Consider the following 103,706-nt stretch of genomic DNA (forward strand, 5'->3'; position numbering starts at 1 on the left):
TTCATGAGTTTTTGCAAATTGTGACAGCAAAAGCATGGTAGTTTGATAGGATAAACGCTAAAGAAAAATGGTCTAAGAAATAGCAGGATGAGAGTGTGGGGATGATGAATTTGCAATATGCGTTACTCAGCGATAGCAGCTGGCAGCAATTGACTAACTGGCAGACACCAGATACGCCTTTTATGTCGTTTGAGTTTTGGCAGGCGCTGAGTGATACTGGCGCTATCGGCGAAAAAGCCGGCTGGTTGCCGATTTATATCTTAATTCATCGCCCAAACGATAGGGATAGTGATGCAACTCAGGAAGCGCTATCTTCGGCAAAGCTATCTGCATCAAAGCTATCTTCAGAACAAATAGGCCAACCGATTGCGGTCATGCCCGTTTTTATTAAAGGTCACCATCAAGGCGAGTTTGTCTTTGACCATGCGTGGGCACAAGCCTATGCGCAGTATGGTTTAGATTATTATCCGCGTTTGGTGACCAGCGCACCTTATACACCCATTACTGGACAACGTTTATGGCTAGCAGAGGGTGAGGTGCTAGATGCTGACATTTTAAAGGCAGCTATCGCAGGGGTTGACGATATCGCTCAGCAAGTGGAAGCGTCTGGCTGGCATGGCTTGTTTGTCACGCCTGAGATGGCGGCTATCGCTCACGCAGCGCTGCCGACTGATATTGATATAGAAATGGCGCTTAACAGTCAAGCAAATGGGGTAGCGGCAAAACCGATTGAGTTACCGATATTGGAGCGCCAAGGCTGCCAGTTTTTATGGCAAAATAAGCATTTAAGCCAAGACAGTAAGTTAAATAGGGACAGTCAGCTAAGTGAAGATGGTCAATTAAGCAAGGACAGTCAGCCATTTGCCGACTTTGAGGGGTTTTTGGCCACATTAAAAGCCAAAAAACGTAAAACCATTCGTGCGGAAAGGCGCAAAGTCGCCGAGCAAGGTATTATATGCGAGCGTAAATGCGGTGATGCTATCACTGAGGCAGATTGGCAGACGTTTTATCATTGTTATGTAATGACCTATGCCGTACGCGGGCAGCAGCCTTATCTCACACTAGACTTTTTTAAAAAACTGGCGGCAACCATGCCTGAGCATTTGATGCTCGCGCAAGCGCTTGATGCCAATGCTGATATTATCGCCAGCAGTTTATTTTTGTACGATAAGCCTGATAGTAAAAATGCAACGCTGTATGGTCGTTATTGGGGTGCGCTTGGTGAGTATGATAGCCTGCACTTTGAGCTGTGTTATTATCAAGGTATCGAGTTCGCTATCGAGCAAGGTTTGACCTATTTTGACCCAGGCACCCAAGGTGAGCATAAATTAATTCGTGGTTTTATTCCGACCAAGACTCATTCTTTGCATCGCATTTACGATGCGCGTTTTGTCCCAGCGATTAGCGATTTTTGTGCCAAAGACCGCATGCATATGGCGCAATATCGAGAGCAAGCCTTTGCAGCCTTGCCCTTTAATATTGATAATATGCCGACGTTTAATGACAGTGATTTTTGATAACACTAATTAATGCACAATAAATGTTCTTTGATAATCTCTACTTAATAACTTTCTATCTAATACTATCCTATCAGCCGTAAACTATGACCCCTAATCTTTGTTGTTCTGATCCGTTATCGCCTCCCAGTGAGCTATTAGATTTTCTCAATACTGAAGGTTCGCTCACTGCCATGCTCGAGGTAAAAGCAGGGCAGCCATTACGTGTCAAGCGTAGCTTTGAGGGTTATCGGTTATTATCCTTGGCGCAAAAAAAACAATTGGGTGTAAAAGGGGCGGCGCTGAGCCGTCCATTACTAGCGTGGTTACGCGAGGCACAGTTATATGGCAATAATGAGCAGCCATGGGTGCAAGCACAAAGTATTTTCCCTTTACCAAGTTTAAAAGGGCGCGCTCGCCGTTTGCAGCAGTTAAAAAGCACACCGATTGGCTATGTATTATTTAAGCGCAGTCGCACCTTGCCCAATCAACGTTCTATCGAAAAAACGGCAGAGGGCTGGCAACGGCAGACGCTGTATGATTGGTATGGGCGCAAAATACTGATTAGTGAGACTTTTTTAGCAGCGCTTTTGTCTAATAATTCTTAACTTCTATGATACTTAAGAAATTAAAAATTCGCTCAAAATGACAGCTTAGACTTTGATGAGGAAATAACAGTTGTTTATTAATTTATAATTATGCTATAAATACAATTTAGAAACATAATTATACTTATCTTAACATCAGGAACTTCCAATGACGTCATTAGCCACTGCTTTTTTATCGAAGTCTGTCATGGTTTTGACAGCTGCTACACTGGTTATGGGTTTTTCATTCAATGCCAATGCAGGGTTCTTGGATAGCATGTATGAGGTTCAAAATACGATTAGCTCAATTGGGCGTACGGCAGACACCATTAGAGGCAGCAAACAAGCTGTATCTAACTTAGGTGAAGAAGTTGGCTTTACCGAACAGTCGTACCAAAACACTCAAGGTAAATTGGTTTCTGGTTCGGTACTATCTGGCAAACTGCAAAATACTAAGCTGCATTCGCAATCAAATAAAGATTCAAATCCCGTTGCGATACTCTCTCAGCAAGATATTATGATTTATATGGGTACAGAAAAAAACGGCTACTATCATGTACAAACTGATAAAGGTGAAGGCTGGGTATCAAAACCATTGGTTAGCATACAATAATAAAACAGCTGATTAGATAGCGCTGTTAGAAGACAGCGGCGATTTATTAAATAAAACAGTCACTCTTAAGAATGGCTGTTTTTTTATGGGCGACAAATAATTATTTGACTAACGAATCAAGCAAGACCTAGAAATCAGAAATATAAAACAATGATTTTATTGCGCATTTATTTGCTTGATAACATCATTACGGCGTCATTTAAATCCTTCAGCTTTCCGTGAGGTTTTTTTGCGCTCACAGTACAATTTTTCATGTTACACTTAATCTTTAGCGATGATATCGATGCCTTTATCGTTCGATTTTATTGCCAATCTGGACAAGTTAATAACAGGTTAATTGCCTTTGCTTGCCCATTTTCACCTCCTTTTATTACTCGCCTCTTTTCAATGAGCACCACCATTAACGATAGCCACTACCTAGGACATCACTATGTTTAAAGATATTTCTATCAAAGAGTTTGATCCAGTACTTGCTGAAGCCATGGCTGCTGAAAGCGTTCGTCAAGAAAACCACATCGAGCTTATCGCTTCAGAAAACTACTGCTCACAAGCAGTGATGGAAGCACAAGGCACTGACCTCACCAATAAATACGCTGAAGGCTATCCTGGTAAGCGTTATTATGGTGGTTGTGAGCACGTCGATGTGGTTGAGCAATTGGCCATTGATCGTGCAAAAGAGTTGTTTGGTGCTGAGTACGTCAACGTCCAGCCACACTCAGGTAGCCAAGCGAACTCTGCTGTTTTCTTAGCATTATTAGACGCCAATGACACCGTACTAGGCATGAGCCTAGACGCAGGTGGTCACTTGACGCATGGCGCGCATATTAACTTCTCAGGTCTAAACTATAACGCCGTACAGTATGGTTTGGTTGAAGAAACTGGCCTTATCGATTATGACCAAGTTGATGCTCTTGCTCGTGAGCATAAGCCAAAGATGATTATTGCTGGTTTCTCAGCATATTCACAAGTCGTTGATTGGCAGCGTTTCCGTGACATCGCTGATGAAGTTGGCGCGTACTTGCTTGTTGATATGGCACACGTTGCTGGTTTGGTTGCTGGCGGTGTTTACCCAAGCCCAGTACCATTTGCTGATGTGGTCACGACTACAACGCACAAAACCCTACGTGGCCCACGCTCAGGTATGATTTTGGCTCGTGATGAGAAGCTTGCGAAAAAGTTAAACTCTGCGGTATTCCCAGGTAACCAAGGCGGTCCGTTGATGCACGTCATCGCGGCAAAAGCGGTTTGCTTTAAAGAAGCCTTAGAAGATAACTTCAAAACCTATCAGCAGCAAGTGGTTAAAAACGCCCAAGCGATGGCAAAAGTCATCCAAGATCGCGGTTATGAAATCATCTCTGGCGGTACTGAAAACCATCTCATGCTGATCAGCCTAGTCAAGCAAGACATGACCGGTAAAGAAGCAGATAAATGGTTGGGTGATGCGCATATCACTGTCAATAAAAATGCCGTACCAAACGATCCAAAATCTCCATTTGTGACTTCTGGTATCCGTATCGGTACGCCAGCGATTACTACTCGGGGCTTTAACGAAGCGCAAGCAAGTGATTTGGCAGGTTGGATTTGTGACGTATTAGATAGCCGTGGCGATGAAAAAGTCGCTGCTGAAGTACGCGGTAAAGTTGAAGCTATCTGTAAAGAGCTTCCTGTTTATGCTAAAAATCAGTAAGTTTTAATTAAAGCTTATTAGAAGTTAGAGATAAAAAAACCGCTTAGCTTTTGCTAGGCGGTTTTTTTGTTTTACAGCTATTTAAATCAGGGTTTAACTTTATCAAATCACATAAATGGCAATTTGGTAAATATCTGCAAGATGGTGGCGTTAACGATATCGACAAAGAACGCACCAACCATCGGCACAATCAAAAACGCCTTATGTGAGGGCAAGTAGCGATCGGTGACCGCCTGCATATTGGCAATCGCCGTCGGCGTTGCGCCCATACCAAAACCACAATGTCCCGCTGATAATACGGCAGCATCATAATCTTTACCCATAACCTTGAAGGTAATAAAGTAAGCATAACCAATCATCAGTAGCGTCTGCACCAGTAAGATAATTAATACCGGTCCTGCGAGGTCAGTCAACTGCCAAAGTTTCAATGACAATAGCGCCATTGCTAAGAACAAGCTTAAAGAGGCGTTACCAATGACGTCGATAGCACGGTCAAACATATCAAAATTGAATACCATGGTTAAGGTATTACGTAGAATCACACCGCCAGCCAGCGCCCATACGAAGGTAGGTAGCTCAAACCACGTATCTTGCGCCAACAAAGTCATGATGTCAGCGAAAGCCAATGCCGCGGCAAATAATGCCAAGGATTCAATGGTAGAGGAGGCGGTGATAAGACGAATGTTATCAGGCTTCTCAAACATCTCCTTATTAGCATGCACTTCCTCTTCGTTATGCTTGGTGCTATAGAGTGATTGCTCGCCGGCAAGTCGTTCAACCTCACTCGGATTTGGATTAGCCGCCGCTGGTTTTAAACCAAGTTTTTTAATCAAATGACGGGCAACCGGACCACCGATGACGCCACCTGCAACCAAACCATAAGTGGCGACCGCGATTCCAAGTGTCGTGGCACCAACCACACCATACTGCTCTTCTAGAGTAATGCCCCAAGCGCCTGCTGTACCGTGTCCACCTGTTAGGGCAATTGAACCTGTTACCAAGCCGAGGAGTGGGTCAAGTCCAAGCACACTTGCCATCGCCACGCCCACGACATCTTGTAAGATGATAAACACCGATACCACGATGGTGAAAATCAATAGTGGCGAGCCGCCTGCCTTTAGCCTACTAAAATCAGCGCTGAGTCCGATAGAGGCAAAAAACATCAGCATGGTTGCGGTTTGCAGCCCTTGATGGAAGTTAAAGCTATAACCCCAAAAGATATTAAGAATGTAAACGATAATCGCTGCAACCAAACCACCGGCCACTGGCTCTGGAATATTAAAGTCTTCTAGAAATTTAATCCGTTTGACTAAAAAGCGTCCAAGCAAGAGCACTAAGGTGGCCAATATCAAGGTGTAGTAGCCGTTGAGGGTGATTTCCATAGGTTAATCCTTTCTATAAATATAAATTAACCTAAATTCGGGATAAAGCTGGTTTTATCTCGAATTTAGGTTCTGGTCATCTCGCTATTCACATGCATCATCTGACGCCGCAACAATCCACAATTGCGGTTTACCAAAATCTTTATAGGCGTCCTCAATGAGACGCTTAAAGACATTAAAGTCCTCAGTGTTAATTTTCTCTACCCCATTTAAGTAAAGCGTGAGGTGAGTAATATCACTATCGGTCAAACAGTCCCAAGCGCTGTCCCAATTATGGGCAAAATAGTCGGGAAAATTGGCTACTTTCGCTAAGCTATTTAGTAGTGTTTCTTTATCCAAAACATCGCCAATGGGAATGTTAAGCGCTTGCTCAGGAATATTGTCAATGAGGGCAGAATCGCTTTGCTTGATGTTATTTTGCTTGATACTGTTTTGGTCAACGCCGTTTTGATTAATACAGTTTTGATTAATACAGTTTTGATTGATGCGGTTTTGATTAATGTTGTTTTGATTAATGTTGTTTTTATTAACATAGTAAATAGCTTGGCTCATATCAGTTCACCTGCAATTGTCGGAAGCTATCATAATGGTCGACGGTCAAATAATAAATGGTCGGTGGATGACCGCCGGTGACAATGCGCCGTGCACCGCGATGGGAAACCCCCGGCGTAGGCACGGTATATTCGCGGTAATAGCCTTGCGACTGGGCAGGTAGCTTGCCTTCGCGATTATAAAAGGTTGTGCCATCTTTATTAGGGTAAGGAAAAGGACCGCCTTGCTTAATAAGTGCCAGCGTTTGATCGATTTGCGCATCACCTGTGATAGCTGCGGAACCTGAACTGCTGGTTTTAGAGACCGTCTGCGATATAGAAGTTGCTGGCGTGCTATCTGTAAATAAACTGGATTTTAAATCCCCAAAAAAGTAAACCGCAACGGCAATAAGGGCGATGACACTGAATAGGGTAGAGAAGCCACTTTTCTTGTTTTGGCTGCCACGAGTATTTTTATGCCGCCTGTTTTTCTGCTGAGCGTTTCGATTGTTTTTCTGCTGCGCATTATCGAGGTTGCGATGCGCTGAATTTGATGTTGAATTCGATGCTGAATTTGATACTGATGTTTCTAAAATACTTAATTCATTAGAGGTGACTTCAGTTGCGCGCAATTGGTTTTTTTCATTACGCTGACTGTTAAAATAGACGCGCTGACCTTCGTTTATAGGTTGCGACAAGCGTACGGTGCTGATATGAAAGAAGACATCTTCACTTTGATTGTCTACCTCAATAAAGCCGTAGCCTTTATCAGCATTCCAGTGTTTAATCTTGCCACTTTGCATGGGCGCGCTATCCTATCGACGGTTTTTATTTAGCAAAATAATTTTTATGTGCCATATATAACATATTTATCAATAATAAAAAAACGCCAGCAATTAAGCTGACGTTTTTTATGGATTATACTTGAGGTAAGATGATAAATTGTAGTGAAGAAGTAATGCGCTAGGCGCGTGTTTCGCCGTGACCGTAAACAATCCATTTTTGCGAGGTTAAGCCTTCAAGTCCAACCGGTCCACGCGCATGGATTTTATCGGTTGAGATACCGATTTCCGCCCCAAGCCCGTATTCAAATCCATCGGCAAAACGGCTAGAGGCGTTAATCATGACGCTTGCCGAATCGACTTCACGGATAAAGCGTTGCGACTTGGTGTAATTGTCGGTAATGATAACGTCGGTATGCTGACTGCCATGGGTATTGATATGCTCAATTGCTTCATCGATACCCGATACCACTTTCACCGCTAATATAGGTGCAAGATACTCTGTATCCCAGTCTGCGCTAGTCGCCGCTGACAGATGACCTTGAAGGGTAGCATTGTCATTTAAAATAGCCTGTGCTTTGTCATCAAGGCGCAGTTGCATGGCATCATCAGCTTTTACGATGGCTTCAGCAATTTTTGGTAATAGCTCATTGGCAACTGATTCATCGACCAACAGCGTCTCCATAGTATTACAAGTACCATAGCGATGGGTTTTGGCATTGACGCTGACCTTGATGGCAATATCGGCATCGGCGTCGCTATCAATAAAGGTATGACAGTTACCATCTAAATGCTTAATCACAGGAACGCGGGCATCACGGCTGATACGCTCAATCAAACCTTTACCGCCGCGTGGCACGATAACATCGACATATTCTGTCATGGTAATCAGCTCGCCAACAGCAGCGCGGTCAGTGGTTTCTAACACTTGCACGCTATGCTCAGATAGACCAACCTTGTTTAAGCCTTTTAAAATACATTTCGCAATCGCTTGATTGGATTCAAAGGCTTCAGAGCCACCACGTAAGATAATGGCGTTACCGGATTTTAGCGCAAGCGAAGCCGCCTCCAAGGTAACGTTGGGACGCGACTCATAAATCATACCGACCACACCAAGTGGCACGCGCATTTTACCCAAATGAATACCTGATGGCTGATAGGTCATATCCGTGACTGCGCCGATAGGATCGGGCAGCGCGGAGACGTCTTTTAAACCTTGCAACATACCATCAAAGCGCGCGTCGTTTAGCTCTAAGCGATCTAGTAGAGCGGCGTCTAAGTTGTTTTTTGCACCCTTATCCATATCGACTTTATTGGCCGCTAAAATATCAGCCTTGGCACTTTTTAATTCGTCATAGATTGCCATCAAGGCGGAATTTTTATCGCCAGTATTGGCCGCCGCAAGTGCTCGTGACGCGGCACGTGCTTGCTGACCAACGCTTTGCATATAAGCGGTAACATCTGTGGTATTCGATTGACTCATAAATTAACTTCCTTATAGTTATCAATAGAGGGTTTGCAGATTAGTAATGATGAATCCTAAATAATGAATCCTAGATTTTATAAAACGCTCATATATAGGTTCAGGCATAAAGAAACGCAGCTAAAGCCGCCTAAAAGCAGTAAATCTGCTAATTATCATCACTAATCTACAAAAATATGTTTTTAGCACTTGTTTATTTTTTAGCGCCTGTCTGTTTTTTAGAAACTAATGGCTTTCTAGAAACTGATGGCTTTTTAGAAACTGATGGCTTTTTAGAAACTAAGGGCACTCTGCTATTTAACATAGAGGAGATGAGGACGATAGTAAAGTCGATTTTGTGAACAAAGACCATTTATCAAGCACTGCAGAGTTTTCTTTAACCTTGTTTTTAGGGTTATTTACTAAATGTTTGAACGGATGTTTTTACTCGTATTTAAATTTTATCCATAATAAATAGCATTTAGAAATAAAAAGATAAGCAGTTAAAAGTCAGGGCGCTGTTACGTGTTTTTAACAGAACTGCGCTGTAACTGCTAAGGTAGTACTTATAAATCGTGAGTATAGTGGGCGCTAATATGAAAAACACTTATGATGGAGAATAAAATGGCGATTGAAAATAAAACCTATAAAAACTGGTTAACGGTTGGTTTGGTGGCAGCGGCATTAAGTGTCAGTGCTTGTGGTAAAAAAGATGAAGCACCGATGGACGTCGAACCAACAGCCGATGCTCAGACAGCGGTAGAAGATGAAGCGACTGGCGTTGCTACGGCGGGCACTAATGATGATGTTGCGGTAGCTAGCGCAAACGACAGTGCTGCTGTCAACACTAACGAAAGTATGGTAGTCGGCGAAAATGATGATGTGGCAGTCGCAACGGCCGATGAGGCAGAGGTACTCGACGGTACTGAAAGCGAAGAGCATGTTTCGACTTACTAATGCCGCAGATAAAACAGCGCTAACGGCGTTAAGATGATAAAATGAGGCCCATAACTGACTGTGCGTTATGGGCCTCATTTTATAAAGGGTATTGCTTTTTCAAAAGCTCATAGGTAAAAGCGACAAGGTTTGCCTTTTTATTGCATTATGAGCGACAATATCGCGCCTTTATTGAACCCATCATAACGTTATCAAAATAATGCGACTAAAACAGCGCTACTAAAATACTGCTCGCTTTAGCTTTGTATTACTCATACTGATAAAGCAGCTATTAATAGAGTTATTTATTATAGAGCTGTTTGATAACGCATTTTTTATTCATGTTTTCACTCATATTTATTGGAAGTCTGCTAAACCATGCTTGATACTGCAAAGAATCCGACTCGGCCTATCGCCTTAGATTTACAAGACGTCCATAAAAGCTATGGCTCATTAGACGTGCTAAAAGGAGTGTCCCTCACCGCCTATGATGGCGACGTCATCTCTATTTTAGGCTCGTCTGGCTCCGGTAAGTCGACCTTGCTGCGCTGTATTAATCTGCTCGAAAAGCCCAATCAAGGTCGTATCATCATCGGTAACGATGAGCTGATACTCAAGCCTACTAAGTCGGGCGAATTGCAAGCGGCAGATATCAAGCAGCTAGAAAGCTTACGTGCGCGCGTGGGATTTGTCTTCCAGAACTTTAACTTGTGGCCGCACAAGACCATTTTGCAAAATATCATCGAAGGGCCAACGCAAGTCCTAAAAATCAAAAAAGACCAAGCGATTAGCGATGCTGAAAAGCTGCTCGATAAAGTCGGTTTGCTTGATAAAAAAGATGCGTATCCCGCAAACTTATCGGGCGGTCAACGTCAGCGTGTGGCGATTGCACGTGCGCTTGCGATGCAGCCGCAGGTGTTATTATTTGATGAACCAACCTCGGCACTCGACCCTGAACTGGTCAATGAAGTGCTCGCCGTCATGCGCGAGCTGGCCGAAGAAGGGCGTACAATGCTCATTGTCACCCATGAGATGCGCTTTGCTCGTGAAGTATCAAGCAAGGTGGTGTTCCTTCATCAAGGTGTGATTGAAGAGATTGGTACGCCTGAGCAAGTCTTTGATAACCCGAAATCTGAGCGTGTTAAAGACTTTATGGCCTCGCATCGCAAAAACTAACAGGGCGTTTTCATTTGTTTTAATTTTAGTCGTTTCAATTTTATCTACTTTAACTTTAACGGCTTTAGTTTTAACGGTTTTGATTTAGACGCTGCTTTAAGTTTTTAAATGTTTAAAGCGATTAAAACGCCAAAATTACTCATTGGTAATTTTCTTAGGGTGTTTATTACTCAATAATCACAGTCGGTATGCAAAACGTTTGTTTTTGATATTTGAGTCAGGTATTATCAAAAGGTTTACAGGCAGTTGCTCATGATGCCTGCCTGTGTCTTCTGTGCATTGAATTGCTTTTCTGGCAGGGACGTCAGAGAACAAAATATCAGAACCCTATATTAAAAAATCCATCAGAATTTAAGGAATGTATGATGTCGAATTCTCGCCTATTGTGGTCATCGATGACCGTTACCGCCGCGCTCATGCTTGGTGCTTGTAGTCAGCCTGCTAACGAAGCTGCTGATACCAATGCTGATGCCCCTGCCGCAGAAACGGCTGGCAAGACCATTCGTATCGCTACCGAGGGCGCTTACCCTCCTTTTAACTATACCAATGCCGATGGCAGCTTGGCGGGTTTCGATATCGATGTTGCCAATGCGTTATGTGCGCAAATGCAAGCCAAATGTGAAATCGTTGCCCAAGATTGGGACGGTATTATTCCAGGTTTATTGGCGCAGAAATATGACGCCGTCATCGCTGGGATGTCTATCACCGCTGAGCGTCAAGAAAAGGTCGATTTCAGTGAGCCGTACTTTGCCAATACCATGGTTTGGCTCACCGATACCAAAGGTGGTTTTGACCCTAAAGCAATTAAGAGCCTAACCCTTGGTGGCCAACGCTCAACGACACCGGGCGCGTACTTACAAGACAATTATGAAGGCAAAGACGGTAATACCGTTAAGCTTTATGATAATTATGACAATGCCTATTTAGACCTAAAGTCCGGTCGTAGTGATGCGGTCCTTGCTGAAAAAGTCTCTGCCAAATCATGGTTAGCGGACAACCCAGAAGGTTTCGGTATCGTGGGTGATGAGATTGATAACGACGATAATATTGCCATTGCTGTTCGTAAAGGGGATTCAATCAAAGACGACTTTAATAAAGCGCTGAGCGAAATCCGTAGTAACGGTGAGCTTGCTCGTCTTGAACAGGAAAACTTCGGTCAATGATTTGCCTTGCTACGCTTTGAGAAAAGTCTTCAATCAATAGATTGTTTTGAGAAGCGTTGATTAACGAATGACTGACCCATTGCGGATTAACAAACGGCTGGTCAATATATTAAGGAATAAACCCTATGATTACTTCAATGACATCATCAATAAGCAAAAAAGCCTTGTGGCTTGCCCCACTTAGTGCGGCGATGCTTATGCTTACGGCTTGTAATAACAGCTCAGCACCGACTGAAAGCACTGAGACAGATGCCGCTACTGATGCGCCTTTAAACATCAAAATCGCTACAGAATCCAGCTATAAGCCTTTTAGCTATACCGACGCTGATGGCAAATTAATCGGCTATGAGATTGAGCTGGTCGACGCTCTATGTGCGCAAATGAAAGCTGAATGTGAAGTTATCTCGCAAGATTGGGATGGCTTAATTCCGGGGCTCAATGCGCAGAAATTTGATGCGGCCATCGCTGGTATGTCAATCACGCCTGAGCGTAAAGAAGTCGTAGAGTTCAGCGACCCATACTTTCATACTGGCATTATCCTAATCGGTAAAAAAGGCGATGATATTAGCGTCGATGGTCTAAAAGGCCAGCCGATTGCCTCACAGCGCTCAACAGTTGCGTCACAGTATCTGCAAGAAAAACATGCCGACTCTGATATCAAACTTTATGATACTCAAGACAATGCTTATTTAGACCTAACCTCAGGTCGTGTCCGTGCCATGATGTCTGATAAAGTTACCGGTATTGATTGGCTAAAAACCGAAGCCGGTAAAGATTACGAAGTCAAAGGTCAAGAAATCAGCACCAGTGATGATGCGATGGGTATTGCCTTCCGTAAAGGCGATCCATTAGTCGCTAAATTTAATAAAGCATTGGCTGAGCTTAAAGACAACGGCACTTATGACCAAATCACCGGTAGCTATTTTGGTACCAGCTCAACAGCTGCGGCGCAAAAAGCAGTAGCGACTGAGGGCGTCAAAGAAGTGGTTGATGATGGTAATGTCGATGCCAATGCTGTGATTGCTAAAGAAGAACAAGCAGAAACGGCGACTAACTAATAGGACTTTTCATAAAGGCCTATGAGATAAGCGCTGGTTTTAATAAAGCACGTTTTAATTAAAGCGTGCTTTATGCCATTTATAATATTTTGCCAAGTGATAATGCTAAGTCTAATTAATAATACCCAGTAACAACATCAAGGATGATTATGAGCAACCATCTTCTCTCAGCCAGCATATTTAGTACGTCTGCTACTTCTTCATCCGCCAGTAAACCTTTCTTAAAGGCAAAGCCGATGCTAGCCCTAACGGCATTATTGGCGTTGGCGGGTTGCAGTAATGGTCAAAATGAGACTAACGAAAACGCTAGCTCAGAGGCAACTAAAACGACGGAAGCGACGGGAAATAACGCCGCTGCGGCAGATGATAATGTGCTGCGTATCGGTACCGAAGGCGCTTATGCACCCTTTAACTATACCAATGCTGATGGGACGCTTGGCGGCTTCGATGTTGAGATTGCCAATGCTATCTGCGACGATATGCAGATGACCTGTGAGATTATGGCGCAAGATTGGGATGGTATTATTCCTGGCCTTAAAGCGGGTAAATACGATGCCATCGTCGCGGCAATGTCGGTAACGCCTGAGCGTGCAAAGCAAGTTGCTTTTACCGATCCGTACTTTAGCAATGCGCTGGTGTTTTTAGCCAAAAAAGACAGCAGCTTTGATCCAGCTAATAGCAGCGATATCAATGCGCACTCTATTGCCGCGCAGCGCTCGACCATCTCTTCGCAGTGGTTAGAAAATACTTATCCAAAAGCCAATATGAAGCTTTATGATACCTTGAGTAATGCCTTTTTAGATCTGGGTTCCGGTCGTGTCGATGCCATGATATCTGATAAACTGCCAGCGTTAGAGTGGCTTGGCTCAGCGTCAGGTAGTGATTATGTGCTAAAAGGCGATGAGATTGATATTAATGATAATTTTGCGATTGCCGTGCGTCCTAATGATGAGGCCCTGCAAGCAAAAATCAATCAATCATTGGCCAATTTAAAGTCTAATGGTACTTATGATAAAATCAATCAAAAGTATTTTGCTGTACCAGTGAGTGCAACGCCAACACCCGTATCAACAGCAGCAACGCCAACAGCAGCATCAACAACGGTAGATAGCGCCGCACAATAGCGGTTTGATACTATATGGTTCGATACTATTAGTATCGTGAATGAATGCTGTATTAATAAGCATAAAGACATTTAAGCGAAAGACATTGCCATGATGGCGATGTCTTTTTTGCTTTTTATAGCAAATCATTGCGTTTTAAGTATGATTGACGGTCGGGTTTTATCAAATCCTACTGATTTATTTGATATTTATGCTGATAAGCACCTATTTAGACCGTGCTTTTACGCGTCAGTATTAACATAGCTGGCAGCGAATATGATAAAATCAGCGCTCATTTCTACTGTGTCAATTAACGCCGCAATAATCGTATTTATCTGACGTCACTCTATGACGCAAAAGGCCAAGGTCTATTTGATCTGGCAGACGATTATCAGCAGCGCTCAGCTATTGATGCTGATTCTTTTAACTCATATTTTGCAAATTGCTAATATAAAGAGACTGAGTGGATAATTGTGTTTGATTTACAAGGATTTGGCGCGCTATTACTAAGCGGCGCTACCGTCACCATAAAACTTGCCATGACCAGTCTGATCATCGGCATGTTCTTAGGCTTGCTCGGTGCCACAGCAAAGCTATCTAATATCTGGCTGCTGCGTAAGCTTGCGACGGTCTATACCGCCACGATGCGCGGGATTCCTGAGCTGCTATTGGTGCTGTTTATCTATTATGGTGGCTCTATCGTACTGATGAGCATCCTCAAAAAGTTCGGCTATAACGACTATGTCGAGATTAGCGCTTTTTGGGGCGGCGTCATGGCATTGTCTATTGCTTTTGGTGCTTATGCGACTGAAATTTTTCGCATGTCGATTCAAGAGATTCCAATAGGGCAACGCGAAGCAGCGCAAGCGATTGGGATGCGTCCTTTTCAGACCTTTTATCGTATTACCTTGCCGCAAGTATGGCAAATTGCGCTGCCGGGTTTGGGCAATTTGTTTTTGGTATTGCTTAAAGATACGGCCTTGGTCTCGGTTGTCGGTCTTAAAGACATCATGTATCAGTCCTCGCGTGCGGCGCAGTCGACACAGCAGCCGTTTACCTTTTATATGGCAGCAGCGATTATTTATTTGGGTCTGACCATGTTGATTACCGGCTTTATGATGTGGCTTGAATGGCGCGCCAATCCAGCGGCGCGTTATGCTAAAAAGCTTAGCCGTCAAACTAGCCCCCATCAAACCACTCAAAGTCAATCGACCATAGGGTAGAGGAGAGATACTATGGATTGGAATTGGCAGGTTATTTTTGATCATATCCCTGATTTACTTAATGGCGCGGTATTGACCGTACAGCTAGTCGTTTTCTCGGGTATTATCGGGCTATTCTTTGGTTTGATTTTGGCGTTATTACGGCTATCCAAAAACTGGCTAGTGCAAGTCTTACCGTTTTTATATATCTTCTTTTTCCGTGGCACGCCGCTACTGGTACAGATATTCCTAATTTATTACGGTCTTGGGCAGTTTGAAGCGGTACGTAACTCGTTTTTATGGGAGCCAGTACTTAGTCAAGCTTACTGGTGTGCGATTATTGCTTTTACCCTAAATACCAGTGCCTATTTGGCAGAAATTATTCGCGGTGCTATCCAAAATATTCCTGTGGGCGAGCTTGAAGCCGCCGATGCGATTGGCATGTCAAAATGGCAGAAGCTGACGCGCATTACTTTACCGCGTGCCTTTGGTATTGTGATTCCAGCCTACAGTAATGAAGTTATCTTTATGCTAAAAGGTAGTGCATTGGCATCAACCATCGCTTTAATGGATATCACGGGCGTTGCTCGTACGATTAGTGCGCGGACTTATACCTTGATGGAATTGTTCTTTGCCGCCGGTGTGGTTTACCTGTTGCTGTCGTGGGTTATCTTATTTAGCTTTAGATTGTTCGAAAAACGTATGAATCGTCACGCCAGCTACATACCACCCGATGTGGTTACCAATACGATTCCTTAGTAATAGTAAATATAAGATAAAAATCTACTCCTAAATGTTTATAAATTGCCGTGAGAATCTAATATGAGCCAATCACCACATATGTCTTTAGCCGATGCGATTGCTGCGGGCGTTAATGATGATAATAGTGTTAACGATGCCAATGAGCGTTTACGTGCGTCTATCGGTAAAGTGGTCTGCGTCGGTCGCAACTATGCGGCGCATGCTGAAGAATTAGGCAATGAAGTACCTAAAGCACCGATATTATTTATGAAGCCAGCATCTTCGGTGGTGTCCATCCGTCAAGGCGTTGTACGTCCAAATCCAGCGCTATATGGTGAAACGCATTACGAAGCGGAGCTGTGCGTGCAATTAGCCGCAGACTTATCAGCAGCAACGATTGAAGAAGCCAAGCAAGCGATTGGTGGCGTAACCTTGGGCTTAGATTTAACCTTGCGTGAGCTACAAGCTGAGCTGAAGGAAAAAGGTCATCCATGGGAGCGCGCCAAGTGCTTTGATGGCGCGTGCGTGCTTGGCGATTGGCTTGACCCGCAAGTATTTGGCGATTTCACAGATATTCATTATCAGCTGAATATTAATGATGCGCTCACGCAAGACGGTGATAGTGCCTTAATGTTATTTCCTGTTTATGAGTTATTGGTAAATATCAGTCACGCTTTTAGCTTGCAAGCAGGTGATGTGATTATGACTGGCACGCCAAGTGGTGTTGGCGCCTTACAAGCAGGCGACCAATTGAGCTTAAAACTGGGCGCTCATGAATGGCAGGCAGAAGTTAAATAAGCTATCAGTTAGCGGTTAATGATAAATTTATTAATGACCATGCTTTCAATGACAAATCTCTAAATGACAAAGCTCTTAATGCCAAAACTGCTAATCACTATTCACTATCAAAACCCCAAATACTATTTGGGGCTTTTTTATGTTAAAAATTGAGCATAATGATGATATATTTTTGCTTAGTAATAACCTAAAAAATGATAAATAAAATACAATAAATACCATCTATACTCATACGCTTGTAACCGCTATGACAATAAAGATACGGGATAGTTCAATCATTATCTTCTGTTTATGGCATTTACAGGCTAGTATGGCAAATCTCCTTAATTGCTTGATGTATCAAAACTATGCTCAAACCAAGACCTTTAGAAAGCATTCATGATTTATTTGCTACCACTCGGCGTCCCCCTGATGAATTGGATACTGACGAAGGTTTTCAAGGCGATGTCTATGAAGAGTTGGCGAAACTTGAATATATTTATGTCGATGAGCTAAGCGCAGAAACGGTCGATAACAGCTATAGCAAACCGCATCAGCCCATATCCTTGGTAGATTTCTTTGAAGGCTTGGCGCAGCTAGCTACGATGGGCGTGGTTGAAGTCACGGATATTGTAGAAGCTATCCACCGTGAGATATTATTGCGTCCTTTAGGGCGCTTTAATAAAGGCAATCTCGAGCACTGGCAGCGCGGTATCACCGGTCGCATTTATGGCACGGTACGTCAGGCGATGCAAATGGTCGGCAATAATATCGCCACAGGGATGCGGCTTTATAACACGGTTTTAAAGCCCAAAAAAATACAGCCGTTGCCGAAAAACTTACGCCGCGTGGTTAATATTTTAAACGGCGTCATGGGCGATCACCTTGTCACCCATCATAATCCATTGGCCGTGTCGATGGTGCTATATGATAAATACAATCGCGTGCAAAGCGATGCACTGTCAGGGCGGGTGATTGTTTTATGTCACGGGCTCTGTATGAGTCACTTGAGCTGGCAAGTAGCTGACGAGGGCAATCTGGCTGAAACGTTGAGTAGTAAGCTGCCAAACACGACGGTATTGTATTTGAATTACAATACCGGTCGACGTATCTCCAGTAACGGGCGTAGCTTTGCAAAAGTTTTGCAAGATTTGGTGGAGAATAATTCAGATATCACCCAGCTTGATTTAATCGGCCATAGCATGGGCGGTTTGCTGAGTCGTAGCGCGCTATTTTATGGTAAAGAACAAGGTTTTAGCTGGGTCGAACGCGTGGGCAATCTTATTACTTTAGGCTCGCCGCATCATGGCGCAAGCTTGGAGCAGATTGGTCATTTTGTTCAAGATAAAATCGCTAAATTGCCTTTCGCAGGCTCATTAGCCAAGTTAGGCGACTTACGCAGTGCAGGTATTATTGATTTACGTTACGGCAGTATTCGCGATGCGGACTGGAAATCAGCTGAAGGGCGCAGTGTGCTGCCGGCAGAATTTCGCCATCCGACGCGCTTGCCTTTGCATGTGAATACCTATCTGGTCGCGGCGGCTATGGTTGAGGTGCATTATAAATCTAAGACCACAAGCTTACTCGGTGATGGGCTGGTTTCGGTAGAATCGGCGCTTGGCGAGTATACCGAAGAGCATACGTTGAATGTGCCCGAGGGTCATAAGGCGATTTTTTATGGTGTCAACCATATGAACTTAATCTATAACGATAGGGTACATCAGCAAATCATTGCTTGGTTATTAGCTAACCGCCAAGGCGATGCGCATGAAGCGAAATATGCGCTTGAGGACCGTATTTACTCTTATCCAGAAATAGATGAAGTTGCGGATTAAGCATTTTTTAAATTTTTAATATCACCTTTAATAAGCCTAGAGCCGTAAATGTGGAATAGTAAAAAACAAAAACCCTCAAGCATGACACTTGAGGGTTTTTTTAATTAAGCAAAATCAAATACGCACAATCAAATAAATAGAACTAAAGACTACTCAGCGAAAATCGCCGCCACATCATCTTTATTAAATTTATAGACTTCACCGCAAAATCCGCAATCCATCTCAAAAGTACCGCCTTGCTCTGCAACGATATCTAAAACTTCAGTTTCGCCGATTTGCTCGATGGCCATTTCGCACTTCTCGCGTGAGCAGGTGCAGCCAAATGATAAAGACACAGGGTCAGGGGCAACGACTTTTTCTTCATTATATAAGCGATAAAGAATCTCGTTGGTATCAAGCGTGGTCAGCTCTTCTGCTTTCACCGTGCGCGTGAGCACACTTAAGCGCGTCCATAAATCATCATCGATACCGGCGTCTTGGTTTTGCTCGACTTCATAAGTTTCTTTAGCCGTACGAGGCAGCATTTGTACCAAGATACCGCCCGCTTGCAAACCATCAGAGGCTAAGTTAATCAGCGTTGGAATCTGCGCCGATTGCTTTTGGTAATGCGCCAAGCAGTCCGCCAAATTATCATGGCTACGCTCAACGATACCTTGATACGGCTCGCCGCCATCAGGTTGAATATTGATAAACAATACGCCTTGACCAGCAGCACCCAATTCCGCAAACGCTTCTTTGGCGTGCCGCATATTTTCCCATGCTTGCACTTGCTCGTCAGTGTCGCCTTTCCAACTGGCAAGGGCACGGATGATACCGTCTTGGTCACATTCTGCCATCGCCCAATTCAGCAAGCTGTCGCTGTCTGATGACTGCAACTGAATCGATAAGCGACCATTGATTTTAACGGTACTGATTAGCAAACTTGCTGCCGTTAGCATCTCACCCAATAAGCGCTTAATCGCTTCAGGGTAAGGCTTTTGCGCAATCGTCGTCGCATAACTGCGTGATAGGCGCACCACATCGCCGCGCACCGGTGAATCTTCGATAAAAAAGCGTTGGCGTACGTCGTTATCATGATGCTGAACAACCGCTTGGCTCTCAGTATTTGGGGCTTGAGTATCTTGTGTCATAGGTCATAGGTAGTATTAAGAAGTTGTTAGCTTTATGGGGATTGATCATGATTTATCAATCACAGCGCTTAGATTGCTTGCTGATTTTAAGTTATTTATTAAAAATAAAGGCTCGTATTCAGCGCTTAAATAGCCTGTAGTATTTTCTACGCTTATGGTGGTTTTATTGGCTATCTATTAAGATAGATAAGCTTAAGTATTTTGCAAGTCGCCCTTATTAAAAAAAGTTTACCCCCACCGCTCAAATTGTTGTACAGTAACATTAAGTTGCACAGTGATAAATAACAGCAACAGCATGGATGCATGGCGGAAAAGTTATTTAATGACCAACATAAAGTCGAGCAATGGCTTACACAACGCCAAAGTCCCCTCTTAATTTTGTGATAATGTGATAAAAGGATGTATCTCATGACCTACTTAATCTCTAAACCCTTAACTTTGGCTGCCTTTATGGCACTTGGTTTGGCGGGTTGTAATAATAGCAATCAAACCAACACTGAAGCGACGCCAGCAGATGGGGCGACTACGACAGAAGCGGCAGCAAATGCCAACGGCACGCTACAAAAAATCAAAGATTCAGGCACTATCGTGGTCGGTCACCGTGATTCTTCTATTCCGTTCTCTTACATCGCTGATGACCCAAATCAGCCGATTGGCTACGCCCATGATTTAGAGATGAAAGTGGTTGAAGCGGTAAAAGAAAAACTGAATATGCCTGATCTAAAAATTCGTTATAACCTGATCACCTCGCAAACTCGTATTCCTTTGGTACAAAACGGCACGGTCGACTTTGAATGTGGTTCAACGACCAATAACGAAGAGCGTCAAAAACAAGTGGCCTTCTCAAACGGCTTCTTTGAAATTGGCACGCGTTTATTGACCAAAAAAGACTCAGGCATCCAAGACTTTGAAGACCTAAAAGGTAAAACCTTGGTCACTACCGCCGGTACGACCTCAGAGCGTTACATCCGTCAGTACAATGATGATAAGAAAATGAATACCAATATCATCTCAGCAAAAGACCATGGCGAAGGCTTCTTGATGCTAGAGAATGGTCGCGCTGATGCCTTTATGATGGATGATGTCTTGCTTGCGGGCGAAAAAGCCAAAGCAAAAAATCCTGATGACTGGGTTATCGTTGGTACACCGCAATCATTTGAGATTTATGGTTGTATGATGCGTAAAGACGACCCTGAATTTAAAGCGGTGGTCGATGAAGCGCTCGCCAATGTCTTTAGCTCAGGCGAGATTAATAGCATTTATGACAAATGGTTCTTAAACCCAATCCCACCAAAAAATGTCAATCTAAACTTTGAGATGTCAGACAATCTAAAAGCCTTGATTGCCAATCCACATGATAGCGCTCAGCCAAAAGTCGCGACAGCACAGTAATTATTGTCCCTCAACATAGCTTGCTTACGCGCTCAGATTGACAGCAATGTCAATCGGGCGCGTTAGCTTTTCAATCGCTGCTTGGAGAGACAATCATGAATTATAGCTGGAACTGGGGTGTGCTCTTTGAGCAGACCGGTATCGGTAACGAGCTTTATATCCATTGGATGATTACGGGTCTTGGCTGGCTGTTATTGATTGGCAGTATTGCTTGGGCTATTGCCATGGTCGTTGGTACTATTTTTGGTATCATGCGCACCTTGCCGAATAAGGCTGCCCGTAGCATCGGTACCGCCTATGTGACGTTTTTTCGTAATATTCCACTTCTCGTACAATTATTCTTTTGGTTTTATATTGCCCCCGGTTGGCTGACGCCCGCGATACAGGACTGGTGGTATAAAGACTTATCTCCCAATACCTCAGCCATGCTGTCAGCAAGTATAGGTCTAGGTTTATTTACCGCGGCTCGTATCGTCGAGCAAGTGCGTACTGGTATTGAATCATTACCAGAAGGACAGGTCAATGCGGCTTATGCGCTTGGTTTTACGATTCCGCAGGCTTATAAAGAAGTGCTATTACCGCAAGCGTTTCGAATTATCCTACCACCGCTGAGCTCGGAGCTGACCAACTGCTTTAAAAATGCTTCAGTAGCATCCCTCGTTGGGGTAATGGAGCTGATTAGCCAAACCAAAACCATCAGTGAATATACCCAAAACAGCCTCGAGATTTATACTTATGCGACCATTATTTATCTGGTCTTCAATCTGTCCTTGATTGCTATTATGGGTTTGATAGAACGTAAATTACGTGTGCCCGGGCTGATTGCAGGAGGTCAAAAATGAACATGATGACCGAACTTGCAACGGCGTATCCCGGTTTGATGGGCGGCATGCTGACCACTTTAAAGGTATTGTTTCTCGCTATTTTAGGTGGCATCAGCTTAGGAACGGTACTGGCCTTGATGCGTCTATCGGGTATCAAAGCGCTAGAAATTCCTGCCAAACTATACGTTAACTACTTCCGCTCAGTACCGTTACTATTGGTGCTGCTATGGTTTTATTTTGCCGTACCGATGATTTATTTTTGGATAGCGGGTAAGTATCTGCAATTCGATACCGCGTTTACCTCGTGTGTCGTCGCCTTTATGATGTTTGAGGCCGCGTACTTCTCAGAGGTGGTGCGGGCTGGTATTCAATCGATTGGTAGCGGGCAGGTTAATGCGGCGAAAGCGCTTGGCATGACTTATGGGCAAACGATGCGTTTGGTTATCTTGCCGCAAGCCTTTCGTAAAATGCTACCGCTGATTTTGCAGCAATGTATTATTTTATTCCAAGATACGACGTTGGTATTTGCCATTGGCTTGACCGATTTCTTCCGTGCCGCTTACGTCCGTGGTGAGCTGATGGGGCTATTAACACCTTATATTTTGGGTGCAGGGGCTATTTATTTTATCATCAGCTTAAGTGCCTCTATCGGCGTGCAACAACTGCAAAAACGCCTCAGGTTTTAAGGTGAATTTAACGCAGTATTTTAAGATTAAGACTTTAATTTAATAAATATTATCGAAAGTAATGTGGTTAGGAGCCAGTGATGAATGAGCCAGTGATGAATGAGCCAGTGGTAAATAATGCTGACACGTATTTGAATAAATTTGGCGGACTGGTCACTGATAATGGGCATGCGAGCGATGAGATAGTCATTGAGATGTCTAATGTCAGTAAATGGTATGGTGACTTTCAGGTGCTTACTGACTGTAGCGCTCATGTGCATAAAGGTGATGTGGTGGTGGTTTGTGGCCCGTCGGGTAGTGGTAAATCTACTTTGATAAAAACCGTCAATGGGCTCGAGCCGTTTCAAAAAGGCAATATCATGGTCAATGGTATCTCGGTTGGCGCATCAAAGACCAATTTACCCAAATTGCGCAGCAGTGTCGGGATGGTATTCCAGCATTTTGAGTTATTTCCGCATTTGACCATTATTGATAATCTGATGGTGGCACAAATCAAAGTATTGGGCCGCAAAGAAGACGAAGCTAAGAAAAAAGCCATGGCGTATCTCGACCGCGTTGGGCTGACGGTACAAGCGGCAAAATATCCCGCTGAATTGTCCGGTGGTCAGCAGCAGCGTGTGGCTATTGCGCGTGCTTTGGCGATGGATCCAATAGCGATGCTGTTTGACGAGCCAACCTCCGCGCTTGACCCAGAGATGATTCAAGAAGTGCTTGACGTGATGGTTGAGCTGACCCGTGATGGCATGACCATGATGTGCGTGACCCATGAAATGGGCTTTGCCAGTCAGGTTGCCAATCGGATTATCTTTATGGATGAAGGTCATATCGTCGAAAACTGCAGTAAAGATGAGTTTTTTGAAGGCGCAAAAAGTGACCGCGCGCAGATGTTTTTATCTAAAATTCTCAATCATTAAAGATATTATTAAAAATATCATTCAGATTTATATCATCCAAAGCGTCTATTTATAGGCGCTTTTTTATGCCTGTAACATATCTTATATTGATATATTCGATGATGATGTTGATGCAAATGACTACATTAGCGGCTACCTAGCTACATACTGGAATAGGTGAGTGAATGGCTGTTTACTGATACAATAACGGTCAATATGTTAAAAATTAAAATAATTCATAAATAATATTGGAGCTAATATGAGTGCAGAAAATCCAACAGTAGCGGCAAGCAACGCCTCTAAAGGTATTGTGATTATTGGTGCAGGCTTGGCAGGATGGCACGTGATTGATGCTATTCGTGCAAAGGATAAAGACATTCCGATTACCTTAATCACCTCTGATAATGGCGATCGTTATCATAAACCTATGCTAACGATGGCAATTAGCCAACAGAAAAGCGCAGCCGATTTGGTGCGGGCAACGGGTAGCGATGCCGCAGAGGCGGCGAATATTACCTTACTTGCCAATACGCAAGTGACGGATATCGACGCTACTGCTCAAACCATACAGCTTATTTCGGCGCTGCGCTCAGACCCTGTTTATACCAATTACGCCACTATCAGCTATGAGAAATTGGTACTGGCGATGGGTGCGCATCCTATCTTTCCATCGAGCTTACCAGAGGATTTGGTTTGGCATGTCAACCATATCGAGCGCTTTGGACAATTACAAAAGAAGCTCGCAGCTGGCAGTCAGCATGTTGCCATCGTTGGTGCTGGTATGGTTGGAACGGAAATTGCCGAAGATTTATTAAAAGCCGGTCATAACGTTACTTTGATTGATTTAAATGACGCGCCGCTATCGCAAATGCTGCCGCCACAAGCGACAGCTCGTATTGCCAAAGCAGTGCAGTCGCAGGGCATTAACTTTTTAGGCGGTTATCAAGTATCTAATGTCACACGTGATAATGACGGTAAGCTGCAAGTCAGCTATGAGCCGGTCGCAGCAGCTACCGACAGTGATACGGCTCAGACTCTTGAACCACTAATCGTTGACCATGTGATTGCCAGTACGGGCTTGACCGTTGATGATAAATTGCCAGCAGCTGCTGGGGTTGAGTTCAATCGCCGCACCGGTATCGTAGTCGATGCGCCAACGCTGCGTACCAATACTGATAATATCTATGCGATTGGTGACTGCATGTCTATCAATGGCGTCGCCTGCCGTTATGTCGCGCCACTGCGCGCGCAGGCAGCAACGATTGCTGATGATATCTTGGGTCACGAGCACGGCGGCTATGAGCATAAGCCGCCGATGATTCGCTTAAAAAATAAAGCGATATCGGTGATGGCAACGGGCGTACCGCAAGCTGCTGGTAACTGGCAAGTAATCACTGAAACTGATGACGAGCTTATTATGGAATTGCTTGATGAGAATAATGCAGTCAGCGCGACGGTGACGATTAAAGCGCCGCCAATTGTTAAAGCCTAATCGTTAGCGGGCTAAATATTATCTAAATCTAGAATTTGTAGTCTAATTCTAATAATAGATTTAAAAATTAACTCTCATCAAAAAACCAGTTATGCAGCAAATGCATAACTGGCTTTTTTGGGTCAAATATTTGTCATGCTTTTATGCTATCTTTTACTGAGTAATTATTTTTCGTAACTAATTAAATGATACATATTGTATTACTATTATTGACAGCCTTCGATTTAAGGCGGTATAGTAGCTAACGCTCGTCAAGACCTGTTCAAGGAACAATGAATGGGTGACAGGCGACTCATTAGCACCATAAAAAGTAAAACGAAAGGACTCGTTATGACTCAAGTTTCTGACTTCGATACCATTCTAAATAATATCCCCAGTATCAATATGGGCGCGCGCTCAGCAAATGCGCCACTTACCCAAAGCTATGATAAAGGTCCTGATGTGCCGCTGATTGAGGCAACCATTGGTGATTTCTTTGATGCGATTGTATCCAAATATCCTGAGCGCGAAGCACTGGTTGTACGCCATCAAAATATCCGCTGGACGTATCGTGAGCTACAACAGCATGTCAATCAGCTGGCTAGTAGCATGATTGAGATGGGACTCGAGATTGGTGATCGCATCGGTATCTGGTCGCACAACAATGCTGAATGGCTTTTGATGCAACTAGCGACGGCGAAAGTCGGCGTTATCCTCGTCAATATCAATCCTGCCTATCGTACCTTTGAGCTGCAATATGCTTTAAATAAACTTGGCTGCTCGGCATTGGTATTGATGCGCCATTTCAAAAGCAGTGATTATGCCAGCTTAATTCGTGAGCTGTGTCCTGAGATTTATCATAAAGATTATACCCAGCTTGATTTGGTCGAGATTCCAACCATTGAACGCATCATTTGGATTGATGAGCCAGACTCTGATGAAGAGTTTGGTTTTATGCAGAAGTTCTCTGCTTGGATGGCGGAAGGCGATGCCAATGATCCACGTGTTACTGAGCGTCAAGCCCAGCTTAAAAACACCGATGCGATTAACGTCCAATTTACCAGTGGCACGACAGGGACGCCAAAAGGCGCAACCTTAAGCCATCGCAATATCCTCAATAACGGCTACTTTATCGGTGAGGCCATGAATCTCACTGAGGAAGACAGACTGTGTATTCCAGTACCGCTATACCATTGCTTCGGTATGGTGCTCGGCAACTTAGCGATTCTGACGCATGGCGGTTGTATCGTCTATCCGAACGATGGTTTTGAGCCATTGTCAGTCCTGCAAGCCGTCGAAGAAGAAAAATGTACTGGTCTGCATGGCGTGCCAACGATGTTTATCGCCGAGCTTGACCACCCTGAATTCGAAAACTTTGATTTATCGACCTTGCGTACTGGCATTATGGCCGGCTCTAGCTGTCCGATTGAAGTGATGCGCCGTGTCATTGATAAGATGCATATGAGTGAGGTCACCATTGCTTATGGTATGACCGAGACCAGTCCCGTTTCTTGCCAGACCAATGAGCATACGCCGCTTGAGAAGCAAGTATCGACCGTTGGTTTGGTGCAGCCTGCGCTTGAAGTCAAGGTCGTCGATACCGAAACGGGCGAGATTGTACCCTTAGGTGAAACTGGCGAGCTACTGACCCGTGGTTATTCAGTGATGAAAGGCTATTGGGGCAGCCGCTTTAAAACCCGCGAAGCCATTCAAGATGGCTGGATGCATACCGGTGATTTGGCCACCATGGATGAAGATGGTTATGTCAAAATCGTTGGTCGTAGTAAAGACATGGTGATTCGTGGCGGTGAAAATATTTATCCAGTTGAGATTGAAAACTATCTATATCGCCATCCAAAAATTCGTGATGTGCAAATCGTTGGTATCCCAGATAAGCGTTATGGTGAGGTGCTTGCGGCATGGATTATTCCTAAAGAGCCAGGTTGCCTGACTGAAGAAGAAGTGCGCCAGTTTTGTAGCGAGCATATCGCTCATTATAAAGTGCCGACCTACTATCGCTTCGTGACCGAATACCCGATGACCATCACTGGCAAAATTCAAAAATATAAAATTATCGAACAGATGAAAGAAGAGCTAGGCTTATAGTAAGCTTACTTGTCAGCTATGAAATAACCAGACCTGAAAATCACGGATTAATCATGTGAGTAACGCTTAAAATAAACAACAGTTAAAATAACTCGCATAACATAAAAAGCTACTCGCATTTACGTATAAAAGAAAAGGGATATCATGAGCGCTATCATAACCAGTAAACTGAGTCCAAACGCTGCTGAATTTCAGCAAAACAGTGCCGCCATGCAAGCGGTAGTCGATGACCTATATGTGCACTTGCGTAAAGTCGTTCAAGGCGGATCAGAGCGTGCGCGAGCTAAGCATCTAGCACGTGGTAAGCTACTGCCTCGTGAGCGTGTCGAGCGTTTGCTTGATGTCGGCACGCCATTTTTAGAAGTGGCTCCGATGGCGGCGCACGATATGTATGGCGAAGAGATTCCCGCGGCTGGCGTGATTGCGGGTATCGGCCGTATTAACGGCACTGAGTGTATGATTGTCTGTAATGATGCCACGGTAAAAGGCGGCACTTACTACCCAATGACGGTCAGAAAACACCTACGTGCACAAGAAATTGCGCAAGAAAACAACTTGCCTTGTGTATATTTGGTGGATTCAGGCGGCGCTAACTTACCCAACCAAGATGACGTGTTCCCAGATAAAGAGCACTTCGGGCGCATCTTTTTTAATCAAGCCAATATGAGTGCTGCAGGTATTCCACAGATTGCCGTAGTTATGGGCAGCTGTACGGCGGGCGGTGCTTATGTGCCAGCGATGAGTGATGAGTCGATTATCGTCAAAGACCAAGGAACCATCTTTTTAGGTGGCCCGCCACTCGTAAAGGCAGCAACCGGCGAAGAGGTCACCGCTGAAGATTTGGGCGGTGGCGATGTGCATACGCGTCTGTCAGGGGTGGTCGATCATTTGGCGCAAAACGATACTCACGCGTTATCGATTGCGCGTAATATCGTCAGTCATCTCAATCGTCCTGCCAAGCAAATTCCGAATCAAATCAAGCCGCTTCCACCACGCTATGATGCCAAAGAGCTATACGGCGTCATTCCAACCGATAAGCGCAAACCCTTTGATATCAAAGAAATCATCGCTCGTATCGTCGATGACAGTGCCTTTGATGAATTCAAAGCACGTTTTGGTACGACACTGGTTTGTGGTTTTGCTCATATCGAAGGTATGCCAGTTGGCATCATCGCCAACAACGGGATTCTTTTTAGTGAGTCGGCGCAAAAAGGCACGCATTTCATTGAGCTGTGTTGTAAGCGTAAAATCCCATTAATATTCCTGCAAAACATCACTGGCTTTATGGTCGGGCGTAAATATGAAAACGAAGGGATTGCCCGTCATGGCGCCAAGATGGTGATGGCAGTGGCCAACGCGAAAGTACCGAAGTTTACAGTCATTGTCGGTGGCTCATTCGGTGCTGGTAACTACGGCATGTGTGGCCGTGCTTATAGTCCACGTTTCTTATGGATGTGGCCAAATGCGCGCATCTCGGTGATGGGCGGTGAGCAAGCAGCTTCCGTACTCGCAACCGTCAAGCGTGACAACTTCGACCGTAAAGGCGAGGAATGGAGTGCGGAAGATGAGGCCGCATTTAAAGCGCCGATTCTTGATATGTACGAAGAGCAAGGTCATCCATATTATGCAACGGCGCGTCTCTGGGATGACGGGGTGATTGACCCTGCCGATACCCGTAATGTACTGGCATTAGCGCTTAGTGCGGCTCACAACGCACCGATTGAAGAAACAAGTTTTGGTGTATTTAGAATGTAAGGGTTTTAAGGTCTGCCCATAATAATTTACTACTGCGTCATCCTCATTTGAAGTACGATTTGTACATCTGCATTCGGTTTCCTTGTATTAATATTATTATGGATTGACTGAAAGTTTGATTAAATACCTATAGAAAGATACCTACATGAAAAATATAGAGAAAGTTATGAAAAAAGACAGTGATAAAAAGTCTGATAATTATAAAAGCCTATTGGTCGATATCGATCAGCACAAGGCTACAGTGACGTTAAATCGCCCTGAGATACGTAATGCTTTTAATGACGAAATGATTGCTGAGCTGACGGAAGTTTTCACCACGCTTGGTAATGATGAGCAAGTACGCGTTATCGTGCTAGCGGCTGCTGGTAAAGCGTTCTGTGCTGGCGCGGATCTTAACTGGATGCGCGCGATGGCAGATTATAGCTATGAAGAAAACCTAGCCGATGCGGATAAGCTCGCGCAAATGCTTAAGACCATTTATGAGTGTCCTAAGCCAACGGTTGCTGCTATTCAAGGCGATGTCTATGCAGGTGGCATGGGTTTGGTCGCTGTTTGTGATGTGGCTATCGCCGTTAAGATTGCCAATTTTTGCTTGAGTGAAGTCCGTTTAGGGTTAGCTCCTGCAACGATTAGTCCTTATGTGATAAAGGCATTGGGCGCACGAGCTTCGCAGCGCTATTTTTTAAGTGCGGAAGTATTCGATGCTAAAAAGGCGCGTCAGTTGGGCTTTATCCATGAACGCGTCAGCGAAGAATCGCTTGACGATGCCGTTGCTGCGTTTTGCGATAAAGTGGTCAAAAACAGCCCTGATGCGGTTAAGACCTGTAAACGATTATTACATGAAATAGCGGGCGCGCCCATTATTGATGATTTGATTGCCGATACGGTAAAAGGCATCGCTGATATTCGTTCATCAGAGCAAGGTAAGGAAGGGGTGCAAGCTTTTTTACAGAAGCGCAAGCCTGATTGGCTGACAACAGATTAATAATAGAAAAGATTTTCAGTCAATTGATGATAAATGAACAGCAGATGCCATTTTTTTTTAAACAGTCACACGTCAACATCAGCCTAGATTTTATTATTTATCATCATTTATTAATGTCACAAACGAATGCTAAAAACGATAAAAACGACAAGACACAGGGATAGTTATGTTTTCTAAAATTCTAATCGCCAACCGTGGTGAAATTGCCTGCCGTGTTGCAGCCACTGCCAAGCGTCTGGGTGTAAATACCGTCGCTGTTTATTCTGATGCTGACCGTGAAGCTAAGCATGTGGCTGTCTGTGATGAAGCGGTTTATTTGGGTGGTTCCGCGCCCAAAGACAGCTATCTTAAAGGCGATGCTATCATTGCGATTGCTAAAGAGACTGGTGCAGAAGCGATTCACCCAGGTTATGGTTTTTTAAGTGAAAACGCGGATTTTGCGCAAGCCTGTCAGGATGCTGGCCTGGTTTTTATTGGTCCATCAGCAGACGCTATTCGCGCGATGGGCGGCAAGTCTGAATCCAAGCGTTTGATGGAAGCCGCTGGCGTGCCACTGATACCGGGTTATCATGGTGACAATCAAGATGCCGAGTTTTTAAAGCAGCAAGCAGATAGCATTGGCTATCCTGTGCTGATTAAAGCCAGTGCGGGTGGCGGCGGTAAAGGCATGCGTATCGTTGAGCAGAGCAGCGATTTTATTGACCTACTAGACTCCTGTCGCCGCGAAGCCATTACCAGTTTTGGCAATGACCAAGTATTGATTGAAAAGTACGCGCTAAAACCACGCCATATCGAAATTCAAGTATTTGGTGATACGCATGGCAACTATGTGCATCTGTTTGAGCGTGATTGCTCGGTACAACGTCGCCATCAAAAAGTATTAGAGGAAGCGCCGGCTCCCGGTGTTGATGCCACCATGCGTGAGGCGATGGGGACAGCAGCTATTGAAGCGGCGCGTGCGGTCAATTATTTCGGTGCAGGCACGGTTGAATTTATCGTTGAGCAGCGCGAAGGCTCTATGGATTTTTATTTCATGGAGATGAATACCCGTCTGCAAGTTGAGCATCCGGTTAGTGAAGCCATTACGGGTGTCGATTTGGTCGAGTGGCAACTCTTGGTCGCCGCGGGTCAGCCATTACCTAAGAAGCAATATGAGCTGACGATCAATGGTCATGCGATTGAAGCGCGTATCTGTGCAGAAAACCCTGACAATGGCTTTTTGCCAGCGACAGGTACTTTATTTACTTATCAAAAGCCTGAGCATAGCACCTTTGTTATTAATAAAAGCGGTACCGATGTACGTATCGATGATGGGGTACGCGAGGGCGATGTGATTAGTCCGTTCTACGATTCTATGATTGCTAAGCTTATCGTTCATGCGCCCACTCGCGAGCAAGCATTGGCGAAACTTGATCGCGCATTGGGACAAACGCGTATCGTTGGCTTGCCGACTAACATAGCGTTTTTGCGCTACATTCTTAATACCGAGTCATTTAGTCAAGCCAATCTCGATACCGCATTGATAGAGCGTGAGGCGGACGAGCTGTTTAATCAGCATCCGCTGCAGTTATCGACGCTTGCTGTTACTGCTATCGCGCAGCAGCTTGCCAGTGAAGGGATTGCACAAGATACAGATGCAGATCCGTTTAGTAAGCCTACTGGTTTCCGTGCTTATAACGCTTATGTAAGATCGTTTAGCTTGGTTTATGATGAGCAAGCTTATAGCGCCCGTATTAGCAATTGGCATAATGCCCATTATTCTGATAGTAAAAAGGGTGCTGGAAATACCAGCAGCTTTACGTTGGTCATTGAAAAAGAAATCGCTACCACTCAGGATAATAGCAATATCAATGTAGCTGCTGAGTTGGAAACTGTTTATGAAGGTGAAGTCAGCTACGCTAGCAGTGACGCACACAATCATACTTTATGGTTAGATGGCGCACGTACTAACGCCCAGAGCTGGGTACATAATGAGACCGTTTATGTGTTCACAGATAGCGGTCGGGACGAGATTACGCTGATTGATATCATGGCGCATGTGGGAGAAGAGTCTGCAGCGGTCGGTAGTTTGAAGTCACCAATGCCAGGACAGGTCGTCGCCTTTAAAGTGGCTGTCGGCGATAGCGTGAAGAAAGGCGAGCCACTTGCCGTTATCGAAGCGATGAAAATTGAACATACCATTACCGCGCCGACTGATGGTGTGGTAGCAGAGTTATTATTTGCGGCGGGCGACTCGGTTGCTGATGGTGATGAGTTACTGCGTATTGACACAGTAGCTAGCGAAGCATAAGGACTGAAGTATAAGAACTGAAGTATAAGAACTGAAGCATAAGAACAATGAAAGGATAATAACCATGAGCCATTCGTATCCAGAGCACGTCACCATCGTTGATGTCAGTCCACGTGATGGCTTGCAAAATGAAGCAATGACGGTACCGACTGCGGTTAAACAAAGGCTGATCAACGATTTAATCGCAGCAGGCGTCAAAAAGCTTGAGGCGACCAGCTTTGTCTCGCCAAAGTGGGTGCCACAAATGGGCGACAATAGCGCACTGCTCGAAGCTTTAGAGCCCACACGCCATGCCGATGTTTGTTATTCGGTACTCGTGCCAAATATGCGCGGTTTTGAAAATGCCATCGTACACCGTCCTGATGAAATCGTAATTTTTGGCTCAGCCAGTGAAACCTTTAGTCAAAAAAACATCAATTGCAGTATCGATGAAAGTATTGAGCGTTTTGCACCCGTTGCCGCTGCTGCAAAAGAGCAGGGCATAAAGGTACGCGGCGTTATCTCTTGCACGGTCGGCTGTCCTTATGAAGGCGAGATTGATCCCAGCCAAGTGGCTTATGTCACTAAGCGTTTGGTTGAGATTGGTTCAGAGCAAATTGGTATTGCTGATACGATTGGTGTTGGTACGCCGCTGAAAGTGCAGCGCGCGCTACAAGCCGCACTGGAATACGCTGATATCAGCATGCTATCAGGACATTTTCATGATACCTATGGTCAAGCAGTCAGTAATACCTTGGCCGCCTTGCAGATGGGCGTCAGTGAATTTGATACTTCAGTGGCTGGGCTTGGCGGTTGCCCGTATGCCAAAGGCGCAACGGGTAATGTCGCAACTGAAGACGTAGTCTATATGCTGCACGGTATGGGTATTAGCACTGGTATTGACTTGGATAAACTGGTCGTCGCTGGCGAGCGTATTAGTGAATTCTTGGGTCGTCGTAATGGGTCAAGCGTGGCGCGTGCGTTGATTAATAAGCGTCAGTCCTAATTAAATGCGCTGAAAATATAATGGCTTTAAAAATAAATTAACATTTAATATTTAAAACATCAAAATACAAGGAATAGTTATGAGTTTACCTGGATTGAATTTTCAGCTTGGCGAAGATATCGACGCATTACGTGATGTGGTGCAGCAGTTTGCAGCGAAAGAAATTGCCCCGCGTGCGGCTGAGATTGACAGTAGCGATGAGTTCCCAATGGATTTGTGGCAAAAGATGGGTGATTTAGGTTTGCATGGCATTACTGTTCCTGAAGAGTACGGCGGCTCTAACATGGGCTATGTCGCTCATATGGTCGCAATGGAAGAGATTAGCCGTGCTTCTGCTTCCGTAGCGCTGAGCTATGGTGCGCACTCAAACCTATGTATCAACCAAATAAAACGTAATGGCTCAGAGGAACAAAAGCAAAAGTATCTGCCAAAACTCATTAGCGGTGAATTCATCGGTGCGCTGGCGATGAGTGAAACCGGCGCTGGCTCAGATGTGGTTAGTATGAAGCTAAAAGCCGAAGAAAAAGACGGTAGCTACATTCTAAACGGTAGCAAAATGTGGATTACCAATGGTCCTGATGCTGATGTAATGGTGGTTTATGCTAAAACCAATCCAGAGCTAGGTGCTAAAGGCATGACCGCTTTTATCGTTGAAAAAGGCATGGAAGGTTTTGGTACGGCACAAAAGCTAGACAAACTCGGCATGCGCGGTAGCCATACGGGCGAGATGACCTTTAATAACGTTGAAGTCCCTAAAGAGAATATCTTAGGCGGCCTCAACGAAGGCGTTAAGGTACTGATGAGCGGTCTTGATTATGAGCGCGCAGTATTAGCCGCTGGTCCTATCGGTATCATGCAAGCGGTAATGGACAATGTTGTTCCGTACATTCATGATCGCAAGCAGTTTGGTCAAGCGATTGGTGAGTTCCAACTCATCCAAGGTAAAGTTGCAGATATGTATACCATCCTGCAAGCGGGGCGCAGTTTCTTATATACCGTCGGCAAGAATTTGGATATGCTCGATCAACGCGGTGCTGGTCATAGTAGAGAAGTACGCAAAGATTGCGCCAGTGTGATTTTATGGTGTGCCGAAAAAGCCACTTGGATGGCAGGTGAAGGCATTCAAATATTTGGTGGTAATGGCTATACCAATGAGTATCCGCTAGGTCGTTTCTGGCGTGATGCTAAGCTCTATGAAATCGGCGCGGGTACCAGTGAGATTCGCCGTATGCTAGTTGGTCGTGAGCTGTTTAACGAGACTAAGTAAAAATTATTGAATGTTCGTTAGATATTAATTTCAGAATAAAATTGATACATTAATATCCTCGTGCTAATGGGCTAAATTTTTCTTGCTTGCTGTTCGCAGGCGTGACAGAGGCTGCGAAAAACTCAACCCATTAGCACTCTATATCGGTTTTGAATCAAATAAGCTAGAAATTAAAAAAGCAGTACGCTTAAAACGTACTGCTTTTTTAATTTCTAGCTTATAAAGATTTTTCAGTCATCATGCCTGTTTACTATGATCAAAATAACGTGCCAAACCATTTAATAATAAATCATCGCGCAGGCGCACTGAACGATTAATATGTTGCGCAATGATATGAGCATCACCACCAGTCATGATGAGCTCAAAGTTTGGATGCCGGTTACTGATTTCATTGATGGCACCAACGATAGATAATAATATCCCGCGATGTACCGCATCTTGCGTGGTGGTGCCCTGACTGACGCTATCAAAAGTACCGTTAGAGATGGTGATTTGCTTGGTGCCAGAGAATAGAGATTCACGTTGCAGATAGATGCTTGGGAAAATATAACCGCCTAAATGCTCCGCGTGATCAATCAAATCAATCGTCACCGCTGTACCGCAGCCAATCACACATTGACGCTTTTTCTTATCAACTGCGCCCAGCATTTGTAGCCAACGATCGCAGCCGAGCTGCTCGTCATTATAGGCGCTACGCATCAATGGGTGTTCAGCATCAACATGGACAAACTCAAACGGAATATCTAGACGACTCAAAGTCTCTGATACTTTTACGTTGAGCTCGTCACCCAGTACAGACGATATACCGATAAAGTCGGGCGCATAACGCTCAAAACGATCGGTCAGACCCATGAGTAATTCGGCAGGCGCTTGCAAGTGCTGCTTGGCATCGTGCGCGACTATCTGCCCGATATCATCGGTGAGCCAGTATTTAAGACGGGTATTGCCAAGATCTAACCAGAGCATAAAAATCCCTTTATATGGTGCTCGTTAAGTATGTGGTTTAAGACTCACGAATCACATCAATACGACCGGTAAAAAGCGCAGAAATCTTACCGTTATCTTCACGCAATTGCAAACAGCCGTTTGTATCAATACTGCAGGCGTCACCAGTGATTACATGCGAATTATCATCATGGTCTTGGCTGACCTGTAATCGTAGACCTACGAGTGCATCCATCGTCGCAAACTCTTGTAAAAAGCTGTCCAAATAGTAGGTATGCCCGGTTGGCTTCTCTAATCCTAAATACTCAAAGCGAGTCATCGCTGCTATTAAAGCTTCACTCATTTGCTGATAAAGCGTTTGTAAGGTTGGTAAATTGTGCGAGTTATCTGACGCCAGCATCCCGTAAATATCTTGTAAGCTAATCGCTTGATAGCTCATGCCTTCACAAGTTTGTGCGGTTAGCTTTGGCGTGGCTTGTACATTCAATCCAACACCCATGACCACACCAACCAATTTTCCTGCCTTCCAAACGGGTTCAATTAAAATACCAGCAAGCTTATTAAATTGAATAATTTGTGTGTCTGGTTCAGCTTTATCTGCTTCAGATGAATTTCGATAAAAGCCCAAGTCATTAGCCCATTTTACGCCAATAGGGACTAAACCTTGCGCGCGTAATTGTTCATTTAACCTTTGGATAATAGGCATTTTTGCCAACTCAACGCCGATAATCAGCGACAGTAAACCGCTAATCGGCATATGCACTGGATGATATAACGACAGATAGACATTGCCGCGCGGTGATTGCCATGAACGACCGCGCTGTCCACGTCCTGCGCTTTGGGTCTCAGCCGTTAATAGATGCAACTTAGTAGCGTCAAGCGTAGCATCTTGCACCGCTGTTATCAGCTCACTATTGGTAGAGGCGCTGCTGGCGAGGTGGCGATGATTGAGCTTAGGTAAATGCTCAAGCTCTAATGACTCGGAGGAGTAGGCAGACAAAGAGTCAGATGAATTAAGTAGCGGCATAATAAGTTTCGTCGATGGGGTTAATATGGCGTGGATAAACTTTGATATACTGAGCGATTGTTGCTAATTAACAGTACAAAGTAGACAGCATAAAGGTCGGATTATGATTTGGCAAATGCGATTGAGAGTGTGGTATTCCAGTAAATATAAAAATAAGCGCAATAAAAGGCCGATTCAATGATGTTATATGTGTGGTTTGTCATTGCAGGAGCGTTTGCTGGCGTCAGCGCAGGTTTGTTTGGCGTCGGCGGCGGCATGATTATCGTGCCAGCATTGGTATGGATTTTTACTGCGTATCATTTCCCCCCTGAAGTGGTGACTCATTTGGCGATTGGCACTTCCTTGGCGACTATTGTGGTGACTTCGATCAGCTCATTAACTGCGCATAATAAGCGCGGCGGTGTACGCTGGGAAGTATGGCGCAAAATGGCATTGGGCTTGGTTATCGGTAGTTTGGTTGGGGCAGGCATTGCCGATATGATTGACGGTAAAGTGCTGCAAGCCATCATCGGTATCGGCGCGTTATTGGTCGCGTTAAAGATGCTGTTCTTCTCTAACAAAGAGCAGTTAGGTAAGCCGTTACCGTCAGCTGGTGTGCAGTTTGGCGCGGGTACGGGTATTGGTATGGCATCGTCTATTTTTGGGATTGGTGGTGGCAGTTTGACGGTACCGTTTTTAAATTGGGCAGGGCTACCGATGAAACAATCGGTCGGTACGTCTGCCGCTTGTGGTTTGCCGATTGCGTTGGCTGGCGCGGCAGGCTTTGCATGGTTTGGTCAAGACGTGGTCAATCTCCCTGAGGGTACGATAGGCTTTGTACATATTACGGGTTTTCTATGTATTTCCGTCGTTAGTTTCGCGATGGCAAAAGTTGGTGCCAAGCTTGCTCATGTATTACCTGCGCTCACGCTTAAGCGTGCCTTTGGCATATTGTTATTGTTTGCCGGCGGGCAGCTGTTGTTAAGTGGAATTGGAGTGATTTAATACTCTCAAATTTAAATAAAAATTAGAACACTAATTTAGGAATACTATTGAATGAAAGCTGCAGAAAAGTATCGCCGTGTATTTGGCTCAATCAGCCATTTAAAAGATGAAATACCATGGACGACTGGTTTGTCCAATATGGTAGAGTTTCTAGTATGGCAACCACAGCGTGTTCTTGGTATTAGCAAAAAGCAATATGTTAACCAAATTATTGAATGGGCAACAGTTCCAGAGATGAAAGACAAGAGTCTGCAAGAAATCAAGCAAGCTGTGAGTAAAAAGTTGAATCAAAAAATGAGTGAGTCTGAGCAATTGGAAACTTATTCAATGCAAACGATAGGTATTTGCAATGCTAGGGAAGCGGTGCGCCGCGTAAAGTTCTTTTCTGAGGATTATCTAAATAAAGAGTTCGATATTTTTCTAAGTTTATGTAGTGACATTTATCTAAACCTATTTTATGGGCAATTCATTAAATTTGAACAATGTGGCTCATGGTCAACACACGGCAATAGCGGCATCTTTGAATTTAGTACTGAACTGAAAGCTATGTTCATGGATAATCTGTCTTACAATCATCAGGCGAATATATTGATCGCTAATGAATTGAAGCTTAATGGCAAGAAAAACGCTGACCAAATATTAAAGTACTGCTTAATGTACAAGTATTTATTAGAAATAGGCTTCATTGATAAAGGTGCAAAGTTTTTACTACTGTTTATCGGCGGCAGTATTATAAAAGAGGATAAGCAAAGCCTAATTAATCAAGAAATAGCTATGTGTCAAAGCAAGCCAGAAAAATACCAACACTTATTACAGCCTGATTTATTGGAAGTAGTTGCCCATTTAGAAGTTGCGAGTATCTCTTGGCAGTCACTGATTGAGTTTAATAATCATTATTTGAATGAAAATGAGGTTTGCCAAGTCGAGCAAAAACTACTCAAGGGTTTCAATCAAAGCCTTCAATCAAAATCGTTTATGCACTTATGACTTTAACTCTAAAGCTCATTACGACTTTAGATGAAATAGCTGCCTATTTCTTATCAATCGCATCTAGCCCTAAACGCATCCACTGTCGTGCCAGCTCGTCACGATCAGTGAGCATATTCCATAGCGCATCTTCACTAAAGATAGAGTGCTCTTTACCCGAGTGCTCAATCGGCAGATCCGCTTCACGATCTGCCATCCATTGCGGATTAAGATAGTAATCTTTCAGCTCGTTTAGCAAGGCTTCAGCTTGCAAAAACTGCTGCTGCGCCTCAAGCTGTTTACGATGTAGCTCACACCATTCTTCATATTTTTGTTGTAGTTCTTGCGGATTATAGTCAGTCATTTTAATTCTCTTAATTTTTAGTGTTTAAATTAATGATATTGATTTTAAGCCATATTATAGCATCTGTCACAAACCCTAAAAATTTAGCACAATTTGAGGTAGAATAGCCGCCTGTTTTTGCTAAGTTTATTGATCCTTCATGCGTCTAAAATCTCTAAAGCTGGCAGGCTTTAAATCCTTTGCCAATCCAACGACTTTTACTTTCCGCCATGGCATCACCGCCATCGTCGGGCCCAACGGCTGCGGCAAATCCAACGTCATCGATGCCATTCGCTGGGTGCTAGGCGAAACTTCCGCCAAGCAGCTACGCGGCGGGGCGATGAGTGATGTTATCTTTGCGGGTACGCAAGATAAAGCGGCCAAAAGTGTCGCCAGCGTCGAGCTAACCTTTGAGCATACGCAAGACGAGCAGACGGGTATTCGCCATGAGTTTAATCTCTATCAAGAGCTGTCTGTCCGCCGACAGGTAAATTTGGATGGTCGCTCAGACTATTTTATCAATGGCACGCGCTGTCGTCGCCGTGATGTGGTCGATGTATTCTTGGGTACAGGGCTTGGCGCGCGTAGTTATGCAGTCATCGAGCAGGGTATGATTGGGCGTATTGTTGAATCTAGCCCGTTGCAGCTGCGTGAATTTATCGAAGAGGCAGCTGGCGTTTCTCGTTATCAAGCGCGCCGTGAAGAGACGCAAAAAAAGCTTGAGAAGACGCAGGACAATTTAGCACGTCTGCACGATATGCAAAGCGAGCTGGTCAGCCAACAAAAACGCTTATCTAAGCAAGCTGCCAGTGCTGAGCGTTATGAAGAGTTAGCGTTAGCACTTGCTGATATTAAACAACAACTTGCCATTCAGCAGTTATATCAAGCTAAGCATAACCAGCAGCAGCAAAAAATCGCCCATGAGCGTAGCGCTAATGAGGTCGCCAAACTACAAGCCAGCTATGAGACGTTAAAAGCCAAACAAGATAAGCTTGCAGCGCATATCAATCAAGAGCAGTGGCTCAAAGACGATGCCCAAAGCAGCCATTATCAGCAGCAGCTAAGCTATCAACAAGCTGAGCATGAGCTTAGCGATGCCAAATCACAATTAAACGTTATCGCACAGCAATTTACCAGCTTAGAGCAGCAGCGTCAGCAAGCAGTCGATGAAATTGAGCGCTTAAAAACCGAGCAGGCTGAGCAGCATAATGTGCTAGAAGGCTTGCGCCCACAGCTTAGCGAGTTAACCAATAAACGCGATTCGCATAAACGCAACGAGCAACCATTACAGCGCGCCTACCATGATGCGCAAAATAAGCTGTCACGCCTGCAAGATAATGCGCGTACGCTTGAGCAGCAGCAAGCGATTAATAGCCAAGCGCAAAAACGGCATCAGCAAAACTATGATAAATGGCAGCGTCGCCAACAAAACTGGCAGAATCTATGGCAGCAACTACAACAGTCTCTATCACCAGTTGAGAGCGCTGGTTTACAAGGTAATACAGATGCGAAAAACTTGCAGCAGACGTTAGAGACACAAGTTGCTGAGCTAAATAAACAGTTGCAGCAGATTGAACGCCAGCAAGATAGCGTTGATGAACGCCTGTCTGAGCTACAACCACAAGCGCATGAGTTGCAGCAACGTTTGCACACGCAGCAGCGCGAGTTAAGCGAGGAAGAAAAACGTCATGCGGTCTTGGCAGGGGAATACTATACTCTGCATCAAATATTGCATCCTAAACCACTACCAAAATCGCAACAGTCTGCTAACGTAAAAACTGCTGATGCAAAAACTGATTTAGAAAGTAATTCAGTAAATAATTATAAAGACTTAACTATTACTACCTTACGTGAGCAGATTGAACTAAGCGCAAAAGGGCAACAGCATGCCGAGTTACTCGATAGCGTATTGGCGTTATGGCTCGATAGTCATGTGTTGGTTTCTAACCAAACCATGCAGCCAAGCATTGATAACGCGAGCGATGATTCTGAGAAACCGCATAGCTTATGGCAAGCGCTTGAGCATGATTTAACGGATTTGTTTACTTATCCGACTGCGCAAAATGCGCATAGTAGTACGAAAGAGAAGTCATCAATAGAAACTGGCCATAGCTTGTGGCTATCTGCTAAGCAAAGCGAGATTAAAGACCATTTATTTATTAGCGAATTACCAGATACTTTAATTGATAAAATACTGCCTTTATCAGAGCTGATTACTGCCCCTAACTTAGCGCTTTGGCAGCAATGTTATTTATATATTGTGCAATCTGAAATTAATAATCAGCAGACTCTTGATACGCTTGCCGATATTTTAAAAGCACTGCCATCATCAGCCATTTTACTAACCTCGGACGGTTGGCTTATCAGTCGTCAGGGTACGATTAATCTAAGCAAGTTTGCTGGGGCGCAAAATGGTCAAAACGATAGCAATAGCCAATTCTTAAGCCAGCGTTTACAGCAGCGTAACCGTCTGCAAGCGTTAGAAAATCTGCTTGATGAATTTGAGGTCAAAATCCAAAATCAGCAAAAGGCTATTGCTGATAATCAACGCAATTATGATGCATTAACAGTTAGCTTAGAAGAAACGCGCGCGCAAGCTGAGCAATTAACCCGCGATAAACATCAATATCAGCAACAGCTCACCACTAAGCGCGCCAACGTTGAACGTCTACAAGCGGACAGCCAGCGTCTAAATGCTGATAAAGTTGCTCTTGAGCAAGAACAACAAGAATTAGAGCAAGAGCAAAAAACGCTTAATCTTGAGCAGCAACATATTCAAAGCGAGATAGTAGCGCTGACGCCGCAAATAGCCGACGCTCGTGCATTAAGTCAGCAATTGCAGTCTGAGCGTAGTGAGCTAAATCGTGCGCTTCAAACGGATGATGATGCTTGGCAAGCATTGCAGCTTCGTATTCAACAAAGTGAGATGCGACTAGAACATAGCGTTAGTAGTCTTGCACGGGCAACTGCGCAACATGATAAATCGCTACAAAGCGAGCACAGTCTAAAGGCGCGTCATGAGCAGCAGCAAAGTAAACTGCCAGCACTACAAGCAGCATTGCAAACAGCACAGAAAGCACGTGATGAGCAGCAAGTAGTATTAACGACACGCGAGGCAGCATTAACGGTGCTTAAGCAAGAATATAGTCAGCAGCAGACTGAATTAGATACACTGCAAAACGCCTTGCAAACGCAGCAAAGTGAGCTTGCCCGTCACGCCACCGAGCTGGCCTTAAGCGCGGCGCGTTTAGACGATGCCAGTACTCATACGCAAGAAGCGCTAGATGCTTACCATAAAGCTAGCTATAAATATAAAGCGCAATCGAATATAGCGCCGCCGCAGCCGCAAGTGATGAGTGTCTCAAACTTATTGGCGGATTTTATTGCCCATGATCGCCGTGTACGTCCAGACAAAATCGCAGAATTAAATTCTGAGCGCGCAAAGCTTGAGCAGCAGCTGGGTAAAATTGGCGCGGTCAATCTCGCTGCAGTAGCAGAATTGGCAGAAGTTAATGAGCGTTTAGAGCCGCTCGCGCAGCAGACAGCAGACATTGCTGCTAGTATGGAGACGTTAACGGAGGCGATTGCCTCGATTGATGAAACCACCAAGACGCTATTTATGCAGACGCTTGAGGCGGTCAATACCGAGCTTGCCAATTTATTTGCCAAAGTTTTTGGTGGCGGGCAAGCAAGCTTAACGCTCAATACTGACGATATGCCTGCTAATGCGCCAAAATCAGAGCAGTGGCGGGCAGGGCTGACTTTAATGGCGCAACCAAAGGGCAAACGTAATAGTCGCCTTGCTGTGCTGTCAGGTGGTGAGAAAACCTTGACTGCGCTAAGTTTAATTTTTGCGATATTTAAGCAGCATCCGGCACCGTTTTGTGTGCTTGATGAAGTTGATGCGCCGCTTGATGATGCCAACGTTGCTCGCTTTACTAGCCTCATTCATGAGTTAGCAGACGACTTGCAGTTTATTTTTATCAGTCATAATAAGCTGACGATGCAGATTGCCGATGAGCTAAAAGGTGTTACCATGCCAAGCGCAGGTATTTCTGCCTTGGTCAGCGTCTCGCTCGATGAAGCCGCACGTTACCTTTCTGATTAAGAGCAGCCCAGTAATAAAATAATTGATAACTGGCAGCCATTGCTAGTGGTATAGTTAGGGCTAGAATATAAAGTCACGCAAATATTTCGGACTAATGATAAACGATGACTATATGGTGACGATATTAATCAGCCATGCTAGACTATTGCCATTTATTCACTCTTATATCTTCCCTTTTGTCATATATTAGGATGTATTTCTCATGACCGCTATCCAGTTTATATTAATCGCCATTGCCGCATTTATCGTGCTTGCAGGGCTATTTATGGTCATTCGCAGCTTTAAGCGTCGCAAAACTGCTGAGGCTGCCGCGGTCAATTATGATAAAAACGGTATCCCTATCATACCGCGCCACGAGCGCAATATCGTTGATCAGCCAGACTTAGACGATACCGTTGCAGGTGAAACCAGTATCGGTCCTGATCGCAGTTATTTGGATGCGGTCGTTGAAGAAGAACCTTTGACCCAGTCGCATACCCATGTCGATGCACAGCTAACGGCTGGTCGTGGTGAGATAAATGACGCTAATAATGATGTGGTAGATGACGCCGACTATGCGCGCTGGCAAGATGAGCAGCAGCATGCGGATGATAGCGAGTTTGTGTCTACTGCTGAGCAGATGAATATCGAGCAAGAGCCAGATGCGTTTTCAAGCTTGGTCTCTGCAACCGACAGCCTGATGCCAGTGATTGATACCGCAGACGAGCCAAGCTTTGATAATAATAGTCCGATACTCGATCAGCATCTCTCAGAGCCGGTTGATGAAGCGCAAAACGGTCCGTTAATCAACGCCAAAGACAACATCAATATTACTATCTTGCCGCACCAATACCGTGACCGCCCAGCCGCAATTATCCGTGGTCGCGATTTACTAGCGTTAATTGATAAATACGGTCTACGCTATGGCGCGATGAATATGTTCCATCGCTATGAGCAAAAAGACGGCACTGGCATGCTGTGGTTTAGTATGATGGGCATTACTGATAGTGGTATCGCACCTTTTGACCCGCATAGCGTCGCGACCAATACTTATAATGGCGTGGTGGTTTTCTTATCCTTGCCGCATCCACAAGCGCTGCGTAGCTTCGATAGTATGATGAGCATCGCGTATATGATGGCAAGTGATTTGGACGCCGTTATGCTCGATGAAGAGAACGAACCAATCACCCCTGAATACAAGCAGCAATTGCGTAACCAAGTTCGCGATTATGAAGGTTAAAGTCTAAACAGTTAAAATTACTTCTAAAGGCAAATAGCGATTGACGTTATTTGCCTTTTTTAGTTTTTGGTTTATAAGCGTTTCATTCGCCTGATTTTCTATAAACTTGGTTTTCAACAGAATTGGTTTCCAACAGAATTAGTTTTCTACAAAATCATATCCGAGCATCCTACAAAATTGCTATCATATCGGCATCTTGAATCGCAAAAAAAAGACGCCGACTATGACTGATCCTATCGCACCGCTTACCTCTAAAGACATGAATAACGAGATGAATAAAGACAGTAATACTGCACAATCTGCAAGCAATGATGCTGCTATCGTCACCCAAATGCGCACGCTTATTGATAATTTAAAGACGCATAATTATGCTTATTATGTGCTCGACAATCCGATTTTAGAAGACAGCGAATACGATCAGTTGCGTCGCTCTTTATTAGAGCTTGAAGAAGAGTATCCCGATTTAATACAGCCGGATAGCCCAATCAATCAAGTTGGCGATATGCCACTGTCAGCCTTTACCCAAGTTACCCATGATATTCCGATGTTGTCACTGGGCAACGTCTTTGATTATGACGAGCTGCATACCTTTATGCGCCGCGTCAATGATCGGCTTAATGACGCGCAGAAAAATCCTGAGTATGAGATGGAGCTAAAGCTTGATGGCTTGGCGGTGTCACTCAAATATGCTTATGGGCAATTTACCCAAGCGGTGACGCGCGGTGATGGGCAAACGGGCGAGGATATCACCCAAAACGCCAAAACCATTCGCAATCTGCCGCTTTGGCTTACTGCGGCAAGCGATATTCCGTTGTTAGAAGTGCGTGGTGAAGTGCTGATGCCAAAAGCCGGCTTTGAGCGTCTGAATCGCCTAGCGGAAGAAAAAGGCGATAAAACCTTTGCCAATCCACGTAATGCCGCCGCTGGTAGCTTACGTCAGCTTGACCCCGCTATTGCTGCTAGCCGTCCGCTGGCATTTTACTGCTATTCAGTCAATCAAGGTCTACCTGAGACTATCGATACCCAATCAGCCGCATTGGCTTGGCTTGGTGACATTGGTTTTAGCGTCAGCGCGGTGAGAGTGGTAAAAAACCCACGCGAAGCACAAGCCTATTATGAGTCGATGATTGAAACACGTACTAAACTGCCGTTTGAAATTGATGGCATGGTCATCAAGGTTAATAACCTGGCATTGCAGCAACAGCTTGGCTTTTTATCGCGTGAGCCGCGCTGGGCAACCGCCTATAAATTCCCTGCCGAAACGGTCATGACGCGTCTAAACGATATCGAATGGCAAGTTGGACGCACTGGCGCAATTACTCCTGTAGGTAAGCTTGAGCCAGTCAAAGTCGGCGGCGTTACCGTTAGCAATGTTACCTTGCATAACTTTGGTGAAATTCTGCGCTTGGATGTGCGCGCAGGCGATATGGTCAGCGTCCACCGTGCCGGCGATGTCATCCCCAAAGTCACCCGCGTTTGGACAGATCAGCGTCCAGCAGATTCAGAACCTGTTAAATTGCCATCGACTTGCCCTGTATGCGACTCCCCTGTGGTATTGCCTGAAGGTGAAGCGTTGGCACGTTGTACTGGTGGTTTATTCTGTCCTGCCCAGCAGCAAGAAGCGCTTATTCATTTTGTCTCGCGTCGGGCGATGGATATCGATGGCTTAGGCGCAAGTTGGCTGATTAGCTTTTTTGAGCACGGTTTGGTCAAGACCGTCGCCGATATCTATCAGTTGCATAAACATCAAGACGAGCTGATTACGCTTGAAAAACTAGGGGAAAAATCGGTAAAAAATATCCTCAGCGCCATTGAAACCAGTAAACAGACCACGCTGGCTCGCTTTATCTATGCGCTCGGTATTCGCGGCGTCGGTGAGACCACGGCGCAGAATTTGGCGCAGCAATTTGGCGACCTTGATAGCCTGATGGCAGCAGATATCGACAAGCTCCTACAAACGCCTGATGTTGGCGCAATCACCGCTGAGCTTGCTTATAAATTCTTCCGCGCGCCGCATAATATCGAAGTCATCACCGCATTACGTGAAGCGGGCGTGCACTGGGATAAGGTTGAGCAAGTGGTGTCAGAGGGATTGCCGCTCGATGGGCAAACGTGGGTCATTACGGGCGCGCTTGATAGCATGGCGCGTGATGAAGCCAAAGCCAAACTGCAAGCGCTCGGTGCCAAAGTCTCAGGCAGTATCTCGGCAAAAACCACCGCGCTATTGGCAGGTGACAAAGCTGGTTCGAAGCTCACCAAAGCGGAAAAATTGGGTGTAAAAGTGGTGAGTGAGGATGAGTTCTTGGCGTTGGTTGGAGAGTAGGGTATGAATATTGAAGACATGGAAGGTTTGGACGAAGAAACACGTAAAAAAATTGAAGAGTTGTTGGAGGTAGTTTGTAATGGGGATGCAAAGGAAAGTACTCGAGCAAAGCTTGATATAGGAATAGCATTGGCACAGAGTAATGATATTAAAAGTGCGCTATCTGTATGGAGTAGTATTAAACGGGCAGATGATCCAAATGTATATTCTTATGCGAAACTCAATATGGGTATAGCTTTAGTACAAAGTAACGATGCTAAAAGTGCATTATCTGAATGGAACAAAATTCAACGAACAGATAATTCAAGTGCATATGCTCAAGCACAGCTTAATATTGGTGCTGCTCTGGAGAGAGAGGGTGATAGTAAAGGAGCGTTACTAGCGTGGGATAGTATTAGCCATGCAGATGATTCTGAAATATATTCTCAAGCACAATTTAATATTGGAATTGAACTATATAAAAATGATACTAAAGAAAAAGGTTTATCAGTACTACAAGATATAAAGAATTTAGATAATTCTAAAGTATATGCGAAAGTACAGTATATTGTTGGATTAGAGTTGAAATCAGAAGGGCATTTTGAACGTGCACTAAGATCATTATGTAATATTGCATACTCTACTGATCCAAAAATATATGCGCAAGCTCAATATAGAATTGGACAATATTTGATTAATGACAGTATATCGAAGAAATATACTGAAGCTCAAAAAGCATTTTTAAATGCAAAAGAGGTTTACCCGTATGAAACATATAATTATAAAAAAGTATGCAAATTATTAAAAAACTCAGAAACTGAAACTATAGGTATGAAGGTTTTACAGTTATTGAGTAACACATTGGAAATTGTTAATGCCTTAAAGCTGGATTTTGGTAATTTGTCTAAAGAAGAAAAACCGCCTGAACGAAAGTTGGCACATTATACTAGTACTGAAGTAGCTAATATTTTGTTGAATGAAGAAAATAAGAAAAAACAAGCTGGTTATTTACGCTTAAACACTATTAGTAATATGAATGATCCGAGTGAAGGATTGTTACTTAGAAGTTTTCTAGATAAAAACAAAGCCTTAACCTATAATTCATCAGAATTTGATGAGAGATCTCACGCATTTTTTAGTTGCTTTACTTTTAATCACGATAGCTTAAATCAGTTTAGGCTTTATGGTAAGAAAAATTTCCAAGAAGCATCAGGTGTTAGCTTCGTTTTTAATAAAGAGTTTTTTCAGTCAGATAATTTACTTGGTGGATTAACATATTTATTTTTTTACGAGAGAACAGATAATATTTACGATGATGGTTCCAAAATTCAACAGAAAAATGCAGATTTAAAATCAATTGAGAGTAATAAAGATAAAAAAGTAATAAATAAACAGTCAGTTATGAGATGTATATATATTGATCCGGCATCAGACTATATACAGTTAGCACAACGTAATCGACTAACATTTCATCGGGAATTTAAAGTTTCAGAAAATCCTGAACAAAAGTGGCAAGAGTATAAAAAAGCTATAGATAAACTAACTACAAAAATAGCAGAACTACTAAATATTTTAAAGAAAGATTATCAGGATATAAGAGATGAATATAAAGAATTTTTTAAAGAAAATTTAGAGCTTATTGATAAGATTTTGCTGCCATTAAAATACTTGATTAAACATTCGGCTTTTCAAGAAGAGCAAGAGTGTCGTATGATTTATATAACTTCCTTATCTGACAAAAAAGTACAGATAGTATATGGGGATTTCCTTTACGTTGAATATGGATCCAACGTTAAGAATTATCTCAATAAAGTTTATATTGCGCCCGCTGCTACTCAATATCAACCGTACTTAGCTAAGCTACTTTGTGATACTGATGTCAAAATCGAACTTTCAAACAATCCTTACCGTCAAACTTAATATTTTTTAGTAGCGTGTGCCATATAAATCAAAACACACGCTATCAACTTCTACTCCGCCACCTCTCCATGCCCCTTCACATCACCTTTCTTACTATCCGGCTGAATCACGATAGGCAGCACCAATCCTTTCGCAAAGTCATCGGACAGTACATAATCATAGCTACTGGCAGCGACATCAGGCGTGGTATGGATGACAAGCTTCATGTCTTTACTATCAATGATTTCATGTGAGGTATAGCTATCGCTAAGCTGATCGAGCAGCTTTGACAGCGCTTCATTGCTTGCCATACTTATCGTCAGATTGTGCTGCGCGGTGGCATTATCCACATCGAAATATTCCGCATAATCGCGCACATTTTGGCTATCGAGCGCAAACGGATATTTATAATTGGCGGGGTCAACAGCTTTTTCGCCGCTTGCGACCAATGTCCAATCAATAGTATTAACTTTTGCCGCCTCAGATGTTGCTACTGTTACTGAGGTTTTATCAGAGCTATCAACGCTATCAGTGCCATTAGAATTGTCAGCGCTATTATCGCAGCCCGTTAGCGCCAACATGCCCACACTAGCTATTATCATCATACTTAATAAACGCTTTACCATTGAGTTATCCTCTTTATTTATGGGTCATAAGCTATTTTTATAGATGGGCTATTTTGACAGCTTTCAGCGTGCTTCTCTAGCTAAATGCTGCAAAAGGCTATTTCTTATTATTATCAAATGAAAGACAACTGGGATAAAGAAGAACGTATTGGCAAGGATGTTTTTAAGCTTACAGCCATAAAAAAACAGCCACCGTTTGATGACTGTTTAATAATTATTATGCTTTAGTTTTAATATCTATATCAGCTGCTTAGATTTGGCAGTTTACTTGGTATTCTTTACCGTCAGCCCATTTCATCGCAAAGATACCTTTATCGCCTTTCATGTGCCATGCATAGACGACTTCAGAGTTTGATTCGTTGACATAGCTTGCGGTATCACCTTGGACGCCACCATTTAGGATAATTGGCTGATTTGCCCAGTTCACTTTAGGCAACGTCGCGTCTAGCATGACTTGTTTTTTATTGATTGACTGTTTTGCCAAGATTTTGCTGCCATCGGTACAAGTATAAGGTGCTGGTGCCATACGGTCATAAGCGACATCGGTCACGCTTTCTGAAGCAGGGGTTTTATTTGGGGTAGTAGGCGCGGTAGTCGCACATGCGCTTAGTAGAGCAAGAGTAGGTAGGGCAACAGCGAATTTAGTTAGGGTGTTCATGGTTTTCTCCAAAATTATATAATTTATAATATATTTATTTTTAACTAGGCGTTTTACCTATACTTTTTTAAACTATGCTTTTTGAACAATGTATTTTTTCACTACGCGTTAAGCATATAGCGCATATGTTATCGAAAAGGCTTTCCGCATAATGTTAGAAATTGTTTGTTACGTGTTCACTAAGTTACTAAAACACTGACTAATGTAACGCTGCACTTAACAGCCTTTGTAAAATAGCTAAGCTTAAATTAGTGAAGCGGTAAATATATAGCTATGGAAATAGGCAAAGAAGTCAGCCGACTTTTATCAAAAATATAAGATATCAAGAATATAAAAAAGCGCCTATCGACTGCTGAGCCGATAGGCGCTTTGGTTTGAGCTTAACTGAAAATTTCTAACTTATTTAGCAGCAATCGCTAATAGCTATTTAACTCACAGTTATTTAATTTATTTGGTCTTACGCGGTGGCAGACCAGTATGCTGAGTTTGAAAGTTGCCTTTGCTGACTTTCTTGGTATTCTTACCAGAAGTGTTTTTGCCCGAGGTGTTTTTTGCAGCGCTAGGACTATTATTGCTGCGTTTCACTGAGTCATTACCCAAGCGGCTGTTCTTTTTACGCGCCGATTGATAGCTGTCTTGCGCCGCATCGCGACCTTCTAAACTGGCATTAAATGGCGGGATTAAGCAGCCACGGTTTTTACCAATCAAGTCACTGCGTCCCATATCTTGCAGCGCTTTACGCAATAGTACCCAATTTTTTGGGTCGTGATAGCGTAAGAAAGCTTTATGCAATTTACGTTGCTTGCCAGATTTGACGATATCCATGTCACCTTCGTCACGGCTGATTTTATGCAGCGGGTCTTTATGGGTATGATACATGGTGGTCGCGGTCGCCATCGGGCTTGGATAAAACGCCTGCACTTGGTCAGCGCGGTAGCCGTGACTTTTTAGCCAAAGCGCAAGGTTCATCATATCTTCATCTTTGGTGCCGGGATGGGCGGCGATAAAGTAAGGAATCAGATATTGCTCTTTGCCAGCCTCTTGGCTGTACTGCTCAAACATGGCTTTGAATTTATCGTAATTGCCCATGCCGGGCTTCATCATTTTTGATAAAACGTTTTCTTCTGAATGCTCAGGGGCAATCTTTAGATAACCACCGACGTGATGACTGACCAATTCTTTGACATATTCAGGGTCTTTAATCGCCAAGTCATAACGCAAACCTGAGGCGATAAGGATTTTCTTCACGCCTTTAATATCACGCGCCTTACGGTATAGCTGAGTCAAATTACTGTGATCGGTGATCAGGTTTTCGCAAACATCAGGATAGACGCAAGACGGCTTGCGGCAGTTTTTCTCAATGGTCTCATCTTTACAGTTGAGGCGATACATATTGGCGGTCGGACCACCAAGGTCAGATATCACACCGGTAAAGTTCGGCGCAGTATCACGAATGGCTTCGACTTCACGCAAGATAGATTCTTCTGAGCGGTTTTGAATAATACGACCTTCGTGCTCGGTAATTGAGCAAAAAGTACAACCACCAAAACAGCCGCGCATGATATTGACTGAAAATTTAATCATGTCATAAGCAGGGATGCGCGCATCGCCATAGCTTGGATGCGGTAGGCGTGCATACGGCAAATCAAAGACGTAATCCATCTCTTCGGTTGAAAGCGGAATCGGTGGCGGATTGAGCCAAACGTCAATTGAGGTATGTGAGTTACCGGCGCCGCTACTATGACGCTGCACCAAAGCACGCGCGTTACCCGGATTGGTCTCAAGGTGTAAGATACGGCTGGCATGAGCGTACAAAACAGGGTCAGATTTGACGTGTTCGTAATCAGGCAGACGAATAACGGTTTGCTCACGTGGAGGCATTTTAATTTTATGCTTACGCGCCGTCATCGGCTTATTAAAGCCGCGCATTTGTACCACTTGCGTCTCTTCGTCCACTTGCTCAGCATTCAATACTTTATTGGTCACAGGTTCTGCAACAAAGCCTTGATACTGTTTCGCATATTGGGCTGACATGCCGTTCATAGCTTGTCCGACCGGTGAATCAGATGGCTTTTCTTGTTCAATTTTGCAGCTATCAACGTCTTCGGTCATCACGTATGGATTGATAATTGGATCGACGCGACCGACGGTATCGACATCATTACTGGCAACTTCAGTCATGCCTGCTTGCCAATGGCGACGAGTCGGGGTCAATAAATATGCTGTACCGCGCAGTTTGCTCATTTGCTCAAACGTGTAGCCTTTTGAGAGACCATGTACCACATCGACGATGGCACGCTCAGCGTTACCATATAATAAGACATCGGCACGGGCGTCGATCAAAATACTGCGGCGGACTTTATCTGACCAATAGTCATAATGGGCGATACGGCGTAAGCTGCCCTCGATACCACCTAAGATAATTGGCACATCAGGATAAGCTTCACGGCAACGCTGGCTATAAACGATGGCCGCGCGGTCAGGGCGTTTGTCAGCCACGTTACCCGGCGAGTAAGCATCATCGCTACGGATTTTGCGGTCAGCGGTATAACGGTTAATCATGCTGTCCATGTTGCCGGCGGTCACACCATACGCGTAAACCGGTTTACCAAGCTCCATAAAGGCATCTTTGCTCTTCCAATCTGGCTGCGCAATGATACCGACGCGAAAGCCTTGTGCTTCTAATAAGCGGCCGATAATCGCCATGCCAAAGCTTGGATGGTCGACATAGGCATCGCCTGAAATGATAATGACATCACAGGCATCCCAGCCCAAATCGTCCATCTCTTTGCGGCTCATCGGCAAATAAGGCGCAGGCTCGTAGCAGCTCGCCCAATGTTTGTCGTAGTCGTAAAGTGGTTTGGTGCCTTGTTTAAAGGCGGTACGGGCGATGGTATCGGCAGACATGAGCGGACCTGTTAATTAGAAAAATGGCACTAAAAAATAGCCGTTATTGTTATTCATTAACAACGGCTCATTTAAAAGCGCTCATTTTAACATGAATTACGCTCAGGATGTGATAAACGATGATAAAGGATTAGCGATAAGTTATTGATAGCGTAAGATAATATACCAATAAAAGGATTCCTAGAAATTTAGAAACCCTCTTAATTTAGGCCATTGTTAGCATGAAAGATTTACTACTGTAATAATTGGAAGGGGAACGTCACCACATCAAAAGCAAGGGCAAAGGGCAGTAAGACCAGCTTTTGCGCTGTATTGGCACCACTACGAGACACTTGTTTTTGCTGACTTTGGGTATAAAAACTGACCATATAAGGCTTGGTTAGAGCGCGATAATTGGCTTGAATCAAGCTTAAATTACTCACTTGCGGATAGATAGCACCTTTGACAGGCACGCTAAAACAAAAACGCTGAGCATTGATACGTAGATCGCTGGCTGAGGTGCAATCACGGCCATTATTTTGCAAAAAGAACTGATAGTCTGAGCGCTGGAATTCATCTTTTAATTTGGCGTAAGAAAGCTTCATTTCACCCTGAAAATAGCCATCGTTATTGGGCACATAAAAACTCATGTCGTTATCGACGTGGATGTTCTTTGGCGTCAGATTGCTTAATAAGCCAATCATTTCTGTCCCGCCTTGGGTCAGCACATAGCTATTCTTTTCACCGACGATGACCATGGTAGCGTTTGGCGTTTTTGGTAATGCCTGCGCAGGACGACCAAAGGCCACAATCTGGTCTTCAGATAAGATTTGCTTGGTAGTGGTGGTGCTGACATGATTGTCACTTTCTAATAAAGAGCTGGTTGCGCAACCTGAGCTTACGAGTAATGCCGCAAGTGATGCACCTGTTAGCAGTGTTTTTAGATATAGTGTTTTTCGGTTCAATGGCTTTAATCTGAATAATTTTAGCGCTGCATTATTGTTTTTTTTATTGGTAGGAATGGTGTTGTTAGTCATGTGAGGCTTCCTTGTCTACGTTGACTATGATTGGATTTTGTTTTTAAGCGATATTTATATACTGATAATTTCTTAAACTTTAACTGCTATCGTACCTTGTATGATCACCGCTTAGCTACAGCTAATTAAAAAGCTAACCTTACTATTCATTTTTTAATCGCTATCAATCCAACAAAATCTTTGTCCCACTCTTCGTGAAATTCATCACAAACTGGCTTTTAAAGCTACGCACATTATTCTCGTAAGTCAGCAAATTACGCGTAAATTCATGATAGTCATTCATGTTTTTAGCATTAACCATCAACATAAAATCCGTATCGCCCGACACTTCATAACAGCTCATCACCCGTGGTTGGTCATGCATTAAGCGCTCAAATCGATGCTGCATCGAGGTATTGGAGCGCGACATCTCTATCATTACCACCGCCGTAAGCTCGTAACCTACCTTATTTGGGTCAACGATAGCGACTTGTTTGGTAATTATTCCGTTATCTATCAATGCCTGAATGCGGCGCTGAGCCGTAGCGATAGAGACATGCACGCGTTCTGCCACCGTTTTTAACGGTAAGCTCGCATCGTCCTGTAGCAAATTTAAAATGGCTTTATCAGTATTGTCTAAAATATGGCTCATAGCATTTAGCTCTAAAAAATCATAATTATTTAAAGTTTATTATAAATATTATCGTTATGAATTCTGAATATAAGAAAATAGTCATAATTTAATCATAAAATAGATAGTTTTACTCATAAATATGTCTATATAGAAATAATATCTCATTATACCGCCGTAAAATACACCGTACTCATCCAAGCTGGCAAGCAGAATAAAAAGCAGTTGGGTTATCTAACGTTTATTTATATTTACGGTGTTTATTATGTCTCACTCAACGCTATCTCATGTTTTTGCTAATATGCTAGAAAATACGGTTTCGCGTCTGCCATTGCCTGCGGTGTGGACAGCTGGCAGCAAACAACAGCGCACGCTAATTATGGGCGTGGCATTGGCGATATTATCAAATATGTTGTTTGGCTTGCTTTATGCCTATAGCAGTTTTTTAGCGCCGTTATCTGGCACCCAAGTTTTTATCTGGCGTATGCTGGCAATGTGGGCAGCGCTAATCGGCTATCTTGTGACTAGTGGGCGCTTGGGTCTGCATATTAATAAGTTAAAAACACTCCAAACCGTTAAGCAGTGGGCTTGGTTATTATTGCCAACGCCGATATTCCTCAGTCAGTTTTGGCTGTTTATGTGGGCACCAGTAAATGGCCAAGGCGTACAAACGGCAATGGGTTATTTTCTATTTCCACTGATGATGGTTATATTTGGCTGCGTCTTATTTGGCGAAAAATTAAGCCGTCTACAATGGTTGGCCGTTGCTTTTGCCGCTGTCGGCGTAGGCAGTGAGATTGTGCGCACCCAAAGCATATCGTGGGCGACGTTATGGGTTTGCGGCACTTATCCTATTTATTATATTTTACGCCGTTTGCAAGGTATTGGTGCGATTACTGGATTGTTGGTTGATTTGACCATCTTTGCGCCTTTTGCGCTAGCCTATTTGTTTTTCATTGCGCCTAGTAGTTTAGAAATAGTTGGCGGTTCGGGATTTTTTATCATGATGCTGGCAGGACTTGGCGTGCTTAGTGTGATTGCGATGAAAACCAATGTCGATGCCAGTCAAATGCTCCCCGTCAATGTCTACGGTATGATGAGTTATATAGAGCCCGCTTTATTATTTATCTTGGCCATTACGATATTGGGCAATCCCTTTGAATCAGCGATGATTTATAGCTATGGTCTGATTTGGTTGGGTATAGCTTGCTTAATTGTGCATGGTATCCGTCAATTACGCCGCGCTCATAAACAATCGAAAACGAGCAAAACGGTTCAAACAGCTTAGAGGTTAATGAACTAAATTGATTGATTTAACTTATTTGTCAAATAAAAAAGGACGATTCAACAGTATGCTGAATCGTCCTTTTTACATTAGATTAAAATCAATCGCTGACAGCTTCTTTTAATCTAAATGCTGTTTAAAGCCGCGTTGTTTATCACGTTCCCAGTCGCGGTCTTTAAGGGTTTTACGTTTATCATGCTGTTTTTTACCTAAGGCTAAGGCAATTTGGCATTTCACCAAAGAGTTTTTCCAGTAGCAAGATAACGGCACACAAGCATAGCCTTTTTGATTGACCGCGCCCATGAGTTTTTCGATTTCGCGGCGATTGAGCAGCAGCTTACGGGTACGAATGCTATCAGGGCTCACATGCGTTGAGCTTGAGAGCAGCGGCTGAATATGGGCACCAAACAAAAACGCCTCATTATTACGAAAGATAATATACGCTTCGGTAATAGTCATTTTACCCGCGCGAATGGCTTTAACTTCCCAACCTTGTAACGATAGACCTGCCTCAAACGTCTCTTCAATAAAATACTCATGACGAGCTTTTTTATTGGCGCAAATTTGATTGTCAGGTTTTTTTGATTTTTTTGACATAATTTCTCCATAAGGACGTCGATATATTGTTTTTGGATATCTGGTTTTCGTATCGCTTCAACATACAGTGTCCCAGTCTAACTATTCCTCATCCTAACCCTTTAATAGGGATTTTTTTGTCATGCTGGTTTGTCATATCGAGCATGGCAAATCAAGCGGAGCAAAAGGGATGAGTCGAACCGACTATTGTAGCAAAGCAGACAGCGAAAAGGTAAAGCGGCTGTTAGGACAAATGTAGCAGATAAGTATTAAGTTTGAGTAAAATTTGCTAGCATATGGGGCATTACCATTAACCATATTAGTCCTGTTATGAGCCTTTCTGCTACTTCATCAAAACTGCATACTAAGATTTTATACCCTGGTACCTTCGACCCGATTACCAATGGCCATGTAGACTTGGTTAAACGGGCGACGAAACTGTTCGACGAGGTGGTCATTGCGGTGGCCTCAGGACATCATAAAAAGCCATTATTCGACTTTGAGGAACGCGTTCATTTGGTCGAGACCGTATTTGCTGATTTACCGCAAGTGTCGGTGATTGGCTTTGAAGGTTTGCTGGTCGACTTTATGCGCGAAAAGAACGCCACGGCGGTATTGCGCGGCTTGCGAGCCATGTCAGACTTCGAATACGAGTTTCAGCTTGCCAATATGAACCGCGAACTTGATGAAAACTTTGAAGCGGTATTTTTAACGCCATCACAGAATTACTCGTTTATCTCATCGACGATGATTCGTGAGATTGCCAAGCTTGGCGGTGATGTGACCAAGTTTGTGCCACCATGTGTCTCAGAAGCCTTTATACAAAAACTCAGTAGTTAGTATTAAGCTGAATATTTACTAAGCTAAGTGCTTACTAAATTGAGCGTTTACTAAATTGAGTATTTATTAAGTGAGCGTTAAATATTGGCTGGATATAAAATATTGAGTTTAGTAGTAAACAACGAATGTACTCATTTATTATCAGCTGCTAGCAAATAAGGAGCAGTTTATGGCGTTATTAATTACCGATGAATGCATCAATTGTGATGTGTGCGAGCCTGCTTGCCCCAATGAAGCCATCTCAGAGGGCGATGATATCTATGTCATTGACCCTGATTTATGCACCGAATGCGTCGGCCACTTTGATGAGCCGCAATGCGTGGTCATCTGTCCGGTTGACTGCATTCCGCATGACCCAAACCATGTCGAAAATGAGAGTGATTTGCTCGCCAAATACAAACGCATTACCGGTCAGTAATGCGTTGCAGATTATGCTATCGATATACGAAAGTGCTAAAAACTAGGAATAATATGATGAATACGGATATCAAACTTGCCATACGCTTTTTTAAAAATAAATGCATGTCGTTTGAGAGCGTACTATGACTGTCAATACTGCTACCAGCGACTTCGACCAGCAACACCTTTGGCATCCTTATGCCAGCTTGCCACCCACCTATCCAAATATCGTTATTGACCATGCCGAAGGTATCTATATCGTCACTAAAGAGGGTACGCGCCTGATTGACGGTATGTCGTCATGGTGGGCGAGTGTGCATGGCTATAATCACCCCAAGTTAAATGCAGCGATGATTGAACAGTTGGGTAGGATGGCGCATGTGATGTTTGGCGGGTTAACCCATCAGCCAGCGATAGATTTGGGTAAAAAACTGCTTGCTATCGTTCCTGCTGGACTCGATGCGATATTTTATGCCGATAGCGGTAGCATTGCCGTCGAAGTGGCATTAAAAATGGCGTTGCAATATCAAATTGCCGCTAAGCAGCCGCAAAAGTGTCAGTTTGCTTCGACCCAGTCAGGCTATTATGGTGATACCTGGCATGCGATGAGTGTTTGTGACCCGCTTGCTGGCATGCATAGCCTGTATGGTAAGCAATTGCCTTTGCAGCATTTTGTGCCTGCACCGCACTTAGGGTTTGAGCGTGAGCTAACACAAAATGAATGTGATGAATTAACGGCGTTTTTTGCTAAACATAGCGATCAGCTTGCTGGTTTTATTATTGAGCCTATTATTCAAGGCGCAGGCGGGATGCGCTTTTATAGTCCGGAATATCTGCAACTATTGCGCCAGTTGTGTGATGAGCATAACGTGCTGCTCATTGCTGATGAAATCGCGACAGGCTTTGGGCGTAGTGGCAAGCTGTTTGCTTGCGAACATGCCAATATTAGCCCTGATGTTATGACCATTGGTAAAGCGCTTACAGGTGGCTATATGACTTTTGCGGCGACTTTATGCACACGTAAGGTCGCTGATACCATTCATGACAGCGCTTATCCTGCGCTCATGCATGGTCCGACTTTTATGGGTAACCCGCTGGCCTGTGCCGTTGCTTGTGCATCGATTGATTTAATTTTGTCCTATGATATCGAAGCGTGCACGGCAAATATGCAAGCCGTGATGAAACAACAGCTCGCCCCTGCAGAGACGTTAGATGGCGTTAAAGAAGTACGTTGTTTGGGCGCCGTTGCCGTGATTGAGCTAGAGACAGCCGTTGATATGCCAGTTTTCCAATCCTTATTGATTGACAATGGTATTTGGGTGCGACCGTTTGGTAAATTGGTCTATATTATGCCTCCCTTTGTCATTACTGATGATGAGCTGGCGACGTTATGCCAAGCGCTACTAACCGTCGTCACTTCGTACTTGAATCAAACTTCTACGACCAATAGAGCCTCGCTATGAGAGTGCTATTTATCTCCGGTATTGATACCGATATTGGTAAAACCTATGCCACAGGTATGATGGCAAAAGCCCTGATACAGCAAGGCATTAACGTCATCACTCAAAAGCTGGTACAAACAGGCGTTAGCGTCAATTGTGATACTGGTGAGATGAATATTGCCGATGATATTGTTACTCATCGTCAATTAATGGATATAGCGCTGCAGCCTTGTGATTTTGATTTTACAACGTGTCCGTATCGTTATGAGAAGCCGGCGTCGCCGCATTTGGCAGTAAAACTTGCCAAGTCCGTTTTAGACCCTGACGTCATCACTAAGTCTACGCAGCAATTGCAACAAAACTACGATGTGGTGCTATTAGAGGGCGCAGGCGGCTTGCTTGTGCCTATTACCGAGCAGCTATTAACCTTAGATTATATTGCCACTCAAGGTTATCCGGTGATTTTAGTCACATCAGGTCGGCTTGGTAGTATCAATCATACCTTGCTTAGTTTAGAGGCGATGAAAGCGTGTGGCTTAACGGTACATAGCGTCATTTATAACCATATTCATGACAGTGCTGCCCAGACGGATAAGCAAATAGCTAATAGCACGATTGATTATTTAAAAAACTACTTAGCGCAAAATTATCCAAATGCCCATTGGTTACAGCTGTCACGCCAAGATAAAAATAAGTTTGAAGAAGAAATAAATGGTGATTTAATATTACCGCAGCATTTTATTGAAGCCATTATTTAAATTATTTGGTATAAAATCAAAATAAGCACAAAAGACATTCCCACGCAGCCTTTAGGTTTGCTATACTAGCGCGCTTGGTAGACTAGACGATCGCCGCTGCACACTGGCAACAGATGCGCAGGGGAGGAAAGTCCGGGCTACATAGGGCAGCGTGCCAGCTAACGGCTGGGCAGGGTAACTTGACGACCAGTGCAGCAGAGAGTAGACCGCCTTTAGTGTCGCAAGACATTATCGGTAAGGGTGAAAGGGTGCGGTAAGAGCGCACCGCGTGGCTGGCAACAGTTCACGGCATGGTAAACTCCACGCGTAGCAAGACCAAATAGGCATCGGCATGGCGCGGCCCGCGTTCGATGCGGGTAGGTTGCTTGAGCGTATCAGCGATGATACGCCTAGAGGAATGATCGTCCACGACAGAACCCGGCTTATCGGTCTACCAACTTTTTTATTGTTCGTTTTTATCGTTAGTATTATGCATATTTGCCATTAATTTGAATTAAATTCCTATTTTTTGCAAAAAAACGATAATTAGGGGTTGACGATAGTCATCTCTATCGGTATTATACCGAGCCTTAAATGGCGATGTAGCTCAGCTGGTTAGAGCGCATGACTCATAATCGTGAGGTCAAGAGTTCAAGTCTCTTCATCGCCACCATTTATAGTAAGACTAGCAGTATTAAAAATGCCAATCATTCTGTGATTGGTTTTTTTTTGCTTGATTTTTGCCAAGTGGCGTCTAGTTCAGCGAGCTTTATATTACTTCTCAATGAGCAAGTATTTTTGTATTTTAATCATGCTCGATTGCCGTCATGTATCACGCAACATCTTGCTAATAAAATCGCCTTACTTTACAGTGGAAAACTGCTAGAATACCCTCACATGCCTGCGCGTATTAATCACTAACCAATTGAGTTAGTAAGTAGTAATAAGCGCCATGAGCTTTTACCTTAGCATCGATAATCTCTTTACTTATTACGACAGTATTGGCGTATTGGCTGATACGAAGTATGAGTAAGCATTGTATTGATTCTATCTGACAGCATTTATTTTCGTTATTCAATCCTCCATTATTTAGTAGGCGCTTTGTGACTGCATTAGCCAATATTCGTAACTTTTCTATTATTGCCCACATTGATCATGGCAAGTCGACCCTTGCCGATCGTTTTATTCAGATGTGCGGTGCCTTGCAAGACCGTGAAATGCAGGCGCAGGTCCTCGATTCTATGGACATTGAGCGTGAGCGCGGCATCACTATTAAAGCCCAGTCCGTGACCTTGTTTTATGACCATCCTAACGGTGAGCGTTATCAGCTGAACTTTATTGATACGCCCGGTCACGTCGATTTTTCATATGAAGTATCACGCTCATTAGCCGCTTGTGAAGGTGCGCTATTGGTCGTTGATGCTGCGCAAGGGGTAGAAGCGCAATCAGTGGCCAACTGCTATACCGCCGTTGACCAAGGCTTAGAGGTAATGGCGGTTCTTAATAAAATTGACCTGCCACAAGTTGAGCCCGAACGTGTTATTCAAGAAATTGAAGACATCATTGGCATTGACGCCGTTGATGCGCCGCGCGTATCAGCGAAATCTGGTCTTGGCGTCGATAAGCTGCTAGAAGCCTTGGTCGAGTTTATTCCTGCGCCAACCGGCGATCGTGAGGCGCCGCTCCAAGCATTGATTATCGATTCATGGTTTGACAGTTATTTAGGCGTGGTCTCACTCGTGCGTGTCCGTGAAGGAACGGTCAAAAAAGGCGATAAGATTTATATCTTATCGACCAAAGAAGCGCATTTGGTCAGCTCGATTGGTGTCTTTACGCCAAAACCTTTAGATACAGGGATTTTAGAAGCTGGTGAAGTTGGCTTTATCATTGCCGGTATTAAAGACATTGCAGGCGCTCCCGTGGGTGATACGATTACCCATTCCAAGACCCCTGATGTTGAGCGTATTCCTGGTTTTAAACAGATTACCCCGCAGGTTTATTCGGGTATGTTCCCAGTTGACTCTAGCGATTTTGAAAAATTCCGCGAAGCGCTGCAAAAACTACAAATTAATGATGCCTCATTATTTTTTGAACCTGATACCTCTGATGCACTCGGCTTTGGTTTCCGCTGTGGCTTCTTAGGTATGCTGCATATGGAGATTATCCAAGAGCGCTTAGAGCGCGAATATGACTTGGATTTAATCACTACGGCGCCATCGGTTATTTATGAGATTGAAAAGAAGAGCGGCGAAATAATCTATGTCGACAATCCATCAAGATTGCCTGAGCCAAATAATATCGAAGAGTTCCGTGAGCCAATTGCGCGCTGTCAGATTTTAGTACCGCAAGATTACTTGGGTAACGTCATGACGCTTTGTATCGAGCGCCGCGGTGTACAGGTGGATATGCGTTTTATGGGCCGTCAAGTACAGCTGATTTTTGATATTCCGATGGGCGAGGTGGTCATGGACTTCTTTGACCGTCTAAAGTCAGTATCGCGCGGTTTTGCGTCGCTTGATTACAACTTCGAACGTTATCAGGTGGATAAATTGGTCAAAGTTGACGTGCTGATTAATGGCGAGAAAGTCGATGCATTAGCGATGATTGTGCACCAAGACCAAGCGCGTTACCGTGGTAACGCATTGGTTGGCAAAATGAAAGAGCTGATTCCACGTCAGATGTTTGATGTAGCGATTCAGGCCGCGATTGGTAGCCAGATTATAGGCCGTAGTACGGTAAAAGCCATGCGTAAAGACGTGCTAGCCAAGTGTTATGGTGGCGACGTTTCGCGTAAGAAAAAGCTGCTCTCAAAACAGAAGGCTGGTAAAAAACGTATGAAGCAAGTGGGTAACGTGGAGATTCCACAAGAAGCCTTCTTAGCTGTTTTGCAAGTTGAATAAATCACCGATAAATGATCAAACGTCATCTGTCTTAATATCTTTTTTAATAGCTCATTTATTAATCATAAAGACTGGCAGATAAGTAGCTCGCTAATAGGCAAATAAGTATGGATTTTGATTTTAATTTGATTTTAGTACCTTTAACCATTGGTTTAGGTATTATTTGGCTATTAGACAAGCTGACGCTCAAACAACGTAAAACACGAGGCCGCGGTAAAGAAAGTTTGCTGGTGCGCTGGGCGTATGACTTTTTCCCTGTGTTAGCGGTAGTATTAATTGTGCGCTCATTCTTAATTGAGCCGTTTAATATTCCTTCATCATCTATGGTACCGACTTTATACACCGGTGACTTTATCGCCGTCAATAAATACGCTTACGGTGTGCGCCTGCCGCTCACTTATAATAAGGTGCTTGATACAGGCGCGCCTGAACATGGCGATGTGGCGGTGTTCCGCTATCCTGAAAATCCAAGTATTTATTATATCAAGCGCGTCATTGGTCTGCCGGGTGATACCGTCAGTTATAATCAAGGTACGCTAGCGATTAACGACACGCCAGTTCCTACCAAAGCGGTAAACTTCGATGCCGATGCTGAGCTGACCTCACAGTTATATCCAGCAGGACAAGTTGCACCAGGCCAAGTCTTGACGGAAGACAATGCTATACAAATGGGTCAACAAGAAGAAAACGCAGCGCAGTACTTTGAAGAGATTCAAGGGGATAACAAACACTTGGTGCGTTATTTACCTGATATGAATAGTGCACAATATGCGCCATTTTTACAGCAAGAATCGCCAGAAGTGGTCAGTTCTGAAGGGACAGAATGGCGTATCAACGTACCAGAAGGTCATTACTTTGTGATGGGTGATAACCGCGATCGTAGTGCTGATGGGCGTTTTTGGGGCTTTGTTCCTGATGACAATTTAGCCGGTAAAGCGGTCTATATTTGGATGCATAAGCCACCCGGTCTTAACTTACCTACCTTTAAACGTAATGGTAGTATTGATTGATATCATCGATGCGCTAAAGATTGATTTACCGATAATAGTTTGTGCTAATATTATGCCTATCTAATAAACTGCTAACTGACTTAGACATATCGATTTAGAAACCGTGTTATTAAGTAAGATTAAAATACAGTTTTTGAAAAGACAGCGGCTTATCTATAGCAACTTAAGTAATTTACCCTTTGAGAGGTATTATAGTGCATCAATTATCTGGTTTGTCTTCGCAGCGCGGTGCTAGTGTCACTAGTGTTGTTTTTATCATTATCGTTTTGGGTGTGGCTGCCAAATTGATTGTCGCTATCGTACCGGCGCAGATTGGTGATTATCAGCTGACTAAAACGTTAAGCGCGCAGCTTAAAGAATCCAACGCCAATAAAGAAACAGCCAAACAGTTTGTTGAACGTGTCAATAAACAGCTGTCTATTAATGCCAATTATGATACCAAAGCAGAAGAGGTTTTTACCTTTACAGATAAAAAAACAGGGCAGTTGGCTATTCATAAGCAGTATGAAGTCACCAATAAACTTTTTGGTAATGTCGATATCGTTAATCGCTTCGAAGGCGACATTGATGCAACCACAGCTGAATAATGACCATTCTACATCTTAGAAAAACAAAGGTTGTTAGCTGATATTTACTTTTTTAATAAATTTAATAGATTTTAATGCAGCACCAGTTCGTCATATTTCATATTCATTAATGCAACAAAAGGGATAATCACAAACCACGCATGAAACCAACTTCGCAGTATCCTCAGGCGGTTCCTAATCACCAAAAAAGTAGCATGTCTGATGACACGCTTATTATTAGCTCAGAATTTATTCAACGGTTAGCGATATTAACGCGCAAGTTGGGTTATGTGTTTAATGATTTGAGTCTGCCTAAGCTGGCGCTCACCCATCGCTCGTTTGATAGTAAGAAAAACTATGAGCGTTTAGAGTTTTTGGGCGATGCGCTACTAGGCATGATAGTCGGTGAAGCGTTATATCACCGTTATCCGACGCAAAACGAAGGTCGTCTGACCCGTATGCGCGCAACTTTAGTCAGGCAAGAATCGCTGGTTATTATTGCGCAAAACCTAGAGCTTTCTAATCAATTGATATTGGGAGTTGGTGAGCGTAAAGGTGGCGGGCGTAATCGTGCTTCTATCCTAGCGGATGCCGTCGAGTCATTGATTGGGGCGATTTATCTAGACAGCCAAGATATGGATATTACCCGTGACTGCGTGCTTTCTTGGTATGGCGACCTCATTGATAATGTTAATGATCAAAAAGCGCTCAAAGATGCCAAAAGCCGCTTACAAGAATGGTTGCAATCTAAGCAGTTTGATTTGCCGCATTATGAGCTGATGGAAACCCGTGGCAACGCCCCGCATCAAATTTTTGTGGTGCGCTGTCAGGTAAATATTAATAACTGTCCTGATATTACTGAATCGGGCGAAAGTCGCCGTATCGCTGAGCAAAAAGCGGCAGAGCTGATGATTAATCAATTGCATAAATTGCCAGGTCAGCCTAAAAAACGCTCATAGCTAATTTTTCAAACGTGTTTCAAACAAAATTTTTAAAGTCCATTTTCTAAATGTTCAGTTTTCTAAATACTAAGTTTCCTAAATACTAGATTTTCGCTTGTTTCAATAAATGATTATTCGAAATACCAAATATTCTCAACATGATCAGATTTATGCCGCTTTAATTCAAACCATTAATTAAGTGGCGTGACTGATGACAACCTCCATAGGATTAACCCATGAGCAATCACAACGACTTGCCATTAAATAATGAAGATAATGCCAAAAATATGACCGAAAACACCAATACCAGTTCAACCCAAAACCATGCTGAATCAAGTAACGCTAGATTAAATGATACTAAGCTAAATGTTGATAGCACAAAAGATGCTACGTTAGAGAATGACGCAATAGAAGACAACGCGCTAGAAAATGACACGGCTATTGAAGAGTTCTTTTCACCCAATAACAATGCCCATACGGTTGATGGTTTTAAAACTGGTTACGTGGCCATTGTTGGTCGCCCGAATGTGGGTAAATCAACCTTGATGAACCACTTGTTGGGTCAAAAACTGTCTATCACCTCGCGTAAACCACAAACGACCCGCCATCGTATTCACGGTATTTTGTCTAACGATGAGATGCAAGCAGTGTTTGTTGATACCCCAGGTATTCATCGCAATGAAGTGCGTGCTATCAATGAGCGCATGAATAAAGCCGCGGTGTCTGCGTTGGTTGATGTTGACTTGGTCTTATTTGTTGTTGATTCAGATCAATGGCGCGATGATGACTTATTAACACTACAAAAACTTGGCGATACCAATCTGACCGTGGTATTGGTGATTAACAAAGCCGATACTTTAAAAGATAAAGGCAGCGTGTTGCCACTGATCGAAACCTTTAGTGACAGTTTCGATTTTGCTGATATTGTCCCTGTTTCTGCTTTGAAAAATCAAAACTTAGATCGTTTGCAAGAAGTGATCGCCTCACATTTGCCAATCGCTGATCCTATTTATGATACTGAACAGATTACCGATCGCTCAGAGCGCTTTTTAGCCAGTGAAATTATCCGCGAAAAAATCATGCGTAGTGCGGGCGATGAAGTACCATACGATTTAACCGTACAGATTGATGGCTTTAAAGACGAAGCGGCGCATATAGACCCAAAAACTGGTCGTCCCCGTAAAGCTTGTACCTTTATCGATGCCACTATTTATGTTGAACGTAGCGGGCAAAAAGCGATTGTGATTGGTGACAAAGGTCAGCGTATCAAACAAGTCGGTATGGATGCGCGTAAAGATATGGAACAGCTGTTTGATAAGAAAATCATGTTAACACTGTGGGTAAAAGTGAAGCGTGGTTGGTCTGATGATGAGCGTGCTTTGACCAGTTTAGGATATTAATAGCGCTTTAACAGAAATGGCATGGTGTCATATATTTATGCCGCCATGCATTTATATCATCATTGCTGAGGTAATAATCCATGCGTAACGAAGCGTTAATCGGTTATTTATTACATCAGCGTCCTTACCAAGAAAAACGCGCCTTATACTATTTATTTTCTCAGCAACATGGGGTTATCCATGGGATTGGCAAAAAAGGCGCGCCGCTCTTTATGCCACTGCAACTTTTTGCAACTGGTAAACGCGATTTAAAAACATTCAGTCAGATTAATATTGCGCCATTAAGCTCAATTCAAGGTTCTGTAACACAAGATTCTTTAGCGCCAGAAGACAGTCAGGCAAACCTAGCAGAAGCGTTGCACCACGAGAGTATTAGTGGGCAACATCAGTACGCTGCCCTTTACTTGAATGAGATATTATGGCGGCTATTACCTACTGAAGATCCTATGCCAGTATTATGGCAACACTATCAAAACAGCCTATACCAGCTTAAGCAACCTTTAACTGCGGACGAGTTGCGTTTGTGTTTGCGCCAGTTTGAGACCTATTTGTTTAATGAGTTGGGCTTTGCCTTAACGTTAAAACATGACAGTCTAGATCAGCCTATTGAATCCAATGCCATGTATCGCTTCTTGCCTGATGTGGGCTTGGTAGCGATGGTTTATAATGATGATAACGATAACGATAACGCAATAGCACAAACTGTTTTTAAAGGTAGTGAGGTTCTAGTGATGGTAGAGCAGGGCATATCTGCTGTTACTCTCAATACTTGGTCGCGTTTACATCGACAACTGATTGATCATCTGCTTGACTACCAACCATTACAAAGTCGTTTGCTTTGGCAGCAGCAACAGCGCTATCAATCCTAGGGTTTATAAAGGTTTTATACCCCACTTTTTAGTAAATGATCTGGATATTATTGAAAGGATTTTTTATGACTAATATAACGGCAGTACAGGCAGCTAACTCAACACAAACCTTAGAGAGCAGCTTAAAAAAACCTCTATTAGGGGTCAATATTGACCATGTAGCGACTTTACGCCAAGCACGAGGTGTCAACTATCCAAGCCCATTGGTAGCCGCTCTGTTATGTGAGCAAGCAGGGGCAGATGGCATCACGATTCATTTGCGTGAAGACCGTCGTCATATTCAAGATACCGATGTGTACGAGATTGCCGAGCAGCTGACCACAAGAATGAACCTGGAGATGGCCGCAACGACTGAGATGCTTGAGATTGCTCGCAAGGTCAAGCCATTTTGGGTATGCTTAGTGCCAGAGAAGCGTGCTGAGTTGACTACTGAAGGCGGTCTTGATGTCGCAGGTCAGATGCCTTGGTTGACGGATTATATCGCCAAGTTACAAGCAGTCGGTATTAAAGTATCTTTGTTTATCGATCCAGAAGCTAAGCAAATTGCTGCAGCGGTAACCTGCGGTGCCGATGCGATTGAGCTACATACAGGTGCTTATGCTGAGGCAGGTCTAGCCGGTAACTTCGAGCGAATGAATACTGAACTTACGCGGATTAAAGAAGCCGTGCGGACTGCCCAAGATGCTAATAGCAATATGCTGATTAATGCAGGTCATGGTCTCACGCGCAATAATGTCTATGCGATTGCCCAAATTGACGGTATATATGAGCTAAATATTGGACATGCCCTTATTGCCGATGCCGTCTTTGTTGGATTAGAGCAGGCGGTGATTATGATGAAAAATGCTATGCATGAAAGTGCTTAATTATTTTAACCTTATCGTTTTTTACTTGCCGCAATCAGTAGGGTGGCTCGCATTAGGTTTATAAGTCACACGGCCACCTTGACTGAAGGAGATTTGATACATGGTATGATTATAGGTTGAAGTTGGACAGTATTTAAAATGTCCGAAGTGGCCGCGCGGCTTACCGCTATCGCCCCAGAATTTAGTGTAATGGCGCTTATCTCCCACACGTAAATATAATGTACTGTATTTAGGCTCTAAGGCTTGTTCTTCTAGCAAGTCGTCGACCCCTAAATCAAAATTTTTATTATTGTTTCTATCTAAGAATAATAATAACTGCTTATAACTGTCTCTATCGCAGATAGCACCGTTGTTAGACAGGCAAACCAGCAAGTCTTGTCTTCTGATATAACTTTCAGCTTTTGCTAATGTCAGCGTATTTCTGATTTGACTTTCAATACGTTTCGCTTCCATACGAGCTAATTGCTCTAGGATATAAGGCGTCGCAATCATTGTTAGGATAGCTAAAACCGCGATTGTGACGATCAGCTCTACTAAAGTAAAACCCTGCTCATTATTTGGCTGAAATTGCTTTTGTCTGGTGGGTAAGACTTTATATGATTTCATCATGATGAACTGCTACCTATATAAGAGGTATGGCAATATATGAGAGGTCATTGAGCAAGGATTTCTAGTATCAATATTTTTAATATCAATAATAACGTTCAGCTTATACTTAACTATTAACATTCAGCATCATGTGTAATCTAGATTATTGATGTATATAATATTTCATTAAGCTTCAAGTGCTTAGCTAAATAGTGAAAAAATGTTCATTGGTGCGAATATAAACTAAATATATGTCTACTGTCAAAAAATGTTTCAATTCGTGAATGAGCAGTTTTATCAATAGAGAAAACTAAGGTTTTGTATTAAAATGAAGCCAAACAATAGGTATGATTCGTTTCATCATCTATTGCGACCTAACATACAAAAGATAAAAAGTGTAAAGTGTGTTAGTTCTCAGTAAGTTAAGCTGGCTAATGTGTTTTAGTTATGACATTATCGTGTAATAATGTGTAGCTGGTTAACGAAAAAAGTTGTAAACTGAATTGATAATCGCTAAGCTACTTCTTAATTGGTTTTGCTTTGTAATTTCAAATTCGTAAATGATGTCTATTTTCAGCCATCTTGAGAAGCGGTTTTGCTTAACGCATTACTAAAATTATCCTTTGGAGGAAGTTTATGAAATTAAATAAAATTGCTTTGGCATTGTTTGCCATCACAGCGGCCCCACTAGCAGCAAACGCTGGTGTTACTATTAGCCCATTACTACTTGGTTATCATTACAGTGAAGGCGCTGATGATGAGCAACGTGAACTATTAAAAAACTATGATGGAAGCGGTGAAAACTTCTATAAAGAAAATGGTTTATATACTGGTGCAGCACTAGGTATTGAACTAACGCCTTCTACTCAGTTCCAAGTTGAGTATGGTGTCTCTAATACTGATGCTATCAGCAGCACTGGTACTGGTTCTTTCGATACAGAACAAGAAATGATTTCTGGTAACTTCTTAATTGGTTTTGAAGAGTTCAGTGGCTATACTGATAATGCCTTTAAACCATATGCATTAGTTGGTGCTGGTCAGTCTAAAATTGAAATCGAAGATTCGGCAGGTAATTTAGTTTCAGGAACTAAAGATACTATCGGTAACCTAGGTCTAGGTGCTATGTATCGTATCAACGATGCACTAAGCCTACGTGGTGAAGCTCGTGCGATTCATAACTTCGATAACAACTGGTGGGAAGGCATGGCCTTGGCCGGTCTAGAAGTCGTACTAGGTGGTCATTTAGCACCTACAGTAGCTGTTCCACCAATGGAAGAGCCTAACGTAGTAACTCCACCAATCGTTGTTGTTGAGTCTGATCTTGACTCTGACGGTGATGGCGTACCTGATAGCATCGATGCATGCCCAGGCACTCCAATGAACGTAGTGGTTGATGAGCGCGGTTGCCCAGTACCAGTAGATATTACTGATGAACTGAAAATGGAACTACGTGTATTCTTTGATAACGACAAATCAGCTATCAAAAACCAATACAAACCAGAAATCGCTAAAGTAGCAGAGAAGATGCGTGAGTATCCTAACTCTACAGCACGCGTAGAAGGTCATGCTTCTAAAACTGGTCCTTCAGCACGTTATAACCAACGTCTATCTGAAGCCCGTGCTGTTGCAGTGAAGTCTATGTTGACTAACGAATTTGGTATCGCACCAAACCGTCTATCAACAGTTGGTTATGGTTATGACCAACCAATCGCTGACAACAACACTGAAGAAGGTCGCGCTATGAACCGTCGTGTATATGCCATCATCACTGGTGACAAAACCATGACTGTTGAACAAACTAAAGATATGGTTGTTCAATAAGTAATAGCTACTAATTATGTTATAATGTAATTAGTTACAAAAAAAGTCACCCTTTGGGTGGCTTTTTTTTATTTATGTGTTGAGAAAAGTAAGTTATTGCATAAAATCATGATGCAATAATGTTATACTAACGACCCAAACACTTTGTAAATTGACAAAGTGTACATTAGCATAGCTATCTGTACGATGGATTTACCAGCATAGGTCTTTGATTTTAATAATATTAATCGATTGTGCCTATTGCGCAATCATTTAATCATAAAATAATCATGTCTATTTGGTTGGTGGTAACAGTTTATCCAGCGGTGCTAACTGCTACTGCATTTTTTTAAGACGAAACGAGCATTTTATATGGCGAACGATATCAAACACCTGCGTAACATTGCAATTATTGCCCACGTTGACCACGGTAAAACCACTTTGGTTGACAAGCTATTACATCAATCTGGTACTTTTGGCGATCGTGCAAACATTGCTGAACGTGCAATGGATTCAGGTGATATTGAGCAAGAGCGTGGTATTACCATCTTGGCAAAAAATACAGCCATCCGCTGGACAGATGATACTGATGGCACTGAATACCGTATTAACATTGTTGATACCCCAGGTCACGCCGATTTTGGTGGTGAAGTTGAACGTGTTATGTCAATGGTTGACTGCGTACTATTAGTCGTTGACGGCGTTGATGGCCCGATGCCACAGACGCGTTTTGTGACTCAAAAAGCATTCGAGCAAGGTCTAAAACCGATTGTTGTTATTAACAAGATTGACCGTCCAGGTTCACGCCCTGATTGGGTAATGGATCAGATTTTTGATTTGTTTGATAACCTAGGTGCGACGGATGAGCAATTAGATTTTCCAGTTGTTTATGCCTCAGCATTGAATGGTATTGCTGGCTTAGAAGCAGACAACTTAGCGGACGATATGACACCGCTGTTTAAAACCATCGTTGATGTGGTTCAGCCTCCTCAAGTTGATGCTGAAGCGCCATTCCGTATGCAAATCTCTAGCCTTGATTACAACAGCTTCGTTGGTGTTATCGGTATTGGCCGTATCCAGCGCGGTAAAGTAAAGACCAATACACCAGTAACTGTCATTGATAAAAATGGCGATACTCGTAATGGCCGTATTCTAAAAATTATGGGCTATCATGGTCTTGATCGCATTGATGTAGAAGATGCACAAGCGGGTGATATTGTTTGTATTACTGGTATTGATGCGCTTAATATTTCAGATACAATTTGTGATCCTAGCGCTGTTGAAGCGTTGCCAGCACTGACTGTCGATGAGCCAACCGTATCTATGAATTTCCAAGTAAACAATTCACCGTTTGCTGGTCGTGAAGGTAAGTTTGTGACCTCACGTAATATTCGTGAGCGTCTTGAGCGTGAACTGATTCACAACGTAGCATTGCGTGTTGAAGACACTGAATCTCCTGATAAGTTTAAAGTATCAGGTCGTGGTGAGCTTCATCTGTCTGTATTGATTGAAAACATGCGCCGTGAAGGTTTTGAGATGGGTGTTTCAGGCCCAGAAGTTATCGTTAAAGAAGTTGATGGTAAGCTACAAGAGCCGTATGAAAACGTTGTTTTTGATATCGAAGATGCGCATCAAGGTCCTATCATGGAGCAGGTTGGCTTGCGTAAAGGCGAGATGACCAATATGGAGCTTGATGGTAAAGGTCGTATGCGTATCGAAGCGACAATGCCAGCACGTGGTTTGATTGGTTTCCGTTCAGAGTTCCTAACCTTAACTTCAGGTACAGGTATCATGACCTCAAGCTTCTCACATTACGGCCCACAGAAAGTTGGTGATGTTGGTGCTCGCTCTAATGGTGTCTTGGTTTCTATGGCGAAGGGCGTTTGCCTAGGTTTTGCGCTATTTAACTTACAAAAACGCGGTAAGTTGTTCGCTGAGCCACAGCTAGAAGTATACGAAGGTATGATCGTTGGTTTGAACTCGCGTAATGACGACATGGCAGTTAACCCAACGACTGCTAAGCAGTTGACCAACGTCCGTGCCAGTGGTACTGATGAAGCGCTAACCCTAACGCCAGCGGTTAAGTTTACCCTTGAGCAAGCACTTGAATTTATTCAAGATGACGAGCTAGTAGAAGTAACACCGAAGGCCATTCGTCTTCGTAAGCGCTACTTGACTGAGAGTGAGCGTAAGCGTCACGGTCGTAAGAAAGGTGCTTAATTATTGACAAAAAATGATATTAATCATACATTTTGTTAAGCATTGAAAGAAGTATTTGATATTGGTAAAGATATCCTTTATTTATATTAAGTCAGAGTTATAATCAGCAGTATAGAGTGAGTCGAATATGGTTCACTTTATATTGCTTTTTTTATGTCTGTTTTTTATATATAATAATACGGCTAATCAATTGGATTGGTTTGTTTAGAATTTCTTACGTCATTTTTAATACGCTGCTCTTAAAACGTGATTTTTAAGAGGTGGTTTTTAAAAGACGGTCTCTAAATGAGATTAACTATTCGGCTGTTTATCTGACCATAGGTTTATCTGACATAGATAAGACTTTTGAGGAGTGATATTATGAGTATGGTATCTGAGTTTAAAGAATTTGCTGTAAAAGGTAATGTGATGGACCTAGCGGTCGGTGTCATCATTGGCGGCGCTTTTGCGACCATCACGACCTCTTTAGTTGAAGACATTATTATGCCTATCGTCGCTTTTATTGCTGGTGGCGAAATCAACTTTAAAAATATGTTTTTCATGTTAGGCGATGCACCTGCAGGCGTTGGCATGACTTACGATGCGCTTAAAGAGGCAGGTGTGCCAGTATTGGCCTATGGTAGTTTTATCACTGTATTGATTAACTTCCTGATTTTAGCGTTTATTATCTTTATGATGGTAAAAATGGTGAATAGATTACGCCGTGAAGACGAGGTAGAAGAAGCAATAGAAGAGCCGTCAGAAGAGGTGCAATTGCTTCGTGAGATTAGTGCTAAGCTGAGCAATACTCACATTACGAAATAAAATCATATCATTTATTTACGACAATAAAAAAGGCTAACGAGAAGTTAGCCTTTTTTATTGTCGATTGATAAGCTCGATGCTTATAACTTATGGCGTAACTACTACATAGTCGTTGGTATTAATTAGAATCTCTGAAGGACGATCGACAACAATACGCACGACATTATTATCAACGACTTGTGATTTATAGTAATTGTCTTCAGCAACCGTACAGCCTAAGCAGCGTCCCATTGCATCCCATGGCTCAACGAATAACTTTTGCTGTGCTTGATCTGCATTGCCTCCAATCAGCGAGAAGGGTAAGCTTACGATATAGGCGGCAGTTCCCGCTACCGCAGCTACCAATTGTAGTGGTTTACCGACAATCGTGTCTACTGCCATGGTCTCGTAAGAAGGGCCAAAATCAGTTTCGTCAATTTCTATCGCTGCTAAAGCGGGTTGCATGCTAGCAAAAATTAAGCTTACGCTTGCCATCATGGTCAGTAACTTATATTTAGCGGTGCGTTTCATGTTAGCTGGAGCACTCATAATAATATCCTAAAACTCATAAGTAGTATGATTAATAGCTGCTGCTATTTCCACACAGAGACAAATTCCCTATAGAAATAAGGCGACAACGATAGTTATTCTTAATATTACAGATAAATAAACGGTCTGCACTATTTATGTAAATATTAGCACTATTAAAGCAAGATGTAGGCTAATAAGCAACAAAAATGCGCAGGATATCTGTATTAGCAGAGCGTTTTTTATTATGAGTCATGCTAAATGAGTTTAGGTAGGACTATAAATAGGCATTTTAAAGTAACTGAGTAATGATATTGCTTTAAACCTGTATAGTCTTATTAAGCAGGGATTATTTACTATTGATTGGCTGACAGGCAGGGCAAAAAACACTGGCACGTCCATTAAGCTTAATGTTTTCTAATAGTGTGTCACAGTGTGGACAAGTTTCACCTTGTCTGCCGTAGACATTTAAAGTTTGCTGAAAATAACCCGTTTGGCCGCTAGCAACGGTAAAATCCCGTAAGGTGGAACCGCCAAGGGTTATCGCCTTTTTTAAAATTGCTTTGATATGGTCAACCAAAATAACTATTTGCTCATAGGAAACTTGATGAGCGGGCGTTGCAGGATGAATGCCTGATAAGTAAAGACTTTCAGTCGCATAAATATTGCCAACGCCGACAACGATTTGTTGTTCCATAATAACGGATTTAATAGCGCGTTTGATTGGTTGCTTGTTAGGTGTTTTATTGGCCGTCGCTTTTTTAGGGTTGCTTTGATTAGTGCTGCTTTGATTAACGATACTGTCATTAGGGGTTGGATTTGGATTATTTGAACGTTGAATTAAATGATATAAATAATCAGCGGTAAATTCTGCTGATAATGGCTCAGGACCCAAATGATCTAGTAGCTTAGGGCCATAATCATCAAACCATAACACCGAGCCAAAGCGCCTTGGATCATAATAATGTAGCTGTGTTTGGCTATCATCAGTGCCGCTAAAAGTCACCACCAAATGATCGTGTTTACGCTTATCAGTGCCATAGCTGTGTTGCTGTAAGCTACCTGACATACCCAAATGAATCAACAGTTGCCGCGGGGCTAATTGCTCAGGTTGGATAGAGGCGTTGGTATTCGCAGAAACGAGGGGTATAAAATTCAGAATTAAATACTTTGCTCGGCGCTCGACGCTATCCAAAGTGTAATCAACCAGTTGAGTCAAATCATCAGGCATCGACCAGCGTAGTTTTGGTTGGAAGACTTTGACATTGGTGACTTGCTGACCTAATAGCGGCGTAAGGCTGGTTTTGGTGGTTTCTACTTCGGGTAACTCAGGCATAGTATTTCTTATGAAAACTCTATTATGGATTAAAGGTGTTCTTGGAAAATTGTGCTAGCTTAACTGTCAGGCAACCGCGCGGCGCGCATGTAAGATACCATGCTGCTGCTCAAGTTTGGCCAGTAGTTTGGATAAATGGGCCAGCCCCGAAACTTCAATATGAAACTTTAAAAAGGCAATATTGTCATCATTACTTAACGTTTCAACTTGACGGATATTGACGTTTTCTTTATCAATAATTTGGGTCAAATCGCGCAGTAACCCGCGTCTGTCATAAGCTTCTACATGAATATCTACCGGTTGATAACGACCCGATTTAACCGTCCAAGCAGCATCAATTTCGCGTTCAGGGTCGCGCTCAATCAAGCGTAGATATTCAGGGCAGCCGCGATTATGAACGCTGACGCCGCGTGACAAAGTAATATAGCCTGCGATAGGTTCACCGTGGACGGGATGACAGCAGCCTGCTAGGTTAATCTCGATATTATCCAAACCATCGATATGAATTTTATAGGCATCGAGTTTCCCGGCATCTCTAGTGTCAATGCTAGGGGTAAAGTCGTCTTCCGGTCTTTCAGGCTCTAGATGGAGCTGACGAGAGATATGACTGGTCAGCTGGTTAAGACCAATATCACCGGTCACTAAACCGACGACAATGTCATCGGTATTATTGACATTAAAATGCTGCGTATAGTCATTTAAATCGATACTATTTGGATGGACCGATAAACGCTCAAGCTCTTTGCTAAGCATTTGACGACCTATCTCAATATTCTTATCGCGGTCTTGTTTGTTAAACCATTGACGCAGCTTTGAGCGCGCGCGATTGGTATGAATATAACCAAGCGAGGCGACCAGCCAATCGCGGTTCGGCTCACGAGAGGCTTTGGTGATAATCTCTACTTGCTCGCCAGTTTTTAACTGATAAGTTAGCGGCACATAACGCTGATTGACGCGCGCTGCTTGGGCACGGTTACCAACTTGGGTGTGTACATAATAGGCAAAATCCAGTACCGTCGCGCCTTTTGGCAGCTCAGTGATATCACCATCACGACTAAAGATATAAATACGCTCGAGCTCGTCAAAATCAACCAATTGCTCTTCTTCGTCAAACTCGATTTCTTCTAATTCTTCGCCGGTTAATAATGCTGAACGCGGCTGATTGCGCGTCTCATTATTGATAGAAAGCAGTTGCCGTAATGAGCTGATTCTTTGGTTAAGGTAATTATCCTTTTTGTTCTTCAGGCCTTCTTTGTAGTTGACGTGCGCGCACATGCCAAGCTCGGCTTCAAAGTGCATCTCATGCGTACGAATTTGCACTTCAAGCGATTTGTTTTCGGCAATGACCGCCGTATGTAGTGAGCGATAACCGTTAGATTTTGGATTGGTAATATAGTCGTCGAACTGCTCAGGGATATAGCGCCATAAGCCGTGTACCAATCCCAAAACGTGATAGCAATCTGAAGGGTTGGTGACCAAAACGCGCAGCGCGCGAATGTCATAAAGCTGATCAAAGGACAAGCCTTTGAGCTTCATTTTTCGGTAAATAGAATAGATGTGCTTAACGCGCCCTGAAACCTCGGCTTCGATACCGGCTTCTGCTAAGGCTGCATTGAGCTTATCTTGTACGCGCTGAATGTAAGACTCACGTTCGCTACGTTTTTCTGATAATAGCCGAGCAATCTCTTTATAGCGCTCAGGAGCAAGATAGCGGAACGCTAAATCTTCAAGTTCCCATTTTAGCTGAGCAATACCAAGCCTATGAGCCAATGGCGCATAAATAGTCATGACCTCGCGCGCGACACGGTGTTGCCGCTCTTCACTAGAAAAGGTCAATTCGCGCATGGCAAAGGTCCGCTCCGCCAATTTAATCAGCACGACGCGCACATCATTGGTAACAGAGATGAGCATGCTATAAATATTCGATAGCTGATCACGCTGATTATTAACAAAATGATCTTCTAAGCGCTTATTGCTTTCGATAATCTCGGACAGCTTACCCATCGCCAAGGTATCTTTGACCAAGGTTGAGATATCAGCGCCGAATTTTTTTTCAATTTCAGCTAAGCTGATAATCGATTTACGGGCGCTACGATAGAGCATCGCTGCGACGAGCGCATCTTCATCTTGATAAAGGTAAGTCAAAATATCGGTCATCGCAATACCCGTGACGTAAGCGCCTGAGCGCTCAGATTCACTGGTATTCATGTGACTGCGGATAAACTCGCAAGCAGCGGCAAGATTGGGCACGGACTCTTGACCGATACGCTTGGCGACATTATCAAGCCAAGTGGGGACGTCGATATTTATTTGATCTAAATCAATCGCTTCCAGCTCTTTTTCTGAAAGCGTAGAGCTGTCATCAAGAAGCTGATTTTCCAAATACTCATCTTTAAGATTCGGGTCATGGCTATGATAAGCATACTGAGCAGAGCGATCAAAAGTGGTGTGCAGCTTGTGAGTAGCAAGCTGATGTTTGATATCGAGTGGAATTTGGGCATAGCTATTAGCAGACTGGTGCGAGCGTTGGCTTGCGACCAGTTGTGCTGCCAATGTTGCGCTATCGGCTTGCGTGGTTTGTCCATCTACCAGCGGTAATCCTTCACGAATTTTTACCATAGCCCACTCCTCTTAGCTATTCAAAATTGATTAGCGCCTCATTTGCCACGCAGACTTAAATTTTGCGATAGGCAAATAACAGCGATAAATCAATTCAGCCGCTAAAAATCCTTTTCTAGCAGCTATAAAATGATAGAGATAAATAACATATAGAGCCATGAGTACCAAGACTCATGATATCTCGATTAAGAAGGCCTCAATATATTGGTTATTATTATCTCATTTTGCAATGACAAATCAAGCAAGGCTCTGTAATGATCATGTCGGTGTTGATAACATACAGCATTATTAACCTTATCGCTTAATCCGTTTTTGCATAAAGCGATGCGGTTAAAAATGAGCGTTATGTTTCTTAAAATGTCACACTTAAAAAGCCATGCTCGAAAAACCACGCTTAAAGAGCCATGCTCGAAAAGATTAGTCGCTTAAAGCAAGTGCTAAGCTGAAACTTTTTCAAAGCGCGCGATTGACTCGACGTGACCGGTATGACAGAACATATCCATCACGCCTGCATGCGTCAAACGATAGCCTTGCTCTAATAAGGCTTTGGTATCGCGGGCGAGGGTAGCAGGGTTACAAGAGACATAGACAATACGTTCGGCGTTAAATTTCGGCAGATACTGCATAATCTCCCAAGCGCCCGAACGCGGCGGGTCAATGAGTAATGCATCAAAGCCTTGATTGGCCCAAGGCTTGTCGGTGCAATCTTGGGTTAAATCTTGGCTATAAAACTCAGTATTATTAATGCCGTTGCGACGAGCATTGTCAGCAGCACGGGCAGTCATTGCTTCACTGCCTTCAACGCCGACCACCGAGCCTGTTTCGCCGACTAAACGCGCGAGCGGTAAGCTAAAGTTGCCCAAACCACTGAATAAATCTAGCACGCGTTCGCCCGCTTTTAAGTCTAAAAAATCACAAGCAAGCTTGGTCATCTGACGGTTTACCGACAGATTGACTTGGGTAAAGTCCGTTGGGATAAACTCAAACGTCAAATCATACTCTGGTAATTGATAATATAAGCGTCCAAACTGCTCACTCATATCGTCATTCTCCGTCAAGGCAATACGCTGAATGCTATCGGCGCCTTTTGACTGTAAATATAATTGCCAATTGCGCGCTGCAAAAAACGTTTTTAGCTTCTCGACATCAGCATCTGATAATGGCGCTAAATTACGCACGATAAGCGCAACCGGCTGATTGCCATCGGGCAGTTCTGGCATTGCTTCACCCATAGCCAGTTCAAGCTGGGCAATTTTGTCACGGCTCTCGAGCGTGCTAATAAGTGCTTTTAAGTTTTCAATCTCAAAACCAATCCGTGGGTCTAAGATATGACACTCATTTAACTCTGCTAAAAAGTTGCTTGAGCGCTCACGGAAACCAACCAAGGCGGTTTCTTTTTTTGCGACATAACGGACGCCCAATCGTGCTTTGGTACGGTAACCTAAGCGATCGCCAACTACTGGTGCGAGCCAATGCTCTGGTTCAACATTCGCTTGATGGATAAGCATTTCAGCAAGCACAGATTGCTTAAAGTTGATTTGACCTTCTGGCTGCCAATGCTGCAGATTACAGCCACCGCAGACGCCGAAATGCGGGCAGGGCGGTACGGCGCGCTCAGGGTTTGGATTGTCAGTAATGCTCACCGCATCACCTTCTTCAAAACTGGTACGGCTATTGGTAATTTTAACTAAAGCGCTTTCGCCCGGTAGCGCAAAGCTCACAAAAATCTTTTTGCCATGCTTGTCTTCGATATGACCATCAGCTTCACCAAAGCCATTGCCGTATACCGCAACGCCGCGACCATCGTGTGATAAGCCATCGATATTAAAAGGTAGTGGCTCAGCATCTTTTAAACGGCGCCGCGTTTTTGATGACGGCTTGGATTTTTTCTTACTTGGCGGAATAGTAATGGTCTGAGTCTCGTTAGGCTGTTGGCTGGTATCTAAGATGGTAGAGTTTTTTGAATCGGTGGGTTGCATAAACCTGCCTTAATAATAAGTAATAAATAACGATAAATGAGGGTGAGACGTTAGTTGTTAAAACGTCATCTTTATAAAGACGTTTCTATAAATACGTCCGTTATATAAAAATGTCTGCTATGGTGCAGGCGCAGATGACCAATCGGCAATAAACTCATGATGGCGTGGGCTGCCATCTGCTTGGGTATAATTTGCCAAATAATCACGGCTTTGCTGTTGCCAAGCATCAAAATCCGGTGAGGATAACTGACCGGTCAACCGTAACCAGCGCAAATATATCAGCCAGGTATTCATCACATCGGATTCGCAATATATTGACAACGTTTGCCAATCGCCATTGCTGACCAGATCGCCAACCATGCTGCCATCGACATCGGTTTTACCGGGTAAGCCATAAAGACTGGCAACGACATCCATGGCTTCACGGCGGCTGGCACCGTATTGGCTAAATCTGTCCATCAAATCAAGATGGCGAGTATGGAAACGATTAACATAGTTATCAAAACGCATATTTTTGATACGCTCGCCTTCTTCAAATAACCACGGCGCTGCCAAGTCATACTGCATGGCGCGATAAATAAGCACCGGAATATCAAAGCCTGAGCCGTTCCAACTAATCAGCTGCGGCAGCTTTTCAAGGTCACTAAATGCACGAAAAAATTTGCTCAGAATGTCTTTTTCGCTAAACCTATCTGCCGTCAAAGAAAACAGGGAAAATTGACCGTCTTTAATATAAAGGGCAGAAATACAGACAATACGCTGCAGCGGCAAACGCATAAAGTCATGTCCCGCTTCTTGAAGTCGCAGCGCCGTCAACGCGCTTAAGGCATCGGCATCGTTTAGCTCGGCCAATTGCGGGTAAATACGGCGGGCAGCCTCGGTATCGGCAACCGTCTCAATATCAAAGACCAAGATAGGTTTGGACGAAAGGGCGTTTGACATAAATAATCCTACCTAACTATTGGCTTTGGTTGATGATTGATAAAACTATCATTGCTGAGCTTATGATTTATTCGCTTATGCTGCTGCATTGTGCGTATTTTCTATTTCTGACTTTCTACTGCGTACTTTTTATTTTTCACTATCTACATTGTCTTTCACGTTACTGTCGTCAGTATCGTTGTCGATAACATTATATAAGCCGGTCGATAAATAACGATCGCCGCGATCACAAACGATAAAGGCAATAACCGCGTCTGGATTTTCTTTTGCGACTTCGACGGCTGCCCAAGCGGCCGCGCCTGAGGATACGCCAGCAAAAACGCCTTCGGTTTTGGCTAATTTGCGCATATAGACTTCGGCGATATGCTGATCGACATCCATGATGTCATCAATCAAGTCGGCTTCAAAAATACCCGGCATGTAAGCAGCAGGCCAGCGGCGAATACCGGCGATAGACGCTTCTTCATCAGGCTGCAAACCGATGATTTTAACATCAGGGTTTTGCTCTTTAAGATATTGCGCCACCCCAGTGATGGTGCCAGTGGTGCCCATAGAGCTGATAAAGTGAGTGATTTTGCCGTCCGTTTGCGCCCATAGCTCAGGACCGGTGGTCAGATAATGTGCTTGTTTATTATCAGGATTATTAAATTGGTCTAAGACGATACCTTTACCATCCGCTTGCATCTGCAGCGCCATATCGCGTGCCGCCTCCATACCTTCGTCGACTTCAATTAACGTCGCGCCGTAAGCGGTCATGGCATCTTTACGCTCTTGGGTCGAGTTGGTTGGCATTAATAAGGTCATCGGATAACCGCGCATCGCCGCAACCATGGCTAAAGCTATACCGGTATTGCCGCTGGTGGCTTCAATCAACATATCGCCCGGTTTAATATCACCGCGCAGCTCAGCCTGATAAATCATATTAAACGCTGGACGGTCTTTTACCGAACCGGCGGGGTTATTACCTTCAAGCTTTGCAAGTACCACGGCCCCATTGGCAATCTGCTCTTGCTCAGGCAGACGATGCAATTTAACCAATGGCGTCTGACCTACGCAATCGGCAAGGTCAGTGATTTGCGTAATAAAATTGGCGTTTGACTGGGCCGTAGCGGACATAAGGTATCCTTATTAATTATTAAGTTTTTAATAGGCGCTGTTTAAATGATAGGTACTAAGACATTAACAGGCCAGTACTTCATGACTATCAGGTATTGAGGGTGACGCAATAAAAAGTTGCGTCATTATATCATTTTGTTTTCAGCTGCGCTTAATGCATAAATTTTTATTGAGGATAGCTTATTTGTTTATAACCTTGTGTATTTACATTAATGTATAAGTTATTAAGCATAAATATTAGGCGCGGCTTGTTGAGCAATAACGCTTGCTTAATAAGCATTGGTTAATGAAGATGAGCCAACGAATGGCTAACCGCCTCTGATAGAATCCTGCTAAGATAATCTCAAGCTATAATTGCTGGCGTGCCGTTAGTGCTTAGCCAATTATTAACACATAATCGCATCGTACAATATTTATCACCAATAATATCTGTCACCAATATCAGTGGAGAGTAAACCCAGCATGGCTTACAAAAAACGTTTTGATACCAGTAGCGCTTATGGTCAGCTGATTATATTGGTATTTTTGCCGATTTGTTTATTGGCAGCGGTAGGTGGCATTTTGGTGTTTTATGAAACCATGCGCGCCAGTAATTCTGAACAGGAAGTATTGGCAGAGGCGGTGCTGATTCGCTATACGCCGGCGATTGCGGAGCTCGTCCCTGAACTGTTAGAGCAAGAAAAGCAGCAAGAAAAGCAGCAAGAAAGACAACAAGCAGAAACTGACGACAGTAAAAGCAAGACCGATACTAAGTCACAAGCAGCGATAGCGACGTTAGAAGGTATTCAAGATAGGCTCGGGCGCATGCAGTCGGAGCAGCATGTCCAACGTATTGCCATTATCAATCAAAACAATGAAGTATTGGCAAGCGTCGGCTATGGTATCGATGAGGCGTGGCCACTGATAGATGCATCAGAGCGCTTTTTATCGCAAAAGCCCACGCCTATTGGCACAGCTTACGGCAGTACTTTGGGTGAGTTTGACGGGCAGCAAGTGTGGCTGATGGTCGATATGGATAACGAGCCGCTTTATATCGCCCGTTATCGTATTGCCATGGCGCTGGCGATTACCGGCTTATTTACCATTTTAATTTTATTGTTAAGCTTAAATATCTATTCAAAACGTTGGATTGCGCCGATTTACGAGCTGCGTTTGCAATTACAACGTACCCATGTCGATAATCTTTATCAGCCTATTCCGGTTGAATCGAATGGTGAGTTGAATTTATTACAGCAAGATTTGGTCAAGACCTTACGCCGTCTACACGCCAGCTTCCAAGATTTAAAAGACCATGCCGAGCAAACCGAGGATGATTTGCGCTTGGCATTTGATGAGATGGAAATGCAAAACATCTCTATCCGTAATGCCCGTGATGCCGCAATCTCAACCAGCCAAGCAAAATCGGCATTTTTGGCCAATATCAGTCATGAATTGCGTACGCCCTTAAACAGTATCGATGGTTTTATTAATTTGCTGGCGCGGCACGGCGAGCTTAATCCTGAACAAGATTTGTACGTGCAAACCATCCGTAAATCGTCGGCGCATTTATTGGCGTTGGTCAATGATGTATTGGATTTTTCCAAGATTGAAGCGGGCAAGCTTGTACTTGACCGTCACGAGTTTGACCTTTATGACACCATTTATGATGTCGTCGATATGCTATCGCCGGTTTCGGCAGAAAAAGGGCTGCGCATGGCGGTGTTGTTCTATAACGACGTGCCGATGCGTATCAACGGCGATGCCTTGCGTCTTAAACAAGTCCTGACCAATATCGTCGGTAATGCCATTAAATTCACCGATAGCGGCGATGTGGTTGTACGTGTCAGCTTAGACGATCATCGTGACAATTACTTAATGATTAGCGTGCAAGATAGCGGTAAAGGGATTTCATTATCTGACCAAAAAATGCTCTTTCAAAGCTTTAGCCAAGGCGATCCATCAATTACGCGTCAATATGGAGGTACCGGCTTGGGTCTGGTCATCTCCAAGCAGTTAACGCGGCTGATGGGCGGCGATATTGGCTTTTATGACAATGTGCAAGAAAACATCTCTAACCAAGGGGCAACGTTTTGGTTTCGGATGCCAGCCCATGTCGATGTTCTAGAGGCGGCTACTGGGCAAACGATTGAGTTGCCCGTGCTCGCGCCGCTTGCCAGCGATACGGACGAGTTTAATGTGCTGGTTTGGATCAATCATACGGCATCGATACAGGTCCTTAAAGCCAGCTTACAACATTTACCGATTACCCTGACCCAAGCCAACTCTTTACCGGGCGTACTTGAGTCGCTCAAAGAGCGCGGCAACTATTGGGATTGGGTCATCGTGGATGATGACACCCAAGACGATATGATGGCGCTGCTCAAACAGATTCGCCTGCATTATCAGGGTAAGCTGGCAGTATTTGGCTATCAAGTTGCCGCTGACCAAGCACTGCTTAATCGTTATCATGCCAATATTTTGTATGAGCCATTAGATAAAAGGCAGCTCTATGCGATGCTTGATACGCAAAAGCGCAGCGCTCCGAGTGGGGTTCAAGAGCCGCGCTGGAAAGGCGTTACCGTCTTAGCCGTCGACGATCATCTGCCAAACTTACTGGTGCTTGATGCGCTATTAAGTGAGCTTGGTATCCATGTGATTACCGCCAGTAGTGGTTTTGATGCGATAGAAATCATCAGTAAACAGCAAACCAAGCATATCAAGAATGTTAAAAATGAAAAACAAAGTCTGTCGAAAAAGACCCAAATATCTAAAGCTGAGGCCCGCGATGATGTCAGTAAATCAGCGGTTAACTCATTACATCTTGACGATGCCACGATAGACGATAAAGGCAATGCGGCGCACAAAAACAGCATTGATTTGATATTTATGGATATTCAAATGCCGCGTATGTCGGGACATGAAGCAGCGCGGCAAATCCGTAATATCGAAACCCCTGATCATCATATTCCCATTATTGCTTTGACCGCCCATGGCTTAGCTGATGAGCGCGAGAAGCTGATTGCTAGTGGTATGAATGATTATGTCGGTAAGCCTATTAGTCAGCCACAATTATTACAAGTGCTACAAAAATGGCTTGGTCGTACCACTTCAGTGCCGCCAATAACCGCCCTTACTAATGATGATTTACACGCTGAAAATTCGCCCAGCTCGGATTTACCAAGTTCTAATTTCAACAATACATTAACGCAAGACTCTTTAACGGCGTATACAGGTCTGACAGCGCCGACTTATCCGATGGTTAAAGGCGATGATAGTCATCGCGATGCTGATTCTCATAGAGATGCTGACGCGATCAGTCCAGCAAAAATCCCCCGACCTTTATCGCTCAAAAAAATTCGCGATGACTACTTGCGTGACAGTCAGCCGCGTGAAGATTATAGACGCGAAACACCGCGCGAAACCCAACCACGCTATGAGAATTTGCGCTATCAAGGGCAGGGGCAAGCACCATTGGGTTATCCGCCTTATCAAATGACAGAGAATGCTAAAGATGAGCAAACTGTAGAGACAACCCAAGGGCAAAGTAATACGAACTTGGGGGCAAACGCCCTTGATACCTCGGAGATTTTAAATTGGCAAGATGCGTTGACGCGTTCAGCCAATAAACCCGATTTGGCTGCCAAGCTGATTATTATGATGCTCGATACCATTAATGATGAAAAGCAAGCATTGATGCAGGCATGGGAGAGTCGCAACCGCAGTGCGCTGGCGCAAATTGCCCATCGTATCTTAGGCGGCAGTCGCTACACGGGCGTGCCGCAGTTACGGCAAGCCAGCCAAGATTTAGAGGATAAATGCTTATTAAATATCCAACATACCACGCCCGCTCAATTTGCGATGCTCGAGCCTTATTATGAAGCACTATTGACCGCGTTAAATAACTTACAAACACTGGATTTATCGGCGTATCCGCAGCTTAATTATCACCGTCTAAGTGAAAATGATATGACGTGGAAAATGATTTAAGGCAGCTGGTTTTATAGGGCTGAGGCAAAACTGAGCTAGAGTTGAGACAGAACTTGGATGGTCTTGATGATAAACGATACCCTAGCAGTCAGTTATTGATAAGGAAGGGTTGAAGCAAGGCTGTTAATATTAATCTGAGCACCAACCATTATATTTGTTTTATTTATTATTAAGGATGATTATGCACGCTATTGCCACTTACCAGTATGAGACATTACAAGTCAGCGCCAATGACAATATATTAACGGTGACCATTAATCGACCGGAAAAAAAGAACGCCATGAGTTTTAAAGTGGTCGAAGAGTTAATAGCGGTCGCCGGTCGTATCAGTAAAGATAAAAGCATACGCGCAGTGATTCTTAACGGCGCTGAAGGCACGTTTTGTGCCGGTATCGATTTAGGCGATTTAAACCATCCCAAAAACCAAGCCTTTGCGCTATGGGAGCTTATTAAACCTTGGCAAAGCCTATTTCAACGCGTCTGCTTGGTTTGGCGTGATGTACCTGTGCCAGTGATTGCGGTTTTAGAAGGCTATTGTATTGGCGCAGGCTTACAACTGGCGCTGGCTTGTGATGTGCGTATTAGCCATCCTGATTGCAAATTGTCTATTATGGAAGCTAAGTGGGGGCTCGTACCTGACATGGGTTTGACGCAATCAGGATTTGGTGTCGTACGCGCTGATATCTTAAAGGAGCTGGCAATGACGGCTCGTACCGTGAATGCCGAGGAAGGCAAAGCGCTTGGTTTGGTCAGCCATTGTAGTGAGACGCCACTTGAGCAGGCACAAAAGCTTGCCGCTGAGTTTGCTGAGCGCTCACCTGATGCGGTGCTGGCAAGTAAGCGTGTTATCAATGCGATGTTCCAGCAGCCAGCCACGACATTATATAAAGAAAAAGTCTGGCAGTTAAAAATGATGTTTGGTCGCAACCGTAAACTGGCGCTTAGAAAAGCCAAACAAGCCAGTACCGCTTTTGGCAAACGTCAATTCCGTTAGAAAAATTTAGCCATGTATTGATAGATTGTTTTAGTTACACAGGTTTGTTTTATTCACATCAAGCGTCTATTGAATTACAAGCAGATAGTGCAATATAGCATTATCTGTTTTTCTAGACTGCTTGCGTCGCTGCCTGAATGTCTGCTTGCGTCGCTGCCTGTCAGTAGGCATGATTGTTTGTAGAAGTTATTTTTAACAAAGCTCGGTTTAAAATAAAAGCTTATTAAAATTACAAAACAAATCAGGCATCAATAATAAAATAATAATCAATCTATCCTATGGTCTAATTATGTCTGCTCCAAAATCCTCCCTGCCTAATAAACCGAATGCTACTGACCGAGTGCGCTCTGCCGATTTGCCTGTTGCATGGATTATGATGCTTGGGCTTATCGTTGCAGTCGGGCCATTATCGATTGATATGTATTTGCCTGCATTACCATCGATGGCAGAGGATTTTGGTGTCTCGACTGCGTTTATGGCCAATTCCGTTCCAGCTTATTTTGTCGGTCTGGTATTTGGCCAGCTGTTTTATGGCCCATTTAGTGATCGCGTTGGACGCGTCAAACCTTTATATATCGGCATGACTTTATATGTGATTGCTTCGATTATTTGTGCCACCACCGATAATGAATACGTATTGTTTGTTGGTCGTACGTTGCAAGCGCTTGGTGCTTGTGTTGGCGCGGTTGTTACTCGTGCCGCTATTCGTGATCGCCTGACTGCTAAGCAAACTGCGAAAGCGTTTTCTATCATGATATTGGTGATGGGTTTAGCGCCGATATTAGCACCGTCATTGGGTGCTATATTTTTACAATTCTTTAGCTGGCATTCTATCTTTTGGTTTTTGGCGGCCTTTGGCACGCTAAACTTGTTGCTCACCAAGTTTTTCTTTTTTGAAACGCTCACCGAAGAAAATCGTAATGTTCGTCCTGCCAAAGAAGTGCTGAGCCAATATTGGGATTTATTAAAGGATCCGACTTTTAATTATCCAGCGATTGGTGGCGGACTACTGATGGGAGCGATGTTTGTCTATATTAGCTCTGCTTCTGAATTAATCATGGATACCTACGGCATGTCAGCGACGCATTTCGGTTGGTTGTTTGGCATGAATGCGGCAGGGTTTGTGGGTTTAACCCAGCTTAATCAATGGCTGACCAATCGTTTCCGTATTTTGAGTATTCTGCGTTTTGGGGCGATGATGCAAGTCATCTCGGCTGGGGCACTGTTTGGGATAGGATTGGTTTTTGGTACTGATGCCTGGTTGCCGCTGGTTTTAGCCTGTATTTTCTTCTGTATTGCTGGTTTAGGTTTGACGCAGCCAAACGCATCGGCGATTGCGCTCGCTTTCCAAAAACGCCGCGCTGGTATGGCAAGTGCGCTACAAGGCTCGTTGATGTTCTCAGTAGGTATCTTCGGCGGCTTATTATTAAACTTATTCCCCGTCAATCCGGTATTAAAAATCGGTATAGCGATGTTTGCACTGATGAGTCTTGGTACTTATTTAATTTGGCAAATAGACCGTAATTTGAATTTGGATAATGCGGAATAATTAACCGATAAATTTCATTTAATTTTAACTTATACAAAAAAGTATTCAGTGCGTAGAAAATGCCTGAATACTTTTTTTATGTCTGCTTTTTATGCCATATTTCCTTTTTTATCTATCTATTGTATTAAAATATCCATTTTTAATGGATGTATGTCTATTAAACACTAAAGCAATAACTTCAATAATTAATAATATTTTTATATACGCTTATTGTCATATATAAAAATATGTACGCTATAGCTAAACAAAATTATTGCAATAGTAGACTTGCTCAATTATTATCTAAGGTAATTTTCTGTAATTAAGTGTTTTAATACCTTGCTTAAACTTACAGAATTGTTTTTATAACTGATTTTTTTTAGAACAAAATCGAGGCTTAAGGATAAGAGATGAAGCTATTATATCGAGTGTTACCAGTTATATTGAGTGTCGGCTTATTTGGATGTGGAAATTCTTCTACCCAAGATAATGCTAGTGCATCTGGTACAACAGTAACGGAACATAAAGACAATTTTGTAAGTAAACTTCCTGATACAGCACCAACATTAAAGGTGGCGATGACTGGTGATTTACCGCCTTTCTCATTTCAAGATGATTATGGCAACATGCAAGGCACTGATGTTGATTCGATTAGAGCCATTGGGGAAGAGCAAGGCTTTAAAGTCGAGTTCTATAAAGAAACGTGGCAGGACATGTTTGATAGCGTGGAATCGGGAAAACGTGATTTAGCTATTTCTGGTATTTCTTATAAAGATGATCGTGCAGTTAGATATGGTCTATCAACGCCTTACTTTTTTAATCCAGCTACTATTATGTACTTGGAAGGAAAGTTTGATATCAAAGATTTAAACGATATCAAAGGTCTAAAAACAGGTACGTTAGAAGGTTCTAAAGAAGAAGATACTCTAAAAGAGATGGGCAGTTCAGTTGAACTGGTTTCAAGATCTACAGCATTTTTGGCTTATCAGGACTTAGTTCAAGGTAATACTGATGTGTTCTTATATGACATGCCAGTTTTACAATACATTATAAAAGGTTATCCAGAACATAAAGTTAAGATTGTACCTTATGAAGCAGCAGATGCTCCTTCAGCACAGCAGGTCGTTTTAATGGCAAAAGAAAATACCAAGCTCATAAAGAGCGTAAACGAAGGTATTACCAAGCTAAAAGCAAAAGGCACATTTAAAGAAATTGAAGAAAAATGGCTAGGTGCGACTGAGCCTGCGACCAAAAGTACTTTAAATAATCAGCAAACGAATTAAGGAATACTGAAGATGGCAACCACCTATAATACTGAAAATAAACGCTATCGCAGTCTGATTATTTCAATTGCACTGTTTTTATCACTGATTGGCGCTTTGCTGGCATTTACGTTTTATACCTCTAGTCTACTAGAGCGCAATACGGTATTGATTGATCGAACCAACCAAGTTGCCAATAGCGCGCAAGCGGTAATTAAAGACTTATTTGACTTAGATAGTAGCTATGGTGAAGATACCAACTCGCCGCATATTCAGCGAGTGTTAGAGCGTTTGGAGCAAAATACAGCGCTTATTACTAGCTCTATCACTGCAATTGAACAAGGTGGTGAAATTACCGATGTCGATGGCAAAAGCTATAATTTACCGAAAATTAATAATAACTCTCAAACCAACGTTGCTGCGGCGAATGAGCAGTGGTTACTTTTAGAGCCTAAGATTCAAAATTATCTAAAAGACGCTGATAACATCATGGTCGATTCATCTGATGAATTGATTCAAGCGGTTGAACAGGCAAAAACCTCAAGCCTCCTGATAAACGATTCGTTAGACCAGCTTACCAACGAAGTGTTTATCAACGCAGAACGCCAAGCAAACACCATACGTCTGATTCAGATATTAGGGGTTGCGGCTATTTTTGCTTACTTCCTAATCTTCGTATTCTTCTTTGTACGCCGTTTGCGTGATACCGATGCTGAAGCATTGGCTGCTCGCCGCGAAACACAAGAAATCATGGAAACCGTCAATACGGGTCTATTCTTGTTAGATAAAGATTTGAATATTGGTCAGCAGCATTCTCGAGCCTTAAATGGCATTATTGGTGAAGAAAGCCTGGCAGGAGAAAACTTTGCCGATGTACTACGCGGTCGTATTTCAGACAAAGATTTGAAAACCACACGTCAGTTTATTGAGCAATTGTATAACCCACGCGTTAAAGAAAAATTGGTTGATTCTTTAAACCCATTGCATAAAGTCATGCTACACAATGCATCTGGCGAAGAGAGCACCACGAGCCGCTTCCTAGATTTTAAGTTTTCACGTGTTTATGAAGATAAAGACATTGCGCGCATTCTGGTCAACGTTAATGACGTCTCAGATGCCGTTTATCTAGAACAGCGCTTAGAAAAAGAGCGTTCACAAAATGACATGCAAATTGAGATGTTGACCACCATCTTAAACGTCAATCCAAAAATCATTAATGAGTTTATTAATAACACCAAAGTTCATATCGATAAAATGAACAATATTTTGAAAAACCCTGGTAGCTCGCAATTTGAGCTTGAGGGTAAGCTTAATGCGATTTATCGCGAAATGCACAGCTTAAAAGGTGAAGCGTCAGCACTAAAACTGCATAGCTTCACTAAAATTGCGTCAGATGCGGAAGACAAACTTGATGCATTGCAAAATCAGGGCAAGCTATCGGGCAATAACTTCTTGCCGCTAGCGGTCCATTTGGATGACTTACTCAGCCTCTCGAACACCATTGAGACGCTAGGTGAACGCATTAATCAGGCAGCGCCAAAAGCTCCTAGTAGTGCAAACCCTGTAGCGCCAATAAAGGCTGCGCCACAACCAAGCATTGTCCAAGCCCAAGTAGCAGATGTTGCTACCACTAGCATAAATTTCGATGGCGGTAATGAAGTTGATTTGAGCGATGAGTCAGATGACGAGTATTTATCTTATTATCAAGATTTTGCCAAAGATATCGCGGTAAGACAGGGCAAACAAGTACAGCTAAACGGCCATAATTTAGCACATATAAACATCCCTGAACGCCTCAAACAACCGATCAAAGAGATCAGTATTCAGTTGTTACGTAATGCGGTGGTACATGGTATCGAATCACCTGAAGCGCGTCAGTCAGCGGGCAAGTCTGCAATCGGTAGTATCGACTTAGAGATGCAGCGTGATAATCAAAACTTAATCATCGCCTTGCAAGATGACGGTCAAGGTATCGACTATGAAGGTATTCGTCATAAGCTGATTGCCGATGGTCGCTTTGGTGCAGAAGAGGCAAATCAGATGACTCATGGTGATCTGCTTAAAACCTTATTTGCTTCTGGTTTCTCAACCAAAGAACAAGCCGATGAAGATGGCGGTCGCGGTGTGGGCTTAGACGTCATCAAGGCGTTAGTCAAAGAGCACAACGGTAAGCTTAACGTTAATACTGAGCTTGGAAAAATGACCCGTTTTGTCATTACCTTGCCTGCTGCGTAATTAAGGACAATAAAGAAACTATGTACAAATTAATGATTGTGGATGATTCAAATATCATTCGAAACCGTATTCAGCGTGCTTATGATTCTGGTCAGTTTATGTTGGTTGCTACGGCAACCAGCGGTGTCCAAGCCGTCGAGAAATTCAATATCCATCGTCCTGATGTGGTGACCATGGACTTAACCATGCCACAAATGGATGGACTTGAATGTATTGCAAAAATCATTGCGATTGACCCTGAAGTACGGATTTTAGTGGTATCGGCGTTGTCTGATAAATCGACTGGCATTGAAGCATTATCATTGGGTGCGAGCGGTTTCTTATGCAAGCCTTTTTCAGAAGAAGAGCTGGTAGAGTCTTTGTATGAGCTTGTCCAAGACTAGCCGCTAGGACACGCCCTAATAAATTAAGTAAATATCTTATTAAAGAACACACATTATGAAAGAGCAAAAGTTACAAATTTTTGTGAGTATCATTACCAATTACTTTAATCAGTTTGGTACTGAAGAGCTGATTGTTGATACCCCTTATTTACTAGAAAATCAGCAGCCTAAAGTGCATGATTATACAGGTGTCATCGGTATCTCAGGGGTACAAAAAGGCGTGGTTTATTTTTCTGCCACCAGCGCATTATTGGCCAGTATCCTAGACAGTATGGGTGAAACCGATAAGAGCGAAGACAATTTGGTCGATTTGGCAGGAGAGGTCGCTAACACTGTATCTGGTAATGCCCGCAACGAGTTTGGCGCAGAGTTTCATATCTCTGTACCGTTGGTGTTTAAAGGCTCACCGCAAAGCATTATTTTGCCTAAAAATGGGCGTTCTTTTATCATTCCAGTCAGCTGGCGAGGTCAAATTGGGGAGATTGTGGTTTGTTTGCAAGACTAAATCCAACCCCCAATGATGATCGATATGGACGATAAACTATTATGGTTAATGTAGACAAGTTAGGCGTCTTTTTAAGCTCAATCAGTGCGTTTTTCGCGCAGATTGATGATGAGCCAGTGGTGATTGATACGCCGTATTTAAACAGTAATAAAAATGCCGTGGGTTATGATTATAGCGGTATGATTACAATCTCTGGACCGCTTGAAGGCTGCGTGTATGTCAGCGCCCCGAGCAATATTTTGCGGGAAATAATCAGAGTAATGGGTGAGCCTGACTCTTCTATTACAATGATGAAAGACTTATTGGGTGAGATGGCAAATACCATCTCAGGTAACGCCCGCACTGAGTTTGGTGCCGATTTTATTATTTCACCGCCCAAGATTATTGAAGGTATACCGAGCATTCCTTATCTGCCAAAAGACCGCCAAAGTTATGTCACACCCTTTACATGGCGCGGCTACAAGGCTGTTATCGGTATTTCTATCGCTTAGCTTAACGCTCAGCACTGATAGCTAATGATGCTATAAGTAAAATTAACAAGTAAAAACGACGTTTAGACGTCGTTTTTTTTATGGAATATCATCCCCTTAAACATCATAATAGCGCTAGCAGTCACTCTCACTTATATGATAAAATACAGCCCAGCTATTTTTTAGCATTTAGTATTATTCTTTACGTTCGAATCATAGCTCATTTTTTAAACCAACCCATCAACCAATGACACACACATCATGGCAAAAAATTGCTGGGTGTTTGGCGACTTGATTAATTTGCCCAAAGTTACTATTGGCTTAATGCGCTATTGATGAGCATTAACAAGGGCAGATGCGTGTCGCTAGATAGGCAGTTTTTGTGATGTGGAGGCATAACCCAACCAACAGGACATTTAACATGGCTACAAAAAATCCAACCAAAATCGAAATGCGCGACTTACTACAAGCCGGCGCTCACTTTGGTCACCAAACACGTTTTTGGAATCCAAAAATGGGTCCATATATTTTTGGTGCCCGTAACAAGATTCACATCATCAACTTAGAGCACACAGTAAAAGCGTTTAACGAAGCATTGACTTACGTAAACGGCCTAGCTGCTAAGAAAAACAAAGTATTGTTCGTGGGTACTAAACGCGCAGCAAGCGGTATCATCGCTGAGCAAGCAGCTCGCGCTGGCATGCCATACGTTGACCATCGCTGGTTAGGTGGTATGTTGACTAACTGGAAAACACTACGCCAGTCAATCAACCGTCTAAAAGAGCTAGAAAAACAAGCTGAAGACGGTACTTTCGCTAAGCTTACTAAGCGTGAAGCGTTAGAGCGTACTCGCGATATGGAAAAACTTGAGCGTTCACTAGGCGGTATTAAAGACATGGGCGGCCTACCTGACGCAATCTTCGTTGTAGACGTAGATCATGAAGCGATTGCTATCAAAGAAGCTAAAAACCTAGGTATCCCAGTTATCGGTATCGTTGATACTAACTCTAACCCAGATAACGTTGATTACATCATCCCAGCTAACGATGATGCTATCCGTGCCGTGACTTTGTATGTAACTTCTATGGCCGATGCGATTATCGCTGGTAAAGAATACGCACAAACTCAAGCTGGTGGCAAAGCTGACCAAGAAGCACCTGCTGCTGCTGAAGAAGCGCCAGTTGAAGCTAAAGCTGAAGAAGTTGCTGCAACTCCAGCAGAATAAATCGCTGACCGCTAAGGTTTAACTTTGTAACGGTGTCTTGATAGTTATCTTGTCAGCATTCATATAAGGTTATTAACAGCATATAAGCTCATAAAAGGCATGATGTAGTTTTACTCGTCATGCCTTGCTCTTAATGGTTTATGGTCAAAATTAATAAGCGTGTCATGATTGGGCGAGTATTATCGTCTATACGAGCCACATTGCTTTTTTGATGATATGAATAATCATTAAATATGAGTGGTTTTATTAAGGCTTAAGTCTAATATTAAGAGTAATGTTTACTTAATATTAATCAAGTTATCGAATAGATTTTAAGCATACCCCTACATAACAATATTCATGTATATAATAAAAGGTAACTCTTATGTCAGAAGTAAAAGTATCTGCCAAAATGGTAAAAGAATTGCGCGACCGTACTGGTCTTGGCATGATGGAATGTAAAAAAGCGTTAGAAGAGTCAAATGGTGATGTTGAAGTTGCCATTGATAACCTACGTAAATCAGGTCAAGCGAAAGCGGCTAAAAAAGCGGGTAACATCGCAGCTGACGGCGCTATCATTATCGCTCAAGGCGACAACAAAGCATTCTTGTTAGAAGTTAACTGCCAAACTGACTTCGTTGCAAAAGATGAAAACTTTACTGCCTTTGCAGAAAAAGTCGCAAACATCGCGCTAGAAAACAATGAGACTGACGTTGCAGCTATCTCTGCATTACCTTATGGCGGCGGTCAAACGGTTGAAGAAGCACGTGTATCTCTAGTACAAAAAATCGGTGAGAATATCCAAATCCGCCGTGTTGAAGTACTTGAAGGCGCAAACATTGCTGCATATCGCCACGGTCTACGTATCGGTGTGGTTGTATCTTATGAAGGCGGCAGTGCAGACACGGGCAAAAATCTTGCGATGCACATTGCAGCATTCAACCCTGTTGCAGTAGATGATGAAAGCGTAGATGCTGATGTACTAGCACGCGAAAAAGACATCATCGAAGCAAAAGCGAAAGAGTCTGGCAAGCCTGACAACATCGTTGAAAAAATGATCGAAGGTGGCTTACGTAAGTACCTAGACGAAGTAACGTTACTACGTCAACCATACGTGATGGACAATGAGAAAAAAGTTGGTGACGTATTAAAAGCTGAAGGCGTAAAAGTACTTGATTTCAAACGTCTAGAAGTTGGTGAAGGCATCGAGAAGAAGCAAGAAGACTTTGCTGCTGAAGTTGCTGCCGCTCAAGCTGCTAGCAAGTAAGCTTTAAGTAATATAGAACAAGCAGTATAAATCGTAAAAAAGCCCGTTATTGATATAACGGGCTTTTTTGTGTTTGTTTACTTCTGCAAGATTTAAAAGATAAGCTATTTATGCTGAGTGTAAATATTAATGATCAGTATTAACGTAGCGCTAAGTAAGCAGAGTTGGCGTAACTGGCACTGTTGGTATTACTACTGGTACCATAACTGACATTTTGCATACCACTGCCGTTAGTGGTGCTGCTAGCATTATTGGCATTCATGGCTTTGCCTGATAACGCTGAATCATTTTTATATAGGCTATGATAACGGCTCATCACACTTTTAACATAATTACGCGTCTCTTTAAACGGTGGAATGCCATTATATTTATCGACGTTACCTTCACCGGCATTATAGCCAGCCACGGCAAATTCAACGTTATTGTTAAAGCGGCGCATCAGCCAAGCGATATATTTCGCTGAGCCTTCGATATTATCGGCAGGATTCCATGGATTACTGACCTTAAAGCGACGGGCAGTTGCTGGCATCAGCTGCATCAAACCTTGGGCACCGACAGGTGAGCGAGCATTGGGATTAAACGCAGATTCAGTATGCATCATAGCTTTCATTAGCGCAGGATCTACGCCATGACGCTCGGCTGAAGCACGGATATAGTTGTCATAAGAGTTGCGGCCACTGCTACTACTTGCAGTGCTGCTACCGTAATCCGCACTAGTATTGCTACCAGCATTGTAAGCGTTAGAATCTTTATAATAGGTAGTTTTTACTTTTTTGTTAAATTTATCAAAATTACCGCTAGGATTGACGTTGGTAAGGAGTACTTGTCCGCCTTTGTCTTTGTAGATATACATATTGCCTGCTTGAGCGGCGATAGGGAGGCTAGAGAGGGCAATAGCTGTCAGTAAAACGGGAGACAAGCAGCGCGTCATTAAAGGTGCAATATTTATCATAGGGTTATCACTTTTTATCGAGTAATAGCAAATTGCTTTGCCTATAAGCGCGTCAGGTCGCGCGTCAAAGCGGTTATCGCGTCTGTAGGATTTTATAGTAACCAAAGATGGCGACTACCTACGAATCCACGTCTAACAAAACCACTTGCAATAGATACAAAAAATAATAGTTGTTTACTATAACACAAAATAAGTTTTTGCCACATCTGAATGCGTGCACGCGCAGTCAAAAGTTATTTTAATTTGTAAAAAAATTTGAATGAAATCAAGATGGTAATAGAAGGGATGCTGCTCAGCAGCTTATAATGGCGAAGTTTTTGCCTTTATATTTGCGGTAAAGGTAATTAAGAAATGGCGGTAAAAAAGTCCATAAAATATGAATAATTTAGCTAAAAATCAAAGCCCATCAAGGATGATGGGCTTTAAGGTGTTTACATTTAACTTAAATTATTTTAAGACGATAACGCACTAATAAAGATAGGTACCCAAATGGCGGTAACCAAACCATTAACGGCCAAGCCAAAGGCAGCATAACGTCCAGCAGTATGACTGATTTGCCACGCTTCTACGGTGCCAAAGGCATGCGCTGCTAAGCCAAGTGCTAAGCCTTTGGCGCGGTCATCGTCAATACCGCGAAATAAGAAGCGCGCTAGGGTACCACCAATAAGTCCTGAAACAATGATAATCAAGTTTGCCATCGCCAGTGGTGCTTTAATCAAATCTGCCACGCTGAGACCAATCGGTGTGGTCACTGAACGGGTGGCAAATGCTAAGATGGTCTCGTTACTAAGTGAAAATAGATAGGCCAGCGACATGGGTAGCAAGGCGCCAACCACGCTCGCCAGCGCCACAATCATGGTGAGCTTTTTAACCGGTAAGCCTTTAAAGTTCATCGCTGCCAATGGTACGGCCAGTAATACCGTTACATAACCTAATAAGTTGTCGAATACCGGTTTTGCCACGCTGTAATAATGGTTGTAATCCCATTGCAAAATAAACAAAAACAGTAGCACTAATACCAATGCGGTGATGACCATTGGCAACCATGACAGCTTGCGCGCGAGGACGCGGGCAATGACGTGCGCTGCCAAGGTTAATAATATCGCAGCAAGGGTTGCTGTAAACACACTATCAAAACTCATAACGTTGCCTTGTCCCTACAGCTTAATGCTGTCCCTTCTGCTTGTTGGTCGTATTCATATTGTCGTTAAGCGTATTATCTGTATCGCCGCTGTTATTAAGAGAGCGATTGGCAAGGATAGCCAGTCCCCAAAGCGGGATAAGTGTACTGATAATCATCGTTAGCATCACACCCCAAAATTCATCGCCTAATGCGAATAGCAGCAAGCCTGCACCGGCAGAAACGGGCAGAAAAGCAAAGCCACTATCAACCAATAAGGTGTTACTTGCTTGGGTTAGCCAACTGGGCAGCCCTTTTACCAGTCGCCAAACCATCAAAATAACAAACATCGTCAGCAGACCAACGATATTGGCGGCTTTTTCGATACCGGCCCATTGGCAAATAATGACGGCGGATTCACGAACCACCACAACCAGTATCAGCGTCAATATTAACGCCATCCATAAGGGTATGTTCGAAGAAGAGGAAGGCTTCATAAGCAATTTTGGCCAAATAAAATATAACGAGAGAAGGTATAAATGGGAGCTAATAAAAGTACATAGCATCTATAGTCAGTTCAAGACACAAGAGGTGTATTCAAAATAACGTTCTTCTAAGATATTTTTTTCAGATGCGTTTTAACATAGAGATTCTAACAGCTACTTTTTAAATGTAACATTTTAACGCAATCATAGAGCCTGATTATATAGAGAGTAGGCGCACTAATAAAGCCTAAGCGTAGATTGTAGCTATGATAAGGGTATGAAGCAGTTTTAAATCTCTCATACAACAGTAACTAAGCACAGGGCATATAAAAAGGACGCTATCAAATAATAGCGTCCTTTTCTTAAATATCATTTAGAGTAAATGGTTTGAGGCGAGACTGTTTAACTCTGCGAATCAGATTCTTGTGCCGCAGAATTTAACGCTTCAAACTCGGCAAAGGCATTTTCTTCCTCTGTCGTTAAAGATTCTTCTTCATCATGATTATCTTCTTCATCAATCTGTTCAAACTCTTCAAGTATCGGCATCAGCAATGTTGCCTGTGCCAACGGCAAGACATCTAACGGTTTTAAATTGGCTTGACCTAATAGCTGCTTAAGCCTGTCGCTTGGCAGACGAATGGTTAAGCATTCATGACCATTATCATCATAGCTTTCTTCTAAAATCACGCCAAGCTCATATAAGGTGTTTTTAAATTGACCCGCATTATAAGGTAGGGTCAAATCAAAGGTGGTCAAAGTGCCCATTAATAGCTGCTGCACAGCAAGGGATAGCTCTTCCATACCTAAGTTTTCGCGAGAAGAGACATAAACCCGATTTGGCTGACCTTCCTTAGCATAGCCAATGTGCGCAGGCTCATCAGTGATATCAATTTTATTGTAAACGTTGAGCACAGGCACATCGTTGTCGATTTCAGCAAGTACGTTCTTGACGGCTTGAATCTGCTCGTGCATATCTTCACTAGACGAATCGATAACATGCAGTAGTAAGTCGGCTTCTAACGTCTCTTCTAGTGTTGCATGGAACGACTCGACCAGTTCATGCGGCAGATGACGAACGAAACCAACGGTATCAACTAAAACCACGCGGCCAACGCCTTGCCAGTCTAAACGGCGTAAGGTCGGGTCAAGGGTGGCAAATAATTTGTCCGCTGCGTAAATATTTTCATCAACCAAGCGATTAAACAGGGTAGATTTACCCGCGTTGGTATAACCAACGAGTGAGATAGTCGGCACGTCTGATTTTTGCCGACGCGCTCGTCCTTGAGCACGAGTTTGGCGTACTTTTTCAAGTTTGGTTTTTAGCTGCGTTACACGTACTTGTAATAAGCGGCGATCCGTTTCAAGCTGGGTTTCACCCGGTCCACGTAGACCAATACCACCTTTTTGACGCTCCAAATGCGTCCAACCACGTACCAAACGTGTTGATAAATGATTCAACTGTGCAAGCTCAACCTGTAGCTTACCTTCGTAAGTACGGGCGCGCTGGGCAAAAATATCTAAAATTAAGCCCGTACGGTCAAGGACGCGGCATTGTACCAAAGCTTCAATATTACGCTCTTGTGATGGCGATAAATTGTGATTAAAAAGGACGATATCAGCGTCGTGTTCGCGTACCAATTCTGCTATTTCTTGTGCTTTACCGCTACCAACGAAGTATTTGGCATCAGGACGTGCACGTGAGCCTGTGACCAGTGCCAAACGATCGGCACCAGCCGAATCTGCAAGTAGCTCAAATTCATTTAGATCATCAGGATCTTGAATTTGGCGGATGTCTAAATGTACTATAATGGCGCGCTCGCCACCTTCATGTCTTTCAAAATAATCCAAAGAGTATCACCTATGTCATTAAGTAAATAGATGGCTAATATCGGTTTGTTAAGCGTCGCTATAGCCTTCGTATGACCCTCTATATGTGGTCTTATCACTTGATATTAAAGCGTATTAAGGCAATTAGCCATACTTTTATGTTACAGCGTTTATTATTAAATGTTTTAATAATGAAAGTATTAGGGTTTTCGGGAAGAGGCTATTAACGACAAGGTTGGCTTTTCTAAACGTGCTAATCTGTCGGGCGCTGGTAAAGTAAGAGTGAAAGGCGTAAAAATGAGCTGATAGCTAGCTATTGCAAAATATTAACAAAAGCTACTCATAACTCAGTGCACAAGTCGTCACTGAATGAATAAATTTTGTTATACTCATGACGCTTGTTTACGAGATATAATCATACGTTTTTTAAGCAATGAGCTTTTTAGCCATTAAGCTTTTTAATAAATAGGCTTTTTAATAAATAAGTTTTAACCCATAAGTTTTTAACCACGAGGGACACAGATGAGCCAATCTAAGTCAGGCTTTTCACTCAAACAGCAATTAGGTCGCGGCAAACAAATCGCTGGCATGACCACCACTATCGCTGGCGGACTACGCGCCGCTCAACGTATCGGTGCCTTTAAACAGCCACCACGCGAAAAACTGCCGCGCTATATTCAAGCGTTTTGCCGTAAAATGGCAGGCTCTTTTGGCGTACAGGTCGTTGCAGTCGAGCGCGTAGAGCAACACCATGGTCTATGGGTTTCTAACCATGTGTCATGGATGGATATTCCGGTAGTGGGTACGTTGAGTCCTGCTTTTTTCTTATCAAAAGCTGAGATTGGTGATTGGCCGATATTTGGTAAATTAGCGCATGCCGCAGGGACGGTATTTATCGAGCGTGGTTCCGGTGATGCTGGCACGGTCGCTGCCCAAATTGCCACCTTTTTAACCAAGGGCTTTTCGGTAATCTTTTTTCCAGAAGCCACTACCACCGATGGCAAAAAAATTAAGCGTATCCACGGCACCTTGCTACAAGCAGCGATAGATGCGGACGTGCCTGTACGCCCGCTAGTAATTGCTTATGTGAATAAGGACGGCACTTTGAGTGAAGCGTTACCTTATTACGGTAAGCTGACGATGAAGCAAAGTTTAAAAAAGGTGCTTGATAGTAAAGACGTGACGGCTTTTGTCTTACCGCTTGAGCCGATAGATCCTAAAGGCTTGAGCAAAAGTGAGCTGACTGATTTATTACAAGCGCATATGCAGGAAGGCTTGGCTGAATTACATTCACGCGTATTAACGAAAGCAGCTAAAGTATAAGCAAGCATCAAACGGTCTAAAATAGAAAAAGTAGTAGCAGAAAAGTAGTCATAAAAAAGGCGCAAATCTTAGTAGTCAATACTAACGATTTGCGCCTTTTTCTTTGCTATACCAATACCTGAACGTCAGGTTATTGAAAGTTGAACAATATCAATCTATGACCACATAAAATTATGGTGACGGATTAGGATGTTGGGTATGTACCGCTTCGATAGCGGCTAAGACGTCTGCGCTTAAAGTTAAGTTGATGCTATCAATATTGGATTGCAGCTGCTCAGTGGTGGTCGCCCCAATGATATTACTGGTGACAAACGAGCGCGAATTGACAAAGGCCAATGCCATTTTCGCCATATCCAAACCAGCATCAGCAGCAATTTTAGCGTATTGAGCAGTGGCGGCTTTTGCTTCCTCATTGGTATAACGAGCAAAGCGATCATACATCGTCAGGCGCGCGCCAGTAGGACGTTTACCGTCAAGGTATTTACCAGACAGTACCCCAAAGCCAAGCGGCGAGTAGGCAAGTAAACCGACATTTTCACGATGGGCAATCTCTGCCATGCCCACTTCATATACGCGATTGAGCAAACTATAAGGATTTTGCACCGTGATAGGCGCGATTAAACCATTTTTTTCCGCTTCCCATAGATAGCGCATCAGCCCCCAAGCGGTATCATTTGATAATCCATAAGCACGAATGCGCCCTTTTTTAATTTCATCATTTAGTGCTTGGATAGTCTCTAAAAAAGGCGTCAAGTCATCTAGCGACTGCGCTGCCATCTCTTCAGTATAACCGAGCTGGCTAAAATAATTGGTTTGACGTTCAGGCCAGTGTAGCTGGTAAATATCAATATAGTCTGTCTGCAGGCGCTCAAGATTGCTATCGATGGCGCTACTGATATGCGCGGCATTAAAGCGCGTCTGACCGTCACGTAAAAAATTCATCGGTGATATTTTACTGGCAAGAATGACCTTGTTACGCTGTTTGGTTTTGTTAAACCATGTGCCCATAAAGCGTTCGGTATCGCCTTGTTTGTCTTTATCAGGCGGCGACGGATACATCTCAGCGGTATCCCAAAAGTTCACGCCTGCATTAAGCGCCATGTCCATCTGTGCATGCGCATCGCTTTCGCTATTTTGCTGTCCCCACGTCATCGTTCCTAAGCAAATTTTTGAAACTTTTTCATTGAGTTGCGGCAGTGTTTGGTATTGCATGTATCTGTCCTTTTTAATTTTAATACAGAGCTATTTTTATACTACATCAGCTTGATACCTGTGACGCCCGGTGGGGTGACTTGGAATATTTTTACTTTAAAAAGTACCGATTGACCGGCAAGTGGATGGTTGAAATCGACTTCTACTTCGTCGTCATTGATGGCGCTAATGGTACCGGGCAGGGTGTTTTTGCCTTTGTCTTCAAACTCGACCAGCATACCGATTTCAGGATTGTCAGCGACCAAGGCAAATTGGGTGCGGCTAAAATGCTGGATGTTATCAGGATTCCATTCACCAAACGCTTGCTCAGGCTCAAGGTGGGCGCTACGTGTATCGCCAGCCCGTAGGTTCATCAGCACTTGCTCAAAGCCTGGCAATAAGCTCTCATCGCCAATCGTCAGCGTCACTGGCGCATCGCGGTTAAAGGTTGAATCAATCATCGTACCGTTTTCTAGCGATACTTCAAAATGCAGCTTCACAAGGCTGCCGTGGGTGATACGAATATCTTCATTAGGCGTGATAAATTGAGAATCGGTCATAGTAATGTGTCTTTTATAGAATAGGATTAAGAGGGTTAATTATAATAGAGAGTTTAGCATAGCCCATAGACTAAACCTCTTGATGTGACAGATATGTGTTAGGCCACTTTTATAAGCTGTTACCGATATTTTTACCAATCTATTTCATATGTCTTTTTAAAAAATTAATAAATACAATGCGTTAATAGCTCGACTAAAAATTATAAATAATTAAAGTTGTTCAAGAATGAAATTAAGTTGACATTATCTTTCTTAATGTATATAAATGTAAACTTAATTTAAGCAACGTAACTTATCTATTAATAATTGTAAGTTAAACAACTTCTGAGATGATTATGAAAAAAGCGGTTTTAGTAATTGGAATGTTCGCATTATTGGCTCAAGGGTGTGCTACGCCACATGTTGTACAAACTAAAAAGGTAAGTGATGTTAATTTATCTTGTCAGCAAATTCTTAATGAAATAGCTGAAGCTGATGACTTTGAGCAAAAAGCACGTGCTGAGCGTAAAGCGACTGGTAAGAATGTGGCTGCCGCAATTTTATTTTGGCCAGCTTTGATTGGTACCTATTCTAATACTGAAGAAGCTATCAATGCGGCAAAAGATCGTCGCAATAATTTGACCAACTTGTATGAGCAGAAAAAATGCCGTTAATATCTTAATGTCTTGTTAAGGTATTTTTATGGTCACTAAAAAGCTAAGAGTAAAGCTCTTAGCTTTTTTTATGAGTGCAGGAAAGTTATATACTAGGGCATGTCTTCAATTGGAT

Annotated in this window: 84 protein-coding genes, 1 tRNA gene and 1 other RNA gene; 59 read left to right on the forward strand and 27 right to left on the reverse strand. The window is 43.2% G+C overall.

Features of this window, described 5'->3' with window-relative positions; translation table 11 throughout:
- Positions 1–104 precede the first annotated feature (104 nt).
- From B3Q63_RS02030 to glyA, 4 genes are all read left to right on the forward strand, one after another.
- Entirely contained in the window at positions 105–1,517 is a 1,413-nt protein-coding gene (locus B3Q63_RS02030; protein ID WP_296173345.1) for a GNAT family N-acetyltransferase, read from the forward strand.
- An 86-nt stretch (positions 1,518–1,603) separates the two neighbouring features.
- The gene (locus B3Q63_RS02035) at positions 1,604–2,104 is read left to right on the forward strand and encodes a chorismate--pyruvate lyase family protein (RefSeq protein ID WP_296173150.1); all 501 of its coding nucleotides are present in this window, start codon (positions 1,604–1,606) and stop codon (positions 2,102–2,104) included.
- A gap of 148 nt (positions 2,105–2,252) precedes the next feature.
- Positions 2,253–2,696, forward strand: coding sequence for a hypothetical protein (locus B3Q63_RS02040; protein WP_296173152.1), 444 nt, complete (start codon positions 2,253–2,255; stop codon positions 2,694–2,696).
- 430 nt (positions 2,697–3,126) lie between these two features.
- On the forward strand, positions 3,127–4,383 hold the full coding sequence (gene glyA, locus B3Q63_RS02045; RefSeq protein ID WP_201624720.1) for a serine hydroxymethyltransferase: 1,257 nt from the start codon (positions 3,127–3,129) through the stop codon (positions 4,381–4,383).
- Positions 4,384–4,490: 107 nt separating this feature from the next.
- Here the strand turns inward: glyA and gltS are convergent, their stop codons facing one another.
- The 4 genes from gltS to B3Q63_RS02065 form a co-directional block, all read right to left on the reverse strand.
- Positions 4,491–5,765: a sodium/glutamate symporter gene (gltS, locus tag B3Q63_RS02050; RefSeq protein ID WP_201624721.1), complete on the reverse strand. Its 1,275-nt coding sequence runs from the start codon at positions 5,763–5,765 to the stop codon at positions 4,491–4,493.
- Between the two features lie 84 nt (positions 5,766–5,849).
- Positions 5,850–6,317 carry a barstar family protein gene (locus B3Q63_RS02055; RefSeq protein ID WP_296173156.1) on the reverse strand — a complete coding sequence of 156 codons (468 nt, stop codon included), beginning with the start codon at positions 6,315–6,317 and terminating at the stop codon, positions 5,850–5,852.
- Between the two features lies 1 nt (position 6,318).
- Positions 6,319–7,098, reverse strand: a complete 780-nt coding sequence (locus tag B3Q63_RS02060) for a ribonuclease domain-containing protein (RefSeq protein WP_296173158.1) — start codon at positions 7,096–7,098, stop codon at positions 6,319–6,321.
- Positions 7,099–7,258: 160 nt separating this feature from the next.
- Complete coding sequence (locus B3Q63_RS02065) at positions 7,259–8,560, reverse strand: glutamate-5-semialdehyde dehydrogenase (protein ID WP_201629700.1); 1,302 nt, start codon at positions 8,558–8,560, stop codon at positions 7,259–7,261.
- Positions 8,561–9,148: 588 nt separating this feature from the next.
- Between B3Q63_RS02065 and B3Q63_RS02070 the strand changes: the two genes are divergently transcribed.
- From B3Q63_RS02070 to B3Q63_RS02110, 9 genes are all read left to right on the forward strand, one after another.
- A complete protein-coding gene (locus B3Q63_RS02070; protein ID WP_296173162.1) occupies positions 9,149–9,496 on the forward strand; it encodes a hypothetical protein in 348 nt (115 codons plus the stop codon).
- 357 nt (positions 9,497–9,853) lie between these two features.
- Entirely contained in the window at positions 9,854–10,651 is a 798-nt protein-coding gene (locus B3Q63_RS02075; protein ID WP_296173165.1) for an ABC transporter ATP-binding protein, read from the forward strand.
- Between the two features lie 362 nt (positions 10,652–11,013).
- Positions 11,014–11,814 (forward strand): transporter substrate-binding domain-containing protein, encoded by an 801-nt coding sequence (locus B3Q63_RS02080; RefSeq protein WP_201562307.1) that lies wholly within the window; start codon positions 11,014–11,016, stop codon positions 11,812–11,814.
- A gap of 125 nt (positions 11,815–11,939) precedes the next feature.
- Positions 11,940–12,872 carry a transporter substrate-binding domain-containing protein gene (locus B3Q63_RS02085; protein ID WP_296173170.1) on the forward strand — a complete coding sequence of 311 codons (933 nt, stop codon included), beginning with the start codon at positions 11,940–11,942 and terminating at the stop codon, positions 12,870–12,872.
- A gap of 149 nt (positions 12,873–13,021) precedes the next feature.
- Positions 13,022–13,996, forward strand: a complete 975-nt coding sequence (locus B3Q63_RS02090; protein WP_296173173.1) for an ABC transporter substrate-binding protein — start codon at positions 13,022–13,024, stop codon at positions 13,994–13,996.
- Positions 13,997–14,448: 452 nt separating this feature from the next.
- Complete coding sequence (locus B3Q63_RS02095) at positions 14,449–15,198, forward strand: ABC transporter permease (RefSeq protein WP_201562301.1); 750 nt, start codon at positions 14,449–14,451, stop codon at positions 15,196–15,198.
- A 12-nt stretch (positions 15,199–15,210) separates the two neighbouring features.
- Positions 15,211–15,936, forward strand: coding sequence for an ABC transporter permease (locus tag B3Q63_RS02100; protein WP_296173177.1), 726 nt, complete (start codon positions 15,211–15,213; stop codon positions 15,934–15,936).
- Positions 15,937–15,999: 63 nt separating this feature from the next.
- Positions 16,000–16,716 (forward strand): fumarylacetoacetate hydrolase family protein, encoded by a 717-nt coding sequence (locus B3Q63_RS02105; RefSeq protein ID WP_296173178.1) that lies wholly within the window; start codon positions 16,000–16,002, stop codon positions 16,714–16,716.
- 347 nt (positions 16,717–17,063) lie between these two features.
- On the forward strand, positions 17,064–18,530 hold the full coding sequence (locus tag B3Q63_RS02110; protein WP_296173179.1) for an alpha/beta fold hydrolase: 1,467 nt from the start codon (positions 17,064–17,066) through the stop codon (positions 18,528–18,530).
- 149 nt (positions 18,531–18,679) lie between these two features.
- On the opposite strand, the gene B3Q63_RS02115 is transcribed toward B3Q63_RS02110, so the two are convergent.
- Positions 18,680–19,660, reverse strand: coding sequence for an Hsp33 family molecular chaperone HslO (locus B3Q63_RS02115; protein ID WP_296173180.1), 981 nt, complete (start codon positions 19,658–19,660; stop codon positions 18,680–18,682).
- A 408-nt stretch (positions 19,661–20,068) separates the two neighbouring features.
- Here B3Q63_RS02115 and B3Q63_RS02120 point away from each other — a divergent pair, with 408 nt between their 5' ends.
- The 11 genes from B3Q63_RS02120 (at position 20,069) to B3Q63_RS02170 (ending at position 34,314) form a co-directional block, all read left to right on the forward strand.
- A complete protein-coding gene (locus tag B3Q63_RS02120; RefSeq protein WP_296173181.1) occupies positions 20,069–21,052 on the forward strand; it encodes a glutamate/aspartate ABC transporter substrate-binding protein in 984 nt (327 codons plus the stop codon).
- 95 nt (positions 21,053–21,147) lie between these two features.
- Positions 21,148–21,894 carry an amino acid ABC transporter permease gene (locus B3Q63_RS02125; RefSeq protein WP_183619867.1) on the forward strand — a complete coding sequence of 249 codons (747 nt, stop codon included), beginning with the start codon at positions 21,148–21,150 and terminating at the stop codon, positions 21,892–21,894.
- Entirely contained in the window at positions 21,891–22,562 is a 672-nt protein-coding gene (locus B3Q63_RS02130) for an ABC transporter permease subunit (protein WP_296173192.1), read from the forward strand. The genes B3Q63_RS02125 and B3Q63_RS02130 overlap by 4 nt, the downstream gene beginning before the upstream one ends.
- Before the next feature lie 194 nt (positions 22,563–22,756).
- Complete coding sequence (locus B3Q63_RS02135; protein ID WP_296173347.1) at positions 22,757–23,476, forward strand: amino acid ABC transporter ATP-binding protein; 720 nt, start codon at positions 22,757–22,759, stop codon at positions 23,474–23,476.
- Between the two features lie 238 nt (positions 23,477–23,714).
- Positions 23,715–24,947, forward strand: coding sequence for an FAD-dependent oxidoreductase (locus B3Q63_RS02140; protein ID WP_296173194.1), 1,233 nt, complete (start codon positions 23,715–23,717; stop codon positions 24,945–24,947).
- Positions 24,948–25,277: 330 nt separating this feature from the next.
- Positions 25,278–27,032 carry an AMP-binding protein gene (locus tag B3Q63_RS02145; protein ID WP_296173196.1) on the forward strand — a complete coding sequence of 585 codons (1,755 nt, stop codon included), beginning with the start codon at positions 25,278–25,280 and terminating at the stop codon, positions 27,030–27,032.
- Between the two features lie 144 nt (positions 27,033–27,176).
- Complete coding sequence (locus B3Q63_RS02150; RefSeq protein WP_173239127.1) at positions 27,177–28,787, forward strand: carboxyl transferase domain-containing protein; 1,611 nt, start codon at positions 27,177–27,179, stop codon at positions 28,785–28,787.
- A 145-nt stretch (positions 28,788–28,932) separates the two neighbouring features.
- Positions 28,933–29,772, forward strand: coding sequence for an enoyl-CoA hydratase/isomerase family protein (locus tag B3Q63_RS02155; RefSeq protein ID WP_296173206.1), 840 nt, complete (start codon positions 28,933–28,935; stop codon positions 29,770–29,772).
- Between the two features lie 166 nt (positions 29,773–29,938).
- Positions 29,939–32,062 (forward strand): acetyl-CoA carboxylase biotin carboxylase subunit, encoded by a 2,124-nt coding sequence (locus B3Q63_RS02160; RefSeq protein ID WP_296173207.1) that lies wholly within the window; start codon positions 29,939–29,941, stop codon positions 32,060–32,062.
- A gap of 64 nt (positions 32,063–32,126) precedes the next feature.
- On the forward strand, positions 32,127–33,047 hold the full coding sequence (locus tag B3Q63_RS02165; protein ID WP_296173208.1) for a hydroxymethylglutaryl-CoA lyase: 921 nt from the start codon (positions 32,127–32,129) through the stop codon (positions 33,045–33,047).
- 79 nt (positions 33,048–33,126) lie between these two features.
- Positions 33,127–34,314, forward strand: coding sequence for an isovaleryl-CoA dehydrogenase (locus B3Q63_RS02170; protein ID WP_296173210.1), 1,188 nt, complete (start codon positions 33,127–33,129; stop codon positions 34,312–34,314).
- Positions 34,315–34,551: 237 nt separating this feature from the next.
- Here the strand turns inward: B3Q63_RS02170 and B3Q63_RS02175 are convergent, their stop codons facing one another.
- The gene (locus tag B3Q63_RS02175) at positions 34,552–35,280 is read right to left on the reverse strand and encodes a pantothenate kinase (RefSeq protein WP_296173212.1); all 729 of its coding nucleotides are present in this window, start codon (positions 35,278–35,280) and stop codon (positions 34,552–34,554) included.
- A gap of 37 nt (positions 35,281–35,317) precedes the next feature.
- On the reverse strand, positions 35,318–36,286 hold the full coding sequence (locus B3Q63_RS02180; RefSeq protein WP_296173214.1) for a biotin--[acetyl-CoA-carboxylase] ligase: 969 nt from the start codon (positions 36,284–36,286) through the stop codon (positions 35,318–35,320).
- 180 nt (positions 36,287–36,466) lie between these two features.
- Between B3Q63_RS02180 and B3Q63_RS02185 the strand changes: the two genes are divergently transcribed.
- Together B3Q63_RS02185 and B3Q63_RS02190 are read left to right on the forward strand one after the other, a co-directional pair.
- On the forward strand, positions 36,467–37,270 hold the full coding sequence (locus B3Q63_RS02185; protein ID WP_296173350.1) for a sulfite exporter TauE/SafE family protein: 804 nt from the start codon (positions 36,467–36,469) through the stop codon (positions 37,268–37,270).
- Between the two features lie 51 nt (positions 37,271–37,321).
- On the forward strand, positions 37,322–38,257 hold the full coding sequence (locus B3Q63_RS02190) for a hypothetical protein (protein WP_296173215.1): 936 nt from the start codon (positions 37,322–37,324) through the stop codon (positions 38,255–38,257).
- A gap of 43 nt (positions 38,258–38,300) precedes the next feature.
- Here B3Q63_RS02190 and B3Q63_RS02195 read toward each other — a convergent pair whose 3' ends face one another.
- Positions 38,301–38,600 carry a DUF4298 domain-containing protein gene (locus B3Q63_RS02195; RefSeq protein ID WP_296173216.1) on the reverse strand — a complete coding sequence of 100 codons (300 nt, stop codon included), beginning with the start codon at positions 38,598–38,600 and terminating at the stop codon, positions 38,301–38,303.
- Positions 38,601–38,739: 139 nt separating this feature from the next.
- On the opposite strand from B3Q63_RS02195, the gene B3Q63_RS02200 reads away from it, so the two are divergent.
- The 4 genes from B3Q63_RS02200 (at position 38,740) to B3Q63_RS02215 (ending at position 48,128) form a co-directional block, all read left to right on the forward strand.
- Positions 38,740–42,687, forward strand: a complete 3,948-nt coding sequence (locus B3Q63_RS02200) for an AAA family ATPase (protein WP_296173218.1) — start codon at positions 38,740–38,742, stop codon at positions 42,685–42,687.
- A gap of 202 nt (positions 42,688–42,889) precedes the next feature.
- Complete coding sequence (locus B3Q63_RS02205) at positions 42,890–43,906, forward strand: cell division protein ZipA C-terminal FtsZ-binding domain-containing protein (protein ID WP_296173221.1); 1,017 nt, start codon at positions 42,890–42,892, stop codon at positions 43,904–43,906.
- A gap of 223 nt (positions 43,907–44,129) precedes the next feature.
- Positions 44,130–46,229 carry an NAD-dependent DNA ligase LigA gene (gene ligA, locus B3Q63_RS02210; RefSeq protein WP_296173224.1) on the forward strand — a complete coding sequence of 700 codons (2,100 nt, stop codon included), beginning with the start codon at positions 44,130–44,132 and terminating at the stop codon, positions 46,227–46,229.
- Between the two features lie 3 nt (positions 46,230–46,232).
- Positions 46,233–48,128 carry a hypothetical protein gene (locus tag B3Q63_RS02215; protein ID WP_296173227.1) on the forward strand — a complete coding sequence of 632 codons (1,896 nt, stop codon included), beginning with the start codon at positions 46,233–46,235 and terminating at the stop codon, positions 48,126–48,128.
- 50 nt (positions 48,129–48,178) lie between these two features.
- Here the strand turns inward: B3Q63_RS02215 and B3Q63_RS02220 are convergent, their stop codons facing one another.
- From B3Q63_RS02220 to B3Q63_RS02240, 5 genes are all read right to left on the reverse strand, one after another.
- Positions 48,179–48,733 (reverse strand): hypothetical protein, encoded by a 555-nt coding sequence (locus B3Q63_RS02220; RefSeq protein ID WP_296173230.1) that lies wholly within the window; start codon positions 48,731–48,733, stop codon positions 48,179–48,181.
- A gap of 250 nt (positions 48,734–48,983) precedes the next feature.
- Positions 48,984–49,391: a hypothetical protein gene (locus tag B3Q63_RS02225; RefSeq protein ID WP_201562257.1), complete on the reverse strand. Its 408-nt coding sequence runs from the start codon at positions 49,389–49,391 to the stop codon at positions 48,984–48,986.
- A gap of 447 nt (positions 49,392–49,838) precedes the next feature.
- Positions 49,839–52,298, reverse strand: coding sequence for a YgiQ family radical SAM protein (locus B3Q63_RS02230; RefSeq protein ID WP_296173234.1), 2,460 nt, complete (start codon positions 52,296–52,298; stop codon positions 49,839–49,841).
- A 233-nt stretch (positions 52,299–52,531) separates the two neighbouring features.
- Positions 52,532–53,314 (reverse strand): hypothetical protein, encoded by a 783-nt coding sequence (locus tag B3Q63_RS02235; protein WP_296173236.1) that lies wholly within the window; start codon positions 53,312–53,314, stop codon positions 52,532–52,534.
- Between the two features lie 163 nt (positions 53,315–53,477).
- Positions 53,478–53,945, reverse strand: a complete 468-nt coding sequence (locus B3Q63_RS02240) for an Lrp/AsnC family transcriptional regulator (RefSeq protein ID WP_296173238.1) — start codon at positions 53,943–53,945, stop codon at positions 53,478–53,480.
- 244 nt (positions 53,946–54,189) lie between these two features.
- Here B3Q63_RS02240 and rarD point away from each other — a divergent pair, with 244 nt between their 5' ends.
- On the forward strand, positions 54,190–55,212 hold the full coding sequence (rarD, locus tag B3Q63_RS02245) for an EamA family transporter RarD (protein ID WP_296173241.1): 1,023 nt from the start codon (positions 54,190–54,192) through the stop codon (positions 55,210–55,212).
- A 117-nt stretch (positions 55,213–55,329) separates the two neighbouring features.
- Here the strand turns inward: rarD and smpB are convergent, their stop codons facing one another.
- Positions 55,330–55,806 carry an SsrA-binding protein SmpB gene (gene smpB / locus B3Q63_RS02250; RefSeq protein WP_201562247.1) on the reverse strand — a complete coding sequence of 159 codons (477 nt, stop codon included), beginning with the start codon at positions 55,804–55,806 and terminating at the stop codon, positions 55,330–55,332.
- Positions 55,807–56,115: 309 nt separating this feature from the next.
- On the opposite strand from smpB, the gene coaD reads away from it, so the two are divergent.
- The 13 genes from coaD (at position 56,116) to B3Q63_RS02315 (ending at position 67,755) form a co-directional block, all read left to right on the forward strand.
- A complete protein-coding gene (gene coaD / locus B3Q63_RS02255) occupies positions 56,116–56,625 on the forward strand; it encodes a pantetheine-phosphate adenylyltransferase (RefSeq protein WP_201562245.1) in 510 nt (169 codons plus the stop codon).
- Between the two features lie 169 nt (positions 56,626–56,794).
- The gene (locus B3Q63_RS02260; protein ID WP_201562243.1) at positions 56,795–57,043 is read left to right on the forward strand and encodes a YfhL family 4Fe-4S dicluster ferredoxin; all 249 of its coding nucleotides are present in this window, start codon (positions 56,795–56,797) and stop codon (positions 57,041–57,043) included.
- A 124-nt stretch (positions 57,044–57,167) separates the two neighbouring features.
- A complete protein-coding gene (gene bioA / locus B3Q63_RS02265) occupies positions 57,168–58,487 on the forward strand; it encodes an adenosylmethionine--8-amino-7-oxononanoate transaminase (RefSeq protein WP_296173246.1) in 1,320 nt (439 codons plus the stop codon).
- Entirely contained in the window at positions 58,484–59,224 is a 741-nt protein-coding gene (bioD, locus tag B3Q63_RS02270; protein ID WP_296173248.1) for a dethiobiotin synthase, read from the forward strand. Before bioA ends, bioD begins: the two co-directional genes overlap by 4 nt.
- Before the next feature lie 74 nt (positions 59,225–59,298).
- An RNA gene (gene rnpB, locus B3Q63_RS02275) (RNase P RNA component class A) lies at positions 59,299–59,665 on the forward strand.
- A gap of 134 nt (positions 59,666–59,799) precedes the next feature.
- A tRNA-Met gene (locus B3Q63_RS02280) sits at positions 59,800–59,876 on the forward strand.
- A 430-nt stretch (positions 59,877–60,306) separates the two neighbouring features.
- Positions 60,307–62,103, forward strand: coding sequence for a translation elongation factor 4 (lepA, locus tag B3Q63_RS02285; protein WP_296173250.1), 1,797 nt, complete (start codon positions 60,307–60,309; stop codon positions 62,101–62,103).
- A gap of 107 nt (positions 62,104–62,210) precedes the next feature.
- The gene (gene lepB / locus B3Q63_RS02290) at positions 62,211–63,113 is read left to right on the forward strand and encodes a signal peptidase I (protein ID WP_296173252.1); all 903 of its coding nucleotides are present in this window, start codon (positions 62,211–62,213) and stop codon (positions 63,111–63,113) included.
- Positions 63,114–63,307: 194 nt separating this feature from the next.
- Positions 63,308–63,700: a DUF4845 domain-containing protein gene (locus B3Q63_RS02295; RefSeq protein WP_227671043.1), complete on the forward strand. Its 393-nt coding sequence runs from the start codon at positions 63,308–63,310 to the stop codon at positions 63,698–63,700.
- Positions 63,701–63,840: 140 nt separating this feature from the next.
- On the forward strand, positions 63,841–64,638 hold the full coding sequence (gene rnc, locus B3Q63_RS02300) for a ribonuclease III (RefSeq protein ID WP_183619926.1): 798 nt from the start codon (positions 63,841–63,843) through the stop codon (positions 64,636–64,638).
- Between the two features lie 218 nt (positions 64,639–64,856).
- Positions 64,857–66,020: a GTPase Era gene (gene era / locus B3Q63_RS02305; RefSeq protein ID WP_296173255.1), complete on the forward strand. Its 1,164-nt coding sequence runs from the start codon at positions 64,857–64,859 to the stop codon at positions 66,018–66,020.
- Between the two features lie 80 nt (positions 66,021–66,100).
- Positions 66,101–66,889, forward strand: coding sequence for a DNA repair protein RecO (gene recO, locus B3Q63_RS02310; RefSeq protein ID WP_296173258.1), 789 nt, complete (start codon positions 66,101–66,103; stop codon positions 66,887–66,889).
- 65 nt (positions 66,890–66,954) lie between these two features.
- Entirely contained in the window at positions 66,955–67,755 is an 801-nt protein-coding gene (locus tag B3Q63_RS02315; RefSeq protein WP_296173261.1) for a pyridoxine 5'-phosphate synthase, read from the forward strand.
- Between the two features lie 21 nt (positions 67,756–67,776).
- On the opposite strand, the gene B3Q63_RS02320 is transcribed toward B3Q63_RS02315, so the two are convergent.
- Positions 67,777–68,364 (reverse strand): pilus assembly FimT family protein, encoded by a 588-nt coding sequence (locus B3Q63_RS02320; protein ID WP_296173264.1) that lies wholly within the window; start codon positions 68,362–68,364, stop codon positions 67,777–67,779.
- A 615-nt stretch (positions 68,365–68,979) separates the two neighbouring features.
- Here B3Q63_RS02320 and B3Q63_RS02325 point away from each other — a divergent pair.
- From B3Q63_RS02325 to mscL, 3 genes are all read left to right on the forward strand, one after another.
- Positions 68,980–70,164, forward strand: a complete 1,185-nt coding sequence (locus tag B3Q63_RS02325) for an OmpA family protein (RefSeq protein ID WP_296173266.1) — start codon at positions 68,980–68,982, stop codon at positions 70,162–70,164.
- Between the two features lie 351 nt (positions 70,165–70,515).
- Positions 70,516–72,363: a translational GTPase TypA gene (gene typA / locus B3Q63_RS02330; RefSeq protein WP_201562223.1), complete on the forward strand. Its 1,848-nt coding sequence runs from the start codon at positions 70,516–70,518 to the stop codon at positions 72,361–72,363.
- Positions 72,364–72,723: 360 nt separating this feature from the next.
- Positions 72,724–73,167, forward strand: coding sequence for a large conductance mechanosensitive channel protein MscL (gene mscL / locus B3Q63_RS02335; RefSeq protein WP_296173271.1), 444 nt, complete (start codon positions 72,724–72,726; stop codon positions 73,165–73,167).
- Between the two features lie 87 nt (positions 73,168–73,254).
- Here mscL and B3Q63_RS02340 read toward each other — a convergent pair whose 3' ends face one another.
- From B3Q63_RS02340 to cysM, 6 genes are all read right to left on the reverse strand, one after another.
- The gene (locus tag B3Q63_RS02340) at positions 73,255–73,695 is read right to left on the reverse strand and encodes a hypothetical protein (RefSeq protein ID WP_201619863.1); all 441 of its coding nucleotides are present in this window, start codon (positions 73,693–73,695) and stop codon (positions 73,255–73,257) included.
- Between the two features lie 328 nt (positions 73,696–74,023).
- Positions 74,024–75,010: a bifunctional DNA-formamidopyrimidine glycosylase/DNA-(apurinic or apyrimidinic site) lyase gene (mutM, locus tag B3Q63_RS02345; protein WP_296173276.1), complete on the reverse strand. Its 987-nt coding sequence runs from the start codon at positions 75,008–75,010 to the stop codon at positions 74,024–74,026.
- A gap of 66 nt (positions 75,011–75,076) precedes the next feature.
- Positions 75,077–77,629: a RelA/SpoT family protein gene (locus B3Q63_RS02350; RefSeq protein ID WP_296173278.1), complete on the reverse strand. Its 2,553-nt coding sequence runs from the start codon at positions 77,627–77,629 to the stop codon at positions 75,077–75,079.
- A gap of 437 nt (positions 77,630–78,066) precedes the next feature.
- Positions 78,067–79,608 (reverse strand): 23S rRNA (uracil(1939)-C(5))-methyltransferase RlmD, encoded by a 1,542-nt coding sequence (rlmD, locus tag B3Q63_RS02355; protein WP_296173281.1) that lies wholly within the window; start codon positions 79,606–79,608, stop codon positions 78,067–78,069.
- A gap of 117 nt (positions 79,609–79,725) precedes the next feature.
- Positions 79,726–80,550: a 3'-5' exonuclease gene (locus tag B3Q63_RS02360; RefSeq protein ID WP_296173284.1), complete on the reverse strand. Its 825-nt coding sequence runs from the start codon at positions 80,548–80,550 to the stop codon at positions 79,726–79,728.
- A 129-nt stretch (positions 80,551–80,679) separates the two neighbouring features.
- Positions 80,680–81,666, reverse strand: a complete 987-nt coding sequence (cysM, locus tag B3Q63_RS02365; protein WP_296173287.1) for a cysteine synthase CysM — start codon at positions 81,664–81,666, stop codon at positions 80,680–80,682.
- Between the two features lie 462 nt (positions 81,667–82,128).
- Between cysM and B3Q63_RS02370 the strand changes: the two genes are divergently transcribed.
- From B3Q63_RS02370 to tsf, 10 genes are all read left to right on the forward strand, one after another.
- Positions 82,129–85,632, forward strand: a complete 3,504-nt coding sequence (locus tag B3Q63_RS02370; protein WP_296173290.1) for a hybrid sensor histidine kinase/response regulator — start codon at positions 82,129–82,131, stop codon at positions 85,630–85,632.
- Between the two features lie 181 nt (positions 85,633–85,813).
- Entirely contained in the window at positions 85,814–86,626 is an 813-nt protein-coding gene (locus B3Q63_RS02375) for a crotonase/enoyl-CoA hydratase family protein (protein WP_296173293.1), read from the forward strand.
- A 289-nt stretch (positions 86,627–86,915) separates the two neighbouring features.
- Positions 86,916–88,175 carry a multidrug effflux MFS transporter gene (locus B3Q63_RS02380; RefSeq protein WP_296173296.1) on the forward strand — a complete coding sequence of 420 codons (1,260 nt, stop codon included), beginning with the start codon at positions 86,916–86,918 and terminating at the stop codon, positions 88,173–88,175.
- A gap of 389 nt (positions 88,176–88,564) precedes the next feature.
- A complete protein-coding gene (locus B3Q63_RS02385) occupies positions 88,565–89,437 on the forward strand; it encodes a transporter substrate-binding domain-containing protein (RefSeq protein WP_296173299.1) in 873 nt (290 codons plus the stop codon).
- Between the two features lie 12 nt (positions 89,438–89,449).
- On the forward strand, positions 89,450–91,651 hold the full coding sequence (locus tag B3Q63_RS02390; protein WP_296173302.1) for an ATP-binding protein: 2,202 nt from the start codon (positions 89,450–89,452) through the stop codon (positions 91,649–91,651).
- 20 nt (positions 91,652–91,671) lie between these two features.
- Complete coding sequence (locus tag B3Q63_RS02395; protein WP_183619966.1) at positions 91,672–92,034, forward strand: response regulator; 363 nt, start codon at positions 91,672–91,674, stop codon at positions 92,032–92,034.
- Positions 92,035–92,089: 55 nt separating this feature from the next.
- The gene (locus B3Q63_RS02400) at positions 92,090–92,539 is read left to right on the forward strand and encodes a chemotaxis protein CheX (protein ID WP_201620206.1); all 450 of its coding nucleotides are present in this window, start codon (positions 92,090–92,092) and stop codon (positions 92,537–92,539) included.
- Between the two features lie 41 nt (positions 92,540–92,580).
- Positions 92,581–93,030: a chemotaxis protein CheX gene (locus tag B3Q63_RS02405; RefSeq protein ID WP_296173309.1), complete on the forward strand. Its 450-nt coding sequence runs from the start codon at positions 92,581–92,583 to the stop codon at positions 93,028–93,030.
- 400 nt (positions 93,031–93,430) lie between these two features.
- On the forward strand, positions 93,431–94,234 hold the full coding sequence (gene rpsB / locus B3Q63_RS02410) for a 30S ribosomal protein S2 (RefSeq protein ID WP_296173312.1): 804 nt from the start codon (positions 93,431–93,433) through the stop codon (positions 94,232–94,234).
- 364 nt (positions 94,235–94,598) lie between these two features.
- The gene (tsf, locus tag B3Q63_RS02415; protein WP_201625063.1) at positions 94,599–95,480 is read left to right on the forward strand and encodes a translation elongation factor Ts; all 882 of its coding nucleotides are present in this window, start codon (positions 94,599–94,601) and stop codon (positions 95,478–95,480) included.
- A 139-nt stretch (positions 95,481–95,619) separates the two neighbouring features.
- Here the strand turns inward: tsf and B3Q63_RS02420 are convergent, their stop codons facing one another.
- The 4 genes from B3Q63_RS02420 to hflX all read right to left on the reverse strand — a co-directional run bounded on the left by B3Q63_RS02420 (position 95,620) and on the right by hflX (position 99,885).
- Entirely contained in the window at positions 95,620–96,432 is an 813-nt protein-coding gene (locus B3Q63_RS02420) for a lytic transglycosylase domain-containing protein (protein WP_296173316.1), read from the reverse strand.
- Positions 96,433–96,884: 452 nt separating this feature from the next.
- The gene (locus B3Q63_RS02425) at positions 96,885–97,574 is read right to left on the reverse strand and encodes an LrgB family protein (protein WP_296173319.1); all 690 of its coding nucleotides are present in this window, start codon (positions 97,572–97,574) and stop codon (positions 96,885–96,887) included.
- Between the two features lie 22 nt (positions 97,575–97,596).
- Positions 97,597–98,049 (reverse strand): CidA/LrgA family protein, encoded by a 453-nt coding sequence (locus B3Q63_RS02430; RefSeq protein WP_296173321.1) that lies wholly within the window; start codon positions 98,047–98,049, stop codon positions 97,597–97,599.
- Positions 98,050–98,439: 390 nt separating this feature from the next.
- Complete coding sequence (gene hflX / locus B3Q63_RS02435) at positions 98,440–99,885, reverse strand: ribosome rescue GTPase HflX (RefSeq protein WP_296173323.1); 1,446 nt, start codon at positions 99,883–99,885, stop codon at positions 98,440–98,442.
- Between the two features lie 501 nt (positions 99,886–100,386).
- Here hflX and B3Q63_RS02440 point away from each other — a divergent pair.
- Complete coding sequence (locus B3Q63_RS02440) at positions 100,387–101,187, forward strand: lysophospholipid acyltransferase family protein (protein WP_201620212.1); 801 nt, start codon at positions 100,387–100,389, stop codon at positions 101,185–101,187.
- A 171-nt stretch (positions 101,188–101,358) separates the two neighbouring features.
- Here the strand turns inward: B3Q63_RS02440 and B3Q63_RS02445 are convergent, their stop codons facing one another.
- Positions 101,359–102,399 carry an aldo/keto reductase gene (locus B3Q63_RS02445; protein WP_296173326.1) on the reverse strand — a complete coding sequence of 347 codons (1,041 nt, stop codon included), beginning with the start codon at positions 102,397–102,399 and terminating at the stop codon, positions 101,359–101,361.
- 41 nt (positions 102,400–102,440) lie between these two features.
- Entirely contained in the window at positions 102,441–102,938 is a 498-nt protein-coding gene (gene fkpB / locus B3Q63_RS02450; protein ID WP_201562187.1) for an FKBP-type peptidyl-prolyl cis-trans isomerase, read from the reverse strand.
- Between the two features lie 335 nt (positions 102,939–103,273).
- Here fkpB and B3Q63_RS02455 point away from each other — a divergent pair, with 335 nt between their 5' ends.
- Positions 103,274–103,591, forward strand: a complete 318-nt coding sequence (locus tag B3Q63_RS02455; RefSeq protein WP_201562185.1) for a hypothetical protein — start codon at positions 103,274–103,276, stop codon at positions 103,589–103,591.
- Positions 103,592–103,706: the final 115 nt, after the last annotated feature.

It is taken from the genome of Psychrobacter sp. UBA2769 (assembly GCF_002352555.1).
Lineage (GTDB): Bacteria > Pseudomonadota > Gammaproteobacteria > Pseudomonadales > Moraxellaceae > Psychrobacter > Psychrobacter maritimus.

What these genes read in the sequence shown, in the direction of transcription:
- B3Q63_RS02030 (WP_296173345.1), top strand. Translation starts at nt 105, where the DNA reads ATGAATTTGCAATATGCGTTACTCAGCGATAGCAGCTGGCAGCAATTG.
- B3Q63_RS02035 (WP_296173150.1), top strand. Translation starts at nt 1,604, where the DNA reads ATGACCCCTAATCTTTGTTGTTCTGATCCGTTATCGCCTCCCAGTGAG.
- B3Q63_RS02040 (WP_296173152.1), top strand. Translation starts at nt 2,253, where the DNA reads ATGACGTCATTAGCCACTGCTTTTTTATCGAAGTCTGTCATGGTTTTG.
- glyA (WP_201624720.1), top strand. Translation starts at nt 3,127, where the DNA reads ATGTTTAAAGATATTTCTATCAAAGAGTTTGATCCAGTACTTGCTGAA.
- gltS (WP_201624721.1), bottom strand. Translation starts at nt 5,765, where the DNA reads ATGGAAATCACCCTCAACGGCTACTACACCTTGATATTGGCCACCTTA.
- B3Q63_RS02055 (WP_296173156.1), bottom strand. Translation starts at nt 6,317, where the DNA reads ATGAGCCAAGCTATTTACTATGTTAATAAAAACAACATTAATCAAAAC.
- B3Q63_RS02060 (WP_296173158.1), bottom strand. Translation starts at nt 7,098, where the DNA reads ATGCAAAGTGGCAAGATTAAACACTGGAATGCTGATAAAGGCTACGGC.
- B3Q63_RS02065 (WP_201629700.1), bottom strand. Translation starts at nt 8,560, where the DNA reads ATGAGTCAATCGAATACCACAGATGTTACCGCTTATATGCAAAGCGTT.
- B3Q63_RS02070 (WP_296173162.1), top strand. Translation starts at nt 9,149, where the DNA reads ATGATGGAGAATAAAATGGCGATTGAAAATAAAACCTATAAAAACTGG.
- B3Q63_RS02075 (WP_296173165.1), top strand. Translation starts at nt 9,854, where the DNA reads ATGCTTGATACTGCAAAGAATCCGACTCGGCCTATCGCCTTAGATTTA.
- B3Q63_RS02080 (WP_201562307.1), top strand. Translation starts at nt 11,014, where the DNA reads ATGATGTCGAATTCTCGCCTATTGTGGTCATCGATGACCGTTACCGCC.
- B3Q63_RS02085 (WP_296173170.1), top strand. Translation starts at nt 11,940, where the DNA reads ATGATTACTTCAATGACATCATCAATAAGCAAAAAAGCCTTGTGGCTT.
- B3Q63_RS02090 (WP_296173173.1), top strand. Translation starts at nt 13,022, where the DNA reads ATGAGCAACCATCTTCTCTCAGCCAGCATATTTAGTACGTCTGCTACT.
- B3Q63_RS02100 (WP_296173177.1), top strand. Translation starts at nt 15,211, where the DNA reads ATGGATTGGAATTGGCAGGTTATTTTTGATCATATCCCTGATTTACTT.
- B3Q63_RS02105 (WP_296173178.1), top strand. Translation starts at nt 16,000, where the DNA reads ATGAGCCAATCACCACATATGTCTTTAGCCGATGCGATTGCTGCGGGC.
- B3Q63_RS02110 (WP_296173179.1), top strand. Translation starts at nt 17,064, where the DNA reads ATGCTCAAACCAAGACCTTTAGAAAGCATTCATGATTTATTTGCTACC.
- B3Q63_RS02115 (WP_296173180.1), bottom strand. Translation starts at nt 19,660, where the DNA reads ATGACACAAGATACTCAAGCCCCAAATACTGAGAGCCAAGCGGTTGTT.
- B3Q63_RS02120 (WP_296173181.1), top strand. Translation starts at nt 20,069, where the DNA reads ATGACCTACTTAATCTCTAAACCCTTAACTTTGGCTGCCTTTATGGCA.
- B3Q63_RS02125 (WP_183619867.1), top strand. Translation starts at nt 21,148, where the DNA reads ATGAATTATAGCTGGAACTGGGGTGTGCTCTTTGAGCAGACCGGTATC.
- B3Q63_RS02130 (WP_296173192.1), top strand. Translation starts at nt 21,891, where the DNA reads ATGAACATGATGACCGAACTTGCAACGGCGTATCCCGGTTTGATGGGC.
- B3Q63_RS02135 (WP_296173347.1), top strand. Translation starts at nt 22,757, where the DNA reads ATGTCTAATGTCAGTAAATGGTATGGTGACTTTCAGGTGCTTACTGAC.
- B3Q63_RS02140 (WP_296173194.1), top strand. Translation starts at nt 23,715, where the DNA reads ATGAGTGCAGAAAATCCAACAGTAGCGGCAAGCAACGCCTCTAAAGGT.
- B3Q63_RS02145 (WP_296173196.1), top strand. Translation starts at nt 25,278, where the DNA reads ATGACTCAAGTTTCTGACTTCGATACCATTCTAAATAATATCCCCAGT.
- B3Q63_RS02150 (WP_173239127.1), top strand. Translation starts at nt 27,177, where the DNA reads ATGAGCGCTATCATAACCAGTAAACTGAGTCCAAACGCTGCTGAATTT.
- B3Q63_RS02155 (WP_296173206.1), top strand. Translation starts at nt 28,933, where the DNA reads ATGAAAAATATAGAGAAAGTTATGAAAAAAGACAGTGATAAAAAGTCT.
- B3Q63_RS02160 (WP_296173207.1), top strand. Translation starts at nt 29,939, where the DNA reads ATGTTTTCTAAAATTCTAATCGCCAACCGTGGTGAAATTGCCTGCCGT.
- B3Q63_RS02165 (WP_296173208.1), top strand. Translation starts at nt 32,127, where the DNA reads ATGAGCCATTCGTATCCAGAGCACGTCACCATCGTTGATGTCAGTCCA.
- B3Q63_RS02170 (WP_296173210.1), top strand. Translation starts at nt 33,127, where the DNA reads ATGAGTTTACCTGGATTGAATTTTCAGCTTGGCGAAGATATCGACGCA.
- B3Q63_RS02175 (WP_296173212.1), bottom strand. Translation starts at nt 35,280, where the DNA reads ATGCTCTGGTTAGATCTTGGCAATACCCGTCTTAAATACTGGCTCACC.
- B3Q63_RS02180 (WP_296173214.1), bottom strand. Translation starts at nt 36,286, where the DNA reads ATGCCGCTACTTAATTCATCTGACTCTTTGTCTGCCTACTCCTCCGAG.
- B3Q63_RS02185 (WP_296173350.1), top strand. Translation starts at nt 36,467, where the DNA reads ATGTTATATGTGTGGTTTGTCATTGCAGGAGCGTTTGCTGGCGTCAGC.
- B3Q63_RS02190 (WP_296173215.1), top strand. Translation starts at nt 37,322, where the DNA reads ATGAAAGCTGCAGAAAAGTATCGCCGTGTATTTGGCTCAATCAGCCAT.
- B3Q63_RS02195 (WP_296173216.1), bottom strand. Translation starts at nt 38,600, where the DNA reads ATGACTGACTATAATCCGCAAGAACTACAACAAAAATATGAAGAATGG.
- B3Q63_RS02200 (WP_296173218.1), top strand. Translation starts at nt 38,740, where the DNA reads ATGCGTCTAAAATCTCTAAAGCTGGCAGGCTTTAAATCCTTTGCCAAT.
- B3Q63_RS02205 (WP_296173221.1), top strand. Translation starts at nt 42,890, where the DNA reads ATGACCGCTATCCAGTTTATATTAATCGCCATTGCCGCATTTATCGTG.
- ligA (WP_296173224.1), top strand. Translation starts at nt 44,130, where the DNA reads ATGACTGATCCTATCGCACCGCTTACCTCTAAAGACATGAATAACGAG.
- B3Q63_RS02215 (WP_296173227.1), top strand. Translation starts at nt 46,233, where the DNA reads ATGAATATTGAAGACATGGAAGGTTTGGACGAAGAAACACGTAAAAAA.
- B3Q63_RS02220 (WP_296173230.1), bottom strand. Translation starts at nt 48,733, where the DNA reads ATGGTAAAGCGTTTATTAAGTATGATGATAATAGCTAGTGTGGGCATG.
- B3Q63_RS02225 (WP_201562257.1), bottom strand. Translation starts at nt 49,391, where the DNA reads ATGAACACCCTAACTAAATTCGCTGTTGCCCTACCTACTCTTGCTCTA.
- B3Q63_RS02230 (WP_296173234.1), bottom strand. Translation starts at nt 52,298, where the DNA reads ATGTCTGCCGATACCATCGCCCGTACCGCCTTTAAACAAGGCACCAAA.
- B3Q63_RS02235 (WP_296173236.1), bottom strand. Translation starts at nt 53,314, where the DNA reads ATGACTAACAACACCATTCCTACCAATAAAAAAAACAATAATGCAGCG.
- B3Q63_RS02240 (WP_296173238.1), bottom strand. Translation starts at nt 53,945, where the DNA reads ATGAGCCATATTTTAGACAATACTGATAAAGCCATTTTAAATTTGCTA.
- rarD (WP_296173241.1), top strand. Translation starts at nt 54,190, where the DNA reads ATGTCTCACTCAACGCTATCTCATGTTTTTGCTAATATGCTAGAAAAT.
- smpB (WP_201562247.1), bottom strand. Translation starts at nt 55,806, where the DNA reads ATGTCAAAAAAATCAAAAAAACCTGACAATCAAATTTGCGCCAATAAA.
- coaD (WP_201562245.1), top strand. Translation starts at nt 56,116, where the DNA reads ATGAGCCTTTCTGCTACTTCATCAAAACTGCATACTAAGATTTTATAC.
- B3Q63_RS02260 (WP_201562243.1), top strand. Translation starts at nt 56,795, where the DNA reads ATGGCGTTATTAATTACCGATGAATGCATCAATTGTGATGTGTGCGAG.
- bioA (WP_296173246.1), top strand. Translation starts at nt 57,168, where the DNA reads ATGACTGTCAATACTGCTACCAGCGACTTCGACCAGCAACACCTTTGG.
- bioD (WP_296173248.1), top strand. Translation starts at nt 58,484, where the DNA reads ATGAGAGTGCTATTTATCTCCGGTATTGATACCGATATTGGTAAAACC.
- lepB (WP_296173252.1), top strand. Translation starts at nt 62,211, where the DNA reads ATGGATTTTGATTTTAATTTGATTTTAGTACCTTTAACCATTGGTTTA.
- rnc (WP_183619926.1), top strand. Translation starts at nt 63,841, where the DNA reads ATGAAACCAACTTCGCAGTATCCTCAGGCGGTTCCTAATCACCAAAAA.
- era (WP_296173255.1), top strand. Translation starts at nt 64,857, where the DNA reads ATGAGCAATCACAACGACTTGCCATTAAATAATGAAGATAATGCCAAA.
- recO (WP_296173258.1), top strand. Translation starts at nt 66,101, where the DNA reads ATGCGTAACGAAGCGTTAATCGGTTATTTATTACATCAGCGTCCTTAC.
- B3Q63_RS02315 (WP_296173261.1), top strand. Translation starts at nt 66,955, where the DNA reads ATGACTAATATAACGGCAGTACAGGCAGCTAACTCAACACAAACCTTA.
- B3Q63_RS02320 (WP_296173264.1), bottom strand. Translation starts at nt 68,364, where the DNA reads ATGATGAAATCATATAAAGTCTTACCCACCAGACAAAAGCAATTTCAG.
- B3Q63_RS02325 (WP_296173266.1), top strand. Translation starts at nt 68,980, where the DNA reads ATGAAATTAAATAAAATTGCTTTGGCATTGTTTGCCATCACAGCGGCC.
- typA (WP_201562223.1), top strand. Translation starts at nt 70,516, where the DNA reads ATGGCGAACGATATCAAACACCTGCGTAACATTGCAATTATTGCCCAC.
- mscL (WP_296173271.1), top strand. Translation starts at nt 72,724, where the DNA reads ATGAGTATGGTATCTGAGTTTAAAGAATTTGCTGTAAAAGGTAATGTG.
- B3Q63_RS02340 (WP_201619863.1), bottom strand. Translation starts at nt 73,695, where the DNA reads ATGAGTGCTCCAGCTAACATGAAACGCACCGCTAAATATAAGTTACTG.
- mutM (WP_296173276.1), bottom strand. Translation starts at nt 75,010, where the DNA reads ATGCCTGAGTTACCCGAAGTAGAAACCACCAAAACCAGCCTTACGCCG.
- B3Q63_RS02350 (WP_296173278.1), bottom strand. Translation starts at nt 77,629, where the DNA reads ATGGTAAAAATTCGTGAAGGATTACCGCTGGTAGATGGACAAACCACG.
- rlmD (WP_296173281.1), bottom strand. Translation starts at nt 79,608, where the DNA reads ATGCAACCCACCGATTCAAAAAACTCTACCATCTTAGATACCAGCCAA.
- B3Q63_RS02360 (WP_296173284.1), bottom strand. Translation starts at nt 80,550, where the DNA reads ATGTCAAACGCCCTTTCGTCCAAACCTATCTTGGTCTTTGATATTGAG.
- cysM (WP_296173287.1), bottom strand. Translation starts at nt 81,666, where the DNA reads ATGTCCGCTACGGCCCAGTCAAACGCCAATTTTATTACGCAAATCACT.
- B3Q63_RS02370 (WP_296173290.1), top strand. Translation starts at nt 82,129, where the DNA reads ATGGCTTACAAAAAACGTTTTGATACCAGTAGCGCTTATGGTCAGCTG.
- B3Q63_RS02375 (WP_296173293.1), top strand. Translation starts at nt 85,814, where the DNA reads ATGCACGCTATTGCCACTTACCAGTATGAGACATTACAAGTCAGCGCC.
- B3Q63_RS02380 (WP_296173296.1), top strand. Translation starts at nt 86,916, where the DNA reads ATGTCTGCTCCAAAATCCTCCCTGCCTAATAAACCGAATGCTACTGAC.
- B3Q63_RS02385 (WP_296173299.1), top strand. Translation starts at nt 88,565, where the DNA reads ATGAAGCTATTATATCGAGTGTTACCAGTTATATTGAGTGTCGGCTTA.
- B3Q63_RS02390 (WP_296173302.1), top strand. Translation starts at nt 89,450, where the DNA reads ATGGCAACCACCTATAATACTGAAAATAAACGCTATCGCAGTCTGATT.
- B3Q63_RS02395 (WP_183619966.1), top strand. Translation starts at nt 91,672, where the DNA reads ATGTACAAATTAATGATTGTGGATGATTCAAATATCATTCGAAACCGT.
- B3Q63_RS02400 (WP_201620206.1), top strand. Translation starts at nt 92,090, where the DNA reads ATGAAAGAGCAAAAGTTACAAATTTTTGTGAGTATCATTACCAATTAC.
- B3Q63_RS02405 (WP_296173309.1), top strand. Translation starts at nt 92,581, where the DNA reads ATGGTTAATGTAGACAAGTTAGGCGTCTTTTTAAGCTCAATCAGTGCG.
- rpsB (WP_296173312.1), top strand. Translation starts at nt 93,431, where the DNA reads ATGGCTACAAAAAATCCAACCAAAATCGAAATGCGCGACTTACTACAA.
- tsf (WP_201625063.1), top strand. Translation starts at nt 94,599, where the DNA reads ATGTCAGAAGTAAAAGTATCTGCCAAAATGGTAAAAGAATTGCGCGAC.
- B3Q63_RS02420 (WP_296173316.1), bottom strand. Translation starts at nt 96,432, where the DNA reads ATGATAAATATTGCACCTTTAATGACGCGCTGCTTGTCTCCCGTTTTA.
- B3Q63_RS02425 (WP_296173319.1), bottom strand. Translation starts at nt 97,574, where the DNA reads ATGAGTTTTGATAGTGTGTTTACAGCAACCCTTGCTGCGATATTATTA.
- B3Q63_RS02430 (WP_296173321.1), bottom strand. Translation starts at nt 98,049, where the DNA reads ATGAAGCCTTCCTCTTCTTCGAACATACCCTTATGGATGGCGTTAATA.
- B3Q63_RS02440 (WP_201620212.1), top strand. Translation starts at nt 100,387, where the DNA reads ATGAGCCAATCTAAGTCAGGCTTTTCACTCAAACAGCAATTAGGTCGC.
- B3Q63_RS02445 (WP_296173326.1), bottom strand. Translation starts at nt 102,399, where the DNA reads ATGCAATACCAAACACTGCCGCAACTCAATGAAAAAGTTTCAAAAATT.
- fkpB (WP_201562187.1), bottom strand. Translation starts at nt 102,938, where the DNA reads ATGACCGATTCTCAATTTATCACGCCTAATGAAGATATTCGTATCACC.
- B3Q63_RS02455 (WP_201562185.1), top strand. Translation starts at nt 103,274, where the DNA reads ATGAAAAAAGCGGTTTTAGTAATTGGAATGTTCGCATTATTGGCTCAA.